This window comes from Arachnia rubra (genome assembly GCF_019973735.1).
GTDB lineage: Bacteria > Actinomycetota > Actinomycetes > Propionibacteriales > Propionibacteriaceae > Arachnia > Arachnia rubra.
Map to the genome: position 1 here is coordinate 1,649,750 of NZ_AP024463.1, position 114,356 is coordinate 1,764,105.

Below are 114,356 nucleotides of genomic sequence, written 5' to 3' on the forward strand. Positions count from 1 at the left end.
TGTGCATCTCGTCCCCCACGTCGATGGTCCAGACATGGACCCTGTAGCCAGCGCGGTGGATGGCTTTGATCCGCGATTTGGTCAGCAACCTGATCTTCAGGCCCGCGACCTCGTAAGAGACAGGGACCTGGAACACGCCCGGCCCTCCAGGACGGCAGGTCCGGATGTATCCCAGCGTCATCGCCGCCACCCCATATGGTCCCACGGCCGTGGTGACTCCGGGCATCAGCCTCCGGAACCTGTTGATCCGTCTCTGTGAGAAGGAACCCACACATACCCGCTGTTCAGCTTTGAAACGCCGGATCGTCTCGGCCAGGGGCCTCACAGCGCCCGGCGCCTTGATGTCGAAATTAAAACGCACCCCAGGGAGCGCCTCAAACAACTCCTCGACCGTCGGGATCGGCTCTCGTTCTCCCACACGGACCTCACGCACAGCTGCGAGTGGCAGCCGCGCGATGTGCCCCTCGACATCGGTCACCCGGGCCAGATCGGGATCGTGGAAGGCCACCAGATGCCCATCGGCGGTGGCATGAACATCGGTTTCCACGTACTCATACCCCAGAGCGACCGCATTCCGGAAAGCCGCCAGGGTGTTCTCAATCCCAAGGTTGGCCGTGAGCAGGGCACCACCGCGATGAGCCATCGCGACGAACTCCGGCTCCAGGAAACCTGCACACATGGAAACCATTATGCCTAGTGCAGAGGCGCCTGTGGTGCGGAAGTGAGAGACTGAGCTATATGCACAACGTCCTATCGATTCAATCTGCGGTTGCCTACGGCCATGCGGGCAACTCCTCTGCCACTTTCCCACTGCAGCGAGCCGGCGTCAACGTGTACCCCGTTTACACCGTCACCTTCTCCAACCACACCGGGTACGGTAGCTGGCGTGGCCCCATGATCGCGGCATCCGACGTAGCCGATGTGATCACGGGAATCGACGAGCGAGGCGCACTCGCCACCGTGGATGCAGTACTGGCCGGTTACCTCGGCTCTGCCGACGTAGGTCAGGTTGTTCTGGACGCGGCGGCCCTGGTGAAATCACGTAACCCGGAGGCGCTCTTCCTCGCGGATCCTGTGATGGGTGATGTCGGAAGGGGATTCTTTGCCCGGCCGGGCATCCCTGAGTTCTTCCGTGACCACGTCGTCCCCGCAGCCGACATCATGACCCCGAACCTGTTTGAGCTGCACTACCTGGTGGGACATGAGACGACAACCCTCGCCGAGGTCGCCGATGCAGCCAGGGAGCTGCGCGATCGCGGTCCTGGCATTGTGGTCGTCACCTCGGTCGTAGCCTCCGACGCGCAGGACGACCTGCTCCGGATGCTGGCAGTTGATGCCGACCAGGCCTGGCTGGTGGAGACCCCGATGCTGGATCGTCATTTCGTCGGTTCGGGCGATCTGACTGCCGCGACCTTTCTCGCGCATTTGCTGCGCACCGGTGACCTTGGGAAGACCCTTGGGGCAACCGCGTCCGTGGTGTACTCAATCCTGGAACAGACCGCGATCAGCGGTGAGGCCGAACTGCAACTCGTTGCCGCCCAGGAGCAGATCGTGAATCCGGTGAACGAGTTCACGGCTCATCGCCTCAGCTGATCACTGACCTCCCATTCTCAATCAGCTCGGCGCGTCGCCCCAGAAAGTATTGATCTGCGCACCGAGCTGGTTGAACCGTCGTGGCAGATCCTCGTATCCCCGGTTGATCACATACACGTCCCGCAGGATGGTGGTGCCGCGGGCAGCCAGGGCCGCTAGGAACAAGCACACCGAGGGACGGAGCGCCGGCGGGCACTCGATATCGCGGCCACGCCATCTGGTCGGCCCGATGATCATCAGCTTGTGGGCGTCCATGACGGTGACGTTGGCGCCCAGGTCACTGAGCTTCTTCAGGTGCACTGCGCGGTTGTCGTAGACCCAGTCGTAGATGATCGACTGACCTTCAGCCGTTGCACAGATCAGCGCGAAGAAGGGGAGGTTGTCGATATTCAGTCCTGGGAACGGCATGGGATGGATCTTGTCCAGGGGAGCCACCAGCTCGGATGGTTTCACGGTGACATCCACCAGCCGGGTGTGGCCGTTTCCCGATGGGTATTCATTGCTGAGCGCCATCCGCTGTCCCATTTCCTCAAGGACAGCGAACTCCACCTCCAGGAATTCGATGGGACAGCGTTTCACGGTCAGCTCTGACTGGGTGACGATCCCAGCGGTGATGAGGCTCATCGCCTCGATCGGGTCCTCCGAGATGTGGTATTCGACGTCTTTGCGGATTTCCCTGACCCCATGGATACGCAGGGTGGTGGTGCCGATGCCTTCCACCTCGACGCCCAGCTCACGGAGGAAAAAGCACAGGTCCTGCACCATGTAGTTTCCCGAGGCATTGCGGATGACCGTCAGGCCGGGAGTCCGGGCAGCTGCCATGATCGCATTCTCGGTGACGGTATCACCACGCTCTACCAGAGTGATGTGGTGCTCGGGTGCTCCGTCACGATGCACGGTGGCGTGATACTGGCTGTCGTGCGCCTCCACAGACAAGCCAAGACGCTTCAGCGCTGACATGTGCGGGTGCACTGTGCGGGCCCCGAGATCGCAGCCGCCAGCATACGGGAGTTCAAATGAGTCAAACTCATGCATCAGGGGGCCCAGGAACATCAGAATGGAACGTGTGCGACGCGCAGCACGCTGGTCGATGGTCTCCGGGGTGAGCTTCTTGGGACGAATCAATTCAAGGTCCTGACCGCCGTTGGTGGGTGTGACGGTCACGCCGATGGACTGGAGGACATCACAGATACGGTCCACCTCCTCGATACTGGCGATCCCGCGCAGCACCGTGCGTCCATGGTTGAGCATTGAGGCACAGAGCAGCGCCACAGCAGCATTCTTGGAGGAGCGCACCTCAATCTCGCCCTCAAGCTTCGTTGGCCCGGTGATCTCGAAATTCACGGTGCCTTCGGTCGCGGCGAGGATCAACGGCATCTCAAGCGCCGCCGCCAGTCTCTCGATCATGTTGAGAGACACGTTTTGCTGACCCATCTCGATCCGGTGGACGGCGGATTGGGAGGAGTTGATCTCGTCAGCCAGGCGCTGTTGCGACCACTGACGGGCCTTGCGGGCCTCTCTGATCATGATACCGAGGGATTGGCTGGTGGCGGTCATGGCTTCATCCTAACTCATATCTGAGATAATCATTGTGTAGGTTAGATGAGGCCCAGAACGATGCGGGAGCACTAGAGTGGAGCACATGACCCACGAATACGACGTTTGCGTGCTCGGCGCCGGTCCTGGCGGCTATGTCGCCGCCATCCGTGCCGCCCAGCTCGGCTTGAAGACCTGCATCATCGAGAAACGCTACTGGGGTGGCGTGTGCCTGAATGTCGGTTGTATCCCGACGAAGTCTCTGCTACGCAACGCCGAACTGGCCCACATCGTCACCCACGAGGCTTCCAGCTTCGGCATCCAGGGTGACATCACCGTCGACTACAGCAAGGCTTTCTCGCGAAGCCGCCAGGTCTCGGAGCGGATGACCAAGGGTATTCACTTCCTGATGAAGAAGAACAAGATCAAGGAGATCAGCGGCTGGGGAGCCTTCGTCGATGCCCACACCATCGACGTGGCGGATGACAACGGAGCCACCACTCGGGTCACCTTCGACAACGTCATCATCGCGACCGGTTCCACCACCAAGATGCTCCCCGGCACCAGCGTCTCGGCCAATGTCGTCACCTATGAGGAGCAGATACTGGCCGACCAGATTCCAGGCTCCATCATCATCGGCGGTTCCGGGGCCATCGGCACTGAGTTCGCCTATGTGCTGCGCAGCTATGGCGTGGACGTCACCATCGTCGAGTTCTTTGACCACATGGTCCCCAACGAGGACGCCGAGATCTCGGCCGAACTGACCAAGGCCTACAAGAAGCTGGGGATCAAGATCCTGACGGCCACCAAGGTGGAATCCATCGAGGACACGGGCAACGGTGTGCGCGTCACCGTGAGTCCAGCCAATGGCGGCGACGCTCAGGTCCTGGAGGCCGATCGTTTCCTGTCGGCGGTCGGATTCGCGCCGCGCACCGAGGGCTATGGTTTGGAGAACACCGGAGTTGCGCTGACGGAACGCGGGGCCATCGCCATCGACGAGAACATGCGCACCAACGTTCCAGGGATCTACGCCATCGGCGATTGCACGGCAAAGATGATGCTCGCCCACGTGGCGGAAGCCCAGGGCATGGTGGCCGCCGAGACCATAGCTGGAGCCGAGACCCATCCTGTCAATTACGACATGATCCCGCGGGCCACCTACTGCCAGCCCCAGATCGCCTCCTTTGGTTATACGGAGCAGCAGGCCAAGGACAAGGGGTATGAGGTCAAGGTGGCGAAGTTCCCCTTCGCGGCCAACGGCAAGGCCTGGGGCCTGGGGGAGGGAGTCGGGTTCGTCAAACTCGTCGCCGACGCCCGGTACAACGAACTGCTGGGCGCCCACATGATCGGGCCTGACGTCACAGAGCTGCTTCCAGAGTTGGTTCTCGCCCAGAACTACGACCTGACAGCCGACGAGATCGCAAGAGCTGTGCATGCGCATCCGACACTGTCTGAGGCGATCAAGGAGGCCGCCCATGGGATCGGTGGTCACATGATCAACTTCTGATCGCGCATGTCTGAGAACGGGGCGGTACCCTGGGGGGTATAATTCCAGTCCTGGCCCACCAGAGATTGGAGACCCTCAATGTGCCGTCCCGTTACCTGCGCCACCTGCCACAAGATCACTTGGGCGGGATGCGGCCAGCACATTGAGGAGGTCTTCCGAGACGTTCCAGCCGGGCAGCGCTGCACCTGCCCCAGGAAGGACGCAGCACGGTGATGCGGTTCGACCCGGAGCTGCTGAAACCCTCGGTGCTTCGCCTGAAACGGGCCAGCGGTCAGCTCAACGCGGTGATCCGGATGCTTGAGAGCGGCCGCGAATACGAAGAGGTGATCACTCAGATTGCCGCGGTCTCCAAGGCGATTGACCGCGCAGGTTATTCGATCATCGCACAGGGGATGCGCACCTGCCTGGCCGATGACCCGACCGGGGAATCCATCGACACCGGCAAGCTGGAGAGATTGTTCCTGACGCTGTCTTGATCAGAAGTGGGTCAAATTGGCTGGCCCGATGGCTGTCGCGAACAGCTGGGAGAACCCCGCTATCGCATCCTGATCACCCTCAATGGTGCCGGACTGAGCTAGCTGAACGGCCGTTGCATCACCAAGCCAGAGACGTGCCAGCGCATCCACTCCGAGCTCGACGGTGGGGGAGAGCGCAGTATATCTCGCGGCTCCACGGCCGCCGTCCACGGTTATATGCCAGGTCCCATCGCAGAAACCCAAGGGGTCTTTCACCCGGACCACTGCCTCACCGTCTGATTCAAAGCCACGCTCGACAGTGGCCTTCTCCATGTCGAGGATCCGTAGCCACACACCATCATGCGTTAACTTCTTCGTGACGGCCCAGGAATCGACGAGCGACTCGGGAAGCGGATCGTCCGGGGAAGCGCTGTTATAGGTGAGCCTCTCCACTATGTCGAAGCTCGCCAGGCCCCGCCATAGCGCTCGGTCGATCTCCGGGCTGGGGGAGCACACCGCGGTGACCTCGGTGGGAGAGGGGGCCTCCTCCCAGCCCTTGTGAGAGAATCCTGCGAAACCATCCGGCTGTCCGCTCTCATCGAAGTGCACCAGGTACCGCAGCTTGCGTGAGGGGCCCTGCTCGGCGCTGCTCCAGCTGCCATCCGCGTTGGCCCGATGCATCTCCAATGGGCTGAAGGCGCCACGATGAGCCCGCTGATGGGAATTCGAAATGTGTTCGAATATATCCTTGATGAATGGGGGATCGACGAGCTCCAGGGAGCCCGCGGCAACGGTCGCATCTGGCCGGATGGCGAACCGCCGGATGTCTATCTCCCAGTCGACGATGCGGCTGGCCACCCCGAAGCCGAAGCGGCCGTAGATCGTTGCCTCGCTGGCCGTCAGCGCCGCCAGGGCCAGCCCGTCCTGCCGGGCCTGCTGCAGATGGTGCTGCATCATGGCGCGCAGCAAGCCCTTGCGCCGGTGGGTGGGCCGGACTGCGACGACATTCACACACATGGCCTGCACGATGCCAGCACCCGCATTGAGACCGATCGGTGCCCAGGTGAAACCCGCGACCGGCTGACGTCCCGCGAGGCCAGGGCCTTCTGTGGTGACCATGCCCAAGACCGCGTTGTCCGCACGCCGGTGCTTGCGGAACGCGGCCAGCGCCTCTGTGGATCCGCGCGCATCAAGAAAGGCGTTGGCGAACAGATCGAGGTAGGAGGCCCACCGTGGGTCATCATCTGGGGTGTCGAGTGGAAGGGTTTCAAGCTGGTAAGGCGCTATCACCCTGTTCACCCTACCCAACAGATAAGTCCGATAATAAGCATTATGTAATTTATGGCGGATCTGCTCGGAAGAGCTCTCTTGGCTGAGGTTGTGTGGTTGTGTGCTATTGGTTCGTATTTGACTTGATCCCCGGCCAATAGGCATTCGGATCGAGGCGGTTCCCGAAGATCGCCTGACCGACGCGAACACAGGTTGCTCCGTGCTCGATGGCCAGTTCGAAATCACCGGACATGCCCATCGACAACTCATCCCACCTCTGGCCTGTGGCGTCCCTCAGCTCCTGCTGGACTTGACGCATCACCGTGAAGCACTGGGCTATCCTGCTGGTGTCATCGGTGAACAGCGCCAAGGTCATCAGCCCCCGGACCTCCAAGGCATCGAAGGGCTTGAGCTGGCGGGCAAAATCCACCACTTTCTGAGGTGGCAGCCCGAACTTCTGGTCCTCATCAGAGCTGTTCACCTGGATCAGTACTTCGAGGCGGCGGCCTTCCTGCTGCAAGCGCTTGTCCAGCTCTGATGCGACTTTCAGCGAATCAAGCGCCTGGAACTCTGACGCAAAACGAGCCACATATTTGGCTTTGTTGGATTGCAGATGCCCGATCACTGCCCATTCGATGTCGGTAATTTCACGGAGGGCCTCCCATTTGTTCTGAGCCTCCTGCACCTTGTTTTCCCCGAACCTGCGGTATCCGGCGGCGTGCGCCTCAACGACAGATTCCGGGGGCTTGGTCTTTGAGACGGGAAGCAGCCGGATCTCGCTGCTGTCGCGTCCCGCCCTCGCGGCTGCTGCCGCGATCCGCTGTTCGATCTCTTGCAGGTTGGCGGCGATGCTGGTCACCCTCTCAGTCTATGGCCGCCAACCTGGCTGGATGCTCATGGCAGAATTCCGGCTTGTGGAGAGCTTTCGTATTACCCGAGCCCGTCCTGTGCCGGGCCTGGGAACCGGGCCATACAGCGAACCCTTGGACATCACCGTGGTCGGCGGGGTGATAACCGCCATAGAGCCGACCGCAGGCGTCGGGGACGGCGACTTCGACGCCGATGGCGCGAACCTGATGCCCGGGCTGTGGGACAACCACGTCCATTTCTCGCTGGCATCGCTGATAGGCCAGTGCACGCGGCTCTCCCACAAGGCGGCGCAAGCGGAGATCCTTGCGGCGGTGGAGGATCATCTACGACACCGGCCGCCACGACTGATCGGTTATGGTTTCCGGTCAGCAACCTGGCCCGCTCCCCCGGCAGCGGCCGACCTCGACGCTATCACCGCCGCCATCCCGGTCGCGTTGATCTCCCGTGATCTTCACAGCGTCTGGTGCAACACCCCGGCTCTCGAACAGGCAGGGGCCTCAGGGCACCCGACAGGCTTTCTCGTGGAGGAAGAGGCCTTCTCAGCGATCCGCATTCTCATGTCCCGGTACCTCGATCTAGTCGAACACGCCGTACAGGCAACCGAGCAGGAAGCGGCGTCACGAGGGATCGTCGGTATTGTCGACTACTCATCAGACTGGGCAGTCGAAGCCTGGCAGCGGCGTGCGGCATCCCGGTCTCTGGGCTTGCGGGTAGAGGCCGCCACCTATCCCGACAAACTCGACGACCTGATCGCCATGAGCGTCAAGACCGGTGATCAACTGGCTGAGAACTTGAAGGTTGGCCCTCTCAAGATCATCGCTGACGGTTCGATGGGCAGCCGGACTGCGCATTGCATCATGCCCTACCCCAACCCTCTACCGGGCTACCCGAATGGGATGCCCAAGTACACGCGGCCAGAGTTGACCGCTGTGCTGCGGCGTGCCCGTGAGGCTGGGCTCAAGGCCGCGGTTCATGCCATCGGAGACGCCGCCTGTCATGATGCTCTGGACGCTTTTGAAATCTCACGGGCCCGGGGTTCCATCGAGCACGTGCAGTGCGTGGCCCCAGTCGATCTTCCCCGCTTCGCCCAGTTGAAGCTGACCGCGAGTATCCAGCCTGCGCATCAGCTAGAGGATGCCGGTGTCGTCGACCGGGTCTGGCCTGATGCCAAAGGACGTGCCTACCCGATGCTGGACCTGTTACGGGCCAGGGCAAGGGTTGTTTTCGGTTCTGATGCACCGGTTGCACCGCTTGATCCCTGGAAGGCTATCGAAGCTGCCTGTCACCGCCCCTACCGGCCAGATCAGGCACTCACTCCCCTGGCTGGTCTGCGCGCCAGCAGCCGGACCTCGCTGAGTATCGGGCAACCCGCAGACATGGTGCTCACCGCCGGTCCTGGGATGGTGCTGCTCACTATGCTTGGCGGCCGCGTCACGTTCTGCCGCTGATCATTGGAAAGGAGCCGGGTCTCCCGCGCCAATACGCACGACCTCCGGTTCTTCTCCGCTGAGATCCACGACGGTCGTGGGGGTCAGGCCGCAGTCACCGGAGTCCAGGATGGCATCCACCTCGTGATCGAGCAGCTCTTTGATGGTCCAGCCGTCCGCGAGTGGCTCGGGATGATCTGGCAACAGCAGCGTTGAGCTCACCAGGGGTGAGCCGAGAGCATCGAGCAGGGCGAGGGTGGTCCGGTGCTTCGGGATCCGCACCCCGATCGTTCGTTTCTTCGGGTGCTGCATCATCTTAGGTACCTCGCGGGTGGCCTTCAGGATGAAGGTGTAGGGCCCGGGAGTGGCGGCTTTGACGGCCCGGAAGACCCAATTGTCCATCTCGACGAAAGCGCCGAGCTGGGCGAACTCCGAGACCACCAGGGTGAAGTGATGCTTGTCCCCCAGATGCCGGATGCGCCTGATGCGCTCTATGCCGGAGCTATTGCCCAGAGCGCAGCCCAGCGCATAACAGGAATCAGTCGGGTAGGCGATCAGGCCGTCATCTCCAAGGATCTGGACCATCTGGTTGAGAGTGCGGGGCTGCGGATTTTCAGGATGGACGTCATAGTACTGAGCCACGCGTTCACCATAGCTCTCTTCAGCTCCCGGAACTCCATGTGAGGACCTCGCCAGGAGATCTCGCAGATGAGGACCGGCGATGTGGCATGTGCTCGATGGGCCATCCTGGCGGTGGCCCTCCAAGTACGGCAGCTGCAGTGTCATTCCACTGAACTCCTGCCCGCCGTCTGAAAGCCGTTTATGGTCACGCCTGGCAGAACCTTTTTGCCTACAAAGCCCTATCTGGTTCTCTCAACCGGCACCATGGCTTCCTGGCGCACCGTGACATCTACCAAGGGCAGCACGCGGATGGCTGCGCCCCGCACGACGGCGTTGGAGAAACCCGTGGTTCTGGAAACGGCGATAGTGACATTGCCGATACCCGAGTTTGAAACCGCTCGCTCCCCCGCTGCCTGCCCATCAGCCTCGGAAGCTCCCAGAGCAGCTGCGGCGCGAGCTGAGTCCTGCGCGGCGGCCATGGCTGTCGACTCGGCCCATAACAGCAAGGCCCACTGCAGTGTCGCCAGCAAGACCAGAACCGCAAGCGGCAGTAGAAGGGCGACCTGAACACTCCCGGTCAAGCCTCTCTGATCGTTTCTAACCATCCCGGCCTCGGTAGGTGTCGACTGGGGATACTCCCTCCCCCACCAGGGAGCGGTGAGCCGGGAAACCCGGCAATGACACTGGAAAATTTGCCTGGCAGACGATCCTCACCGTCACCGAAGCCACTGTCCCAGGGGGCGAAGCCAAACCCCTGGCATCCACAGCTACCTGGGTGTCGGTACAGGTGATGTGAGAGCTGCCGAGTTCGGCTACTGCTGCGTTCCGGGCAGCCAGTTCTGCGGAGGCCTGTGAGCTCTCGAGTGAGGCCACGCGTGCTGCCCGGGTAGCGGCAGCCGTGACCGCCTGTTGGGCTAGAGCCTGTCCCGCCATCACGATCACCAGGCCGACGAACAGCATTGCAACAGGCAACACTAGAGCTGCCTCCACTGCCACGGAGCTTCCTCGCTCCGATGCTCTGGGAATCATATGCATCCCTTCAGACCACTTGAACCATCCTGCCACCAGAACGGGTTGGGCGGCTAGGCTAGGTTCCAGAATCGATCCTGAAAGGAATGTTCATGGTCAAGAAGGTAGCCATTCTCACAGCCGGTGGTTTTGCGCCGTGCCTCTCCTCAGCTATCGGCGGTCTCATCCAGCGCTACACCGAGGTGGCTCCCGGGGTGGAGATCATCGCCTACAAGCATGGCTACCAGGGTCTTCTACAGGGTGACTACTTCGTCATCGACGAGACTGTACGTGCCAAGGCACATCTGCTGCACCTGTTCGGCGGCTCTCCGATCGGCAATTCGCGGGTCAAGCTCACCAACATCAAGGATCTCGTGAAACGAGGCCTGGTGGCTGAGGGTGCTGACCCGTTGAAGGTGGCTGCCGATCGTCTTGTCGCAGACGGCGTGGATGTTCTCCATACGATCGGCGGTGACGACACCAACACCACAGCTGCAGATCTGGCGGCCTTCCTTGCGGACAATGACTACCCGCTGACTGTGGTGGGGCTTCCCAAGACCATTGACAACGACGTGATCCCGATCCGTCAGTCACTGGGCGCTTGGACGGCGGCGGAGCAGGGAGCGATTTTTGCCAAGAACATCGTGGCAGAGCACAACTCGGGCTCCCGGATGCTGATCGTCCATGAGGTAATGGGACGCCACTGCGGCTGGCTGACAGCCGCCACCGCATCCGAGTACCGTAAGTGGCTGGACAGCCAGGAATGGGTTCCCGAGATCGGGTTGTCGAAACAGGCCTGGGACATCCACGCCGTCTATGTCCCCGAGGCCGTCATCGACATCACAGCCGAGGCGGAACGCCTGAATAAGGTGATGGACGAGGTGGGTAACGTCACCATCTTCTTGTCTGAGGGGGCTGGCCTGGAAGCTATCGTCGCTGAGATGGAGGCAGCTGGTGAAGAAGTGCCGCGCGACCCGTTCGGTCACGTGAAACTCGACAAGGTGAATCCCGGGAAATGGTTCGGGGACAAGTTCGCCGAGAAGCTGGGCGCCGAGAAGGTCATGATCCAGAAGTCGGGCTACTTCTCCCGCTCCGCGGCCGCCAACGATGCCGATCTGGCCCTCATCAAGCAGTGCACAGATCTGGCGGTCGATTGTGCACTCGCCGGCCGTCCAGGGGTTATCGGACAGGACGAGGAGAACAGCGATGAACTGACCGCAATCGCGTTCGACCGCATCAAGGGCGGCAAGCCCTTCGACATCACCTTGCCCTGGTTCACTGACATGCTGGGAGTCATTGGCCAGCCTGCCCCAGTAGCCTCGGCACCTCACTGATCAGTGGCGGCGCCTTTGCGTCAGCAGAGTGGCCACCGCAGCACCGATGCCAAGACCGGTGGCCGCTCCCATGACGTAACCAACCCTCAACCCAGGCCGGATTCCCTGCGCCGCAACATCGACTGGCATGAGGATCTCTGGGTCGGGTAGCTCCCTGGGCGGGCATTCCTCCCGGTCCTCAGAACCGGTGGTGTCGTTCTCATGACCATCAGCGCTGCGTTCTCCAGCCCAGGCTGAGCAGAGAAGCACAATCATCGCCAGCAGGTTGAAAAAGCACCATGCCCACAATCATGGGACCGAAAACCACGGCGGCTAGGTTAACCGTGAAAAACCCAATCAGCAGCCCTGCCAGTTGCTGCAGCGTAGTGACCATTGCACCTCCCAGGGAGGCCGCCAGCCAGTGTCTGGGCTGAACTGGGGTCCCCAGGGGTGTCCAGAAGAGAAAAGCAAAAAGCGACCAGCACAGCAGTAGGATGAGGATCAGGCGAATCAGCCAGGTGATGGCGGCGGCATGCTGTGGGCCATGGCGGTTGCTGTATCGTTTCGCAGCCGCGGTGAACTGCGCCATGGCAAAATGGAGAAGTCTGTCACCCGGTCCGGGTCTTTCTGCGGGATTCGAGTTCGTTTTCAGGATGTGGGGATGCTTGCGTCACACGTTCACTGGGCAGTTCACCCAGAGTCCCCTCGATCTCCTGCCAGACGCTCGACACAGAGATCAGGAACATGCCCTGCCCGCCCTTGGTGAGATCGAAGAGCTCGTTGGCGGAGGTGCACTCATAGACGCTGAATCCGTCACTGACCAGTGTCAACTCAGTCAGGTCATCCACCCCACGTGCCCGCAGGTGTTCTATCGCGACCCGGATCTGCTGGAGCGAGATCCCGACGTCGAGGAAACGCTTCACCACCCGCAGCAGGAGGATGTCACGGAAGGAATAGAGACGCTGCGACCCCGAGCCGGATGCCCCACGGATCTCGGGCACGACTAAACCAGTCCGGGCCCAGTAGTCGAGCTGCCGGTAAGTGATCCCAGCAACCTTGTGGGCGACCGGGCCACGGAAGCCAAGGTCCTTCGACACAGGCGCGAAGTCACCGTCGAACAGTGTGTCCTGCAACGGCGCCTCGTTTGTCGGCCTGGTTCCCTCAGCCACTATGGTCAGCCCCTAATCCTCCCTGCCTACGGTCTCGGCATAACTGACGCTAACCGTAGGACGCCTCGGGTGTGGACGACACGCCCGCCCGGTACCGCTGTCGATTCTAAACCCTCCAGCGAGGGTTCATAGTTGGCTCCCCACCTCTAGAGAGCCACACCTGAAGGCCCCGGCGGCGGGACTAGAAATCCTCAGGATGGACCTGGTCCAGGAACTCCCTAAACCTCTCAACCTCATCGGCCTGGGCGACCTCCGCGGAGATGCCGGCTTCATCGAGCAGCTCAGCTGGGCAGTGAACTTTCCAGCCTCTCCTGACAGCCACAGCGACGACGTCGCTGGGCCTGGCATCGAATGCCACATCGCTCACCGCGATCTCGGCGAGGAAAACCCCGTCCTCCATCGACTTGATGGTCAGCCGCGGTTGCGAATCCCCAGCCAGCTTGGTGAGGACTTCCGCGAGCAGGTCCTGAGTGAGTGGCCTGGCAAACTGGTCCTCATCCAGTGCGACCGCTATGGCGGCAGCGTCAACTGCGGAGATCCAGATCGGCAGCATCCGGTCCCCATCGCTTTCACGCAGCAGCAGAACCGGACCTTCATCACCGACCTGGACTCCAACCACCCACAGCTCAACCATGTCCTCAGCCTACGCTGGCCTCAGCCGAACAGCTGTGAAAACATCATGCCGCTATGCGCATTGACCACCAGTCTGTACACCTCCCGGAGAACCTCCTTGGGAACTCCCTGCCGCCCCTGATACTGGCTGATGGCCTGCTCGACGAGTGCTGCCTCCAGGGATGCCGACTGTTGGAGTACGCGCATCTGACGGGGCTCGACACCGTAGTCCCCGAGGCGTTTAGCGGCCACTGCGAGAGCCAGCATCTCCCGGCCGTATCTCTGGGTGCCTCTCCTGTGTGAGATCACCTTCAAACGTTCTAGTTCAATCAGGGCGGCCTCCCCCAGACCGGACTCTGATAGCAGCTCCCGGCGGGTGAACAGCTGACGCTGGTTACCCGATGACTGCCTGCGCTGTTCTGGGACCTCTGGAGCAGGTGCGGAGGGTGGTGCAGGTACTTCCACGTTCTCGGAGGGCAGTTCTCCCCGGTCCATGGCTGCGAGTTCCTCACGGATGACTTTGAGCGGTAGATATCTGTCGCGCTGAGCACGTAGCACGAACAACAGCCGCTCAACATCAGAAGGATAGAAGCGCCGGTAACCGGAAGGATGGTCCCGCTCTGGGGAAATCAGTCCTTCGTTCTCCAAGTACCTCACCTTGGATACTGAGATGTCCGGAAACTCACCCCGGATTGATTCCAGGACCTGACCGATCGTGCGCGGCGCGACCGGCATCAACTCCGCCCGGCCTCGCTCAACAGAATCGTGGCCCGGTACTTGCCGATCTGGATCTCGTCGCCGTGATGCACCTGGGCGCGACCGTCAATGAGGACCCGGTTGATGTACGTGCCGTTGAGGCTCCCCAGATCCTCCAGCATCAACTCGCCGCCGACCCGCACCAGCTTCGCATGGTGGCGCGAGACAGTCACATCGTCGAGGAAGACATCGGATTCGGGATGCCGTCCCAGAGTGGTCACATCGGAGTCGATCAAGAATTGGGATTCCTTAACTCCGCCGCGGGTGACGATCATCAGCGCGTTTCCAGGAGCCAGGTCAGCCGCATTGGCGGCGACGCTCGCTCCAATGGCGGACAGATGCTCGTCCGTGAGAGCCGCGAGAACGCTGGTGGTGTCGTTCCTCGAATCCATGAGATCCCCCTGGCGGTGGTTCCTGACCCCCGTCATCGGTGGCCCCCTTTCCATACTGATCGCCATCCAAGCTGTCCCAAGCCTATCGAGGGACGGTGGATTGACAAGCCTGCCATGCTATTTCGGTTTGGCGAATTCTGGCGCGCCTGGAGAGACCACAGAATCCACGGAAATCTTGCTCATCTGCTTGATCTCCACACTCCCCTGCACACGGCTGCCCTCGACCTCGCTCACGAGGCCGCCCCTGAACCTAGCACCAGCCTCAAGGGTCGCTGGGTCACCGATGGCCTCGATGACGATGGGCATCGTCAGCACAGCGCCATCTACCATGACGCGACCCTGCGAGTCGCGGTCGATCCAGGTTCCTGCCACCACGCGTACGGAGTCATTGAACTCGACCACCTCGGCACCCGCATCGCGTAGCTCCTCCAGCGCATCCAGCAGCAGCTCGGGGGTGACCGCCCCCTGGGGATCCTGGATCGTTATATGGATTCCAGGACCAGAGGCGGGCACAGTCCCCGAGATGATCTGCAGCTGTTCGGTCCGGTGCCTTGCCTCATCATCAGCGGCTTTCGCACCAGCTGCCCCCGACTCAAGCTGATCGCGAGTGGTGGTGAGCTCCCTGACCTCGGTTTCGAGGCGTCGTGTCTCAGCGGACAGGTTGTCGAGCAACTGGATCAAGTCCGTGCGGCGCAGGTTGGAATAGTCAGGTTGTGATGCCTGCGAACGCAGAGTCCAGACCACGAGCAGTGCCGCGAGGCAAAGAACTGCGCCGACGAGCAACTGCCCGCGTCCGGGCTTGAGGAAAGCGCGCCAAGCCCGCCGGAGATCTACGTGGCCGATCTGCTCGGCGGCTCGTTTCGGGGTCTGCTCAGGCATGGAGCACCGCCCTACGGATTGCGGCCGCATTGTTGAAGATCCGGATTCCGAGCACAACAACCACCCCCGTTGAGAGCTGGGATCCGACGCCGATCTGGTCTCCGACAAAGACAATCAGTCCTGCGATGAGGACATTTGAAAGAAACGAGACGACGAAAACCCGATCGGAGAAGACTCCCTCCAGCCAGGATCGTGTCCCACCCAGGATGGCATCCAGCGCCGCGACGATCGCGATGGGCAGATAAGGCTGGAGGAATACCGGCAAAGTTGGTTCAACCAGCAGCCCGATCACGACGCCGACTGCAAGACCGGCCAGCGCAAGCATGCTCTTCTCCTTCAGCTCTCGGCATATCGCAAACTGATAGCAGGATCGGCAGGAAGTTGCAGATCGTCACCGGGTTGCTTCAGCTCATAGCTAATCCCATAGTTGTCGTGAAGATGCTGCCACCAAGCAGCCGCCGGCGTCTGGGCGAAACGAGTTTGCATACGCGTAGGATCTCCGATCGCGTCCACAGAATAGGGCGGGTTCAGGGAGACATAGTCCACTGTGATAGCGGAACCCGCCGACCGGATTGGTGTGAGTGTCGTAATGCGCTGTCCGTTGATTGCCATAGCCTCTGCTCCGGACTGCCACAAACCATTCACCAGACGTGTCAGGTCGGAGTCGTAGATCACCCCCCGGCCGTTGACGGCTTTCTCGGCATCATTGACCTGTATCTGGATTCCGGGCCCGCTGACGGCAACAGCTCCCGTGACAGTCTCGAGTCTCTGCAATTCAGCTCTGAGGCTTGGATCTGCTACAGACTCCTGCCGGAGACGTCCATTCTCCGAGCCGAGCTCCCCCACCCTTGCCGTGAGCTCATCACGACGCTGTCGTTCTGCCGCGATCCGCGACAAGAGGTCGTTTCGCTCATCCGCCACCTCATTACGGGAACGTGTGGTGGAAGCCATGGCAACCGACAACAACGCGGCCACCAGGAACAGAGCCAAGAACCTGGCCCGGGAGTTTCGTCGCGGGGCTACCGTGGTGAGGTATTCAGGATCCATAGCCTCCGAGGCGATATCGCTCAGCAGGCTCATACTTGAGTCAGGACGCACCGTGATCACCTCTTTCGCAGGCGAGCCTCACCGTGCCCGTCAGGTAGAGAATGCCCGCCACCCAGTATGCGAGTGCCCCCAGGCAGGCAAGGGGCCATCCGATCCATTCGGCGATTGACACCCCCAACGATCTGGGGGAACCGATCAGTATCAATGGGAAAGCCAGCAGCAGCATCAGCGTTCCGGCCTTTCCAGCCATGTTGACTGGAAGTGCCAGCAGGCCACTTCGGCGCAGCGAAGGCAGCAGACATATGAGCAGAAGATCACGGGCAGCGAGAATGCCCAAGAACCACCATGGCACCAAATCCCGGAACGCCATTGCCACCACTGCGGTGAGAATGTAAAGACGGTCAGCGACTGGATCAAGTCTGGATCCAAGCAGCGAAGTCTGGTGAAGGGCTCGTGCCAAGAAACCGTCAAGCCAATCCGTAGCTCCCGAAACAGCCAGCAGAATCACAGCAGCAAGATTCTGGCCAGTGAGAATCAGCCACCCGAACACCGGAATGGCCAACAGGCGCAGGAAGGAAAGCACATTCGGCAATGTCACCAGCCGGTCTGTGTCCCAGGCAGGGGCAGGCTCGACTGTCTTCACGCCAGCCAGCCTACTAGGTCGTAGTCAGCCATGCTTCTGCCAGCTGCTGACGCGCGTCGCCCAGCAGCTGGGGCAGGGCACGGGTACGGCCAATCACCGGCATGAAGTTCATGTCACCCGCCCACCGGGGCACCACATGCTGGTGTAGATGTGCAGCGATCCCGGCTCCGGCCACAGCACCTTGATTCATACCGATGTTGAAGCCGTCAGGATGGGAAACCTGTGTCAGGACACTGATGGCACGCTGGGTGAAATCTGCCATCTCCCGAGTTTCTTCAGCCGTAGCATCGACGTATCCGCTGACATGCCGGTAGGGGCAGACCAGCAGGTGCCCTGGGGAGTAGGGAAAAAGATTCATCACGACGAAGGCATGCTCGCCGCGAGCCACGATTAGCCCGTCATCATCACCTCTCGCGGGAGCCAGACAGAACGGGCAACCAGTCTCGTCCTCTGGCTTGTCCCCCTCTATGTAGACCATCCGGTGCGGGGTCCACAGCCGCTGGAAGGCATCGGGAACGCCGCATAGACGTGAAGAGGGCTCTGTCATTCCGCACCCGGATCAGTGTTGACGCGGGAAGTGATGTGGGACCGGATTCGCTCCACCGCCTGTGCCACAGGCACCCCGTTGAGCTGTGAGCCATCCCGGAAACGGAAACTGACGGCTCCCGCATCACGATCCTCACCGCCCGCGATGAGGATGAATGGCACCTTCGATTTCGAGGCATTTCGGATCTTCTTGCCGAACCGGTCATCCGAGAAATCCAGATCAACTCGGATCCCGTGGGCTCTCAGCTGTCTGGCAACCTCCGACAGGTACTCGTTGAACTCCTCGGCAACAGGAACGCCAAGGACCTGGACCGGTGCCAACCAGGCAGGGAAGGCGCCGGCATAGTGCTCGGTGAGCACCCCGAAGAATCGTTCGATGGAGCCGAAGAGCGCGCGGTGGATCATGACCGGTCGCTGGCGGGTACCGTCAGCCGCCTGGTATTCCAGTGCGAAACGTTCCGGCAGGTTGAAATCGAGCTGGATAGTGGACATCTGCCAGGTGCGCCCGATGGCGTCCTTGGTCTGGACGGAGATCTTCGGACCATAGAAGGCAGCCCCTCCAGGATCTGGCACAAGTTCCAGACCGGATGCCTTCGCAACCTCAGCCAGGACCTCGGTTGCCTCCTCCCAGGCCTGATCATCGCCCACGAACTTCTCGGGGTTCTTGGTCGACAGCTCAAGGTAGAAATCGTTCAGGCCGTAGTCCTTGAGCAGGTCCAGGACGAAGGTGAGCAGGTTGGTCAGCTCACCGCGCATCTGTTCGCGGGTGCAGTAAATGTGGGCATCGTCCTGGGTAAAGCCCCGGGCCCGGGTCAGGCCATGTACCACGCCGGATTTCTCATTGCGGTACACGGTACCGAATTCGAACAGTCTCAGCGGCAGCTCCCGGTAGGAGCGGCCCCGTGACCGGAAGATCAGGTTGTGCATGGGGCAGTTCATGGGCTTCAGGTAGTAATCCTGACCCTGCTTGCGGACATTGCCCTCTGCGTCACGCTCCTCATCCATCTGCATGGGCGGGTACATGCCGTCGGCATACCAGTCAAGATGCCCGGAGGTCTCGAACAGCGAAGCCTTCGTCAGGTGAGGGGTGTAGGCGAACTGGTAGCCTTCAGCGACGTGGCGGCGCCGGGAATAGTCCTCCATCTCCATCCGCACCACTGCGCCGTTGGGGTGGAACACCGCCAGGCCTGAACCGATCTCGTCCGGGAATGAGAATAGATCTAGCTCTGTGCCGAGTTTGCGGTGGTCGCGTTTGGCCGCCTCGGCCATGCGGGTCTGGTAGGCCTTCAGATCCTCCTTGCTGGCCCACGCAGTGCCATACACACGCTGCAGTCCGGTGTTGCGCTGGTCACCACGCCAATAGGCTGCACTGGACTTGGTGAGTGCGAAGGCCTGAAGGTAGCCCGTGTGCGGCACGTGAGGCCCGCGGCACAGATCACGCCAGGCAACGGAGCCGTCGCGGCGGACGTTGTCATAGATGGTGAGCTGTCCCTCCCCCACCTCGACGGACGATCCGTCAGCCGACGAGCCGCCCCCTTTGTCCGCGATCAACTCGAGTTTGAAGGGCTCATTAGCCAGTTCACTTCGCGCCTCCTCATCACCGACCTCCCGTCTCACGAAACGCTGCTTCTCGCGGACGATCTGCCCCATCTGTTTCTCCACCGCTTTGAGGTCCTCCGGCGTGAGCGGGGCGGTCGCGAAGTCGTAGTAGAAACCATCGGTGATCGGCGGCCCGATACCAAGTTTCGCCTCAGCGAACAGATGCTGCAGTGCTTGCGCGGTCATGTGAGCAGTGGAGTGACGAATGATGCTCAGCCCCTCATCGCTGCTTGCCAGGACCGGGGTGACCTCGTCGCCGTCGCTGAGCTCACGCTGCAGGTCCAGGATCTCCCCGTTGACGCGCATGGCAACCACGGCACGATCGCCGCCGAACAGATCGAGCCCGGTAGTGGTGGTCGTCATCAGTTCCACGCTCTCGCGGGAGCCGGCACGGATAACGACGATAGACGCAGACACGGAGGCCCTTCCTTTCCGTAGGTGACGCGCCAATTCTGCCACCAGCCACGCTAGGGGGTGAAAGGCTTGCCGCAGGCCGTGGACGGCACTGTGTAGGCCACCGGCTGACGACTGGCAGAGAGGAATCTCCTGCGGAAAACGCCGCTTCAGGAACCGGACAGCCCCAGCGTCCGGTCGGAGGGTCACCGTTCCAGCAGATGCGCGAACTCAGGTTTCTCAGCTATCCGCCTGGCGACATAGGGGCAGGTGGGCCGTACCTTCTTGCCCGCGGCTGCAATATCAGCCAGCGCGAAATCAACCACTTTCCCCGCAAGTCCCTGTCCCCGGAACTCCGGCTTGGTCACGGTGTGCGGTAGCTCGGTGGACGGGCCTCGCTGCAGGTATTCAGCAAACGCAGCCAGCCGGTCACCCAGAAACAGCTCATAGCGGTGCTCGGTTTCATTTTTCACCAAGGCTGGCTCGTTCATGGATACCTCCAATGCAAAACAACCGAGCCCATGGGCTCGGTATTTCCGGTGAATTTGGTGGGCGATGCCAGGTTTGAACTGGCGACCTCTTCCGTGTCAAGGAAGCGCGCTACCACTGCGCCAACCGCCCGAGGTGGAGACGGGATTCGAACCCGTGTACACGGATTTGCAGTCCGTTGCCTCGCCTCTCGGCCACTCCACCGGGTGGAGTATTGTCTCCGAGCGGACGACGAGATTCGAACTCGCGACCCTCACCTTGGCAAGGTGATGCTCTACCAACTGAGCCACGTCCGCATGCACTTTCCCATAGCTCCCCTCCCGGGTTGCTGCGTTCGGCGCGTAGAGAACATTAGCGCAGGCTTTCCCGGCTACGCAAATCCCGCTTGTCAGGCAGAGTCCAGGGACCGCCTGGCGCCCCGGACCGGGAAAAGCCCGGTCAGATGGGGATGCCAACGTAGATTGTCTCCAGATACTCGGCGATACCCTCTGAACCGCCTTCTCGCCCAAGCCCGGAATGCTTGACTCCCCCGAAGGGCGCTGCCGGGTTCGAGATGGCAGCAGAGTTGATTCCCACCATGCCGGCCTCAAGCCGCTCAGACATGCGCAGCGCGCGATCGATATTTGCGGTGTGAACGTAGGCAGCCAGCCCCACAGGGGAAGCGTTCGCCCAGCTGAGCACTTGCTCCTCGGAGTCAAAGGGGACCACCGGGGCGACCGGACCGAACAATTCCTCACACACCACAGGCTCACCGGGGTCGGGGACAGTCAGGACGGTTGGCCGATAGAAGTAGCCAGGCCCTGCGATCTCCTCGCCGCCCACCAGCACCTGGGAGCCATGCATCTGGGCGCTTGACACCAGGCCTCGGAGACGATGCAGCTGCTCAGAGGTGATGATGGGCCCGATATCGGTTGCGGGGTCGAGACCATCCCCGACCACAAGCCCTCTGAATTCTGTGGCGAGCCTCGTGGCGAACTCATCAGCCAGCTCATGTGCGACGTAGAACCTGTTGGCTGCGTTGCAGGCCTCCCCCATATTCCGGAGTTTGGCGGATTTCGCAGCTGCCACGGCGCGTTCCAGGTCGGCGTCATCGAAGACGATGAATGGGGCGCAACCCCCAAGTTCCATCGAGACTCGCAGCACATTTGCCGCGGCCTCACGCAAAAGGGCCTTCCCCACAGCCGTCGATCCTGTGAAAGAAAGCTTCCGGAGCCGCGGGTCATGAAGCAGGGGTCCCGTCAATGCTGCCGAGGAAGAGGTAGCCACGACGTTGACCACGCCGTCGGGGATGCCCGCCCGCCGACAGGCCTCAGCGAAGGCAAGGGCCGTCAGAGGGGTCAGTTTCGAAGGTTTCAGGATACCGGTGCATCCTGCTGCCAGCGCCGGGCCGAGCTTGCGGGTTGCCATCGCCAGGGGGAAGTTCCACGGGGTGACCGCCAGCACGGGACCGACGGGGCGCGGCATGGTGATGATACGCAAGGTGCCTTCCGGGGTCGTGGAATAGCGGCCGTTGAGACGCACGGCCTCTTCGGAGAACCAGCGGAGGAATTCGGCCCCGTAAAAGACTTCACCACGTGCCTCGACCAGGGGTTTCCCCATCTCCAGGGTCATCAGGACCGCAAGCTCTTCCGCGCGCTCCATAACGATCTCGAATAGGTTCCTCAGCAGCTCTGCACGCTCCCTCGGAGCAGTATGTGCCCAGCTCTCCTGCGCTGAGACAGCTGCATCCAGCGCTGCCATGCCATCCTCCGCACTCGCGTCACTTACCTGGGCGATTGCCTGTCCTGTGGCGGGGTTCAGGACCTCGAAATCTGACTGAGTCTCGCGCCAGGACCCCCCTACGAAAACCCCAGTAGGGGCAATGGCGAGCGCGCGGGCCACCAATGAATTTTCTGCAGAAACAGCCTCCATGGCCAGACCTCCGGTAGTCGGGGAACATCTCTACACTAGAGGATTGGCGCCGCCTTGGTAGGTGCGGTAAAGTTGCACACTGCACGGGCGATTGGCGCAGTGGTAGCGCGCTTCGTTCACACCGAAGAGGTCGGCGGTTCGAAACCGCCATCGCCCACCGATGCTCCTCATTAAAGCCATCCAGCCGCAAGGAGGAGAAACAATGTCGGCACCGGGCATAGTGCTTGTCGCACGCGGTGACGACGACCCAGCGGTGCGGGCTTCCTTTGACGTCGTGATAGGTCACCTGACGAGCCTCCGCCCTGACTTGAAGGTGGGTCTCGGCCTCCTGAACAGCAACACCCCGACCGTTCATGAGGCTGTCACATCCCTAGCAGCCACCGGGATCGAGGAGATCGCCATGGTCCCGATGGATCTCGTGTCGGCCACAGACCACTCCCCCGTGCTGGGCCATGCCCGTGACGAGGTTGAGGCCGCGCACCCTGGGCTCAGCATCGTCATCGCGAGGCCTATCGGCCCGGATATCGATTTGCTGAATGTCCTGGACGCGAAGCTCCGCGATGCCCTACATCGTGCGAATGCAGTGGAAGTGGATGCTTTGGTCTTGGCCTGCCCTGATGGTGGAGATATGCGCGGCAGCTCTCTGCTCGCACGCCGCGCCAGGCAGTGGGGGGCACACCACAGGCTTCCCGTGCAGCTGGCCCAGAACGACATCACCGGCCGTGCGACTGCGATCGCCATCAATGCCCTGCGTTCCCAAGGGCGCCGTAACATTGCCGTCGGATCGCTGTTTCTGACGTCAGGGCCAGTTTTCCGTGTCCACCAGCAGACCGCGATCAGGGCAGGCGCCTTGGCTGTGACCTCCCCGATAACAGAAGATCCGAGAGTGACCGAGCTGATCCTGGCGCGCTACGCATTCGCGGCCATGCGGCTGCTGGACATCGACCCTCACGAGGATGGAACATGACGGAGTACTTCCCACTCGACCTGCCCGATCAGGAATGGCGGAAGCGACTGGACGATCTCGAATACCACGTGTTGCGGGAATCCGGAACAGAACCTCCCTTCACTGGCGAATACACCGATACCACCTCCACTGGTGTCTATGAATGCCGGGCCTGCGGAACCGAGCTGTTCCGTAGCGAGGCGAAATTTGCCTCTCATTGTGGCTGGCCAAGTTTCTTCGAGCCACTTGCTGGGGACCGCGTCATCTACCTGGAAGACCGCTCTATCCCCGGCCGCCCCAGAGTCGAGGTCCGGTGCAGGGCCTGCAATTCCCACTTGGGGCATGTCTTCCACGGCGAGGGATACGACACGCCCACAGATGACCGGTATTGCATAAACTCAGTCTGCTTGCGACTTGTACCGGCGCGCCATCAAACCAGCTCGGGCGAAGACACATAGGCTCACTTCTGTGACTCTCGCTTCTCCCAGCATGGCCGACCCTGAGTTCCAGCATGCACTGGAAGAATTCGCCACCATGCAGTGGCGTTCTGGGATCAAAGCCGAGGAGATTGGCTCTCCCCAACGGATCGCCCCGTTCTCGATAGCCATGGCGCTGGACTTCGTCGAGGATGACGAGGAGCTGGGCACCGGTCGCCTGATACTACTTCACGATCCCTCGGGAAACGAGAACTGGGAGGGTCGTTTTCGGCTGGTCTCCTATGTGAGAGCTGAGGTTGACCAGGAGATGGTGACCGATCCACTGCTGCCTGAGGCGGCGTGGTCCTGGCTGACCGAGGCGCTGGCCAAATACCATGCGGCCCACCGAGCCCTGGCTGGAACGGTGACCGCTTCCTATGGGCATGGTTTCGGAGAGCTGCGGACACGCCAGGCCGAGGTCGAGGTCCGGGCCTCCTGGAGCCCGGTCCTGGATGCGAACCACAGGATCACCGTCCACCTCAGTGCCTGGCAGGATCTGCTTGGACATATATCTGGGCGCCCTCCACTACCTCGTGGGGTGGTGCAGTTCCCGGGGCGTGCATGAGCGATTTCGTCGAGCAGTCACGAGAACCCCTACGGCCTGTGGTGGAGACCTCTGGGCATTTCGACGAGTGTCTCTCCGCTCTCTCCACAGCAACCGGTCCCGTCGCATTCGACGCGGAACGTGCCCACGGGCACCGGTACTGGCCGAAAGCTTATCTGTTCCAGATCCGCAGGCAAGGCGCCGGGACCTGGCTGATTGATCCCATTGCCCTGGAGCAGGCTCCAGCGAGGCTCAGCGATCTCGTCAGCGCCTGCTCGGACGCCCCATGGGTCATTCACGCGGCCTCACAGGACCTGCCGTGCATGACCGAAGTGGGTGTGCGGCCGCCGTATCTCTTCGACACCGAACTGTCTGCCCGGCTACTTGGAGAGCCATCGGTCGGACTCGCTGCCCTGCTGGAGGCCAAACTCGGTATCCGGTTGCGCAAAGCTCATTCGGCAGCTAACTGGGCCACCCGCCCGCTGCCTACTTCCTGGCTGATCTACGCGGCCTTGGATGTCGACTACCTGCTTGAACTGGCTGATGTCCTGAACACGGAGCTGACCGCCAGCGGGCGTCTTTCCTGGGCCCGGGAGGAATTCGCATACACGCTGGACCTGTTCACCACCCCCTCTGCTCCCCGGAAGGAGCCGTGGCGACGCCTTTCAGGGCTGCAGGGGTTGAGACATCCGGTACAGCTTGCCGTAGCCCGGGCGCTCTGGCAGGAACGAGAGGCTATCGCCCAGCAGAAGGACCGTCCCCCCTCCCGGATACTACCTGACGCCGCGATAGTGGGTATTGCATCGAAAGCAGACAAGGAGAGTCCTCTACCAGACGCACCGACGTTGGCCGGCGTTCCTGGATTCCGCTCCAGGAACGCCGGAAGATACCGGGCGCACTGGAGTCGGGCCCTGGAGTCAGTCTCTAGGATGTCCCCGGATGATTACCCGCAGCGCCGCCCGGAGGCGACTGGGATACCGCAGCCACGTTCCTGGGAACGTAGCCATCCGGATCGCTGGGTCTTCTGGAAGAAGGCCCGCGCCGCTGTGGACGCATTGGCTGGCGAACTTGGCATCCAGCCGAGCCTCGTGATCTCCTCCGCCACTTTGTCCACCTGTATCTACGAATGGGAGGAAGGACAGGACTTCCGGGAGGCTCTCGCCGGGTTAGGGGTGCGGGACTGGCAGGTGGAGTTCCTGGTGCCGCTGTTGAACAAGTGCCTTCAAGACGGCTGAGCCGCAGGCAAATCCTGGGCACGTACCACCATCTCAAGCACACTACGCGCAATGTCGCTGGAGGTCAGGCGTAGCTCGGCCAGTATCTCGTCGCGGGTGCCCTGGCTCAGGAATCGCTGCTCGATACCGAAGGCCAGCATCCTTACGCCAGGTGCATGATCAGCCAGCTTAGCTCTCAGTCGTTCTCCTAGCCCTCCGGCCATAAGACCATCCTCAATACTGACCACCAGGTCATACCTGGACGCCAGGCGAAGCAGCTCGGGGCTGAGAGGAAGGCACCAGATCGGGTCCGCGACACAACAGGCGACCCCCTCCGCCGCAAGTTTCTCAGCCACCTCAAGCCCTAAGCCCGCGAACTGACCGTAGCCTATGATCAGCAGCCGCGCACCGGCATCAATGCGCAGCAAATCCACCTGGTCTCGTCCCAGGCCCCGGGTCGCTATGGCTGGTATCTCGTCTGGGAGTCGTTCCTTGGAGTAACGCAACACCGTTGGAGCGTCCTGGACTGTCACTGCTCGCTCCAGTGCGGCAACCAGCCGCGGCTGATCCCGCGGAGCTGAGATCTCGATGCCGGGAACCAGGCCAAACAACGAGAGATCCCACATGCCGTTGTGGCTTGGCCCATCTGTCCCAGTGATCCCAGCCCGGTCCAGCGCGAAGGTAACCCCTTCGCCGTGCAGGGCCACGTCCATCAGAACCTGATCGAAGGCCCGGTTTAAAAAGGTGGCGTACACCGCGACCACGGGGTGTAAACCCGTTCTGGCCAGGCCAGACGCGGAGGCCACTGCGTGCTGCTCTGCGATCCCGACGTCGAAGACCCGGTCGGGGAAAGCCGCCGCGAACCGGCCGAGCCCCGTGGGATACAGCATGGCAGCTGTGATGGCCACGACATCCGGCCTGCGTTCCCCGATCCGCACCATGGCCTCGCTGAAGGCATCAGTCCAAGTTGCCTGAACGGCATCGCTGAGCGGTTGGCCAGTCACCTCATCAATCTTCCCGATGGCGTGGAATTGATCCCTCTCATGCTCCTCGGCAGCTTTGAAGCCCTTGCCCTTCTGGGTGATGGCATGAACCAGCACTGGTCCCTCGAAGTGGCGAGCACGTTCAAGATGACTGACGACAGCGCGGATGTCATGCCCGTCAATCGGGCCTGTGTACTTCAGCCCAAGGTCGGAGAACATCCCCTGCGGTGCAAGAATGTCCTTCATGCCCGTCTTGAATCCATGCAGGAGGTCGTAGATGGGCCTGCCCAGCAACGGCACCCGGTTGAGCTTGTTCTTGATGAAGCTCAGGGTACGTTCATAGCGCTGGTCGGTACGCAGCCCGGAAAGGTGCTCGGCAAGCCCGCCGACCGTCGGGGTGTAGGAGCGACCGTTGTCGTTGACTACGATCACGATCCTCAGGTCGGGTTGCGTTGCTATGTTGTTCAGCGCCTCCCAGGCCATGCCCCCCGTCAACGCTCCGTCCCCGACCACCACGACCACGGTGCGTTCCTCCCCGCGCAGGCGAAATCCCTTGGCGAGGCCCTCGGCCCAGGACAAGGCCGTAGAGGCGTGGGAGTTCTCAACCCAGTCGTGCTCAGACTCGGAGCGGGACGGATAGCCGGAAAGTCCTCCCCGCTGCCTGAGATGCTCAAACCCCTCAGCCCGCCCCGTCAGGATCTTGTGGACGTATGACTGGTGCCCCGTGTCAAAGATGATCGGGTCGTGAGGCGAGTTGAAGACCCGGTGAATGCCCAGGGTGAGTTCGACGACACCGAGATTCGGCCCCAGGTGCCCACCTGTGCGACTGACCCGGTTGATGAGGAAGCCGCGGATCTCGGAAGCGAGACTTGTCAGCTGGCGGCGCGAGAGCGTTCGCAGGTCACGCGGACCACCAATCTTGGTGAGCAGGGACATGGCGGACAGTCTAGAGGCTCTCCCAAGGAACGGACACCTTGTAGTGTTACCGCTTCCCGGCCGCGTGTTCGTCCCTTCCCTGCGGAACGGGCCCTCGGAGATCCGGGACGATACGCTTCTCAACCATTGACGAAACGCTCCGGACCGTGCTGTGGTTCCGGTGCGGCGTCTGCGGAGCGCAGAAGAAGGAAGTCCGCTCCCATGTGGTCCGGCAGAGACACGGGTTCCGGTGCCCGCCTGTTCCTGTGGGTCACTGATGTTCCTGGATGTATTGGGAGCTCTGCCACCGGCTGCCCGCCTGGATCCTCCGGGAGAAGAACCGGTCCAAGGTGCTCGCAGACCTGGGGAAGCTGCGACGCTTGGCACTGGCTCTCTCTTCCGGGAATACGGCACAGGTTTTCATTCCCAGAGCTTCATGACTGCTGCGCCATCCTCCGGAATCAAATGCTTTCGGAAGGTCTGCTCCGGATGCTTCCAACTCACCTGTCCAATCGGACACCCCAGACGCAACTCATCGTCGAGTGCCTCCGGAAAAACTGCAGTGCAGATCAGCAGGTCAGGCCCTCAAACGAGAGTTGGTGGAGCACGGGTCACCCCGCACCCCACCAACTAATTCCTTCTCTGGAATTGGGCACTCGTTACTGAGAAACGCCTCCGCGGACCTTCTTTCTGACGAACCACGAAATCGTCAATCCCACGAACCACAGGAGCGTCAGCCCCAAGGCTATCCGGGTGTCGTCATAGCGCAACAACACATAGACCACGAACCCGAAGAAGCCCAGCACCACCCACGGCATGAAGGCGGCGCCCGGCATTCGGAATGCCGCATTCTTGTGAGCCTCGGGATGCAACTTCCGATAGCGGATGTAGCACACCAGGACCAGCGACCACATGAACAGCACCAGTCCCACCGATACCGAGGAGACCATGGTGAATGCCTCCATCACCGACCCACCGATGACCAGGATCGGGAAGGCGACACACGTCAGTGCCACTGACAGTATCAACGCCTTGGCCGGAACCTGGTGCTTCGACAGATGCCCGAAGGACTCGGGCGCCTGCTTCGACTGGGACAACCCGTACAGCATGCGGGAGGTTGAGAAGATCCCCGAGTTCGCACTGGAGGAAGCAGAGGTCAGGACCACGAAGTTCATGGCCCCTGCAGCAGCGACGAACCCGACCATGCTGAACAGGTTCACGAACGGTGACATGCCCGGATCGATCTTGTCCCACGGAGTGACCGACATGATGACCGCCAAGGCCAGCACGTAGAAGATCACGATCCGAACCGGTATGGCGTTGATCGCTTTCGGCAGGGTTTTGTGCGGATCGGAGGTCTCGGCCGCAGCCGTTCCGATCAACTCGATACCGATGAACGCGAACACCGCGATCTGGAAAGCCGCCAAGAAGTTGTCACCATCGGCCGGGAAGATTCCCAATGGACCATAGGCACTCCACAAGTGAGTGATCGATGCGGTTGTCGTCCCGTCAGCAGACTGGAAGTTCACGAGGATCATTCCTATGCCGACGACGATCAGAAGCAGGATGGCGATGATCTTGATCAGGGCGAACCAGAACTCGATCTCACCAAACAGCTTGACCGTCAACAGGTTGCAGCCGAGCAAAGCCATCAGGAGAATGAACGTACAGATCATCGACCAGGTCATGTCCTTGATCCAGAAATCAAAGTAACCGGCGATGACAACGACTTCTGCACTGGCCGTGACGACCCACAGAATCCAGTACGTCCAGCCCGCGAAGTACCCGGCCCACGGTCCGAGCATGTCTCGGGCGAAATCCTGGAAGGACTTGTACTCGAGATTGTGGAGCAAGAGTTCACCCATGGCCCTCATCACGAAGAAGAGCATCGTCCCGATGAGCAGGTAGATCAACAGCAACGATGGTCCCGCCAGGTGAACGGTCTTGCCCGAGCCCATGAAAAGGCCCGTTCCGATGGCGCCGCCGATGGCGATGAGCTGGATGTGGCGGTTCTTCAGATTCCGCTGCAGATGCTCCTGCCCCTCGGCGGCCTGCGTTGATGCTGTGGGGTCATCCGACATGATCCAGCGCTTCCGTCAGGGACATCAGCGGCAGGTTGAACGCCTCGGAAACGCCCGCGAAGGTCAGGTTGCCCTTGACCGTGTTGAGGCCCTTGGCCAGCGCGGGGTTGTCCTTCAGCGCCTGGGCCGCGCCCTTGTCGGCGAGCTGGACCGCGTAAGGAAGAGTGGCATTCGTGAGCGCCCAGGTGGAGGTGTTCGGCACCGCTCCCGGCATGTTCGCCACGCAGTAGAACTGCGAGTTGTGGACGGGGAAGGTCGGATCGTCGTGGGTGGTCGGGTGGGAGTCCTCGAAGCAGCCACCCTGGTCGATGGCGACATCCACCAGCACCGATCCGGGCTTCATCTCGGCGACCATGTCGTTGGTGACGAGCTTCGGGGCCTTGGCGCCGGGGATGAGCACCGTGCCGACCACCAGATCGGCCTGGAGGACGTGCTCTTGCACGGTGAGGGCGGAGCTCACGACACCGTGTACCTGGTTGTGGAACCTCCAGAAGGTGTTGCGCAGCTTGTCGAGGTCGGTGTCGAGAACCGTGACGTCCGCACCGAGACCCATGGCGATATTGGCCGCGTTCTGGCCCGCGACACCGCCACCGAGGACTACGACCTTGGCGCTGGGAACGCCACCGATGCAGCCCATGAGGACGCCGCGCCCACCCTGGGCCTTCATGAGGGCGTGGGCACCGACCTGGGGGGCCAGGGAGCCTGCGATCTCGGACATGGGGTAAAGCAGCGGCAACGCACCGGAGGGCAGCTGAACGGTCTCGTAGGCGATCGCAGTGGTGCCTGCCTTGAGCAGAGCATCGGTCTGGGGACGATCGGCCGCGAGGTGAAGGTAGGTGAACAGGGTCAGGTCCTCACGCAGGTACTGGTACTCGCTGGAGATCGGCTCCTTCACCTTGATCACCATCTCGCCAACCTCCCAGGTGTCGGCGGCGTTGCTGACGATCTTCGCACCCTGCGCGACAAATTCCTCATCCGGGATCGAAGAACCGACGCCCGCACCCGCCTGGATGTAGACCTCGTGGCCCCTTCTGACGAGCTCATGGACGCCAACGGGGGTGATGGCGACCCGGAACTCGTTGTTCTTGACCTCGGTCGGGATTGCGATACGCATGTGTTACTCCTTCGTAATTGTTTCTGGCTGCCCCACCTTGGGCATCCATGCGTTTGCTTGATACCGACACTAGTACGACAGGGGTCAACACGCGCGACCACCCCCCTCATTTTCGGCTACGACAAGGCCTTGAGCTGCTGAAACCGGGGGTGGTGCCACCCCGCGAGGGCCCCGGAGGGGCCTCACGGAGGTCCGGTGAGGGCCGTTCAGGCCCTCGCCAGGTTGCGCAGTACGTAGGGCATGATGCCGCCGTTGAGGTAGTAGGCCCGCTCCCCGGGGGTGTCGATCCGCACGATCACGTCGAATCCCGTCACCGTGCCGTCGGGACGGGTTGCGGTGACCCTGACCGTGCGCGGGGTGATGCCGGAGTTCAACTCGGTAATGCCGGAGACGGCGAAGATCTCCTCCCCCGTCAGACCGAGGGAGTCGGCGGAGACCCCGTCGGGGAACTGGAGCGGGAGGACCCCCATCCCTATCAGGTTGGAGCGGTGGATCCGCTCGTAGCTCTCAGCGACGACGGCTCTCACCCCGAGCAGCGCCGTGCCCTTGGCCGCCCAGTCCCTGGAGGATCCGGACCCGTACTCCTTGCCTGCCAGGATCATCAGCGGAATCCCTGCGGCCGCGTAGTTCTGGGCCGCGTCGTAGACGGTGGTCACCGGGGCCCCGGGAAGGGTGAAGTCGCGGGTGAAACCACCCTCGGTGCCGGGCGCCACCTGGTTCCGCAGCCGGATGTTGGCGAAGGTGCCCCGGATCATGATTTCGTGGTTTCCACGCCGGGATCCGTAGGAGTTGAAGTCCCGGCGGCCCACTCCCTGGGACGCGAGGTAGGCGCCCGCCGGGGAGTCCGGCTTGATGCTTCCCGCCGGGGAGATGTGATCTGTGGTGACGGAATCCCCCAGCTTCAGCAGCACCCGGGCGCCCCCGATGTCCTCGACGGGGATGGGTTCTTCGGGCATTCCGTCGAAGTAGGGGGCCCGGCGTACGTAGGTGGATTCCTCGTCCCATTCGAAGACCGCCCCGCTCGGGGTGGGCAGCGAACGCCAGCGCTCGTCCCCGGTGAACACGTCGGCGTAGCGGGACGCGAACATCTCGGAACTGATTGATGAGCTGATGGCGTCCTCGATCTCGGCCTGGGTGGGCCACAGGTCCCGCATGAACACGTCGTTTCCGTCGCGGTCCCGGCCGATGGGGTCGTTGAACAGGTCGATGTCCATGGTGCCGGCGAGGGCGTAGATGATGACCAGCATCGGGCTGGCGAGGTAGTTCATCTTCACGTCCGGGCTGATCCGGCCCTCGAAGTTCCGGTTGCCGGAGAGCACCGCGGCCACGGCCAGATCGTGTTCGTTCACGGCGGCCGAGACCTCGGGAATCAGAGGGCCGGTGTTGCCGATGCAGGTCACGCAGCCGTAGCCGACGAGATTGAACCCGATCGCGTCCAGGTAGTCTCCGAGCCCGGACCTGGTGTAGTAGTCGGTTACCACCTGGGAGCCGGGCGCCAGCGATGTCTTGACCCAGGGTTTCCGGGTCATTCCCCGCTCGACGGCCTTCTTCGCCACCAGGGCCGCGCCCAGCATCGCGGACGGATTGGAGGTGTTGGTGCAGGATGTGATGGATGCGACGGTGACGGCTCCGTTCCTCAGCTCGAAGGACGTGCCGTCGGCGAGGGTTACCGGCACCGAGGCGTCGGGGGTGCCCGTGTAGGTGGGCAGCACCTCGCGGAAGCTGTCGCGGGAACGGGTGAGCAGGATCCGGTCCTGGGGACGTTTCGGCCCGGCGATGGACGGCACCACGGTTCTGAGGTCGAGTTCGATGTACTCGGAGTAGTCGGGTTCGTGATCGTCTAGATGCCACAGTCCCTGGGCCTTGGCGTAGGCCTCCACCAAGGCGATCTGGGTCTCGTCGCGCCCGGTCAGGCGCAGGTAGTCTATGGTTTTCCCGTCGATCGGGAACACCGCGATCGTTGAACCGTACTCGGGGCTCATGTTCCCGATGGTGGCGCGGTTGGCGAGCGGCACCTGGGAGACCCCCTCGCCGTAGAACTCCACGAATTTCCCGACCACCTTGTGTCGGCGCAGCATCTCGGTGATGGTCAGGACCAGGTCGGTGGATGTGGTCCCCTCGGGGAGCCGGCCGGTCAATTTGAACCCGACCACCCGTGGGATGAGCATGGAGACCGGCTGCCCCAGCATGGCGGCCTCGGCCTCGATGCCGCCGACCCCCCATCCAACCACGCCGAGTCCGTTGACCATGGTGGTGTGGGAATCGGTGCCGACGCAGGTGTCGGGGTAGGCCTGGAGGACACCGTCGACGATACGCGGGAAGACGACCCGCGCCAGGTGTTCGATGTTGACCTGATGGACTATGCCGGTACCCGGGGGCACCACCTTGAAATCATCGAATGCGGTTTGACCCCAGCGCAGGAACTGGTAGCGCTCTCGGTTGCGCTGGTATTCGATCTCGGTGTTCCGGGCGAAGGCAGCCGGGGTTCCGAACACCTCGGCTATGACGGAGTGGTCGATGACCATTTCCGCCGGGGAGAGCGGGTTCACTTTGGCGGGGTCTCCCCCGAGGGCCGTGACCGCCTCCCTCATGGTCGCGAGATCCACCACGCAGGGCACACCCGTGAAGTCCTGCATGATGACGCGGGCGGGGGTGAACTGAATCTCGTGACTCGGTTCGGCTCCCGCGTCCCAGTTCCCGAGCGCCCGGATGTCGTCGGCGGTGATGTTGACGCCGTCCTCCGTTCGCAGCAGGTTCTCCAGAAGGATCTTGAGGCTGTAGGGCAGCCTGTCGTGTCCTGCCACCGCGTCGATCCGGAAGATCTCGTAGGTGGTGCCACCCACCTCGAGGGATGACCTGGCCCCGAAGCTGTTGACGCTCATAGCTCTCCTTGGTCCGCCTCACGCCACATATCTTGACGTCAAGATATCACGGCGACGCCCTGTTCCCAAAAAGCCGGTGAACGCCTCAGGTTCTCGTGGCGGGTTTCAGGATGGCCACACACTCCACGTGATGGGTCATCGGAAACAGGTCGAAGGCACGGATCCGGTCCGCCTCATATCCGCGTACCGCAAAACCCGCCAGGTCCCTGGCCAGGCTCGCCGGGTCGCAGGCGACGTAGGCGACGGCCCTGGGCGCGAGATCCGCCACGCGCGCCACCACGGCGGCCCCCGCTCCCCGCCGGGGTGGGTCGAGGACGACCAGATCGACCCCGGAAGGGAGCCGTCGCAGTGCCTTCGCCAACGACAGCGCCAGAAAACGCCCCCGGGGCACGTTGACGCGGGCATTCGCAGCAGCCTCCCGGTCCAGTTCCACCCCGAAAACTTCGGCCCCGGAGTGATCCAGGCCCGCGGCGAACAACCCCGAACCGCAGTAGAGATCGAGCGCCAGATCCCCCTGTCTGGGCTTGAGCCCTTCCATGACGGCGTCGAGCAGGGTCTCGGCCGCCCTGGGGTGTACCTGCCAGAAACCGGAGGCTGCCACCTGGAAGGAGAACTTTCCCGCCTTCTCGCGGACCCGGGGTGGGCCGATCAGGAGTTTTCCATCGGCGAGCACGCTGACCCTGTTCGCCGCGCGAACCACGCTGAGCGATTCCGCTCCTTCCGCGAGTTCGTTCAACTGAGCCGGGAACAGGCCGGGTGCAGCGGCGAGGCATCCCGTCTCGGGCAGTGACACAACCTCGTGTGATCGCCGCCCGCGTAGCCCCACGCGACCACCGCTGACCGAGTACCTCATCCGGGTGCGCCAGTTGACCGTCGGCTGGATGGCCTCCACCCGCCCGGGCCAGGTGATTCCCGCCAATCGGGACAGCTGCTCCGCGACGACGGCCGTCTTGAGGTCGAGCTGGAGCTCGGGACTGGCGTGCTGCCAGTCACAGCCACCACACTCTCCGGCGATCGGGCACGGGGGCTCCACCCGTCCCGGGGAGGCCTCGAGAACCCGGATCACGCGTCCCCGATCGAACCGGCTGCCCTTCTCGGTGATTTCTACGACCACCCGCTCCCCGGGCAGTCCGCCCGTGACGAAGATCACCTTGCCGTCGAAGCGCCCCACGACCACACCACCGTGGGCCACCCGTTCGAGTTCGACCTCGATCATCTGGTGCCCTGTCTGGCCTCGCGGCGCCGCGAGCTGCTGAGCTGGTAGGGCACCGAGATCACCATCACCCCGCTCATGTAGTGCAGCCTGGTGCGGATCAGCAGGGTGGTCTGGTTGTGGAGCAGTCGCTCCCACCAGTTCCCCACCACATAGTCGGGAATGTAGACGGCCACCACGTCCCTGGGGTTCTCAGTGCGCATCTCGGCCACATAGCGGATGAAGGGCTGGGTGATCTCCCGGTAGGGGGATGCGATCACGCGCAACGGAATGCCGAAATCCTCCCTCCGCCACGCCTCCATGAGCTCGCGCGCCTCCTCGTCATCGACGGAGATCGTCACCCCCATCAGGGATGTGGCGCGACCCGCCTTCGCGTAGGCGATGGCCTTCGCGGTGGGCAGGTTCACCTGTTGCACCAGCACCACCGCCCTGACCCGGCTCGGCAGTGCCCGGTCGGATTCGGGGCGGAGGGCCAGTTCATCCCTGACCTGGTCGTAGTGTCTGCGGATCAGGACCATCAGCAGGTACATCAATCCCATGGCAACCAGGGCGAGGTAGGCGCCGTGGGTGAACTTGGAGATGAGCACGACCACCAGCACCACGGCGGTCATTCCCGCGCCGAGGAGGTTCACCACGCGGGATCGTTGCATGCGCCGTCGTTCGCCCCGGTCCTTCTCGACGCGGAGCGCGCGGTTCCAGTGCAGCACCATCCCGGTCTGTCCGACGGTGAAGGAGATGAACACCCCGACCACGTAGAGCTGGATCAGGGCCGTCACGGAGGCGTTGAAACCCCAGACGAGGGCGATGGCCGCCACGGCCAGCAGCACGATCCCGTTGGAATAGGCCAACCGGTCGCCGCGGGTGTGGAGTTGCCGGGGCAGATAACCGTCCTTGGCGAGGATCGAAGCCAGGCTCGGGAAACCGTTGAAAGCGGTGTTCGCGGCCAGGAACAGGATCGACAGGGTGGCGATGATGACCACGTAGAAACCCGGAACGAACCAGTCGCCGAAGACCGTGCGCGCCAGCTGTCCCGTCACGGTCACCGCCGCGGTGTGGATGGTCGAGCCGTCCGGCTTCAGGTAGTGGGTTCCTGTCAGTTCGTCGATCAGGTGCACACGGGTCAGGTTTGCCAGCAGGACGATCCCGACGAGCATGGTCACAGCGATCAACCCGAGCAACCCGAGCACCGAGGCGGCGTTGCGGCTCTTGGGGGGGCGGAACGATGGCACGCCGTTGGCCACGGCCTCCACGCCGGTCAGCGCGGCGCAGCCCGACGAGAAGGCCCGGGTGATGATCGCGACCAGCACCCACCCGAAGGCCTGGTCGGCGCCCTGGGCACCGATCACCGTCAGGTCGGAGGTCTCGCTCTTCAGCGAATGCCCCAGGACCAGGATCCGGAAGAATCCGATGGCGAGCATCAAGAGCATTGAGAACATGAAGACGTAGGTGGGCCAGGCCAGCACCCCCCCGGAGTCCCTGACGCCCCGCAGGTTCATCAGTGCCAGGACGACGATCACCCCGACCGCGATGGGCACCTCGTAGCCGTCTATCCCGGGGAGCATCGCCTTGGCGTTGAGCACACCGGCGGAAACCGAGACGGCGACCGTCAGCACGTAGTCGACCAGCAGCGCCGACGCCACGGTCAGTCCTGCGTGCCTGCCCAGGTTCGACGCGGCTACCTCGTAGTCCCCTCCACCAGTCGGATAGGCACGAACGGTCTGCCGGTAGGACATCGCCACCACCGCGATCACGACCCCGACCGCGAGCCCGATCTGCCACGAGAACAGGTAGCCGGTCATCCCGGCCAAGGACAGGGTGATCAGGATCTCGTCGGGTGCGTAGGCGACCGAGCTCAGCGCGTCCGAGGCGAACACGGGCAGCGCGAGCCGTTTCGGGAGAAGCGTTTCCCCCAGTTGTGCACTGGCCAGGCGGCGGCCGACGAACACACGCTTCAGCGCCTGATAGATGTTCACGAGGCCCTACGGTAGACCCATGGCAGGGTGATTGCGATACCGTCGGATCTGCGTCCGGGATCCGCCGGACCGGGAGGGAGACGCAAGTGCACATCGTGATCATGGGCTGTGGCCGCGTTGGCTCCATGCTGGCCCGGGGCCTCGAGGAGCGAGGCCATTCGGTGGCGGTGATCGACGTGAACGTGGACGCGTTCCGTCGGCTCGGGCTCGACTTCCAGGGAATCACGGTCAGCGGGGTCGGATTCGACCGGGAGGTGCTGGAGGCTGCCGACATCCGGCACGCCGACGGGTTTGCAGCTGTTTCCAGCGGTGACAACTCCAACATCCTGGCGGCCCGGGTGGTGCGTGAGCAGTATGGGATAGACAACGTGGTGGCCCGCATCTACGACCAGGGCAGGGCTGCCGTGTATGAGAGGCTGGGTATACCGACCGTGGCCACCGTGCGCTGGACGGTGGGCCAGGTGATGCGCAGGCTGTTACCGGAAGGCAGCGAGCCCGTATGGCGGGATCCCTCGGGTACGGTGCGGCTACTCCAGGTGTATGTCCACTCTGGCTGGGTGGGGAAGCGGATCAGGGACCTGTCCGCGGCCGCGCAGGCGCCCATCCCTTTCATCTCCCGGACGGGGCGCGGTATCGTGCCGGACTCCCAGACTGTATTCCAGGACGGGGACCTGATCTTTGTGGCCTGTGAGACGGAGAGGACTGACACCGTCGAATCCCTTTTCGCTGCTCCCCCGACCCATCCCTGAGACTTATAAGGAAATACCATGCGAGTAGCCATCGCCGGAGCCGGCAACGTGGGCCGGTCGATCGCCCGCGAGCTGATCAGCAATGGCCATCAGGTTCTGCTCATAGAGAAGGATCCCTCAGCCATCAATCCTGATTCGGTGCCTGGCGCAGAGTGGTTCCAGGCCGATGCCTGTGAACTGCAGAACCTGGAAGAGGCCGAGCTGGAGAACTGCGATGTGGCGATCGCGGCCAGTGGCGATGACAAGGTGAACCTGGTGCATTCGCTGCTGGCGAAGACAGAGTTCGGTGTGCCTCGCACTGTCGCCCGCATCAACCACCCTGGCAATGAGTGGCTTTTCGATGAGGCCTGGGGCGTGGATGTCGCTGTCTCTACGCCTCGCATCATGTCAGCTCTGGTCGAGGAAGCCGTTGAGACGGGTGACCTGGTGAGGTTGTTCACCTTCACCAAGTCTGCGACGAACCTCTCAGAGATCCGGCTGCCCAAACAGAGCCCGTTCGTCGGGCGCCGGATCCGGGATCTAGAGCTACCCCGGGAAGTGGTCCTGGTGGCGATCATCCGCGATGGCATCCCGCTGGTACCGGAGCGTGATAGCGCACTCGAGGCCATGGACGAGATGCTTTTCGTGGTCAGCCAGGACACCGAGGGCGAACTCAGTTCGATGTTCGCTTACACAGGCTGATGGGGATCATCCCTTGATAGTGACATTGGAAGAGGTGTGAGCCGATTTTACTCGGCTGATGCCAGGGTGGACTGGACATGCGTAACACACTGAGGCTGCACCTGGCGGCCTGCACCCTCAGGTGATGGCAGCCACATGAACTAACTCCTGAATATGGCGGAATCCCTAGCTGACGACCTCGAACTCAGGGTTGTACATCACGAGTCCATCATCACCTGAGGAGATCCTGCCTTGTACGACGAGGTCACAGCCGGGGGTGATGCAGTCCAGCCGGCGGCGGCCGGTCCAGTTCAGCTCGATGCTGCCCGTACCGTCGGTGAGCAGAGCCTCCACGCCCCCCATGTCGAGGCTAGTGACCCAGCGGACAGTCCCCCGGAGTTTCACCTTGGAACGCTCACAGCATTCCGACAGAGGGCTAGCGCCGCAGTCGCGGGAACGCTCTTTCAGGTCCTCTGCCTCTAGCTCCTCGGAAGGGGACAGAAAACGCCGCAGGCGTTGTAGGAGACCCTGTTGCTCGTGGGTCATTTCTGCTCCAGGTTCGGCACGCTCAGGGGGATGAGACCTCCAGGTACCGCAGGCGCAGTTCCCCTGCGGACCACAAGATTACCGAAGCACTCGAGAAGGGCTATCACCGCGTCCTCGTCTTCTGGTTCTAGAGCAGCGCGGCCGAAGACGATGCCTCGTAGCACCCATCCAGGACCGCCGACCAGCCAGGTACGGGAAACGTGGATGCCTTGCCTGCCCTGCGGGTCAGTGACTGGTTGGCGACGACGCAGCTCGACTCCGAAAGGACCCTCAAGCAGGGTAACCTCACCGCCTTCCTTCTCCGAGGCGGCAGCTATCTCGTCTCTGATCTCGGCCAGCATCGACGTGCGCCGCGGACCGGCGAACAACGCCACTTCCATGGCTGAGGCGCCATCTCCCACCAGGAAGGACTGGACCTGCTGTTTGGCCTCATCGACTTGAAGCTGGAGTTGCATGCCCTCGAAGGGAGTGACCACGAGAGCCCCGAGATCGATGCGCTGGACGTCGTCCTGATCCAGGTCCACCTCTTCGATGTCGAAGGGACCCTCATCACGATCGAAGTCCTCGTCAATCTCCGCCCATTTCTCCTCGTCGCTTTTCTCCCTCTCCTCGTCCTCGGCCGTCTCGTCGACCTTTTCCTCATCGGTGGCTTCCATGCTGCTCCCTGAGATTCAGTGCTGTCCGGTTGAACCATAACCCCCTTGGCCGCGCTCCGTCTCATCGAGCTCGGCCACCGGGGTGAATCGGGCAGGCAAGAAGGGTACAACCACCAGCTGGGCGATCCTCTCACCAGCCTGCAGTCGCACCGGCTCCTTCGTGTCGAGGTTGATCAGACAAACGCGGATCTCACCACGATAACCCGAGTCGATGACGCCAGGACTATTGACGATCCCCAACCCACGGCTCGTGGCCAGTCCGGACCGGGGGGTGACCAGTCCGACGGTTCCCGCGGGAAGGCCGATGCACACCCCGGTGCCCACCAGGGCCCGCTCTCCAGGGTCGAGTGTTATCGCCTGCGTGGTACGCAGATCCGCTCCAGCATCTCCCTCGCGGGCGTAGGCAGGAACCTGCCCAGGGAGGTCTACGACTACTGGGATCTCAGTCACCCGGTCAATGTAGCGCGACTGTAGCCAAACTGGGATCAGGGACATAATAGGGATCCTCAAGATCAAGTGAGAGGAAGCCCAATCATGGCTGTTGAGGAGAAGGTCCTGTGGAAGATCTACGCGGGCGTGCTTGGCACGGCTACCACGTTTGTCGCCCAGAAGCTGATCACGAAAGCTTGGGAGACCGCCACGGGAGATGTCCCGCCAGATCCGAATGATCCTGAGACTCCATTGACCCAGGCACTCATCTGGGCGCTGTGCAGCGGTCTCGGTGTGGGTATGGCGCAGCTCACGATGAATCGCTACATGCAGCGCCGCTGGTTCTCCAACACCGGGCACAAGGGCCCAGGAAAGCTCCGTAGCAAGATGGAACTGTGAACCTACTCAGACGCAGTCGACACAGTATTTGAGATCTCCCTTGGTCTCAGCTAGCTGGCTTTGAGACTTGACAAGGAAGCAGGAAGCACAGGTGAACTCGTCCGACTGCCGTGGCAGCACACGTACTGTGAGTTCCTCGTGTGAAAGGTCGGCTCCCGGTAGCTCAAAGGATTCAGCAGCCTCGACTTCGTCCTCATCCACCTTGCCGGAATTCTTGTCGTTGCGACGCGTCTTGAGTTCCTCGAGCGAGTCCTCGCTCATCTCCTCGTCGTTCTTACGCGGTGCGTCGTAGTCGGTGGCCATGTCGCGGTCCCTCCTGGTTTCGCCGTCAGTTTGTCCCGAAAATGATCGGGGCTATGTGTACCACATCCTGCGTGTGGCGCAAGTCCCGGTTTCAGGTGGTGTCGGCTGGTAGGTTGTTCAATCAGACACAAGGGGAGTTTGCATGGACAGCGCATTGAGCCCGCGGGAGATCCAGTCCCGCATCCGTGGAGGGGCCACGCTTGCCGAGGTGGCCACGGAAGCCGGAGTGGAGCCGACACGGATTGAGGGATTCGCCTTGCCGGTACTGGCAGAGCGCGAGCATATGACCACCACCGCTTTAGGATGTGCGGTCAGGCGCCGCGGTGATGGCTCGGGACATCGTCGTTTGAGGGAGCTGATCTCCCTCAGGTTGCAGGCACGCGGCATCGACTCTGACGCCATAGCCTGGGACTCATGGCGGGAACCCGACCGCAGGTGGAGGCTGGTGGGGATACTGGAGAGCCACGAGCGGCGGGCGGAGTTCGTCTTCGACCCTCGGGGTCGGTTCACGGTGGCCGACAACCCGGATGCCCGCTGGATGATTGGTGAGGAGCTACCTGGCAGCAAGGATCCCGACAACGAAAACACCATCGATTTCGATGATGAGTTCGCACTGGTGCGTGCAACATCCCAGCCATCCCCCCCCACCGGCTCTCCCAGGGGATGACGTCCCCACTGACAGCTTCGATGATGGCCCTGCCACCTCCGAGCTCGATGACCTGTACGACATGCTCAGTGGCGTGAGCGAGGATTCGGTGAGAATCTATGTCGGCCTGGATGATGAGGCCTCAGAGGCTTTTGAGGAGGAGACAACCGGAGAGCAGACGCCGGCAGAATCAGCGGATTCGGTAGAAGCAGCGGAGGAGGGCTTCGAGGAAACGGAGATCATTAACGACTTTGCCGGATTGCCGGAGGCTGACTTCGATGGGTTGCCGGAAGCTGGCTTCCCTGAGCCAGCAGCTGAGACTCCCCCCGTCGGCCTGGTCCAGGAATCACTGATAGAGGCTGAGGACACGGCCCCACAGCCCAGATCGCGCCGCCGTCGTGCGCATGTCCCCAGCTGGGACGAGATCATGTTCGGCGGCCCATCTCGCTGAGGGTGCTTACCTGCCGCCCGCTAATCACCGAAGGGCAGCGGATCCTCCCCGAGCGTGGCGCGGGCTCGAGTTGCGGTCATGCGGCGCCGGTGATGAGCCCGGCACAGGACCTCATACCGGACTTCCCCCGCGTCGGTGTCTCCGACCACGACCTGCGACCCCTCGGTGACCATCAGGCCGTCCACTGTACGGGCGTTGTGGGTTCCCCTGGCCCCGCACCAGCACAGTGGCCCTAGAGGAAGCGTTTCCATCCGGTCAGCCAATTCCACGAGGCGCTGTGATCCGGGAAACAACCTGGTCCTGAAGTCGGCGAGGATCCCGAAGACGTAGACATCGATCTGCAGTTCATCAACGATGCGGGCAAGCTGCTCGACCTGTCTGCCCGTGTAAAATTGCGCCTCGTCGCAGACGAGATAGTCGACTCGCTTCCCGGCCACCAGCTGGGCGATGGTGTGGGTCCAGAAGTCGAAATCCTCCCCCACCTCGGTGGCCGGTGCGCTGAGGCCCAGCCGGGAGGTGATCTGCGCCTCACCTGAGCGGTCCTTGGATGTGAAGAGCCGGCCTTGCCGGCCATGCGTGGATTGGGTGTGATGAAGCTGCAGGGCAAGCGTCGACTTTCCGCAGTCCATCGGGCCGGTGTGAAAGACGAGTTCAGGCACTCGCAGCTCCGATCAGTTCCTCATAGATGGATACATACATCTCGGCGGTGTCCCGGGGAGTCAACCGCCCGGTCTGTGAAACGCAGGCGGCGCGCATGCGCTCACGTCTTTCAGGATCGGCAAGCAGGCGCATCCCCGCAGCCAGAGAGTGGACATCGGGCTCGGTCAGCAAAGCAGATCTCGGTGAGGTCGCCACCGTCAAACGGTCATCGCAGTAGAGGATGGGAAGCCCCGCCGCCGCGGCCTCTGAGAGCACCAGCGCCTGGGAATCGAACCGGTAGCTTGCCAGCACGAAGGCGTCAGCGTTGACCAGCTCATAGGCGATGGCATCCACAGAACGTAAATGGCCCCGGAAATCGATGTTGTGGGCTCCCGCGGCCAGCATCTTCAGCAGCGAGCGCTGGTCTCCGTCCCCGACGATGACAAGCTCTGATTCGGGGATACCGGCATGCCGGAAAGCCCTGATCAGGACATCCAGGCGTTTCTCCTTCGCCAGACGCCCGACGGTGATGAACCGCACCGTGTCGAAGGAGCGTTCTCTCCGGGCGTGAGCGATCGCTTTCAGCATGCCCCGGCTCACACCGGTGGGAACCACGTATCCCGGTACCTCATGGGTGGCGGCCCTTTCCACCAGCTCCTTCATGAAGGGGCTGGGGACGGTCCAGGCATCGACCTTGCCTGCGATGTCGGCGAAGGAGGCCCAATCCATCCGGGCAGCCAGTCCACCCGGCTCCTGGGACCGGGGAACCAGCCGCGACCGGCTGGAAGCCCGTCCAGCGGCCTTGGTGAGCAGCGGGTTGATGAGGAACTGGTACAGCCAGGTGCCAAAGATCGCGGCCTTGACGGTCTGGTGTGTGCCCGCGACATTGGCATGGAAGGTGTGGAGATGTGGTATGCGCTGAAGCCGGGCGATCCGGGCTCCGAGGATCAGCGCCCCTCTCTCGGTCTGGGTATGGACTATGTCGAAACGGGCACACTGCGTGATGAGCTGGGCTCGCCGCTCTGAGTTGTGCAGGATGCTCAGATGCGCGGGAAACCCCTCGGTGTAGAAAGTCGGGCACTCGATGACGCGGCAGTTCCTGGGTTTCTCCAGATGCCGGTCCGGGGCGATGAGACTGACTTCGTGCCCCAGGTCCGCCAGCTCCTGGATCTGTGTCTCCACGGAACGCCCGATCCCGCCGGAGGACGGGAAAAAGTCGTCTATCAGCAATGCGACATGCATCAGGCCGGCCCGAAGGAGAAAAGAGGCACATACATCTCGGAGGCAGTCAGTGCGCCGTGCTGTCCGACGAGTCCGAACTCCCTGGGGAGGGCGCGAGTGTGGACGGCCCAGTCCTCCTGCATCACGACCAGGACATCACCGAAGCGCTGCTTGACACGGTCAGTGACAGCTCCAAACCAGCCTGCGTCGATCGCATCATCACGTAGCCACACCTCAGCCCTCTCCCCCAGCTCCGTCTTCCACGCCCTGGCCAGTTGCCGTGGCTGTTGGCTGTAAAGCTGCCTGAGCCGTGGCTCACCCCCTACGTGACCGGCGCCTGAGAGGCCAGGGTGATCTTCGAGGACGATCTGCCGGTTCCGGGGAACGTTGATCATGCCGTGGTCGCCGGTGACCAGCAGGCAGGTGTCCTTGGGCACTGCCGCCGACAATTCGGCGGCGAGGTCTTCTGCCCTGGCCAGCGAGTCCAGCCATTGCCAGCTCCCAACCCCGTGGGCGTGCCCGTTGTGGTCCAGGCTGCGGTCGTAGGCGTAGACCACCTCGTGTTCCCGCAGGGCCTGGAGAACGAGACCCGTGAATGCCTGGTGGTTATTTTCCCGCTCAACCCCGAAATGCTCGGTGCCGTCGAAGGCCAGTCGCTGGAGGCCACTGCCCTTGAAACGCGAGAGGCTGACACAGCCGCTCGTCAGGCCTTGGGAGCGCAGTGCCTGGTAAAGGGTCGGTGCGCAGGCAAAACCCGCGACGTCCGCAGGCCCACCCGCCCAGGTGAGGGCATTCATGATGCAGTCCCGGTCTGGGTCCAGGAATGAGTACCCGACCACCCCGTGACTCCCGGGTGGCGAGCCGCAGCCGATGGTGGTCAGCGATGTGGCGGTGGTTGACGGCACCGCGCAAGTCAAGCGTATTGCGTCCTTCAGCTTCGGCGCGAACAGCTGGCTGTCGCAGGCGTGGTCCGCGATGGGAAACCATCCGAGCCCATCGAGCAGCAGGATGAGGTACCGGGTGGCCTGGGGTATGCCGATCACCGGCCTCTCGCCGCGCAGCCGGGCGGCGATGCTGGGAAGTACGTTGCTCAGGCAGGCCCCCTCGTAGTCCGGCGGCACCAGGAGATCCTGCTGGTAGGCATCGGGAGACGTGGCATATGTCCAGGCACCATTCTTCTGGGGGTCATCGCCGACGGGCGTACCCAGTGCTTCCCTCTCCGCATCGCCGACACACTGCCGGGATGATGCCGCGTGCGCCACCTGGGCCCCTGATGGCGGGATCTTAGGGCCGCTCATCCGATGTGTTCCTGCAGCAAGGCGCCGAAGGCCATGAGTTTCTCGACGCTTTGCCAGCCGTCGCCAGCCGGGCTCATCCGGACCGTCAGGTCATTCGGCACGGACATACCAGTCCATCCGTGGTCGGCCTCACACTGCGGATCCTCGCAGGTGGCAGGACCGATATCCAGCCGTGAGGCGGCTCCCCAGGCAAGAGTGAGCCATGCCTCCACCAGCTGTGATCCATTGGAGGGATAGCGCTCGGGATGGTGGACAGAGCGAGTGACGACCACAGAGTGAACGGCTCGCAGTGCCACCACCTCGGCGCTGGTGATGGCACGATCCGGATACCCGCCGTCCTGCTCATCAGTGTGGCTGATGATCAGCTGCCTGTCGGTGAGGACGAGAGCAGTGAGGTGGCGCTGCAGATCCCCCGTCGCGAAACTGGCCTCGTGATGCACGAGGTATCCGAGCATCCTCTGATGTCCCAGCGCCCCAGAGACACTCGCCCAGACCAGTTCAGGGAAGAAACGGCACTCCTCTACCTCTTTTTTGAGCGCGGCGGCCATGGATGCCTCAGGGGACAGCGGAATCACCCGGCCATTCTTCCACTAAATTGAGACACCATGAAGTCCCGGCCCTTCTTCGCCGCCCGTATCGAGGACCGCCTGAACCGGATGCTGAACCGCTTCCTGCAGCGTCGCGGATGGCAAGAGTGCATCACCGCATACACCGGTTTCGGCACGACACGACAGGTCCGTATCCTCGCGCGGATCGTGCTGCGCCCCCCCTGCCCAAGCCGGTATTGTCCAAGCAGCCACAGATCTGCTGCATCGTCGTGGATGGCGCAATTTCATTGCCGCTGCGAAGGTGACCTCTGGCGCCGAGGTCATTATCGGCGACCTCAGAGTGCCGGTACAGGCAGACCGAGGCGGCTACATCGATGTGCGAATCCGCGACCATGGCCTACCCATCGGCTGGCACCAGGTGCGCATAGACGGTGCGGGGGGCACCTCCAATTGGGTTCCCGTCCAGGTGATCGACGAGAACCAGACCTTCGGCATCGTCTCGGATATCGACGACACCATCTTGTCCACCTGGCTGCCCCGCCCCATGGTCGCGGCCTGGAACTCCCTGGTGGTGACCGAGCAGGCCCGGCAGGCGGTGCCGGGCATGTCGCGCCTGTTCCAGCAGCTGATAGCCGCCCATCCGGGGGCGCCACTCATTTTCGTCTCCACAGGCGCCTGGAACACCTACCCGATGGTCACGCGTTTCCTGAAACGCCACGGCTTCCCGCGGGGCGCACTCTTGCTGACTGACTGGGGTCCCACCAACACCGGCTGGTTCCGCAGCGGCGCCCACCACAAACGCACTTGTCTGAGGGAGCTGGCACGCGACCTGCCCAATATCCGCTGGCTACTGGTGGGAGATGACGGCCAGCATGACTCAGATCTGTATGCGGAGTTCGCCAGTCTCCAGCCCGACCACGTGGCGGCGCGGGCCATTCGCCAGCTGACTCCCGGCGAGCACGCCTTGGCCCACGGTACCCTTACCGAAACCCCGGATATTTGGGAGTGGACCCCGGGCATTGCTCCAGAGGTACGCGCACCCGACGGGGACGGCCTTGCCGATAAGCTACGCCCGTTGATCCGGCTTGAGGAGATCTGAACCAGCCCATGGCGAACAGTACTGAGGAGTTCGAGGAACATATCCTCGACGTCGACGTCACCGAGGAGATGGAATCCAGCTTCCTCGAGTACGCCTACTCCGTCATCTATGCCCGCGCCCTGCCCGATGCGCGCGACGGGCTCAAGCCCGTCCAGCGGCGCATTCTCTTCTCCATGGACGAGATGGGCGTCAGACCTGACAAGGGACATGTGAAGTGCGCCCGTGTGGTTGGCCAGGTCATGGGTGTGCTGCACCCCCACGGTGACGGCGCCATCTACGACGCCCTGGTGCGTATGGCACAGCCATGGGCCATGCGTCTGCCCCTCGTGGACGGGCACGGCAACTTCGGGTCGCTCGATGCCGGGCCGGCGGCGATGCGCTACACCGAGTGCCGCATGGCGCCTCCGGCCCTGGCGATGACGGCAGGCCTGGACGAAGATGTCGTCGACTTCAGGCCCAACTACGACGGTAAGGACACCGAGCCCGAGGTACTGCCAGCGGCCCTGCCCAATCTTCTCGTGAATGGCGCTTCCGGGATCGCGGTGGGCATGGCAACCAACATCGCCCCCCACAATCTCCAGGAGGTCGTCTCCGCGCTGAAAGCGCTCCTGAAGGACCGGGAGACCCCTTTGGAAGAGCTGATGCGGCACCTGCCAGGCCCCGATTTCCCAGGTGGCGGGCGGATCATTGGCCTTGAGGGTATCCGGGACGCCTACGCGACAGGCCGCGGATCCTTCAAGGTGCGTGCTAAGGCCAGCATCGAGCGCGTCTCTGCCCGTCGGCGTGGCATCGTCATCACGGAGCTTCCCTACCTGGTGGGTCCCGAGAAGATCATCGAGCAGATCAAGAAGGGCGTCGACTCGCGCAAGCTGGTCGGTATCGCCGGTGTGAAGGACCTCACCGACCTGGCCAATGGCACCAGACTGGTCATCGAGGTCAAGAACGGCATCAATCCTGAGGCCCTGCTGGAGCAGCTCTACCGCACCACAAAACTCGAGGACACCTTCGCCATCAACGCGGTGGCCCTCGTGGAGGGGCAACCCAGGACCCTGACCCTGAAACAGCTGCTTGAGGTGTATCTGGACCACCGGCTCCAGGTGACGATCCGGCGTACGGAACACCGTCTCGGCAAAGCCCAGGAACGGCTTCATCTGGTGCGGGGCCTGCTGCTTGCGATCGCCGACATCGACGAGGTGATAGCGATCGTGCGGTCAAGCGAGGACGCCGCCGAGGCCCGCAGCCGTTTGATGACGGCCTTCGACCTCGATGAGGTGCAGGCCAACTACATCCTCGACATGCAGCTGCGCCGCCTGACGAAATACTCCACTCTGGAGCTCAACGCCGAGGCCGACGAACTGGCTTCCCGCATCGGTGAACTGCAACGCATCCTGGATGATGACGCCGTGCTGAATACTCTGGTGGCTTCGGAACTCGACGACGTGGCCACCCGTTTTGGGACCTCGCGCCGTACCGTGCTGCTGGCTTCCGACGGTGTCGTCCGGTCGGCAGCTCCCCTGGAGGTCCCCGACGAACCCTGCTGGGTGCTGCTGTCAACGACCGGCCGCGCTGCTCGCACCGACTCGGCAGGCCCGTTGCCCGCGTTAGGCCCTCGGGCACCCCACGATGCGATCGCAGCGGCCATCAAGGTCACATCCCATGCCGATTTCGGGGTGATCACCAACACCGGGCGGCTGCTGAGAGCGCGGGCTATCGAATTGCCCACGGTGCCGGTGACCACGACAGCCCCGAACCTGCAGGGGGGCTCCGCGGCGCAGGAGCTGTGGGCTTTAGAGTCGGGGGAACGAGTGGTTGGCCTGACCTCGCTTGATCCCGGAGGGCCCGGTCTGGCGCTGGGAACCATGCGAGGTGTGGTCAAACGAGTCAATCCCGAGGTGATGGGCAAAGACTCATGGGATGTGATCCGTCTCGATGAAGGTGATGAGGTCGTGAGCGCCGTCGAGCTCACCGCCCCGCATCTTGCCTTCGTCACCTCGGACGCGCATCTGCTGCACTTCTCCGCGGGCCTGGTGCGTCCGCAGGGACGGCTGGGCGGCGGAGTGGCCGGCGTCAAGCTGGCTGACGGGGCCAGGGTGGTGTTCTTCGGCGGAGTCGATCCCGGGCAGGACATGGTGGTGACCGTCGCCGGCGCATCAGATTCACTGTTCGGCAGCGCCACCGGCGGCGCCAAGGTGACCCCCCTGGCTGAGTACCCGACCAAGGGACGCGCTACGGGCGGGGTGAGATGCCAGCGTTTCCTCAAAGGAGAAACGACTCTTGTAGCCGCCGCCATCGGCAGATCCGTCGCAGCGGTGGCCCCCGATGGCACACCGGTGGCTCTCCCTGAGCCCACCACGAAACGTGATGGGTCTGGCGTGTCACTCGGTGGCACAGTGCAAGCGCTCGGATTCAGAGGCAGCCACGATGCGAGGGAAATGGTTCTATGAGTTTTGACGACCTGCTCGCCGCCAACCAGGACTACGCCGCAAGCTTCTCCCGGCGCGGCGCTGACGGCATCGCCCATGCCGGGGTCGCGATCGTCACCTGCATGGACTCCAGAATCGATCCCCTGCCAATGGTCGGACTGGGCCCCGGAGACGCGAAGATCCTCCGCTCCCCCGGGGGCTGGGTTGCGCCCTGGACCATGACTGGACTGGTCCTGGCCGTTCAGTTGCTGCATGTGGACCGGATCATGCTGATTCCCCACACCCGGTGCGCCATGTCCGGGACCGACGAGGCACTCCATCAGTCGATAGCGGAACGCAACGGGATGGACGCAACCTGGCTGAGTTTCGGGGCCAATCCAGATCAGCTGAGCCGTCTAAGACAGGACGTCTCCGCGGTCCGTGCCCACCCCCTGATCAAGGACCGGGCCGAGGCCGGGGGTTTCATGTACGACGTGGACACCGGCCTGCTGGAGCAGCTGGTTTAACGTCCTGGTGGCGCCGGTCGTTTCTCTCCTCCCGGATGCGGGGTCATTGCCCAATCCGCCTCGTCGGCGGTACCTCCAGTGGCTTGCCGTCCCCGGTAGCCCTAGAACACCATCCGATCCGTGACGGTCTACTGTAGGCAGACCTACGCCACACAACGCCAGCGGACCGCACCATATCGCTTAGACATCGATGCGGTCGGCTTCGAGGGCGTAGGCACCCGCCACGATGAACTCTTTCCGCGGCGCCACCTCGTTGCCCATCAGCATCTCGAAGACAGCCTCCGCCCGCGCCGCGTCATCGACGGTGAGACGTCGTAGAGTGCGATGCCTGGGATCCATGGTTGTCTCTGCAAGCTGGTGCGCGTCCATCTCCCCCAAACCCTTGTACCGCTGCGGCTCCTTGAACCTGACTCCCTTCTTCGTGAGTTCCGCGGCCTTACGCTGGTATTCCCCGTCGGTGTAGGTGTAGATGTACTTCTCCATGCCGCGCTTCGGGTTGATCAGCTCAAACCTGTGCAGCGGCGGAACCGCCGAATACACCCTCCCTGCCTCGACCAGGGGACGCATGTATCGGAAGAACAAGGTGGCGAGCAAACAGCGGATATGCGCCCCGTCAGAGTCGGCATCGGCCATGAAGATGACCTTCCCATAGCGGGCCGCATCCACCTCGAAGGTACGCCCGGAGCCTGCGCCGACCACCTGGATGATGGCGGCGCATTCAGCATTCTTGAGCATGTCGCCGACAGAGGCCTTCTGCACGTTCAGAATCTTGCCGCGGATCGGCAGCAACGCCTGGAACTCGGAATTGCGGGCTGTGTTCGCAGTGCCGAGCGCCGAGTCCCCCTCGACGATGAACAGCTCGCTCAGGTCGCCGTCAGCGCTTCGGCAGTCTTTCAGTTTCGGGGGCAGTGTCGATGACTCGAGGGCGTTCTTCCTGCGCTGGTTCTCGCGGTGCGCCCGTGCCTGGATGCGGGCGCGGGATGCGTTGACCACTTTTTCCATCAGGGTGCGTGCGACCTGTTTGGTGGCGGCCTTGGAACTGGTCAGGAACTCCGTGAGCTCACTCTCGACGATGCGCGCCACCAGGCGCTGCACGGGTGGGGTCCCAAGCACCTCCTTCGTCTGGCCCTCGAACTGGGGTTCCGCCAACCGGACGGTGACCACTGCGGTCAGGCCCTCCAGGCAGTCGTCTTTCACGACCTCCTCTCCATTCTTGAGGAGCCGGGTCCCGTCGAGCGCCTTGGTGAAGGCCTTCGTCACGCCCCGCTCAAAACCGGAGACGTGGGTGCCGCCCTTGGGAGTGGCGATGATGTTGACGAATGAACGCATCTGGGTGTCGTATCCGGTCCCCCAGCGGGCCGCGATGTCCACCTCAAGGCTGCGCTCCACATCGGTCGCTGTCATGGCTCCCGCCTCGTCGAGCATGGGAACCGTCTCGGTGAACGAGTCGCTGCCGGCGAGTCGCAGCACCTCTGTGAGGGGCGCATCCCTGGCGAGGAAGTCAGCGAACTCGGCGATCCCCCCCCTCGTGAAGAAACACTTCCGTATTCTCTTCCCCATCCCGGGCATCGGTCACTTTCAGGCACAGTCCCGGGACCAGGAAGGATGTCTGGCGGGCCCGGTCATGCAGCTGCGGTAGGGAGAGCCCCGCGTCTGAGAGAAAGATCTGCTGATCGCTCCAGTAGCGCACACGGGTGCCCGTCTGGCTCTTCGGTACCCTGCCACGTTTCCGCAGTCCTGAGGCTGGGGTGAATGGGGCCTCTGGGCCGTCGCCGTCGAACACACCGGGTACACCGCGCCTGAAGCTCATCGCCCACGTCGACCCCTCCCGGTCCACCTCGACATCCAGCCGGGAACTCAGCGCGTTGACCACGGATGCTCCCACCCCGTGCAGCCCACCGGTGGCGTTGTAGGAGGAGTTCCCAAACTTCCCTCCCGCGTGAAGCCGGGTGTAGACCACCTCGACTCCGCTGAGACCTGTACGAGGCTCCTTGTCCACGGGGATGCCACGGGCGTGATCTACGACCTCTACGGAGCCGTCGTCGTGGAGGGTCACCTCGATGCGGTCGCCGAACCCCGAGAGAGCCTCGTCGACTGCGTTGTCGATGATCTCCCACAAACAGTGCATCAGGCCTCTGGTATCCGTGGAGCCGATGTACATGGCGGGACGTTTGCGCACTGCCTCGAGGCCCTCAAGGACCAGCAGGTTCTTCGCCCCGTAATCACGTGGGGTATGGGTGTTGGGATTCGAACGCACCGGGACAGGTTACCGGGAACATTGGAGGAGCGCGCTACGTTGAAATTGACGTAGGAGCAATGTGAAAGGAAGGGCGATCATGACGAACACCGCCACTGGACAGGCCATAGACAGCCTAACTGCCATGGATCGGTGCGACCGCTGCGGCGCCCAGGCCTATCTCCGTGTAGAGCTGAGCAGCGGCGGTGAGCTGCTGTTTTGCGCCCACCACGCGAGCCAGCATCGCGAGAAGCTCAACCAGGTGGCCGCCCGCATCCAAGACGAGACGTCGCGTCTCAGGCGGTGAAGAACGTCGCGGTGGCGGCCTGGATGAGTTCCGGGCCCGCCACCACTGGCTCCAAGCGGTTGGCAAGCACGTGATGGAACGCGGTGGCTACGCGCACCGGATCCAGGTCCTGGGCCTTGGCCCAGGCCTGGCGGTAGATGGCCAGCTGCAGCGGGTCCGTTTCCCCGTCGCCGATTTTCCAGTCGACGACGAGGGCATCGAAGGCTGGATCGTCGCTGGGAAATACCGCATCGATACGCCCCCGTAGCACCAGGGAGTCCCAGCGCAGTAGGAAGGGCACCTCGATGCCGAGAGGGACCAGGCCGGAGAATGGGCTTGCCTCGAAAGCCTGTTTGAGACTCTCCAGCGCCGGGTCATCAGGGCTGGGACGGAAATCGAGCTCGTCGAAACCTGGACTCACCGAGAACCGTGACATAACCCATTCGTGGAATCGCTCCCCCAGGCGTGCGCTGCGTTTCGGCTCGCGTGGCATCCTGCGCGCCAACCGCTCCGCAAAGGCGGCTGGATCCTTTCTCAGCTCCATCAAAGCCGTGGCTGACAAGCCAGCGGGCAGCGTCAGCTCCTGGTTTCTTCTGCGCATCAGTTGTTCGGTCAGGAAAGCAGCATCACGATCCCAAGCGGCGATCCGCTCCTGCTCAGCGGCCGAGGCCATTCCGGATCCCCACACCCAGCTGGTCTCGTCGCCGCCGGTGGTGATGACCTCCCGCGCCCGCTGGACCAGGGCCGCGGCGCTGGAATTCGCGGCTGCCCTTTCCGTGACCGGCGTGGGCCAGGAAGCGATCCGGGTCGCTGACGGCTGGGGGTTCTCCTCGGGGGGTGGCACAGACGGGCCAGAGTGCTGGAGGACAGCCGCATCCTCGAAGTAGCGGGATCTTCCGCGGGGACGTTTCAGCCCAGGTGCCCAGGTATGAGCTGAGAGAACAAGCAGTTGCTTCGCCCGGGTGGCTGCGACATAAGCCAGCCGGTCCTCGGAGAGCCGGTATTCTTGTTTCAGCTCCTGACGGTAGGTCTCGATGCCACGTTTGGAATACTCAGCGAGCTGAGGTATCGCCTCGGAGTCACCCCTCAAGGGTGCGGGCAGCACACCGGAATTCGTGTTCCAGTTGCCTGTCCGGTCCATTCCTGGGAAGACGCCCTCCGATAGCGCCGGAAGATAGACCGTGTTCCATTCCAGGCCCTTGGCGCGATGGATAGTCAGGAGTTTCACCGAGTCTTCTGCAGTCGGGGTGGCGAGCTCCAGCGCATCCCCATGCTCCTCCTCCGCATCCAGCCAGGCGAGCAGTCCCGCCAGGCTGTTCTCACCGTCGATATCGGGATAGGTGGAGCAGGCTGACACAAAACGTGCCAGCTGGGAGGTGTCTGCGTGCACCAGCTGTTCAGTCTCCACACCAAGCCGCGAGATGACGCGACGCACCAGCTCCGGGACTGGTTCATTCAGACAACGGCGCAGGTCCGCCAGCTCCGCGGCAAATCTCTCCAGCCTCGCTCGTCCCTCTTCGCTGACAGTGGCCTCTCCCATATCGTTGATGGCGTCTAGGAGTGAAGGCGCATACGCTAGATCGGCGCGTGTGACGAGTCCCATCAGGTCCTCTGAAAGAGGGAGTACCTCCTGGCCGGTCTGCCCACCCGCAAGTTCCCGGGCACGCCTGGCCAGGGCAGCCAGGTCGGCCAGGCCAAGATTCCATCGCTCCCCGGTCAGCAGCCCGGCCACCTCGGCATTGGCCAGCGGATCGGCCAGGACCTTCAAGGTGGCGACCACGGGGGCGATCTCGGGCAGACGCAAAAGCCCCCCGAGCCCGACGATCTCAACGGGCACAGCGCGTTCTCGGAGACGCTCCCAGACTTCGCCCAGGATGTCGTTCCGGCGTGTCAGGACGGCGATGTCCCGCCAATCGACGCCCTCGGCATGCCGGCTTGAGAGGTCGAAGGCCAGCCAGTCGAGCTCCTCAGCGAGGGTGTCGAAGCATCTGGTAACTACTCTGCCGGGTGGTGTCTCACCGGCAGGCTGTAATTCCACCCCTCCGCCCATGGCCTGGGTAAGTGGCCTGGCCATGGCGTTGCCCACGTCCAGGATCCGGCTGCCGCTCCGCCGGTTGGTGGTCAAGGTGAACTCAGCAGCTGGCTCACCGGAGGCGCGGGGAAAATGGGAGGGGAAACCAAGGATGTTGGAGGCTGCGGCGCCACGCCAGCCGTAGATAGCTTGGTTGGGGTCGCCGACGGCGGTCACCGGGAACCCGCGTCCCCTCTCAGGAGCATCACCACTGAATAGTGCACGCAGCAGTATGGCCTGCGCCGAGGAGGTGTCCTGGTACTCATCCAGCAAGACCACCCGGAAACGTTGCCGGAGCGCAGCTCCGACGGCTGGGACAAGACGCGCCAATTCCACAGCCTGCGCCTGCTGATCGGCGAATTCCACCAGGCCGAGGCGCTTCTTGAGAGCACGATAGGTTTCGACGAGCTCGAGCAGTTCCAAACGCTCATCAATGGCGGCTTGGGCTTCGGTGACTGCTTTCATCGGTGAGCCCCGCCACAGCGGAGCGTCATCGAAGCGCGCCCTGGCCAGGAGCGAGAACTCTCTCACCTGGGCAGGGGTGACCAGATGCGATCCCAGCGCGGAGTCGAGGGCAAGAACCCTCTCCGGCAGCTGGCGCACTGACAGCCGGGATAACTTCCTCAACGGGTGGGAATGCTCTGCGACGGCCCGCGCCGCCACCCGGAACCGGGAAGCCCCGGACAGCAGCCTCGCATCAGCCTCAATACCCAGCCTCAGCCCATGCTCTCGGACGAGCCGGGCGGCAAAGGCGTCATAGGTGAAGACCATCTCGCCACCCGTCGTCTCATCACCTAGGACCAGACCGGCCTGCTCCAGTGCCCGGCAGATTCGTACACCCAGCTCGGCAGCAGCTTTCCGGGTGAAGGTCAGGCCCAGGACCTGCTCAGCACGGACCTGGCCCGTACCGGCCAGCCACACCACCCTGGCCGCCATGACGGTGGTCTTTCCCGTGCCTGCTCCGGCGACAATCACCTGGGGTTCCAGGGGTGAGCAGATGACGTCCAGTTGCTCCTGGCTGAAAGGGATCCCGAGGAGTGAGCACAGGTCACCAGGATCAGCCAGCCCAGTCATGCCAGGCTTCCCGGGTTGATCGCCGGACAGGAGGCTTTGAAGGCACACCACGCACACTGCGGGCCTTCCCTGGCCTCGAGGATCCCCTCCCGCAGGATCCCGACCGCCTGCTCCAGCTTCTCAATCAGCCAAGAGTGTCCCTCTGGCAAGACCTCTTGGAACTGTCGCTGCGGCAGCGCTCCACCATGTCTGAGCTGAAGCAACGACGGTTCAGCGACATCCTTGACTCCCGGTGCGAGGGACTCGAACGCTCCGAGCCGGGCAGCGAGCTGATAGACCCCAAGCTGCGTGTGCTCGGCCACCTCGGCCTTGGTGGGGGGACGCCGCCCGGTTTTCAGATCCACCACGGACAGCCGGCCGTCCTTCAACTCGAGCCGGTCCACGGTGCCACGCAACAGCACGGGGATCCCCAGAATGCTCACGGGAACCTCAAACCCCACCTCAACCCCCAGCAGCCTGTCTGGATTCGTCTCATTCCAGTTGTGAAACCGAGTCAGGGCCTGACGCATCTGCTCCCTCTCGGCCACTTCCATCCAGCGCGCCTCAAAATGAAGCCGGGGCCAGAGGTCATCGAGCTGCTGAAGCAGCTCAGGCAGCCCGATGGTTCCCCATGCGGCTTTCTGGGCCATCCGGTGTATAACATCACCCAAGCTTGCCTGCGAACCCCGTGGCCGGTCCGCGCCGCCTCGGCGGGCGAGGAACCACTGCCGTGGACAAGCCAGCAGCGCCTGCAGAGCCGAACCGGTGATGGTCACTGGACGTGGCGTCCTCCACCCGGGGGATGAAGGCGCCCGCACACCCCACCAGTTCTCGGGACGTGCGTCACGGAAAGCCGGGCGGAACTGCGAGTCTGTGATCTCACCCAGGCGGGCCAGGCGCAGTGCAGCCGCTCTCCGCATGGCCCAAGACTCGACCGGATCCCCTGCGACACGCCGCAGCTCGGCAACCAGCGCCGGAGCCGTCTGACGTTGTTCGGGCAGGCCAGCGACACGCACCGTGGTGACGCCCAGTTCACTGCAGAACCTGGAGGGTCCAGCAGGCTCCGTCTCGCTGGCGGCAGGTGCGCTGACATGCAGCTGTTCCTCCGCACGGGAGCAGGCCACGTAGAAAGACCGTCTCTCTGCGGCAATCAAGCCCGCCGTGGTAGCCGCGTCCAGATGATCGGGCGCCAGCCGGTCCGGGTCCAGCAGTAGGCCCCGCCAGCCGAGCTGCGGCCATAGCCCCTCACTGACACCGATGACGTAGACCCGGCGCCAGGAGCCGCTGCGGGCCCGGTGCGCTGTCAGCAGGCGCACACCACGGCCCTGGACAGAAAACTCACGCCCAGTGTCAGCGGGGATCTCCTCGCGGATCACAGCCGAGACGAAGGCGCCAGCGCCGTGAGAACCGGCGAGTTCATGGCGCCGCCCCGCCAGCTCAAACAGTTCAACCACAGCATCTAGGTCCTGGTTTGCGCTCCGGGAACCTGAAAGAGCCGCGTCACGTAGCCGGCTGGGCCAAGAGGTGCCGTTCCAGATGATCCACAGTACTTCCGCGACCGGGACTCCCTGGGCCAGCTGATTCGCAGCCTTTCTAAGCAGCTGAGCAAGTTCACGGGCACGTTCAGCTTCTGCGCCGGCAACGGTCTCCAGCAGTCCTGGCTGCCTCAGACAGCTCGTGAGCAGATCACGGGAATCTCCCGCATCCAGATCAGGCCTGGCCTCCAGCAGAGCCCGCGCAAGTACCCGCTGGCCCACCACGTCCAGTTCACAGAGCGGACCCGCCAGGAGCTGGGCGGTTTCCGCTGCACCCAGGTGCTCCAGGCTGGCGGCACCAGCGAGCCCTGCCAGCAGTGCTTCCACTGCGCGCTGAGACCCCAGCGCCAGCTCGTCCCCGGCGACCTCGACGGGGATTCCTCGTGTTGTCAGTTCGCGGGCCAGAGGGCTCAGTTGTCCCCGCCCGGAGCGGGCTATCACCGCAAGCTCCTGCCAGGTGCATCCGTCCTTCAGCACTGCACGGCGCAAGGCTGCGGCCAAGTGAGCGGTCTCCGCGGCAGAATCGTCATAGATGCTCGCTGTCACCAGCGACGCCTTTCCTGGCGCCGGGGTGGGGTCAGGGGGAGCATCAGCGGCATCCAGCCGACTCCGGATCCGCGCCAGCGCCTCCGCGACGCCCTCCCTGTTGCGATGGCCCGTGACGAGCCTTAGGGTCTCGGCCCCAGGCAGCCTCCGCAGGGAGGCGATACTGGCCGCTGATGCACCACGGAAGGAGCCGAGCCGTTGCTGAGGATCTCCCAGGGCGAGCACGGGTAAGCCGAGTAGGGCCAGGTCTGCCAGCAGATTCGCCGAAACCTGGTCGAGCTCCTGCGCGTCATCCACCAGCACTGCGTCGAATCTCGCGCGACAGGCCTCTGCGGCCGAGGTGCCCGCCAGCAGCAGCCGGGCACGGTGCACCAGCTCCGTGTAGTCGAGAGCTCCGTCGAAGTCGGCGATCGTCAAGTAGGTTTCGAAGAATCTCCCGACTGACCCGAAGACCTCGTCTTCTGCCGCGAGAACAGCGAGATGTTCCGGATCGAGCCCAAGCTGACGTGCCCGGGCCAGCACCTCACGCAGCTGCCGCGCGAAGGCGCGGGTCCGGGAAGCGGCCCTGATTTCCTCAGGCCAGGTCTGTTCCCCCTCTCCCTCCAGCAAGTCGCGGAGCCGCTGTTCCTGTTCTGGGGCCCTGAGCAGCCGCAGGTCCTGCCCGGGATCGCCCAACTCCCTCAGCAGGCCGAGCGCGAAACCGTGGACAGTTGTCACCCGGGCGCCAACCTCGGCACCGCCGTGCCGGCGGATGATGTCCCGCCTGAGTTCCTGCGCGGCCTGCCGTGAAGCTGTCAGGACCACGATCCGCTCAAGCCGGGCCCCAGCTCCGAGACGCCTGGCCGCGGCTGCCGCCAGGACGGTTGTCTTCCCTGTGCCCGGGCCTCCGAGCACCACGCGTACCCCCGGATGCGGCTCAGCAGCTGCCGACTGGTCGGCATCCAGTTCGGGGATACCGGGTATCGCCGCGGGCAGCAGCCGCCAGGTACCGGTGTCAGTCACGGGTCAATGGAATCATGACTGACCCCCAATTTATGGAAGAGTGATCCCAGGGCCCGCCACAAGGTGTGGTGAGGCGGCTTTTGCAGGAGAACAGCATGACTCTAGGAACCGTCAAGTGGTTCAACCCGGACAAGGGTTTTGGCTTCATCGCCGTCGATGACAGCGCCGGAGACGACGTATTCGTTCATTACAAGTCCATCGATCTGCCAGGTTTCAAGACGCTGAACGAGAACCAGCGCGTGGAGTTTGAGATAGTCCAGGGTCCGAAAGGCATGCAGGCGGACCACGTCCGTCCTCTATGAAGCTGCCAGCCACGACACCACCGGGCTAGGATGTGCCCCACGATTAGCGAAGGCGAGGCCCAGTGATATGCACCCAGCGGGAGCTCAAACCCAGGACCGCGACCACTACACCGTGGTTCCGGCTCCGTGGGTAGCTGGGTGCAGCGACATCGGAACCAGGCACCGCACCAATCAGGACGCTTTGTGTATCGCCGCCAGTCCGCATCCCACCAACCGGGCCGTACTCGTTGTGTCCGATGGCGTGAGCACGGCCTTCGGAGCGGAGCAGGCCTCGCTGGTGGCCGTGGAAGAGGCATGCTCCGCTCTTGTGCAAGCGCTCGCAGCCGGCGCAGCCGAGGCGGAGTCCTTTAACGAGGCCTTTGCCCGTGCTCACGAAGCGGTGCTCACCGCTGGGGCTGACAGCGAACCCGCGGCATGCACTCTGGTGGCAGCCACTGTCGCAGACGGGTTGATCCGGGTGGGCAGCATCGGGGACTCCCGTGCCTACTGGTTCGGGGATGACGGGGTGAGCTGGCAACTCACCAAAGATGACTCCATGGCTCAGGCCCGCATGATGCTGGGCATGCCACGCGAGGAGGCGGAACGCTCACTGCAAGCGCACTCGATCACACGCTGGCTGGGCCGCAACGCTACGGACGTCAACCCTTCCCTGGTGGAGTTGCGTCCTGATGCCCCTGGGTGGCTGCTGGTGTGCAGTGACGGTCTGTGGAACTATGCCAGCTCACCGGAGGACCTGACGGCAGTGTTCGAGCAGGCCAGGGGATTCAGTCATGATCCGGTCGACTTGGCGGAATCCCTGGTGTCGTGGGCAAATTCCTGTGGTGGCCGGGACAACATAACCGTCGCGTTGGCTCGCTGCGAAAATGGAGAACGCGGCTAAGGTAGACATCATGGACGTCAGGATTGGAATCAGCGACATCTCCCGTGAACTTCAGGTGCGCACCACCAGCACCGCCGACGAGGTCGTCGCGGTCTTGAACGAGGCCCTCGCCAGCAACTCGCCCTTTGAACTTGCCGATGACAAGGGTCGCCGGGTCATCATCCCTGTTGCGAAACTGGCCTACGTTGATCTGGGTGCCGCTGAAGGCCGGCCCGTGGGCTTCGGCACTCTCTGATAAACACCGGCCCTGACCCACGTCAGGCGCCGCCCGACAGTTAGGTTTCACCCTGAGCGAGACAACCACCTCCGAGACGTTTGCCGATCTCGGTATCCGTGAAGAAATCACCACGGCACTGGCTGAGGCCGGCATCGTAAATCCGTTTCCCATTCAGGCACTTGCCATACCCCTGGCGCTGAGTGGTACTGACCTGATCGGCCAGGCGCGTACGGGCACCGGCAAGACACTGGCTTTCGGTACCTCTCTGCTGCACCGGCTCCAGGCCAGCGTAGAGGAAACCGGCGAACCGGCCAGCCATGGGCTTCCCCGGGCCCTGGTCATCACCCCTACCCGGGAACTTGCCCTCCAGGTGACGCGTGACCTGGAGCTGGCAGGATCCCGCTTAAACATCCGGGTGCTGACGATCTACGGCGGCACCAGCTATGATGAGCAGCTTTCCGCCCTCGAGAAGGGCATCGACGTGGCTGTCGGGACCCCAGGACGTCTCCTCGATCTCGTCAACCGCCGTGCCCTCGACCTCAGCAAGGTCGAGGTGTTGGTGCTGGATGAGGCCGACGAGATGCTGGACCTCGGCTTCCTTCCCGACATCGAGAAATTGCTGGCGAAGACCCCCCAGGAGCGTCAAAGCCTCCTGTTCTCAGCAACAATGCCTGCCCCCATCCTCGCCCTCGCCCGGGCCACCCTGAACCGTCCTGTCAACATCCGCGCCGAGGGGGCAGACGCCCAGGCGACAGTGCCTGATATCACCCAGTTCGTGTATCAGGCCCACGACCTGGACAAGCCCGAGGTGGTCTCCCGCATCGCCCAGGCGCGCGATGTGGGCAAGGTGATGGTGTTCTGCCGCACCAAGCGGGCTGCCCAGCGTCTGGCTGACGAACTGCAGGACCGCGGCTTCCCCGCCGCAGCCATTCATGGTGATCTCAACCAGACTGCCCGGGAGCGTGCCCTGAAGAAGTTCCGGGCAGGAACCGTCACCACGCTGGTTGCCACTGATGTTGCTGCCCGGGGAATCGACATCACTGGGGTGAGTCACGTGATCAACTACGAGTGCCCTGACACCGATGCCACCTATGTGCACCGTATCGGGCGCACGGGACGTGCTGGTCACACGGGGGTTGCCGTCACTCTGGTCGACTGGCCAGACGTGACCCGCTGGAAGGTGATCAACAAATCTCTCCAGCTGGATTTCGACACCCCCGTGGAGACCTATTCGTCATCTCCCCACCTATACACAGACCTCGATATCCCGGAGCACACGAAAGGTCGCCTACCACGCTCCGCGAGGCCGCAACGCGAGAACCGGGCGCGCAAGGAGACCACAGCCGAAGGTGGTACCCGGCGCCGGCGGCGTCGCCGTGCCACTGCGGAGCCTCAGGTGGTCAAGGGCCCAGAGGACAATGCAGGTGTCCGCACTCGCAGACGTAGGCGTCGCCGCCGGGCTGGGATCGAGATCACCAACGACACTGCTCAGTGAGATTTCCGCTACTGGCGGAGGACAACTCCAGGCGGGCAATCCCATGTGAGCCTAATAGTCCATGCTCATAGCTTGGCGCACCTGTGACAAGGTCTCCTCAGCGACAGCGTTGGCCCGCTCATTGCCGGCGCGCAGTACTTCACGCAGGATGCCTGGTTCGGCGACCAGCTCGGCCCGGTACGCCCGGTGCCTGGCGAAATGGTCATTCACGGCGGCTGTGGCAAGCTTTTTTAATCCGCCGCCCCCGCCATCACCAACTTCGTCAGCCACCTCCTCTGGAGTCCGGTCCAGGCACATGGCCGTTATGTTGACTAGATTCGACACTTCAGGCCGGTTGACGGGGTCGTAGGTGATGTGACGGTCCGAGTCGGTGACGGCACGTTTCAGCAGCTTCGCGGTCTCGTCTGCCGTCATCCCGAGTTCTATGGTGTTCCCGCGTGACTTGCTCATCTTTTTGCCATCGAGGCCGAGAATGGTCCCGCTCCGGCTGAGCAACGACTCGGGCTGCGGGAAAACCGGCCTGGCTGGATCCACCCGGCCGTAGCGTTCATCAAAACGGCGTGCGATAACCCTGGTCTGCTCGACATGCGGGAGCTGGTCCTTGCCGACAGGTACCAGGTTGGCTTTGCAGAACAGAATGTCGGCCGCTTGGTGCACCGGGAAAGTCAGCATCAGCCCGGACATCGGGCGGGTGGACGCCGCCAGCTCGTCCTTGACCGTGGGGTTGCGGCGCAGCTCCGCGTCAGTGACCAGTGCCAGGAAGGGAACCAGCAGCTGGTTCAAGGCGGTGACTGCCGAATGGGTGAAGATCACCGTGCGCTCTGGATCGATGCCGGCTGCGAGGTAGTCCGCCACCATGTTGTAGACGTTGTCTTTCAGCTCACCGACACCATCACGGTCGTAGATCACCTGGTAGTCGGCAATGACCAGGAAGGTCTCGATCCCGGCATTCTGCAGCCGAACACGGTTCTGGAGTGAACCGAAATAATGCCCTATGTGTAGACGACCAGTGGGACGGTCTCCTGTGAGCAGCCGGAACCTGGCCGGGCCCGAGGCGATCTCGGCCTCGATCTCACGGCTGCGTGCTTCCGAACGCTGTACGGTTTTCTCTGCTGTCGTGGCGGACTCGGACTCCATGCGGGCAACTTTATCGCCCGGCAACGGCAGCGGTCACGCAGCGCCGCCTCTGTCACGGATCCGGGAGAGCATCTCAAGGTAAGCGGATTTCCGGGTGGTGTAGCACGCCAGCTGCCGCTCAGGCCGGGCCTCCCCGTGATAATCACTGGAGCCGGTGCGCAGCAGACCGAGACGCGCGCCCATCTCGAACAACAGCAACCGGGTCTCGCGGTCATGATCCTTGTGATCGGTCTCGATGCCGTCGAGCTCATGTTCCCTCACCAGCTGCTCGATGAAGGGTGCTCCGAGGGCCTCCCGCGTCATGGGGGCCCATGGATGGGCCAGTACGGCCACTCCCCTGGCCACGTGCACCAAGTCGATGGCACGGCCCACCTCGATGGAATACCGGGGGACGTAGGCTGGTTGTCCAGGCGCCAGGAATGAGTCGAATGCCTCCTGCCGGTTCGCTACAACGCCCTTTGCCACGAGGGTGTCCGCTACGTGGGGGCGCCCGACTGATGGGGCTCCCTTCGCTGTCGCCATGACCTCGTCGATCGTCACGGGATAGCCGAGTTCAGTGAGTCGGCGACACATCTCCGGAAGCCGTTGCGTCCTGCCCACCCTCACCCTGGCGAGTTCCTCGTTCAACAGACGGTTCCAGACATCACAGCCATAGCCCAGCAGATGAACCGCACGGCCGTTGTGCTGGCATGAGATCTCAATGCCGGGCAGCACTCTCACCCCGATGCGCTTCCCAGCCTCCATGGCCTCAGCGACCCCGTCGAAGGTGTCATGGTCGGTCAGCGCGATAACATCCAGACCAGCTTGGAACGCCTTCATCACGAGCATGGTCGGGGTGTCTGTGCCATCACTGACTCGCGAGTGGGTGTGCAGGTCGATCCTCATGTTGATCATGCTAGCCACCGTCTCGATATCACAGCGAGACCAACGCTACATTGGTCCCCATGCAGCTCAACTACAAGCATGAATTCAACGGCAGCCCCGACCAGGTGGCGGCGCTGTTCCGCAACGAGGCGTTCATCGATGATGTCGCCAAGCACGCCAACGCGATAGAGCACACCGTGAATATCGCTGACGATGCCACCCACCTGGACCTGACTCTTCCTGCGCCCGAGTCAATCTCGAAGTTCTTCGGCAAGGGCATCCGCATCAAGCAGTCTTTTGCCTGGGGTGACCCAGACGAGGCTGGTGTCCGGAAGGGCAACTTCACGGTGGACATCGCCGGTGCTCCTGTCAGCGTCGAAGCCGATGCCACCCTCTCGCCGACCGGGCCCGCATCCTCGGAAGCGGTCTATGTCGGTGAGCTGGAGGTGAAAATCCCCCTGGTCGGCAAAAAGATTGAAGCTCAGGTGGAACCCATGATCGCCCGGGCTTTCGCCGGCATCGAGCGGCGTGCCCAGGCCTGGCTGACCCAGGGCTGATCCTCTAGCGAAGCCCCCGGCGGTACTCCTCAACGTCATTCCACAGCAGATCGGACTCATGTAACAGTCCCTGGACCTCCTCGAACCCCCATGCGGTGTCGACGTCCAGGCCTTGGGCTGCTGCTGCGGCGGCGGAAAGGTCGAAGCCGGGGGCTTCGCTGAACCAGCAGGTCATAGCCTCAGGCGCAACCTGAGCGACCAGGCAGTCCCCATTGGCTGGATTATCCCCGGACCTCACCAGGGAAGCCTCGACCTCAGCTACCAAGACCAGCCTCTCCCCGTAAGCCGCCAGAGCCGCCACCGAGGCAAGTACCAGCGCGGCGTACTCCGCGTCTTCCTGCTGCCCAGGCGTGTATCCGAGAGAGGACAACAGCTCTGGTGTGACCCGGTGAGCTTTCCTATCAGTCAGCTGCACCGTTCCGTCTATCGCCGCCAGTTCTTCATGCGCGATGGGTATGAACACCAGTTCTCTCGTCACACATCAACATTAGGGCCTACCAGGCCGCTCACGGCCCGGCCAGGCCCGCCGCCGGACCTGACTTGTCGCAGTTGAGGTTGGGTTGGTGTCTGTGGATTGTGTTGGTGCTTGTCAGGGCGTTTTGGGTGTGTCGTGTGGGTCACTAATCGGGGGGTAGGATCTGGTAGGTGAGCCCGTTTCTGCGGAAGGTGAAGACCGCTTCCGGGGCGACAGCTGTGCAGATCGTGGTCAAGGAAGGCCGCAAAAACCGGATCATCGAGCATCTCGGGTCTGCCCATGACGAGGCCGGGCTGGCTGTGTTGATGGCCGCTGGCCGGGCCAAGCTGGTCCCACCAGATCAGCAGATGCTGGACTTCAGCGCAGCGACACCCACGCAGCCTGCGGTGGTCACTGGGAGCAGTTCCGCTTTGCTGGTTGAGGTGGTCTGGGCTACTTGGAAGGCGTTGGGTTTCGACGTGGTCGGTGATGAGGCGTTCTTCCAGCTCGTGCTGGCCCGCCTGGTCGAGCCGACATCGATGCTGGACAGTGCCCGGGTCTTGACCGAGCTCGGGATTGTTCCGGTGCACCGGGCGACGATGCACCGCTGTCTGGCCAGGATCGCAAGGCGGGGTTACCGAGACCAGTTGGCTGCGGCTTGTTACGGCCACGCCACCAGAGACGGAGACGTGACACTAGTGATGTATGACGTGACGACCCTGCATTTCGAGGTCGAGCACGAAGACAAGCTCCGCAAGGTCGGATACAGCAAGGAACGCCGCGTCGATCCGCAAATCATCGTCGGGCTTCTCGTAGACCGCCATGGGTTCCCGCTGGAGATCGGCTCCTGGGAAGGCAACAAAACCGAAACCCACACCATCATCCCGATCATCAACCAGTTCACGACCCGACACCAGCTCGGCGAAGTGGTGGTGGTCGCCGACGCCGGCATGCTGTCGATGACCAACCTCCAAACACTTCACGAGGCGGGATTGGGGTTCATTGTCGGGTCCCGCCCGGTCAAAGCCCCGGGTGACCTCGCCAAACATTTCCGCTGGCATAGGGGACGCGTTCACTGACGGACAACTGATCGACACGATCACCCCTAGGGATAAAACCACCAGGGCCCAGACAGCCAACCCCATTACGGAACGGGCCGAACCGGTTTGGGATCCAATCCGGTATCCGCATTCGTGGCGGGCTGTATGGCACTACAGCCACAAACGTGCACTCCACGACCGTAGAACCCGGCGGTGTCAAGTGGTGGAAGCAACGAGTAGTTTCTGGAAAGCTTCTCGTGGGGTGAGGTAGCCGAGGGTGGCTCGGGGGCGTTCGTTCAGTTCTTCGGCGATGGCTGTGAGATAGGGCTGGTGTTGGGGGATGGGAGTGCCTTTGGGCAGGTAGTCACGGATGAGTCGGTTGGTGTTCTCATTGCTGCCGCGTTCCCAGGGAGAGTGGGGATGGGCGAAGTACACCGGCATCTGGGTGGCCATGGTGAACGCGGCGTGCCGGGCCATCTCAGAGCCCTGATCCCAGGTCAGGGTGCCCTTCATCAATTCGGGCAGCCCAGTGATGTGGTCGATCAGGGCGTCACACACCCCGTCTGCGTTCTTGCCCTTCGGCAGGGCGAGGATCGTGACGAACCGGGTGGTTCGTTCGACGAGGGTGATCGCGGCTGTTCTGCCGTAGGCGCCGATGATCAAGTCTCCTTCCCAATGACCGGGAACCTTCCGTCCTGTAACCTCCTGAGGCCGCTGATCGATACTGACCATTCCCACAATCGGGGATTTCCGCTCACCCAAACGACGCCGGGACTGACGGCTAGTGCGTTTCGACCCGAGCATGACACCGTGCTCCCGCAGCGTCTTCTTCGGCATCGCATAAATCCAGGTGTAGATCGCTTCATGAGACACGCTCGCTCCTTGGGCCGTGGGGGAACCCTGACACGGTTCAAGCCTGTCACCCCCAGCCTCAGCACGTAATCTTCCCGCGATCTGACGTGGTGTACGAGACCTCCGAAGATCAGCAATCACCCGCTGCTTCAACACCAGATCAGCATCAATCTTGCGGAGCTTGGGCCGGGCACGCCGCCGCTGCGCAGCTACATCAGCAGCCACACACTTGTACCCCGTCTCACCCTGATTCCGGGCCACTTCCCGCGAAACCACCGACACATCCCTACCAATCCGCCGAGCAATCTCACGCAACCCACACCCCTCCGCCAAGCCCCTCGCGATCCCAGCCCGATCCGTCACCGTCAACAACCGCCGCACCAACAACCCCTCCCTAACAAGCACTGTTGCTACGACCCTATGACACCACCCCCTCACCGCGCAGGAGAACAAGGCCCGGGCCGTCGTGGCCGGCGAGAAGACCGCCCGCAACCCACGGTTCGTGACCACCAGCAAAGGCACCGCTGTCCTCAACGAGGAAGCGCTGACCCGAGCGAAACAACTGGTCGGGTTGAAAGGCTACGTCACCAACATTCCCATAACCGCCATGCCAGGACAGGAAGTGATCGACGCCTACCACGACCTATGGAACATCGAACAATCATTCCGGATGTCCAAACACGACCTCAAAGCCAGGCCAATCTTCCACTGGAGTGCCCGGCGTTTCGTGGACAGTGGTGAAAAACCTGAGTTTATTCGAACATGTGAGGTAAAATCTGTACTATGCCGGCTTCGAAATTTAGTAAAGAGTTTAAAGAACAAATCATCGCGGAGGTTCTTGAGGGGTCTCGGCCGATAGCGGAAGTGGCGAAGTCCTACAATCTGGTTCCGCAAACTGTGGGTAACTGGGTGAGAATATGGCGGAAGCAGCATCCCGACCCAGGTATGGTAGAAGCCTCGTCGGATCAGGTGGCGGAGAACAAGCGCTTGCAGGCTGAGTTGCGTGAAGCGAAGATGGAGATCGAGTTTTTGAAAAAAGCGGCGGCCTTCTTCGCGCAGGAATCCCGGTAGCAGCGAAATATGTTTATATTCACCGCGAGGAAGGCAGCTATCCTGTGTATCTGATGTGCCGCTGGGCCAGAGTGTCTCGTTCCGGCTACTACAGATGGCGGAATCAGGGTTTATCCGAGACGCAGAAACGCCGGGAAGAACTCACTATTTTAATTACGCATTTCTTCCACGAGTCTGAGCAAACCTACGGGTATCGACGTATCCACGCAGCTCTGGTTGAACGGGGAATCCACGCGAGCCCAGAGCTGGTGCGTCAGCTCATGCACCGGGCTGGCTTGGTGGCCTGTCAGCCCCGGAAACGGGTCCGTACCACCATCCCGGCCCAGGATCTTCACCACCGCCCGGATCTGGTGAAAAGGAATTTTACCGCCAACAAACCAGGGCAGAAATGGGTAGGCGATATCACCTACATCCCCACCTGGGAAGGATTCACTTATCTAGCAACCGTCATGGATTGCTACTCGAAAAAGATCATCGGTTATGCGATCGCCGGGAATATGCGCACCCGGCTTGTTGCCGAGGCTTTACACATGGCAGTCAGAAATTGCCCAGTAACCCGAGGTGAAACCGTCTTCCATTCGGATCGTGGTTCGCAATACACCTCAGCTGATTACGCGGAAATCATGAACACATATGGTATCCGTGCCTCGGTAGGTAGAACTGGGTCGTGTTACGACAATGCCGCAGCGGAATCATTTAATGCCACCTGCAAGAAGGAGGTAGTGAACCGGAAGATCTACCCAACACGGAAACATGCTATAAAGGATGTGACAGCCTGGATCGAGTTACGTTACAATCAGAAACGACTTCACTCGGCGTTAGGGTACCGAACCCCCAACCACGTCCACCAAGAATGGAGCCAACACCAGAAAGCAGCCTAGAAATCCCATTTTTCAGTAGTGTCCACAAAACCCATAGCACTCCACCCACCATGTGGAGTGTTGTTGGCAGTCACGGATGTGTTGTCATTTTCTGGTGCGGTGTTGTACATCGGTGGCGTATCCCTTACCCGGTGGGTTGCGGCCACCTAGTTTTCAGCCATGAAACGACTAACGGCCCTCACCCTGGCCCAGGCGGTGCTCGACGCTCTCCAGGGTTTGCGAGCGCTGCACCAGGTCCGCCCTCACCTGTCCTCCCGAGCCTTCCAGCAGCTTGTCTCCTACTCAGACGCTGCGAGTTTCAGCATCAGCGGCGTGGGACCGTTGCGCGTCCAATGCCCCGCTCGTGACAGCCTGGAGGCCAGTGGCACTGTCCAGATACGTGACAGGTGGTTGGCCTGCGCCATGCGCTTTGACCGGGGGGACAGCTGGAAATGCTCAGATCTACGGGTGGTGGGATTCCCCGCCTGAGGACTTGCAAGCCGCGTTGATAGCGACTGGGTGGCTATCCTGCCCGGCTCCGAGTCATCGCATGCGCTTCGCGCCACCATCGGCCCAGTTCGTCATGATAGTTCCCAAGAGAGGCCATCCGCCGGGGGGGACATCGTCCCCCCGATCTCCTGGCACAGGCTCTCTCAGGGCAAACCTGACGTCAGGGCGGTGAGTCAGTGTTTGCGCTTGGCTGCCTTGCGGCGGGCAGCGCGGTTTCCGCCCCCAGAGCTCGCCGCCTTGTTTACCGGTTTCTTCTTGGAACCGTTACGGCTGGTGGTTGCCTCCCCCGACTCGTCAGGTGCCGAGTATGTGAGGTTTTCCTGCCGCTTGCCGCCCAGTCCCTTCGCCAGCGGAGCAGCGGGCTCAGCAGGCTTGGTCTCTGCCTCGGCGAGTGCCGTGACCTTCCCGAGCACATCCTCCGGCTTGCCTTCGGCATCTGTGACCACCCCAACGCTGACAGGCTCAGGCTGGGTCACCTGGAGATTGAACAGCATCCCGATGATCTGTTCGAAGGAGGCCTCCCTCATGGCCACGAACATGTCGCCACCCTCCCTCTGGTATTCGACCAAGGGATCCCGCTGGGCCATGGCCCTAAGCCCGATGCCCTCACGCAGATAGTCCATCTCGTACAAATGTTCACGCCAGTTACGGTCCACCACCGAGAGCACGACCTGGCGTTCCAGTTCACGCATGGTGTCGGCCCCGAGGGCCTCTTCCCGGTCGTCGTAGGCCTTGGACACGTCGTCGCTGAACATCTCGACGAGTTCGTCCTGCCCTGGGATCTCGTCCTCGATCTCCTCCTGGTTGAGGCCAACCGGGTAGAGGGTCCGCAGCTCATTGAAGAGCATGTCGAAATCCCAGTCTTCCGGGATACCGTTGGTGTACTGCCGGACCACGGCTGCCACCACCTCGGCCGCCCGGTCCCTCAGCTGTTCGGACAGGTCGGCGCCGTCCAGGACCCGCCGCCGGTCGCGGTAGATGACGTGCCGCTGCCGGTTCATGACGTCGTCGTACTTCAGCACGTTCTTGCGCATCTCGAAGTTCTGGCTCTCGACCTGTTTCTGCGCGGACTCAATGGCATTGCTGACTGACTTGGCGTCGATCGGCACATCATCGGGCACCTTCAGCATGAGCAGCGCACGCTCCAGTACCTCTGGACGAAATAGGCGCATCAGGTCATCGGAGAGCGAAAGATAGAAGCGGGACTCCCCCGGGTCGCCCTGGCGGCCGGAACGTCCGCGCAGCTGGTTGTCGATGCGGCGTGACTCATGCCGCTCGGAGCCGATCACGTAGAGACCCCCAGCCTCCACCACCTCGTCGTGCTCGGCCTCGACCTGCTCCTCAAGGGCTTTCAGCGTGTCGGGCCACTGGGCCTCGTACTCCTCGGGGGTCTCGACCGGGTCGAGACCCTGCTTGCGCAGCTGCAAGTCGGCCAGGAACTCGGGATTGCCGCCGAGCATGATATCGGTACCACGACCCGCCATGTTGGTGGAGACAGTCACCGCACCCTTGCGGCCGGCCTGCGCGACCACGGCTGCCTCACGTTCGTGCTGTTTCGCGTTGAGAACCTCGTGCGGGATGCCTTCCTTCTTCAGCATGCCGGACAGCAATTCAGATTTAGCCACTGAAGCGGTGCCGATAAGCACCGGCTGTCGGTCCTCGTGCCGTAGCACGACGTCCTCAATGATCGCCTTGTACTTGGCTTCCTCCGTGCGATAGATCCGATCCTGCTGGTCGATCCGGATCATCGGCATGTTCGTCGGGATGGGAATCACGCCGAGGCCGTAGATCTTCTGGAACTCGGACTCCTCGGTCTTGGCGGTGCCCGTCATGCCCGCAAGCTTGTCGTACATGCGAAAATAGTTCTGCAGGGTGACGGTGGCGAGGGTCTGGTACTCGTCCTTGATCTTCACCCCTTCCTTGGCCTCAAGCGCCTGGTGCAGGCCCTCGTTGTAGCGACGTCCCGCCAGCGTGCGTCCGGTGTGCTCATCGACAATGAGGATCTCATCGCCCAGCACCACATAATCCTTGTCGCGCTTGAAAAGTTCCTTCGCCTTGATGGCGTTGTTCAGGTAGCTGATAAGCGGTGTGTTCGCGGACTCGTATAGGTTGTCGATACCGAGCCGGTCCTCGACGACCTCGATGCCGGCCCCCGAGATCGCGACCGTCCGTTTCTTCTCGTCCACCTCGTAGTCCTGGTCGCGTTTCATGGAGCGCACCAACCGGGCAAACACTGGGTACCATTCATGCGTGTCCTGCGATGGACCGGAGATGATCAGCGGGGTACGTGCCTCGTCGATCAGGATCGAGTCAACCTCATCGACGATGGCGAAGTGATGGCCCCGCTGCACGAGGTCCTCACTGCTGAGCGCCATGTTGTCCCTCAAGTAGTCGAACCCGAACTCGTTGTTGGTGCCGTAGGTGATGTCGCACTTGTAGGCCACCCTGCGTTCGGCCGGAGACATCGATGCCAGGATGACCCCGACCTCGAGACCGAGGAAATGGTGGATCCGTCCCATCTGCTCGGACTGGTACTTGGCTAGGTAGTCGTTGGTCGTCACAATGTGCACGCCCTTGCCCGAGAGCGCATTCAGGTACGAGGGGAGAGTGCCGACGAGCGTTTTCCCCTCGCCGGTCTTCATCTCGGCGATGTTTCCCCAGTGAAGTGCAGCGCCACCCATGATCTGGACATCGAAGTGGCGTTTGTTCAGCACCCGTACGGAGGCCTCACGCACAGTCGCGAACGCCTCTGGCATCAGGCTGTCCAGGTCTTCCCCGTCCTCAAGGCGTTCCTTGAAGGTGTCGGTCTGCTCCTTGAGCTCAGCGTCGGACATCTCCTGGAAGTCCTCTTCGATCAGGTTGACCTGATCGGCAATCTTCTGCAGCTTCCTCAGCTGAGAACCTGAGCCGAGGTTGCTCAGAAAATCCATGAAACCCACGTCTGACGATCCTTAACAATTTGACTCCGGTGGCTGTAGCACACCACCTGCAATCCTAGCCAGCCCTGAGGCAGCACAAAACTGTGGCGGGTCCGTCCGCAGGGACGGGCCCGCCACAGAAGGTGTTCAGGGGGCCACATTCAAGTGGATCACCCCATAGTTGTAGGCCTTGCGGCGGTAGACCACGGAGGGTTTCCCGGTGTTGGCATCCTGGTACAGGAAGAAGTCATGCCCCACGAGCTCCATCTCATCCAGGGCCTGGGCTAGGTTGAGTGGCACCGCGTCGAATTCTTTCTCGCGGACCACGAGAGGGCCATCCCCATTGACCACGAGGCCCGCGACCTCGTAGGTGTTTTCCTCCGGCTCAGTCTGCTCCTCCTCAACAGACGGCGGAGTGGCTGCGATCTCCTCGGTGAAGATGGCCGTGCGCAATCCCCGGTGGGTTTTACGGCGGTCCGCTGCCTTCCTGAGCTGGACCTTCAACCGGTCAAATGCCTGCTCGAAGGCCAGCGTCTTGTCGTTTGCCTTCGCCTCAGCACGGACGACGGGGCCGCGGCTGCGGAGCGTGATCTGGACCTCTACTGCGTCGGAGGGGTTCTTGGTGCCATCCGAAGCCGAGAACTCTACCTCCACCCGAATCACCCGGTCTCGCAACCGCTCGACTGTGACGATCCTGTCATAGACCAGTTCTTTGAGCTCGGGGCTGATGGTGCAGTGCCGACCGGTGACGACGACGTCCATGTCTCCTCCTGGCTAGAAAGCTATGACGCCAGCTCCCCGTCTTCCGAACTGGGTCTGGCTGGCGTCTCCATTCCTCCACGTTACTCCCGTTGTGCTTCGTGGCGAGCGGTTTTCAACGTGTTCCCATCAGATTTGCATCTGCAATGACGGCAGCGGCAAGAACTAGGATGCCGCGGTCCTGCAGCACCTCCTGGGTGACCGCAAGGGAGGTCCCGGTGGTGGCCACGTCATCGACGAGAATCACGGGATGTGGGCAGGGGCGGCTCCGGAAGCTGGCAGCGACCAGCTGCTCACGCCCAGAACGTCCCTGTGTGTGCTGGGCGTCACCACCATCGAGGCGCCACAGCAACCGGGATGCCCGGATCCCGAGAGAGCGCGCGGCCAGGCGGGCGAGCGTCCACGTGTGGTCGATGCCCCGGCGGCGCACTGCCGCTGGCCGCGAGGGGACCGGGACGAGAACGGCATGGGGCGGAGGCTGGCAGGCTGCGACCGCGATAGCCAGTCGGCGGGACAGCAGCCGCGCCAGGAGCCATGCACCGTCGTCTTTGAACGCTGGGATGAGCCGCATCAGCTCAGGACGGTACGAGTTGGCAGCCCAGGCGGGTATCCGGAGCCTTCTGCGTAACAGCCTATGTGGCTGCCTACCCGCCAGCTGGGCTTCACAGGATGAGCAGCAAGCGACGGCTGGGGCGCCGCACACCAGGCAGCAGGAACCCAGCAGCAAAGGCGCGAACTCATGAAACAGAGAGGCACACTGTCCACCTTGGGCAGCTGGGTGCCGCTACGTTCTTTTTCCACACTCATCCCGGATAGCTGATCCAGGCCATCGGGGTCCTTGCCTGTTGCCAGGCGCTGTGCTGCTCGTACAGCAGGACGACTCCATCACCAGTCCGCACAGCGACGGAGTCCCCGCCTGGCCGGGGTAGGGCCGTTACCTGTACGGGCGTCACGCTCAACGGCCCGAGATCGGTGACCTCCGAACCATCCTCGTTCACCACGAACACAGAAGTGCCGGAACCCGCGTTGGCGATTACAGCAACACTGACCTCGCCGGTCCAGTCGAGTGAGACAGCATCTGCCAGTTCTGCCTCCTGGGAGGCCATCAGGTGGATTTCCTGCCACCCGGTGAGCTGGTTACCGCCGGCCAGCGATGCCAGGCCGAAACGAGGGGTCCCATCAATCCGGAGTATCATCGCGGCCCGTGTGCCGGAGGCATCCAGGGAGAAGTCCACCACCTCACCAGGCAATACTGAGAGGTCGATAGCCGTCGTAGACCCCTGAGAGGACATGCTGAGCATCTGCTGCTGTCCCCCTGAGCCTTGTCCCAGTAGCCAGAGCCGCCCCTGTGCGAAGTGAGCAGACCTGGCCTGGGTCAAGCCAGTGTCCGCTGTAATTGGAGCTCCACCGCTGGGGCCGATCTGGACTTTAGCGGGATCTCCCGTGACTGTCGCGGTGAGCGTGCCGTCCAAGGAGATGGCTGTCATGGCCGCCGCTGGCTCGCTGCCGCTGAGAGGGACAAAACTTGTGTCGGAGCTTAGCTTCCCAGCCCTACCCTCATAGACGCCGTAGAGATCAGCGGACCCGGCTCTGGAAAGTGGCTGGTATCCCTGCTGGGACGATAACTCCAGAATCTGCTTCTCATTCTGTCCTGGGAGTGGGTAAGCCTTCCCATCCGAGGTCAGGCGCAGGCCTGAGACCCTGGGAATCGATGACAACGACCACAGGAGCTGGGCGCCGAGTTCGCGGCGGGCCTCATCACTGAGACCTGCTCGCAGGCCCTCCAAGGCCACAGTCACAACACCCGACGAGTCGACGGTGGCTCCTGCTGATCCCAGCTTGGCTCCCTCAGGGATTGCGCTGCGTACCGTGGGAGAAAGAAAGGTCCCTGGCCCAGCCATCTGAGCTTCCACGACTCTGCCTGGGGTCAATTCAGAGGTCGGCAGGTGGATCAGCTCAGGGATCACCGTCTGTCCTGACTGAGAGATGAAATACGACCGCGCCGCGGTGTAGGAACGAGCAAAGATGTAGCTGGAAAGCAGCACGCCCTGCGGTGGCGCCGAGATCCGCCACTCCCCCGCTTCCTGGACCAGCCCGAAATCGTGGGAGAGGGATTCCCGGGACACTGCAAAACGCCCGGCAGTGTCCAGAACGCCCCGGGTGGTGCCGCGCAGCTCCATGCCGTCGCCAACGGCCTCCACCCATCCGTCATAGATGACGGTTCCCTGTTTGGGACCCCAGGCATCACGAGCAGACGAGGTCAGGTACTGGCGTGCCACCTGGTAGTCCCCCGAGGGATCCGCCATTGCCTGGAGGAATCCCTCGACAATCCGGGATGCGGCCATACCCTTCTGGGGCGGTTCAGGGGCGATCTGCACGCCGCGTCCCTGCGTGGTTGCGCTCACCTCCGTCACCGGCCCAGAGGTTGGGATATCAGCGCAGGCCCCGAGAGCCAGCGCCATGACTGCTGCGACCAGCCAGGTCAGCATGTTGCGGAGGCTCATCGCAGGTCCTTCCGGGCATCCAGGTCCATAGGAATGATGGGCAGCGGCGAGCTGTTCAGAGTCTTCTCAGAGTTGCGAGGCAGGGTCAGGCGAAACTGCGCGCCCTTGCCTGGCCGCCCCCACGCGGAGAGCCAGCCATGATGCAACCGCGCATCCTCCAGAGAGATAGCCAGCCCGAGCCCCGTCCCCCCGGCTGCCCTCGCCCGGGATGGGTCGGCCCGCCAGAACCGGTCGAAAACCCGGCCGGACATCTCAGCCTCGAAACCAACTCCGTGATCCCGCACCGTGACGGCGACAGCATCCTCGTCGGAGGCCACCGTGACGTCTATGGGGCGTCCCTCCCCATGGTCGATCGCGTTGGTGAGCAGATTGCGGAGGATACGGCGGATGCGCCGGGCATCCAGCTGAGCCTTGGCCTGGCCATCCAGCTGTAGGCGCAGTTCGCTCCCCTGGGAGTCGGCGAAGGCCCGCTGTGCCTGTGTCTCAGCCACAACCAGCGTGTCCATGTCAGTTTCCTCCAGCTCCAGGACAGCGGCTCCGGCATCGAACCTGGAAATCTCCAGCAGGTCCGCAAGCATGGAGCTGAACCGGTCGATCTCCGCGTACATCAGCTCCACGGTTCGCCCCGTTTCGGGGGACAGCTCTCCGCGGCCCTCATAGAGCAGGTCGGAGGCCATCTTGATGGTTGTCATGGGGGTCCGCAGCTCATGGCTGACATCGCTGACGAACCGGCGCTGCACTGTGGAGAGGGTCTCCAGCTCACGGATCCTCTGCTGCAAGTCTGATGCCATCTCGTTCATGGAGACTGCAAGCGAGGCCAAGTCATCTGTGCCCCTAACTGGCATCCGCTCATCCAGCTGTCCGGCGGCTAGGCGTAATGCAGTCCGACTGGCCTTGCGGACAGGGCGAACCACCTGAAGGGTCACGAGATAGGCGATGGCTGTCAACCCGGCCAAAAGCGCCACCCCGGTGGTGTAGACGGCTCGCTGGATATCCCGGAGTGTGGCCACCTCGCTCGTCATCGGGAAGACGTAGTAAACCGGAAACCGCTCGCCGGCGGATGTGACCAAGGTGGTGCCGATGGCGAGCCCAGGCTGAGCCTCACCTCCCTCACTACTGACCGGGATGGTGGTAGCGGTGATGTACATGCCTCCGGCCTTCACCTGCTGGCGCAGATCCTGCGGAACCGAGTCCAATCCGATGCCCGATGCCGATGACCCTGTTCCAGATCCCGAGGACAGAACAGAGGCTGGCCCCTCCACGATCACCAGATACTGGGCTGCCTGTGCCTCAGCGAGTTCCACCAAACGGCTGAGTTGCTCGTAGGTCGCCATTCCTAGCCTCTCCGGGGCCTGCAGCTGGCGCTGCATGAAACGGTGCATCCCGGATGCCTCCCGGATGGAAGCAGTCCTCTTGGTCTCCACGATGCCTGCCGTCGCCTGTTGCACCAGGAGGACCCCGGCTAGGACCAGCACGACGCAGGACGCGGTGAAGGTGGTCAGCACCACCCGCAGGGGCAGAGAACTCCACCAGAGCCTCGTCAGCTTCTGGCGGCCTCGCTCACCAGGGTTGCGGTTCACCGGCCCGGTATCCGATACCCCGCACGGTCACAACGATCTCGGGATGCTCGGGATCCCGCTCTACCTTGGAACGCAACCGCTGCACGTGGACGTTTACCAACCGTGTATCCGCCGCATTCCGGTATCCCCAGACCTCGTCGAGCAGCGCCTCCCGGGTGAAAACCTGTGAGGGACGTTTCGCGAGGGCAAGCAACAGGTCGAATTCGAGCGGGGTCAGCGGTAGCGTCACGGAGCCACGTTTCACGGTGTGCGCGGTGGTGGAGATCACGAGGTCCCCGATGGTCAGCTGATCAGCACCCGGGGCGGCGCTCACACGGCGCAGCCGGGTACGGATCCGGGCCAGGAGTTCTTTCGCCTTGAAGGGTTTTGCCACATAGTCATCGGCTCCGGCTTGCAGTCCTAGGACCACGTCATCGGTCTCGGACTTTGCGGTCAGCATCACGATCGGCACTCCCGATTCGGCGCGCATGTCCTTGCACACACTGACCCCATCACGCCCAGGCAGCATCAGGTCGAGTAGCACCAGATCGGGTCGATTCTCACGCATCGCTGTCAAAGCATCAGTGCCGGTTGCGCAGTGAGCAGTGTCGAACCCCTCCTGGCGCAATACGATCTGCAGCATCTCTGATAGGGCTGGGTCGTCGTCAACAATCAGTATCAGGGGGCGGTTCCGGTTCTCCACTAAGGCTGGCCTCCTTCCCGGGCTGGCGCCCATGCTAGTGGAGGTCTCAAGCATCCCCACAGTTCCCTGGTATGAACAGCCACCGCCGGGATCTCACAGGAATCGGCCGCTGACTCGCCCCTCCAGGCAACGGGATTGCTGCTCGCTGGCGGCGCTGGTCTACACCAGGCGGTACGCCTTCTGTATGCCTTAGCCATGAGGATGTCTCAAGATCGCCGGTCCAAGCATCGCCGCGGCAGCGGGCTCTAATTCCATTCAGGATGCTCGCTCCAGGTAGACCAGGTCCCGGGCCCGCCTCCGATCCGTCGCAGTACCCGCCGCCATAGGTTCTCCGGGGTCCCGAAGATTTCTTCAGCCAATGCATGCGTCCTGAACCAGGAGCCCCGCAGCAGTTCTCCGACAAGCTGTCCTGCTCCCCAGCCTGCCAGTCCCACGTAGATGCGGATGTGGACGTAGGCACCGCGAACCAGCTCCACCGGGGACTCCAGATCCAGCACGCCCACATCTGCGAAAACCCGCCTCCAGCCCGGCGGCTCCTCCCATGGGTTGCGGACCTGGGCCAGCCCGAGTGCTGTCTGGCCAGACACCGGGCCACCCTCGAAGAGCTGTGCGGGTGGCGTCAGCAGATCACTGAAATGCTCCAGCGAATCCACCATGTCCATCTCCCCCACCTTATGAAGACAGACGCCAAGACTGCCTTCATCATTGTGATCCAGCAGCAGCACGACACTACGCTCGAAGTATCCCCCCCCTCCCCGGCTCAGTCGCGATCAGGAGCTGTCCTGCCCTCGGTTCGCCCAGTTCCATGTGCCTATTCTCGCAGGGTGGTTACGATCTTCACATGAGCTGGGTTGAATATGCGATCTGGTGGCACGTCTATCCCCTCGGGCTGTGCGGGGCCCCGATCCGGGAACCCGATACGACCCCCGGGCCCCGGCTGAGACGCCTGTTTGACTGGCTCGACTACGCAATCGAGTTGGGATGTTCCGGCCTACTGCTCGGCCCCATCTTCGAGTCCCAGTCCCATGGCTACGACTCACTCGACCTGTTCAGAATTGATCCCCGCCTGGGCGGTGAGGCTGATTTCGACGAGCTTGTCGAGCAGTGCCGGTCCCGCGGCCTACGGTTGGTTCTGGACGGTGTCTTCAGCCATGTCGGCGCAGAATATCCTGGCGTGGCGAAAGCCTTGGCGGAGGGGCCGGGTGCTGGGGCCGGAGAGCTTTTTGACATCGACTGGGATGCTCCCGGTGGGCCCGCACCCAGGGTGTTTGAAGGACACGCCTCGCTGGTGCGCCTCAACCATGCCAGCCAGGAGACGGTGGATTTCGTGGCCAAGGTCATGAAGCATTGGCTGGACCGCGGCATCGACGGGTGGCGTTTGGACGCGGCTTACTCCGTGGCTCCCGAGTTCTGGGCGCAGGTGACAGGCCAGGTACGCCGTCACCATCCTGATTGCTGGCTGCTTGGGGAAGTACTCCACGGCGACTATGTAGCTTTCGTCGCTGATTCCGGCGTCGACTCCGTGACCCAGTACGAGCTGTGGAAGGCGATCTGGTCAAGCATCAATGACCGCAATTTCTTCGAACTGGACCATGCTCTCAGGCGTCATAACCAGTTCCTCGACGCGTTCCTGCCCAATACCTTCGTGGGGAATCATGACGTCACGCGCATCGCTTCCAGGGTGGGCGCCGACGGAGCCATATTGGCGCTGGCCATCCTCATGACCGTCGGCGGCATCCCCTCTATCTACTATGGCGATGAGCAGGGCTATGTCGGGGTAAAAGAGGAACGCCTGGGAGGCGACGACGACATCCGGCCGGTATTCCCCAGCAGCCCTTCTCAGTTCTCCCCGCTGGGGGCGCATCTCCTGAGAGCACACCAGGACCTCATCGGACTCAGGCGGCGTCACTCATGGCTGGTTAGAGCACGCACCGAACCCCTGCACCTGGAAAATGAAAGGCTTATCTATCGCAGCTTCGCACCAGATGGTTCCACGCACCTTGATGTAGAGATCGACCTGGCTGGCTCCCCCGCCGCCATCATCCGGGATGACTCCGGCGAAGAGCTGTGGAGTCATCACAGCTGAGAGTCATCACATTCTCAGCGGTAGTCATTCATAAGCGGCCTACAGTTGAGTAAACAAGCTGGCCCCGGCGTGGGGATGCTGTTCACAGTCGGCTTCCATCGTGACGAGACTCACCGCCGATGCCAAGTTGCCTATGTTCGTGAATAATTCCTTGAGTAAACCTCATGAGTCTCACTGGTTCTGAGGCATTGAGGTCGCCCTGAAATTTCTCAGCACCAAAAGAAAGGATTCATGACACACCCACCCAACATCATTTTTCGCCACCTGCGCTAACAGCGATACATCAGTAGGTTGACAACCCTCAGATGATTCCCTACGATGTTCAATCGATCTGGAATCGATTCCAGGACGCCGTTGCCACTGCGCCATATCCAGACGCCAGGACCGATGTGAGTTTTGCGCGTGAGCGCGCATCACGCCAGATATTTTGAGATCCTCCCAGGTCTTCGGATACCTTCCAGGCATGACCCAGGACTAAGCAAGCCCTATGGCCTTTTATCAGCCTCAAGCATGATTCACTAAATCCCGGCAGACTGTACCTCAATACACGGAAACACCTTTCATCTCACTCATCGAAAATGGAGCTCACATGCGCAAAATCCGGAGCAGAGTGCTACTGTGCCAACAGCAAACATTCCTCTATGGATTAGTAGGATCTTCGTCCCTTAATCGTCGCCTACTCCAGCTTCTCAAAGCCAAGGGACATGAGTGCCACGCTTTCACAAAATTCCATGGAAACCAGCACAAAGGAAGGTCATCGCTGCTATTGCAGATCGCCAGAGAACCCCTTGCTTCACTGGAGATTGACGAAAAAAGATACGTGAGATTTACAATTCAGGGCATAACTGTGCATTCAGCCGCCAGGAATGCAGTAGTAGATACGCTCACGTCTGTTATTTCCCAGGTGAATCCAGAGGTTATCATCATCTCGGATGAATCGGATGAGATGCTGCGAACTGCTATTGCTTCAGGACGTAAGGTCATCGCTGTTGCTCATCAGCAGTTCGATCTGCCCTTCGGACCGCTGAGTGAGCATGCTGATCCTGCTGGCGCCGATCTCTACCGCCGAGCGGCAAGGGTCGCCACGGTCAGCAAGTTCATGGCTGATTACTGCCAGCAGGAGGGCCAAGTCAAGGCTGATGTCGTACGCTTCCCGATCTTTGATACGAGTTCTCCATCGCAGGATATCCCTCAAGACACAGCTCGATTCATCACATTGATCAACCCCTGCGCGATGAAGGGCATAAGTACTTTCGTGAAGATCGCGCAAGAACGTCCATCGATGCTCTTCGCTGCGGTCCCCACATGGGGCACAACGTAAGCAGATCTGGAAGCCCTGCGCACAGCATCCAATATAAAACTTTTATCCCCGCAGAAGGACATAGGGAAAATCTTTGCCCAAACCCGGGTCCTCGTAACACCATCGTGGATTGACACTTTGTCAACAGTGACAGTCGAAGCCATGGGACACGGAATCCCGACGATCGGCAGGGATATCGGCGGAATTCGCGAAGCCAAGAGCAATGTTGATTTCCTCATCGCAAGCGAATCGGACCCCACCGTCACCCTACGGCAGGGGAAGATATATTTGATCCCGCCAGAGCACGAGGATATCTCCCACTGGATATCTGCTCTAGATGAACTCACACAAGATGACCGCTATCACCGCGATCTCGCTCGACGTTCTGCCATCGCAGCACGAAACTTCGTGGGAGACCCCTATCACACCTGGGTGGATCTCCTTGAGGGGTAAAGAACATCTGCAGGATCGATATTACCTCTGCAACAGCGGATGCCCACTACGCACCACACTAGGATCCGGGAATGAGGGTATGTTAATAGCATTCCCCCGTTCAAATTTCATCAAGATAACCCGCATTCTTCCTGACCCTTGTTAGTCCCTGTGCCAGGCGTACACAGACATGTGTCTTCGAGAGGTGAAGGGTGTTCTTTTGGCCACTGCTCCATGGACACCTGGGCTAGGGCAAGCGCACCCACTCACTCTTCTCACGGGCCTCGCATCATCGCCGGCAAAAGCCGGCCAGCAGCACAGGAGAACCTACCAATTGCCTATCGGCCCTGGGAAAACCAAACCCATCCTTCGCATCAAGGCAGAAAGGATGGGTTATGAAGGATACTTGTGGAGATGGCGGGAATTGAACCCGCGTCCTTGAAAGGCGAACCAGGGCTTCTCCGGGCGCAGCTGACTAGACGGTCTACTCGGCCCCTGCGCTCACGTCAGCAAGTCGCAGCCAGGCCCAGCTTCAGTTGAGTCCCGAACCGCCCCTGGAGCACAAGCGATTCAGCAAGCCTTCAGAAATGAGGCCAGGCTCCAGGAGGAAGGCGCTCCTGGGCGTGACCCTTCGATCGCTGATCAGGCAGCGAGAGCGAAGTCAGTGCGGTTGTTCTTGGCACTTATTGGTTCCCATGCAGCGTTAACGAGATAGGCATGGATCCTCGGCCCGCTTCTCCTCGAACTACCGTCCAAGTCGAAACCAGTCATCCCCTCTTGAGTTGTGCATGCTCTAGCGTACACCATCCATCATCAGCGATCCTCAGGAGGCCGCATGAGCATGAACCGTTCTATGAGAGCAGTCGACTTCTCCCCAGACACTGAGCGGATGGCCAGCCAAAGTGTCACCAGACTCCAGGCGACGAAGCCAAAGAGCAAGAACACCGATGGGACCAGATTTGAAACCACGAGGATGATGGCGATGGCCCCGTAGATCAGAGCACTGAACTGAAAGCACATGGCTCGCGAGGCCTCGGCGGCGGCGCGGCTTCCCTGCGGGGCTAGGGCCCGTCCGATGGCGGGAACCAGGAACATCGTCGGCAGGGTCGCCAGATGGAAGAATCCCGCTACCAGGTTCTGCAAGCCATCATGCACAGGATGCTTGGCCGCGGGAGGGGCGGGGAACATGCCAGCCACGCGGGCCAGCCCATGCAGTGAGGCGTTCAGCTCGGCACGTGTCTGAGCGGTCAGAGCCATCCCCAGTCTCTGTTCGAACAACTCTTCGCTCAGCTCCCCGGAAGCATAAACTCGCTGCAGGTACTCCACGGCACGGTCCCGCTGTACGTCTGTGATCGTGGTGGAAAGACTCGGATCGGTCATGTCATCCATGGTGCATCCGCAACCCATTCGCATCTACCGGGGTTAGCCCTGAACTCCCCCCGGTCCCCTCGTGGATGCTCACCGCCGTCCGGACCCCAGCCGATTACGTGCTCGCAGGGCTCGCTGCGCCTCACGATTCGCATCGCGCTCGGCGATGCTCTGTCGTTTGTCCCAGTCTCTCTTGCCTGTGGCCACAGCGATCTCCACTTTGGCGTAACCATCCTTGAAATAAATGGACAATGGCACAATTGTCTTGCCCGTGGCCTCGGTCTCCTTGGCGAGCCGGGCGATCTCCTTGCGGTGGAGGAGCAGCTTGCGGGAGCGCTTGGCTGCATGATTGCGCCACGTTCCGAACTCGTACTCAGGGATGTTGACATTTCGCAGCCAGACCTCACCATCATCAACCGTGGCGAATGCCTCTGCCAGAGACACACGCCCCAGTCTGAGGGTTTTCACCTCAGTACCGGTCAGTACCAGCCCAGCTTCATAGGTCTCCCCGATCTGGTAGTCGTGTCGGGCCTTCTTATTCTGAGCGACGAGCGTACGTCCGGTCTCTCTGGGCATTCCGCAATGATGCCACGCAGAGGCCTACTTGAACCAGCGGGCCATTGGATTTACAACAGAGCCGTTCTCCCAGGCCATGAGGTGCAGGTGACAGCCTGTTGAATACCCGGTGGTCCCGACGTATCCGATGACCTGGCCCTGGGACACATGATCTCCAACCGAGACCACATAGCTGCTGGCGTGGTTGTATCCCGTGGTCACGTAGGTGCCGCCCTTACTGCCATGATCAATCATGAGGCGATTCCCATACCCAGCGTTGAAGTAACGTTCAGAGACCACGCCGTCGCCCGCGGCACGGATCGGGGTGCCGCAGCCGGCAGCGAAGTCGGTGCCATCATGCAGTTTGCTGTAGCCGAGGACGGGGTGAACGCGCATGCCATAGGGAGAGCTGATTCCGCCATCCACAGGATGGATGAAACCAGCATTGGACGAGGAACCCGACGAGCCAGACCCAGAGTTTGAACTAGAACCGGACGAGGAACCGGAGTCCGCAGAGGATTTCTGCTGAGCCTCGCGTTCGCGCGCCTGACGTTCCGCCTCAGCCTGCTTTTGCTGTTCGATCCGCTCCTGGATCCGCCGGTCGACGTCTTTGGACTCGCTTTCCAGCTCGCTTTGACGGCCTTTCTCAGCGTTCAGCTGGGAGTCTGCCTTCTCCCGCGCGGCGTCATGCTGAGCAACCTTCTCAGCCACTTCACTCCGCTTTGCCGCGGCATCCTGCTCGGCCTGTTTGGAGGCCTCAAGCTGGTCTGCTGCGGCCTTGCGCAGCTCCTCAGCCTTGGCTTCGGCCTCGTCAGCCTCTTTCTTGGCTGTGTCCAGGCGGAACCGGCGTTCTGTCAGCTCGTCCAGTTCCAGGGCGCTGGAGCTGAACAGTGTGTCGGCGAGCTGTGCCCTCTGATTTATGTTTCCCGTCCCGACGTCATTGAAAAGAACCGACAGCTCGGCCAGGGCGCCACTCTGCTGGGTGATGACCGTGATCTCTTCAGAGGTGCGGGCATCCACGGAATCATACGCAGCCTGGGCAGCAGCCACGTCTGCTTGAGCTTTCTCCGCCTTAGTCTCAGCGGCCTTCAGCTCAGCGGCCCGCTGGGAATCGAGTTCCTTGGCCTCGGAGAGCCTTGACTCGGCTTGCGCCAGGGAGGCCTCGGCTTCGGCCAGTTCAGTCTTGGAGGAGTCCAGCGCCGCGATCGCGTCGGTGAGGTCCTTGGAGGCTCCCTCCACCACGGACTTCTGGGCTTCGATCTGCGAGTCCAACTGGTTTCGCTTATCCTCCAGGTCATCGGCCTTTGCCCGGGCAGAGGCCATGCCGAGCATCGTAACGCTCAGCACAGAGGCAACCAGGCCACAAGCGATTCGATTGAGGATGGGCTTTTCGGGTAGATGGGGAAGATCCCGAGTCACCTTATTCTCCTAACACGTCAGATTCTGAGGTACTTCCTGGTCGCCAGCAGCGTCGGAACGATAGACAGAATAATGCCAACCACTCCGATATAGAGAATGCCAGTAAATACGTGGGAAGGGCCAATCCAGGCTAAAGCTCTAAGTGAGGGTTTCGCGGTTTGCTCGATGAGCAGCACGTAGGTACCGGCAAGACTACCAGAGGCGATCAATATACCGATCAACCCAGCGATGAGACTCTCAAGCAGGAACGGCAATAGGATGTAGAAATTGGATGCCCCGACAAGACGCATGATCCCGATCTCCCGCCGGCGTGTGAAGGCAGCCATCCGAATAGTGGTTGAAATCTGTAGGGCAGCCGCCAGCAGCAACAATAGGCTCATGCCAATGGTCGCCCACTGAATTCCTCCCAGCGTGTTGAAAACGGGGTCGAGCACCTCTCGCAGGTCCCGGACGTTCTGAACCCCCTGAAGACCGTTGGCCTCACTGACGACTCCCTTGTAGTTCTCGGGGTTCTTCAGCTTGACCCGGAATGAGTCCTGCATCTGGTCGGCAGTGCGAGACTCGAGTATCGGCGAGTCCTTGAAGACTCGCTTGAATTCCTCGTAGGCCTCTTCCTGCGATTCGTAGAAGACTTCCTGAACCTCTGGGTTGGCCTGGAGGGCAGATTTGATGGCTTCGCGCTGGGCGTCTGTGGTGGCCTTCCCGGCCTCGCAACGGCCGCCCGTGGAGCGCTCGACGCATAGGAAAACGGAGATCTCAACCTTGTCGTACCAACGGTCTTTGACCAAATCGACTTCCATTGAGGTCAGCAGGCCGAGACCGAAGAGGGAAAGAGAAACCGACATGGTGACTATGACCGCGACGGTCATGGCCATGTTGCGCTTCAAGCCAGACCAGGTCTCCCGAAGTGTGTGCCTCATTTAAGATTCTCCCGGTTTCTCAGTTGACGCCGTAGACGCCCTTGGCCTGATCGCGCACGAGCTCGCCCTTGCGCAATTCCAGGACACGACGCCGCATCTGGTCCACGATCGAGGAATCGTGGGTGGCCATGATCACAGTGGTTTCAGTTCGATTGATGCGGTCGAGCAGTTTCATGATGCCGACGCTGGTCTCTGGATCGAGATTTCCTGTGGGCTCGTCCGCGATCAATATCTTTGGACGATTCACGAAAGCACGGGCGATAGCCACTCTTTGCTGTTCGCCGCCCGAGAGCTCTTCGTTAAGCCTGTTCTCCTTGCCCTCCAATCCCACGAGCCGTAGAGTTTCCGGCACCACGCGGCGGATGATCTTTGATGATTTCCCGATAACCTGCAGGGCAAAAGCAACATTCTCATATACAGTCTTGCCAGGAAGCAGCCGGAAATCCTGGAAAACAGTACCGATCTGACGCCGGAGCGCGGGGACCTTCCACTGGTTCAGGGTCGACAGGTTTTTCCCTGCGACGTACAAGGTCCCCTTCGTAGGGCGGTACTCCCGTAGGATGAGGCGTAAGAAAGTCGACTTGCCGGAGCCTGACTGCCCCACGAGGAAGACAAACTCCCCCTTGGCTATCTCAAGGTTGATGTTGCGAAGGGCCGGGCGATCCTGCCCGGCATAGAACTTCGTGACGTCCTCGAAAGTGATCACTGTGCTGCTCCGACCGACTAGGGGGAAGTTTCCTGAAAGTATCTCAGGACACGGCCTCTAGCAGTTAACCACGCACTCCCAACCCTGCTCAACCAACACGCCGTCGGCGGCTGATCCCGCTCAGCCCACAGCAGCTTTGTTCTTTTTCCGCCACCGGATCCCAGCGTCGATGAACCCGTCGAGGTCGCCGTCGAAGACCGACTCGGGATTGCCAACCTCATACTCGGTGCGAAGGTCTTTGACCATCTGGTAGGGATGCATGACGTAGGAACGCATCTGGGCTCCCCAGGAATTCCCACCGTCGCCCTTGAGGGCGCTCAGCTCTTTCTCACGTTCCTGCCGGGCTAGTTCCAGCAGGCGCGACTGGAGCACCCGCAGGGCAGCGGCCTTGTTCTGGAGCTGTGATTTCTCGTTCTGGCAGCTGACCACCACCCCGGTCGGGATATGCGTGATGCGCACCGCCGAGTCAGTGGTGTTCACAGACTGCCCGCCAGGACCAGAGGAGCGGAAGACATCGACCCTGATGTCGGCCTCTGGGATGTCGATGTGGTCGGTCTCCTCTGTCACGGGCAACACCTCAACACCGGCAAAAGAGGTCTGGCGCCGGCCCTGATTGTCAAACGGCGAGATCCTGACGAGGCGATGTGTGCCCTGCTCGACCGAGAGAGTGCCATAGGCGAACGGAGCCTTGACCGCGAAGGTCGCTGACTTCAGGCCGGCCTCCTCCGCATAGGAGGTGTCGTAGACCTCCACCGAGTAGCTATGACGCTCCGCCCAGCGCAGGTACATCCGCATCAGTTTCTCAGCGAAGTCCGCTGCGTCAACACCACCCGCCTCGGCACGGATCGTGACCAGGGCGTCTCGGGAGTCGTATTCGCCAGACAGGAGCGTGCGGACCTCAAGTGCCTCGATCTCCTGAGCAAGCCGGTCAAGTTCACGCCCCACCTCGGCCTTTGCATCGGCATCGTTCTCTTCCACAGCGAGCTCAAGCATCACGGCGGCGTCGTCGAGGCGGTTCCGCAAACCCTCAAGGCGTTCCACCTCAGCCTGGCGAACAGATAGGGTTGAGGTGACCCGCTGGGCATTCTCCTGGTCATCCCAGAGGTCAGGAGCTGCCACTTCCTCCGCGAGCTGCGCGATCTCAGCGCGCAACCTCGGCAGGTCAGCCACCGCCTCGATGGATTCCAGGGACTTCCCGAGCTGGTCGATCTGGGTTGTGAGGTCTGTTTCAGCCACAGACGGGCAGTCTACAGCCTCGCTCCCCTGGCAATGGCTCGTTGAATGGTGTCACCAGAGAAAGGAAACAGATGGCTGCGACGAAGACCCGCCTCAAGGCCGAACTGGCGAAGGCCCTGCGCGCGAAAGATGAATTCACCAAGTCGACTATCCGCATGATGCTGGCTGCCATCACCGTCGAGGAGATGGCGGGGAAGGAGGCACGAGACCTCACCGACGCCGAGGAGCTGGCTGTGATCACCAAGGAGCGCCGCAAGCGGCTGGACTCAGCAGCCATCTACGCGGAGGCTGGGCGTCAGGAGCTTGCGGACAAGGAAACCGCCGAGGCCGAGTTCATGGCCTCCTACCTGCCCGCTCCTCTGACCGGCGAGGAGCTTGATGCCCTCGTGGCTGCAGAGATCGGGAAGGTAGAGCAGAGCGGCCAGACTCCGTCCATGAAACACATGGGCGCGATCGTGAAGGCTGTGAACGCGGCGGCTGCCGGCCGTGTGCCGGGAGCAGAGGTCGCGGCCCGGGTGAAGGCCGCTTTGCTTGGTTGACTTGGCCCTGGCTGACTCCCCTGTGACACAATAAGCAGGCCCGAGGGCGCATAGCTCAGTTGGTTAGAGCACCTGCCTTACAAGCAGGGGGTCGGGGGTTCGAATCCCTCTGCGCCCACACAGCAGCCCGCGGCGCACCACCGGAGCAGTTTGCTCTCCTTCCCCCTGAAACACGTGCCTAGCAGGTCCGGCCAGGAAATAAACGACGGCCACCCGCCGGGGACCTAGACTGTTGTAAACCGGCCGTGATGGGAAGGAGACGGATGACAGACGATGCATCATGGTCCGCCAGCCCACGCCGATCCGCTGACTACGGGACGGCGGCCAGGCATGCCAGCTCCGTCGATGCCCGCCCCACCCATGGCCGCCACTCATTCTCGGAACCAGATCTTGAGCCACTCCCCGAGTACCGCGGCGCACGCCGGTTTGCCGAACCTGAACCCCATGAATCATTCGAATCAGGCCACAGCGCAGGTGAGGAGATAGGGCTAAGACATCAGACACCTCCCCTGGAGGCCCGACGTGAGCCCACCAGGTCGCGATTCCACCCCCGCACTGAACCAGTGTCAGATTTCTGGGCAACCGCAGAGGCCCGGAGCCGGGCGACGATCAGCCTGCAACCTGATTCTCCAAAGCACCAGGCCGATCATGAGGTGCCTTCTCCTTATTCCCCGACCTCTCCCGCCCCCCTGGAACAGGATGAGGTAGAACGGGATGAGAATGAGCAGGCGCGTCTCCCAGGCCAGACGTCCGGATCAAGGCCGTCCATGGGGTTGCGACGTGTTCTCATGCTGGTCCTGGCCGGAGTCCTGGTCATCGCGCTGGGCATAACTGCCTGGTCCTGGGCCGCACGCGGCAGCTGGCTCTCAGCTTCTTTGTGGCCTTTCGGGAATGCGAGCACCTCCCCGGAAGTCTCCAGCACACCGACCTCAAACCCGAGCGCCTCCCCAGACCCAGAAAGCACCGAGGGAGCACGGCCCGCCGACAACGAGCAGGTCGTCGACGATGCCAAGTTCAACGTCCCATCGGGCTGGAGCCTGTATGGGGAGGATCTCCAGCCGCCGGAGCCAGGCCGCAAGCTGGTACGCCTTCTCCATACGGGGACCGGCGTCCGTCTACAGGTGACCTCGATGACACCCCAGAGCAACCTCGGTGATCTGGGCACAGCCTGTGAGCAAGTCTCAAAGAATCAGCAAGAGCTCTTCAAAGACGTGACGGTCACACCAACGATCGCAGTGGGAGTCGACCAAACCCGGGGGGCAGGTTTCACGTGCGGATTTCACGGAACCCGCAACGAGGACGGCCTTCCCACCACAGTCACCTTCACCTTCCTGCTGCGCGCCAGCGACAGCCACATCCTGTCGCTGCGAAGCATGGTTCCTGACAGTGTCGACGTGGGCGCCGCAGCCCGCCAGGAAATGGCCGCCATGAACTGCACAGCCAGCCTGTCCTTTGGAATCAGCCTTCCCGTGTGCTGATATCACTGGTCAGGGAGCGGACTACTGCTGACCGGGACGACGACTCAGGATGTCGAAAGGCCTGCGCAGGGAACGCCACCACTGGGTACGCGGACGCATCTTCTCCCAGTCCATGTCCTCCACCACGTCATGCAGTGGGGCGAACAAGCCATCAGTTCCCGCATGGGCAGCCGCGTATTCAGCCAGCCCATCACGCAGCTGCCGGTGTAGGTAGCCGATCGCATTCCAGGCCAGCCGAGTGGCGTTGATACGGTCGAAAGGTGATGGGTTCCCTCCCTGCTGCAGGTGCCCGACCACGGCTTCCCGTACTGAGAACCGGCCTTGTCCTTCTGCCTCGTAGAGTTTCCCGAGCACATCGGTTGTGTAGTGCTCGCTGGTCCCCTCCCCCACAACAGCGAGGTAGAAGTTCCGCCCGGAGTCGAAGGCATCGACCAATGCCGCGATGTCGGATTCGAGTTCAGGCAGGGTAATCCCTGTCTCCGGCAGATAGGCCTTCTCCGCTCCCCCAGCGAGCCCGCCGACCAGAGGCAGAAAACCGCAGCCCCGCCCCATGGTCTCCACGATGAAAGCCCGTCTGCTGGCCGAGGCGCTCATCCGCAGCATGTCGATCGAGTCCACGATGGTGTTGAGGGCGGTGTCCGCGCCGACAGCCATAGGCCAGCCAGGGAGATTGTTGTCGATGCTGGCGGGAACCACCGCTATCGGGATGTTGAAGGCCGGGTAGCGTCTCCTCTCCCGTTCCATCAGGTCAGTGGTCGCGTAGGCGTGGTATCCGCCCATCACCAGAAGAGCATCAACCTGCTGGTCCTCCAGCTGCCGGGCGATGGAGTAGAGCTCGGTGTCCGAGGGCACATAACGACGAGTGCCGAAATCTGCTCCGCCGGTGTGAGCCATGCCCTCAACATCAGCCCAAGCCACCTCGTCAAAATTGCCCTCGATAAGTCCCGGCACTCCCCCACGCACCGCCAGCATCTGATATCCCAGATCGATCCCAGAACGCACCGCGACACGCGCCAGCTGGTTCATCCCTGGCGCCAGCGCCCCAGCATGCATGATCGCAATCCGCTTTCCTGCGGGATCTGCGACGGAGGGCCGGGCCTCGGTGATGGCGCGATAGATGTCGATCATCATCTGGAACCCCGGACCGCGGGATGCGATTGCCGCCGCATAGTCGCCCTCAGCTATGTAGTCAGCGATCCTGCGGGTGGCAACCACAGATTCCAGGAGCGGCTCCACACCAACCCTGTCACTATGGACGCCCACCAGCACTGGTTCAGCGTCAGTGCCGACCTCAAGTACCTCGGTAACGGCCCTGACTCCGCACGCCGTAGCCATCCAGCGATCGTATGCCGATGGCTTCCCACCTCGCTGGACATGTCCCAGGATCGTGATCCGCGCGTCCTCCCCGCTTTTCTCCCTGAGGATGTCCCGCACCCGGTTCGCCGTGATCGGCACCCCCTGCCGGTCTGCTGCGCCCTCGGCCACCACCAGTATCGAATCACGCCGTCCCGCCTCCCGTCCCCGGGTGAGCACCTCCACCATGCGGTCCTCCCAGCCGTCGCGAGGAGGAGACTCGGGAAGAAAAGTGTAATCTGCGCCGCCTGCGATGGCGCTCATGAGCGCAAGATAACCGCAATTGCGTCCCATCACCTCGACGATGAAGGTGCGCTGATGCGACTCGGCGGTGGCCGAGATAGCGTCTATGGCCTCTGTGATGCGGTGTAATGCCGAATCGGTACCTATCGTCATATCGGTACCCACCATGTCGTTGTCGATGGATCCCGCAAGACCCGCGACCTGCAACTCCGGATGGCGTTCCGCACTGTCCGAGGTCACTTGGCCACTGTCGACCAGCTCAGCTAGGAGCTCCCCCCACTCCAGGCGCAGCTGACGGGTCCCGGTCAGCGATCCATCGCCACCGATCACGATCAGTCTGTCGATACCAGCGTCCACAAGGTTCTTGACGGCGATCCGCCGTCCTTCCCGCTCCCGGAACTCCAGGCAGCGAGCCGTCCCGATGACCGTCCCGCCCTTACTCAAGATCCCGGAGACATCATTCCAGCCCAGCTGACGGATGTGGTCTCCACCCTGCACAGCTCCCTGCCAGCCCTCCTGGATGGCAAAGACCTCTGCACCAGCCTGGATAGCACCCCTGACAATCGCGCGCACAGCAGCGTTCATGCCCTGGGCATCCCCACCAGAGGTGAGGACCCCAATTCTTGTTGTTACAGTCATTCCACGCTCCTTTCGAGGTGGGGCATCAGCGCCGAGCAGCTCCCTTGGGGCGAACCACCTTGTGAGCCTGCCAGTCTGGCGAGACATTCGCAGAACTGGTGAGAGACAGCCCCGCTGTCGCGGTCCCTTCCGCGAGATCGCTCGGAGCCACGTATCCGGGTCTACCGACCTTCGGTGTCAGCAGCCAGATGACACCGGTGGCCGACAAATCCTTCATCGCATCCACCAGCCCGTCGACGACATCGCCATCATCATCCCGCCACCAGAGAACAACCACGTCGACAGCCTCGATGGCGTCTTCGATCATGTCGGCATCGATGGCATCCATGATCTCGTCACGCAGTTCAGGATCGGTGTCCTCGTCCCATCCCAGCTCCTGAACGACCATGCCTGTGCCCAGTCCGAGCAACTCGGCTCCCCGTGCGGCTGTCACGACACTTCCCCTTGAATTATGTGTCCCACGATGCCTAGCCTGCCAGATCCCCCGGTGCCTGCGCATCCGGGGGATCCGATCATCTCAGATCAAGAGCATCACTCGTCATCACCGGTTTTCCCAGAGGTCCCGGCGGAGACATCATCCAGGCGATACCGCTCGGCAGCTTCGACAGGCCACTCACGGGGGATCTCGCCTTTGTAGGCCAACTGCTGCAGCACGGCAACGGCGATGGAGGGGCCGTCGATGTTGTAGTAGCGACGAGCCGCTGCGCGCGTGTCGGAGAAACCAAACCCATCGGCACCAAGCGTCGTGTACTCGCGCGGTACCCACGGCCGGATCAGATCCGGTACGGCATGCATGTAGTCGCTCACGGCGACGATGGGCCCCTGGGTTCCGGCCAGCTTGGATTCCACCCAGGTGGGGGCGTGCTCCCCGAATGGATCATTGAACTTGGCCTTGTCGTGGGCGAGTCCATCGCGACGCAGCTCACCCCAGGAGGTGACAGACCAGACATCCGCCACCACCCCATAGTCCTTCTTGAGCAGTTGCTGAGCCTCAAGTGCCCAGGGGACACCGACACCGGAGGCAAGGATCTGCGCCCGCCGGGCATCCTGCCCGATGCCCTCGAAGGAGCCGGGACGTAACAGGTACATCCCCTTCACGATGCCCTCAGCATCCACGTCCTCGGGCTCAGCGGGCTGCACGTAGGGCTCGTTGTAGACCGTCAGATAGTACATGATGTCCTCGGGCTTCTCCCCGTACATGCGTCGCAGACCGTCACGCACTATGTGCGCCAGCTCATACCCGTAGGCAGGGTCATAGGCAGCGAAAGCCGTGTTGGTGGACGCGAGGATCGGTGAATGACCATCCATGTGCTGTGTGCCCTCACCGGTCAACGTGGTGCGGCCCGCGGTTGCGCCGATGACGAAGCCACGGGCGAGCTGATCCCCGGCCGCCCACATGGCATCGCCTGTGCGCTGGAAACCGAACATCGAGTAGAACAGGTAGATCGGCACCATCGGCTCACCATGGGTGGCGTAGGACGTTCCAGCGGCGGTGAAGGCCGCCATCGATCCGGCCTCGTTGATGCCGGTATGCTGGATCTGCCCGTTGACGGCCTCCCGGTAGCTGAGGAACAGGTCGGCGTCGACTGGCGTGTACTGCTGGCCGTTGGGGTTGTAGATCTTAATGGTCGGGAAGAAGGCGTCGAGCCCGAAGGTGCGTGCCTCATCGGGGATGATGGGCACCACGCGTGGGGCAAACGCCTTGTCGCGCATCAGGTCCTTGAGCAGGCGGACAAAGGCCATAGTGGTGGCCACCTCCTGCTTACCGGAGCCCTTGCGAACCGACTGGTAGGCCTTTTCACCGGGGAGCGAAATGAACTTGCGGTCTCCGCGGCGCTCCGGCACGTAACCACCGAGAGACTGCCGACGCTCCTGCAGGTACTGCATCCGTGGATCGTCATCAGCAGGGCGCACGTATGGGGGACGGTAAGGATCGGACTCAAGCACCTCGTCGGATACCGGCACCTGCACCCGGTCGCGGAAAGCCTTCAGGTCGTCGAGGGCCATCTTCTTCATCTGGTGGGTGGCGTTACGGCCTGCGAAGTGCTGACCCAGGAAGTAGCCCTTGATGGTGTGGGCCAGGATGACCGTCGGAGCTCCCGCGAACTCGGTGGCCGCCTTGTAGGCTGCGTAGACCTTGTGGAAGTCGTGGCCGCCCCGGGTAAGCGCCCAGATCTGTTCGTCGCTCCAGTCCTTCACCATGGCTGCGGTACGAGGATCCCGGCCGAAGAAGTGTTCACGCACGTATGCACCGTCATTGGCCTTGAAGGTCTGGTAGTCGCCGTCCGTCGTGCTGTTCATCAGGCTGACCAGGGCCCCATCGGTGTCTGCTGCCAGCAGGGGATCCCAGCCACGGCCCCAGATCAGCTTGATGACATTCCAGCCTGCTCCGCGGAAGAAACCCTCGAGTTCCTGAACGATCTTGCCGTTGCCGCGCACCGGGCCATCGAGGCGCTGCAGGTTACAGTTGATCACGAAGGTCAAGTTGTCGAGTTCCTCGTTAGCAGCCAGCTGCAGCAGCCCGCGGGACTCGGGCTCATCCATTTCACCGTCACCGAGAAACGCCCACACCCGCTGCTGCGAGGTGTCCTTGATCCCACGATTCTGCAGGTACCGGTTGAACTGGGCCTGATAGATGGCATTCATGGGCCCGATTCCCATCGAGACCGTGGGGAATTCCCAGAAATTCGGCATCTGGTGAGGGTGGGGATAACTCGGCAGTGCCCGCACCCTCCCATCGACGATGTGGCTGTGCTCCTGCCGGAAGCCGTCCAGGTCGGCCTCCTCAAGACGCCCCTCCAAGAAGGCGCGAGCATACATGCCCGGGGACGCATGCCCCTGGAAGAAGACCTGGTCGCCGCCTCCGGGGTGGTCCTTGCCCCGGAAGAAGTGATTCATGCCCACTTCGTAGAGGGTTGCAGCGGAGGCATAAGTGGAGATGTGGCCGCCAACACCGATTCCCGGACGCTGGGCACGGTGCACGGTGACCGCGGCATTCCAGCGGAGCAGCCGGCGGATCTGCCGTTCCAGGTTCTCGTCACCTGGATAGACCGGCTCCTGGTCGGCCGGAATCGTGTTGACGTAGTCGGTGCCGATCAGCGAGGGAACACCGACATGACGTTCACGTGCCCTCTCCAGCAACTTCAGCATGACGTAGCGGGCGCGGTTGCGCCCACCATGATCGATCACCCCATCGAGCGACTCCAGCCACTCGGCGGTCTCCCCTGGGTCGGTGTCTGGGAGGTTCGTCGGCAGGCCATTGATGATCGGCCCCACTTGGTCCTGGATGCTCACGTGAGAGTCCTCTCGTAACAGTGTGTGCACAGTCCCTGTAAAGATACCGTGTTATGGTCCCTGGACGAATTATCGCCGTGTCATGACTACCCGAGCCTGGCGACCATACCTAGCCACCCGATGTCATGGTGTAGGACTGGAATCATGTCCATCCCAGCGGAAAGGGCAAGGATGTTCCGTATGAAGAAGCGGGAAGTGATCGCGACGCTGAGCGTCGTCGCGCTGATCGTCCTGGTCTCATGCAGCGGGGGGAATCCGCCTGATGATTCCTCGAATATGCCGAGCGACCCGGCAGGCAGCTGCTTCGCCTTCAGACAGTATGGAAACCTGCAGGGCAAGTCAGTCACGGTCTACACCTCCATACTCTCGCCTGAGGACCAGTCCCACATCGACTCCTTCAAACCCTTCGAGAAGTGCACGGGCGCCAAGATCAATTACGAGGGCTCCCATGAATTCGAGTCACAGCTTCCACTCAAAATCGAGGCGGGTTCTTCCCCAGACATCGCATACCTGCCGCAACCAGGTTTGCTGAAGACACTACTGGCGCGTCATTCCGGAAAGATCAAGGAGGTCAGCGGGCAGGCTCTGAGCAACCTCGAGGAGAACTATAGGCAGGCCTGGAAAGACTATGGCTCCGCCGACGGAAAGGTATACGCGGTGCCGGTGGGAGCAAGCGTCAAGTCCTTCGTATGGTATTCCCCCAAGACTTTCACCGATAATGGTTATCAGGTGCCGAAAACCTGGGATGATTTGATGATCTTGACCGAGAAGATCAGTTCGGATCATCCCGATGCCAAGCCATGGTGTGCCGGTATTGAATCAGGCAGTTCCACCGGCTGGCCTGCCACGGACTGGCTTGAGGACACAATGCTGCGTACCGCAGGCCCTGATGCCTATGACCAGTGGGTCACCCACCAGATACCATTCAATGACCCCAAGGTAGTCACGGCACTCGACCAGGCCGGAGGCATCCTGAAGAATGACGCATACGTCAACGGAGGCCTGGGTGGCATCAGGTCCATCAGGACCACCGCTGTCGGTGAGGCCGGCCTCCCGGTCCTCGAGGGGACCTGCTTCCTGCACCACCAGGCCTCCTTCTACCAGGTCAACTGGCCTGCGGGCACAAAAATTGCCGAAGACGGCGACGTGTTCGCGTTCTACCTGCCTGGCAGTACCGAGACAGACAGGCCGGTGCTAGTCGGTGGCGAGTTCGCGGCCGCCTTCAGCGATCGGGAAGAGGTTAAGGCTTTCCAGGCCTACCTGACCTCACCTGAATTCAGCAATGCAAAGGCACAGGCGACGGGCCCGGGCTGGGTGTCAGCGAACAGAAAACTGGATCCCGCCAATCTCTCATCCCCCGTCGACAGGCTCTCTTACCAACTCATCAGTGATGAGAACAATGTGCTTCGTTTCGATGGCTCAGACCAGATGCCAGGAACTGTCGGCACCGGAACCTTCTGGACCGGGATGACAGACTGGATATCCCTCAACAAATCCTCTCAGGACATCCTGACGGAGATCGAGAACTCATGGCCAGATAAATGACGGCGATGCAACCTGCGCGATCCCACGACAGACAACAATGACCTGAATATAACGTTGTCACTGGCTTGGACTGCGGCCAGCAACAGAAGATCAGGAGCCCACGACAACCGGTGTCTCCCGGATTCCACACACATCACTGTTCTCCCGCCGACCGAGTCCGCGCTCCCATATCCGGGAGTTTTAAATCCCTGCAGGGACCTCTATCGGATCCTCTCCAACGCATTGAATTAGCGCATTCGCCCAGAATCCCAGCTTGCCACGTGATGCGGAATGGCAACATACCGGCTGTTCCTTATGCCGGGCATCCGCCCGCAGGTAGGCTGGCGACCACCATGACCGCTCAGCCTGTGCGCGCCGGTACGCTTCCGGCCACCGTCTCATCCGCCCGCACCCGGGCCGCCATCCTGAAACGGTTGCGCGGCGCCACCGCCACGATGAACACCGCCACCCTGACTGCCCTGGAGGCACGTCATAGCTGGTTTGCTGAGCTCGATGCCGAGTCCCGGTCCTGGATCAGCGTGATCGCACGAGGGGGGATCGACGGCTTTGTGAACTGGGTAGCTGGCTCGGGGTTCGCCCCCGAGGCCGTCTTCGACTCCGCTCCCCGGGCACTTGCAGGACGCATCTCTCTTCAACAGACCGTGGATCTGGTGCGCACCACCACTGATGTCGTTGAGGAGCAGATCCAGCTCCTGCTGCCCAAATCTGACCGGCAGCCACTCCAGCTTGGAATAGTGCATTACTCACGGGAGATCGCCTTCGTCGCGGCCGCAGTCTATGCGCGTGCAGCAGAGTCCCGAGGAGCATGGGATTCCCGGATCGAGGCAACGATCGTGGATGCCATCGTCAGAGCCGAGGCGGATGAATCAGTGGTCTCCAGGGCATCCACCCTGGGCTGGGACTCGGAGGCGCCCACGGTTGTCGTCATCGCCGGCGCCCCGAAGGACCTGCGGCTTGATGAGCTACGACGGGCATCAGGACGGCTCACCCTGGATGTGCTCGCGGCTCCCCAGGGCGAGCGTCTCGTGTGCATCCTAGCGGGTACAGCCCTGACCGACCCTCCCAGGGCCTACTCTCTGGTGACCAATCTTGAACCACACTTCGCGCCCGGCCCCATCGTGGTCGGACCACTTGCCGAGGGGCTACGGGGGGCACCCGCCTCTGCGCGGGCAGCCGCCTCCGGGTACCGAGCCGCAAAGGCCTGGCCTGAGGGCCCTCGCACTCTCCTTTCCAACGACCTCCTGCCAGAGCGGGCTCTCGCCGGCGATGGTCATGCCCGCCGTACACTGGCCCGGGATATCTTCGGCCTGCTCAAGGGCTCCAAGGAGCTGCTTGAAACCTGTATAGGCTTCCTCGACGCCGGGTCGTCGATGGAGGCCACGGCCAGGGCTATGTTCATTCACCCCAATACCGTCCGCTATCGCCTGCGACGCATCCAGGAGGTCACGGGATACAACCCCACCGATGCCCGAGAAGCCTATGTGCTGAGGCTGGCAGTTACCCTTGGGCGGCTCCAAGAGTGAGGCTCCTTGGCAGCGGAAGGATGCCGAATTGTAGGAAATCAACAATTCCGCATGAGATATTTTCGTTACATTCGCAGCCGCACAGCATCCTGATGAGCGGGCAGAGTTGATCACGTGCTAGCTATCGTCGCGCCTGGACAGGGCGCTCAGGCCCCTGGGTTTCTCACCGCTTGGCTGGAGGAGCCGGGGTTCAGGTCCCATCTCGAGTGGTTGAGCGCCGTCGCGGACATCGACCTCGTCGCCCACGGGACCATCTCAGATGCAGATACCATTCGCGACACCTCTGTCGCACAGCCACTTCTGGTCGCCTCAGCTATAGCCACCTTCGAGCAGATCTTTCCCTCTCGCACCGGCAATACCGCCGACTTGCTCGCCGGACACTCTGTCGGAGAGCTCGCAGCTGCTGCCTTGGCCGGGGTGATCTCCACAGAGACGGCCTTGGTGCTCGTCCGAGAACGTGGCCGGAGCATGGCATCGGCCGCCGCGATCACCCCCACGTCGATGACTGCCATCATCGGCGGGGACCGCGACGAGGTGCTGGCGGCCGTCGATGCCGCCGGGCTGACTGTCGCCAACAACAACGGCCCAGGCCAGCTCGTCGCCGCAGGCACCGTGGAACAACTGGCTGCCTTCGCCGAGAACACGCCCCGGCGCGCACGCCTGAAACAGCTCAGTGTCGCTGGAGCCTTTCACACCCACCACATGGCTCCCGCCGTCGCCCGTCTGGAGGCCTTGGCCGCCGCTGTCCCCACACGGGACCCCAGGAGCAAGCTGCTCAGCAACGCTGATGGAACAATCGTGACCTCTGGCCGTGAGTACCTGGAACGCCTGGCCCGCCAGGTAGCGAATCCGGTGCGCTGGGATCTGTGTATGGAGACCATGTCTACTGAAGGCGTCACCGGCATCCTTGAACTGGCCCCGGCCGGCACCCTGACGGGGATCGCAAAACGCAATCTGAAGGGTGTCGAGTTGTTCAATCTCAACACCCCCGACCAGCTGGACGATGCCCGCGCCTTCTGCGAGAGCCACTCAGCCAGCGCCTGAGGACCCACAGTCCGCTTCCACATACCGCCTGAAAGGCAACCCCATGACAGTGACCCCCTCCACCGGCAGCCAATACGCCCGTATTTTGAGCGTTGGCGGGTACCGTGGTTCGCGAGTCGTCGACAACGATGAGATGTGCACCATCATCGACTCCACCCCTGAATGGATCGAACAGCGCACCGGTATCCTGGAACGCCGCTGGGCGACTGAGGAGGAAACCCCGCTTTTCATGGCGGTGGCCGCGGCCCGCAAGGCAATCGACCGCGCAGGCCTGAGCCCCTCCCAGATAGATGCGGTGATCTGCTCAACGGTGTCCCATTTCCAGCAGTCCCCCTCCCTGGCTGTGTATGTTGCTGACGAGCTGGGCCTGAGCGCTGGGCCAGCCGCCTTCGACATCTCGGCTGCATGCGCCGGTTACTGCTACGGGATCGGGATCGCCGAGTCGCTGGTACGTTCCGGAGCTGCCACCAACGTCTTGGTGATTGGCGTTGAGACCTTGAGCCGCATGGTGAACTTCGAGGACCGCAGCACTGCTTTCCTCTTTTCCGACGGAGCGGGGGCCACGGTCATCGGACCAAGTGATGAGCCTGCCCTCGGCCCGATCATCTGGGGTTCTGATGGTTCTCAGGCCTTTACCATCCAGATTGAGGACTGGTCCAAGGTGACCGACCCGGAACAACGGCTACCCCTGATCAGCATGGATGGGCGAACCGTATTCCGCTGGGCAACCACCTATATTGCCGACAAAACCCGGCAGGCCATCGAGGCGGCCGGCATCACCACCGACGATCTGAACGTCTTCATCCCCCACCAGGCCAACAACCGGATCACCGATTCGATGCTACGCCACCTTAAACTACCTGAGAACGTGGTGGTCTCGCGTGACATCAGGCACATGGGCAACTCCTCGGCGGCATCCATTCCGCTAGCGATGGAGGCCTTGCTCGAATCAGGCGAAGCAGCCACAGGGCAGACCGCTCTGATCATCGGTTTCGGCGCTGGTCTTGTGTTCGCGGGCCAGGTCGTCGTTCTTCCATGACCCGAATCAGCCATCAACAAACTAGCTAGGAGACAACAATGGCAAGCACTGAAGAGATTCGCACCGACCTCGCTGAGATCGTCAACGACGTGGCGGGGGTAGCCGCAGAGGACGTCCAGCTGGACAAGTCCTTCGTCGACGATCTGGGTGTTGACTCCCTTTCCATGGTGGAGATCATCTACGCCTGCGAGGACAAGTTCGGCGTCTCGATCCCCGACGAGGACTCCAAAAACCTGAAGACCGTGGGCGACGCCGTCGCGTATATCGAACGCGCCCAGGCCTGAGTCCGGGTGGTGGGATGGCGTAGCGCCACCCCACCACCCTCGTGTTTCCCAGAGTCTCATCCAGTCCCAGGAGTTCAACATGACCGAGGTAGTCATCACAGGTTTCGGCGCTCTCACGCCACTTGGTGTGGACGCTCCCAGCACCTGGGAGGCGATGCTCGCCGGCCGTTCCGGCGTCCATACCCTGCACTATGAGTGGGCACAACCCCTACCCGTCACCTTTGCAGCCGAGGCAGCCGGCGATCCCACCGAGAAGATCGACCGGGTAGCGGCCCGCCGCCTCGACCGAAGCTCGCAACTGGCCCTGGCCGCCGGCCAGGAGGCATGGGAGGACGCCGGTTTCGGATTCGACGAGGACAACCCAGTGGACCCAGACCGGCTGGCTGTGTGCGTGGGAACCGGCATCGGGGGTCTGCACTCACTGCTGGGCAACTGGGATGTCCAGAAGGAGAAGGGGCTTCGCCGCGTCTCGCCTTTCACCATCCCCATGCTCATGGCCAACGCACCTGCTGCGAATCTCGGGTTGAAGTTCGGCGCCGCCGCAGGTGTGCACGCACCGGTCAGTGCCTGCGCATCGTCAAACGAGGCGATCTCCCTCGGACTCGACCAGATCCGGTTGGGTCGCTGTGACATCGCTGTCGTCGGGGGCTCCGAGGGCGTGATCCACCCCCTACCCATCAATGCCTTCGCCCAAATGCAGGCCCTGAGTCGGCGCAACGACGACCCGGAGCATGCTTCCCGTCCCTGGGACACCGGACGCGACGGCTTCGTTCTCGGCGAAGGATCAGTGATCATGGTGATCGAGACACTCGAACATGCTCGCGCCCGTGGAGCACGTATCTACGGCACCCTCGCCGGAGCAGGAATCAGCAACGACAACCACGACATGGTGCAACCTGAGCCGACTGGCCGCGGCCAGTCCGCTGCCATGCTTAAAGCCCTCCAGGTATCGGGGCTCGCCCCCGCCGATATCAAGCACATCAATGCCCACGGCACCTCAACCCCACAGGGGGATGTCACCGAGGCGAACTCGATCGCAAGTGCTCTCGGCGCTGCAGTCGACCACTGCATCGTCACCTCCACTAAGTCCATGAGCGGACATCTGCTGGGAAGCGCCGGTGCTTTGGAGACCTTCGCGACGGTGATGGCGCTGAAAGAGCGCGTGGTACCGCCAACGATCAACATCGAGAACCTTGAGCCGGGCCTGCCCATCGATATCGCGGTGAACGAGGCGCGCACACTCCCCGGCGGCGATCTGGCAGCTGTCAACAACTCCTTCGGGTTCGGAGGCTCAAACGTCGCCGTAACAGTGACCAACGCCAACGTCACTGGCTAACTAAGGCAAGCACCGCAGAAACCCTCGTCGCTGGGCATGTTTCGGCTGTCCGATCCTGGAGAGGCGGAAGAAAACGCCGTGCATGTTCTTCATGCACAGAAGGCGGCGCCGTCACCGTCCTGCCGCCTGGAGCCTTGCCAGGTGAGCCGGCCCCGTCTGCCGGGTGGCCTGGCTCATACCACCTGGTGGAGCCAGCGGATGGGAGCGTCCTCCGAGCTGTAGCGGAACTGCTCCAGCTCCTCGTCCCAAGCCGTGCCGAGGAGGCGCTCCATGGCCTGGTGGACGCTGATCCCATCGGCAGATGCGGTGTCGAGGGCATGACGGATCCGGTCTTCAGGAACCAGGATGTCCCCGTGTACTCCCACGGTCGCCGCAAAACCACCAAGAGCCGGGGTGTAGCAGTAGCGTGTCCCCTCGGCGCCCAGCACCGCGTCTTCGGTCACCTCAAAACGGATCCGGCTGAACTCAGCGAGACGAGACGCCAGCCTTGCCCCGGACCCGGTCGGCCCGGCCCATGACAGTTCAGCTCGCTGAGATCCCGGTTCAGCGTTCTGCGCGCTCCACTGCCAGTTGAGACCTGCGCCCAGCACCGAGGCGGCCGCCCATTCCAGATGAGGGCACAGCGCAGCCGGGGTGGAGTGGATGAATACCATCCCCCGTGCCCCTGGCAGGCTCTCAGTGGCCATGCATGCGTTCATGTTCTTTCTCTCCTGGGTATCGGCCGGATTGCCTTCCCCTGCATCCGTCTTAACTCCAGGCGAGCTCAATTCTGCTACAGCTAGGGCAAAGGCACAATAAGCAACCGCGGGTCGGGTATAACTGGAAATCATGCAGCGCATGTCCATCGACCAGGCTCTTGTGGGAGCAGACTCCATCCGGCAGGTCCGCGCCAGCGCCAACGGCGTGTTCTGGCTGGCAGGTATCGCGGCCGAGGATGGCCGGATGACGATCCGACGCTGGCACGATGGCGAGGTCACCGACATCACGCCCTCATCCAATGTGCGTTCCCGGGTAATGGAATACGGAGGCGGCGCCTACGCGGTTTCCAATGACCTGGTTGCCTGGTGTGACGACCTCACTCAGCGTCTGTGGTTATGTGAAAAGAACTCCCCGCGTCCCCTGACCCCTGTCAGCACCAGGTTCAGGTATGGTGGGTTGGCCCTGGCTCCGGAACGCCGGCTGCTCCTCGCAGTTCGTGAGGACCACGACGCCAGGCCCGAGGAGCGGAGCGAGATCGTCGCGCTGAGCCTAGATTCAGACAACGCTGGTGGCGGTCATGTCCTGGTCACCGGGGCTGATTTCTACGCGGGGCCTGCGCTGCGTGATGGCCAGCTCGCCTGGTTCCAGTGGATGCACCCCAACATGAGCTGGGATGCGTCCCAGGTGTGCATCGCCTCCTGCCAGGATGATGCTGCAGACGGCCTATCCCGCGTGGCTCCCGTGGCGGCAGACGCAGGTGTCAGCGCTCAACATCCTCTGTGGCTCGGCGACGGCTCGATTGCCTTCGTCACGGATGACTCCGGTTACTGGAACTGGAGAGTGATCCATGGGGATGAGACATACACCTGGTCTACTCCCCACGACTGCTCAGTACCGGTCTGGGTGCTGGACAGCCCTCCCGCCTGCGCTGTCGGAGAGGATCTGCTGGCAACAGTGCAGATCGCTGGTGGCCGTGGTGCGCTGGCTCTGTGGCAGCCACGAAGCGGCGGGGTTACCTACCCTTTGCCGGACACAGCGATGATCGAGTCGGTGGCCTCCAGAGGCGACGAATTGTTCGTGATAGCGCAGTGGACTGACCGTCCCGCTTCCCTGGTGCGCATCTCCCCCACCGGGGAGCGGAGCGAGATCGTGACCTCTGAGCCGCTTGCAGATGCGAGCCGACCTGTATACCGCTGGTCCGAGGGCAAAGCCGGGCCTGTGCAGTCGTGGTTCTATCCAGTGCCGACGGCCACCGCAGCATCGCCACTGCTGGTGCTCACCCACGGCGGGCCGACCTCCGTGCACTACCCGAGCTTCGACAGGATGGTCCAGTTCTGGGTGTCCCGGGGCATTGCCGTCCTAGATGTCAACTACTCAGGGTCGAGCGGTTTCGGCCGGGCCTATCGAGACCGCCTGGCAGGACAGTGGGGCGTCCTGGACGTAGCCGATGTGGTGGCTGCGACACGCGAAGTGTGCCAGGCCGGGCTGGCGGATCCTGAACGTGTCGCCATAGCCGGCGGCAGCGCAGGCGGGTACACCACTTTGCAGGCGCTGGTGACCAGTGACACCTTTTCCGCCGGTATCAGCTCTTACGGCATAGGTGACCTACGGGCTCTCGTGAAGCAGACCCACAAGGCAGAATCCCACTACACCTTTTCCCTGGTGGCCCCATGGCCAGAGGGAGAGCAAATATATCAGGATCGCTCCCCCATCACGCAGCTGGACCAGCTCAGCACACCCATGCTGATCATGCAGGGGCTGGAGGACCGCGTGGTCCCACCACAGCAGGCCTTTGACATGGCAGCTGCGGTGCGCGCCAAGGGACTCCCGGTGGCGTTGGTGACATTCGAACATGAGGGGCATGGCTTCCGTTCCCTCACGGCCCGCCGTCAGGCCTTGGAAGCACAAGTCTCATTCCTGGAGCAGGTATTCGGGCTACCCCACAGCCAAGACGTGGCACCCTTGGCCATCGAAAACCTCCCATCGTGATCCGCTGATCTTCTCTGGCAATAGGGGTTCTCAGGCACCTGGTGAGAATTACCTTTATGGCCAGCGGGCGCCCAGAGATATCACACCGACGGCAGCCAGGATCGCGAAGATGATTGCCAGCCCGGCGTACTGATCCGTGATCTCCATCGGTACTTTCTCGTATCCCACGTCGGAAGAGATCGCCTGATAGATCTCGCTAAGCTGATCAGCCGATTCCGCCGAGAACTTCTTGCCGCCGGATCTTTCCGCGATCACATAGAGTTCATGATGGTCGACAGCCACTCGCTGCCGCTCACCATTCGACTCGACGAAACCATCTTGTGTGCCATAGGCGATGGTGTAGATGGGAACCCCCATCTCCTTCGACTGTTCGGCTGCGGCAGCGGAGCTCCGCCCCAGATTCGAGGCGCCGTCGGAGAGCAGCACGATGGCCGCAGGGGCTGTCTCGTCTGGGTGGTCGGGGTCGGGCGGCACCTGTTTCAGTGCGTCAAGACTTGTGTAGATGGCTTCGCCGATAGCCGTTGAGGGTGCCATCTCAAGGTTGTCGATGGCACGCGTCAGCACTCCACGATCCACTGTCGGGGGCACATTCACGTTCGCTGTACCGGCGAAGGTGACCAACGCCACATTGAAGCGCTCGGGCAGGCTCGAGATGAACTTCTTGGCGGCCTGTTTGGCGGTCTCCAGCCGGTTCGGCTTCACGTCCTCTGCCTCCATCGACCAGGACACATCGATCGTCACCACGACGGTGGCGCGGTCACGCGGTTGCTTGCCATAGTCTTTGGGCGTCGCCCAGGCGATCACCAGCGACGCGAGGCTGAGCAGCGCTAGGAGCACCGCTCCGTGACGTTTCCAGGCCGCGTCCTTCGGGATCACCAGCTGAATGCGTGAGCGTGAGCCGGGTTTCCGGGACTGGGGGATGCGTCTCGCGAGGTACCAGTAGACACCTGCGATCGCTGGGATCAGGATCAGCGCCCACAGCCTGGCAGACTGCATGAACTCGAGTATCAGTGTTGTCATCGTGGCCACCTCGCAGCCATCATCACAGCCCCAAGAGCTGCCACAACGGCGAAGCCAAGTGCGCCGAAGGCATACTGGGCAGTCACTGGCTTCTGCACCTCTTCCGTACCGACTGATGAGCCGATCTTCTTGTAGGCCTCGTTGAGGCTGCTCGCGCTGTCCGCGGTCACTGACTCCCCATTGGTGGCCGCGGAGATGGAACGCAGCACCTCCGTGTCAGGAGCGACATTGTGACGTTTACCGTCCAGATCGACATAACCGTTCTGGGTTCCGTAAGCGATGGTGAAGACCGGAACCCCAGCCTGTTTGGCCCGGCTCGCACCTTCACTCGGATCCGCTCCCTGGGTGTTCCCGCCGTCGCTGAGCATCACGATCATGGCCGGGACCGGCTCGGAGCCCTCGTCAGGTGGCGGTGCATCCGCAATGGCCTTCAAGGACACGTCCAGAGAGTCACCGATGGCAGTGCCTTCCTTGAGCTCCAGCGTGTTGATGGCTCTTTGCAATGCTCCCCGGTCCGTCGAGGGAGGCATGACCACCGAGGGAGAGCCATTCAGGGATACCAGTGAGACGTTGTAGGAGTCAGGTAGCGCATCCACGAACTGCAGTGCCGCCGCTTTCGCCGCCTCCAGCCTGTTGGGCTCAACATCGGTTGCTTGCATGGACAAGGAGGTGTCGATCGCAAGCACCACCGTCGCGCGTTCTCTAGGCACCTTCTCTGTGCCGAGTGGCTGCGCCCAGGCCAGTCCCAGCGCAACCAGGGAGCACAGGGACATGGCGACCGCTATATGCCGGGTCCAGCGGCGCTGAGAACCGATGACACGTCCCAATACTCCCGTATTGGTGAACCGCAGCGACGTCCTCCCTTTGAGGCGCATCAGCACCAGGTAGGCGATGATCAGCACAGGAAGCGCCAGCAGCACCCACAGACGTTCTGGGGTCTTGAACTCAAGCCAGCCCATCAACGGCTCACCCCCTGCGGTGGTTTGTGAAGCATGCCGGCGACACGCCGGTAGCCGAGAACGAAGCGCGCGATGTCAGCCACCCAGTCGCGGTCTGTACGCAGCTGGATGTGCCCAGCCCCGGCCCGCCTGAGCGCCACCTTGATGCGTTCTCGCTGCGCCCGGGAGGCCTCGTCCATCCTCTGCCGTGCGACGGGGTCGGAGGTGTTGATGTAGCGCAGGAAGGAGGTCTCGGGATCCCGGATCAGCATCTCCCCGACATCGGGAAACTCCAGCTCATGCCGATCCACCACCTCTACGCAGAGCACCTGGTTCCGCACCGCCAGGCGGCGGATAGCCCGTTCCCAGGCAGGCGGCCTGTCAGGGTCGAGTTCAGCTTCACCGGCAGTCAGGAAATCCGACACCACAACCCGCATGCCACGACGACGCTGCGAACGTGCCAGCTGCTCGATTCCATCGGCTAGCTCCAGGTCGCCACTGGCATTGTCGGGGACGATGGGCTCAGTCAGCATCTGCCGCAGCATGCCGTACAGAGCAGTGCGCCCCGAGCGAGCGGGGAGCCGCTTGACGCGGTCAGGCAGCAGCAGCATCCCGCCAAAGCGATCCCCCATCCGCTGGCTGAGGAAACCGATGGTCGCGATGGCCGCGATCCCCAGGTCGCGCTTGGTCACTCCCTCAGTCCCCCAGTTCATCGACGGCGTGACATCGAGCAGGCCCCAGACCTCCAGCTCCCGATCCGCCATCGTGTCGCGGACGTGGGGAACCGTGGTCCGGGCCGTGACGGCCCAGTCCATCATGCGGACATCATCCTGGCCAGGCTGGTAGACGCGTGCGTCATTGGTGTCGGACCCGGGACCGGGAAGCAGTCCCAGGTGATCACCGTGCAGGAAACCCTCGAGACGCCGGACCACCGTGAGCTCCAGGCGGCGCAGCGCCGCCTCCGGCGCCAGTTTTGCCAAAGGGATGGTGGGGCCACTCGGCGTGCGCAGCAACGAGGTGGCAGCCCCTGGGTCATGGGCTGCCTGAGCTGCTGGCGTGAAGGATGGGGAGGCCAAGAAGGTTCCCTCAGGCCTGGCCGGGCTGGTAGCCGTGCTGCTGGTGCCGCTGTTGGCGTTGCTGGTCATTCCAGACGGGTGTGGGCGCCGGGACCATGGCCAGGATGCGGTCTATCACATCCGTGGGAGCGACATTGTCTGCGACCGCATCGAAACCGAGCACGATACGGTGGGACATGACGTCGTAGGCGACGGCCTGGACATCGGTCGGGAGGACGTAGTCGCGCCCATTGATCAGGGCCAGGGCACGGGAGGCCGCCACCAGGCCGAGCGTCGCACGGGGCGAACAGCCGATCTGGATTACAGGCTCCAGGTCGGGCATCCCGAAATCCGAGGGATCCCGGGTGGCCAGGACGAGACGGACGATGTACTCGCTGACCAGGTTGTGCACGAAAACCTTCGACGCCATGTCCTGCAGGTGGCGTATCAGTGGCGGGTTAAGCACCTGTTCCGCCACGGGCGGCGTGATGCTCATGCGCCGGAGAATCTCGAATTCCTCGTTGCCCTTCGGGTAGGGAACATCGACTTTGACGAGGAACCGATCACGCTGCGCCTCCGGGAGTGGGTATACGCCCTCGGACTCCACCGGGTTCTGGGTCGCGATCACGATGAAGGGTTCGGGGGCTGGGTAAGTCTTGCCACCGATGGAGACCTGTTTCTCGGCCATCAATTCAAGCATCGCTGACTGCACCTTGGCGGGTGCCCGGTTGATCTCGTCAGCCAGCACGAAGTTGACGAAGACCGGGCCGAGCTGGATCTCGAAGGACTCAGAACTGGCGGAATAGATCCGGGTGCCGACGATGTCGGAGGGGACCAGGTCTGGCGTGAACTGAACCCGTGCGAAATCTCCCCCGACCACCGTCGCAAAGGAACGGACCGCCAGGGTCTTCGCCACCCCGGGGACACCTTCGAGAAGGCAATGGCCCTTCGCCAGTAGAGCCACCATCAGCTGTTGAACCATGTGTTCCTGACCGACGATGACCCGCTGCACCTGGCTGATGGCCACACCCAGAAGGCGGGCGGCGTCGGCGACGGTTGTGGGCAGAGCTGGCTGCGCGCTGGGTGTAGTCAACTTGGAGTCTCCTTGAAACGATCGCGCACCACGATACCGCGCTGGCAGAGCATCCTCCGACACGACTGCCAAGGGGCGCTAAGACACGCTGATGTGGTGTCATAGTCTCTGATGACTGAACCACCGGAACCAATGCCCCAGCACGCGGAGCACTTCCCGCTGCTTCCAGGGGATCCTGTACGCATAGGCGATTTCTGGATCGACTCGCGACTGGCAGAGAGCCCCGCGGGGGTTGTCTACTGCGCGCACGCAGACGGCTCGGACCCGGTGATGCTCATCCACCTGAAAGACGGGGCGGCCTCGGATGCCGCGGCACGGGCGCGCTTCTCCGGTGAGATCAACGCCATGCACATCGACACGGTCGTGGCACGCGGCGGGCAGGATCAGGACGAAGGACGCATGGCCGTGCGTTTCCGGGATGAGGATGACGACCCGATAGTCGCCTCTCACCGCCCGCTGGCGCCCTGGGTCGCCCTGGCCTTCTCCGGTTCCCCCGAGGCTGTTGCCGAGGCCCAGCGGATACTCGCGGCTGTTGACCTCGTGCACACACCGCAACTCGGCTCACCTGCTGGACCGGACTTCCACCTGCACTGGTGGCAGAACGCACAGACGGGGACGTGGCGGATGTGGCCACTACCCTGGCCGGGACGTCGTGACCGAGCCGGATGGCTCAGTCTGCTGACCTCCTTCCTCCTGATGCTGCTGATCGCGGCAGTGGCCGTTCTGCTTGCCATCCTGGTCTTCCAGAACCAGCCCAAAGTGGCCCCCCCCAGCACCTGTCCCAACCTCTGCCAGCGCATCTGCCTCCAGCTCCTCAAGCGAGTCGCCTTCGTCTGCGTCACCCTCGTCCTCCGACAGCGGAGAGCCCTCCGAACCGCCCAGCCGGTCGGACACCCCGTCCATGCAGCAGCCGTCAGGAGAGGAATCGGGTCCTGGAAGCCCAAGCCCCGAACGCAAGCTGTAACCAGGCTTCACATCCACTGCTTCTGGGAAACACAGGAAACGTACAAGTTCGCCCGGCTTACTGGTGAGCGTCATGAGGGAACAACCTCTTCCGCCGAGACCACCGAGGCCAGAACATGGAACTCCTGCCCTACCTAGCCGACATCATCGCGATCTGCATCCTTGTTTTCGCCGTCTATCTGCCACGGCACCACCGGCGCGACCTAGCGGTCGCCTACCTGGGCGTCAACATCGGCGTCATGGCGGTGTCCATTGTGCTCGTGAACAGTGCCGCGGCTGCGGGCCTGGGGCTTGGCCTGTTCGGTGTGCTGTCGATCATCCGGCTGCGCTCCGATGAGCTGGCACAGCATGAGGTGGTCTACTACTTCAGTGCGTTGGCCCTTGGGCTACTGGGCGGGCTTGGCGGCCCTATCACCACCTACGCGCTGATGGGACTCATCGTCGCCGTCCTGGCTGTCGTCGACACTTCACGGTTCAGGCGGGGAGCCAGGCGTGAGGTGGTCAATCTCGACCGCGCCATCACCGACCCAGAGGAGCTTCGCTACGAGCTCGCAACGCGTCTCGGCGGTCGGGTGCTCGGTGTCAACGTCCAGCGCCTGGACTTCGTCACCGACTCCACGCTCGTCGAGGTCCGCTACGCCCCCGGTGCCGCCCTTCCCGCCGCTGAGCTTCCCATCGCTGACGAGATGGAAGTGCTGCGATGAGCCTGAAGGATCTCGCACCGGTGCATCTTGACGAACTCAATGCCACCGCGGCGCTGATGAAACGTGTGGACCGCAAGTACCCACTGCACCGCCGGGCTGCCGAGGCAGTCCTGGAGGAGCTCCCTGCCGGAACCAGGGTCCTGTATATCGGGGGGCGAGCGGAGTTCGGATACACATCCGTCTATTTCGACACCACCTCCCGTGACTCCTATCTGCTGGCCGCCAGAGGACGCCCCCACCGGTTCAAGGTACGGGTCCGCAGCTACCAGGACTCCGGGGAAGCCTTCCTGGAGGTGAAGACCCAGCACAGGGGCAGCACGGTCAAGCAACGTATCCCTCACGATCCGGGCGCTCTGTTCACGATCGATCCCGAACAGTACGGCTTCATCAGCCGCTGTCTCGCAGCCGGGGGGATACGCGGCCTGCGTCCGCAGTGGTTGAGACCGAGCTTGGAAACCAGCTACCTGCGCACTACGCTCCTCACTCCCGACGGCCGGACCCGGGTCACGCTGGACCAGGGACTCGTCTGGACAGAAAACGCAAGAACACTGCGCAACCCGAAACTGGCAATCATCGAGAGCAAATCGGGATCAGCGCCCAGCCCCGCAGACCGGGCCCTCTGGTACCACGGCTACCGCCCCCAGCGGATCTCGAAATACGCGACGGGCCTAGCAGCCCTTCACCCCGAACTTCCGGCTAACCGCTGGCGCCGGGTCCTCAAACGCCACTTCTGACCTCGAACTCCGGAAGGATTTGACCATGAGAATGCGAAACCTCAAGCTCGGATTTGCCTCCCTAGCCGCGGTGGCCGTCCTGGCCGGCTGCTCTTCGGCCGCGGCGACTTCGGACGGCTCCACAGAGACCGCGGTCCACTCCGCATCCACTGGCGGCAGCAGCGATGCCTTGACAACGATGCTTGCCGAAAACCAGAAGTCCCACTACACCGAGACCGACTCGACCTACGACGAAGCCTCCGTGGTGGATGTCACTCTGAGCGGCTCCTCAGCTACCGCCTCCGGCAGTGGGGTCACGGTGGACGGCTCCACTGTCACGATCACGGCCGGGGGCACCTATCGACTGACCGGTTCGTTAGAAGGGCAGGTGGTCGTGAACGCCGACTCCCAGGATGTGAAGGTGATCCTGAACGGGGTTGACCTCACCAACTCCTCTGGTTCCCCGGTGGTGGTCACAGCCGCCGACGAGGTAACTCTCATCCTGGCGGATGCAACCGCCAACACGATCTCCGACGCCAGCAGCTACGCAGACACCTCTACCGGCGCTCCCTCATCAGCTATCGACTCCGCCAGTGACCTGAGCATCGCCGGCAACGGGTCGCTGACGGTGACGGGAAACAACAACGATGCCATCAACTCCGCTGACGGACTGGTCATCGCTGGCGGCAATATCGCGGTGAAAGCCGCGGATGACGGTATCCGGGGCAAGGACTACGTCATCGTCTCGGGCGGCACCGTCACGGTTGATGCCACCGGCGACGGCGTCAAGTCAGACAATGAGACCGACGCCGATCGTGGCTATGTGCTGATCGAGAACGGCAGCCTCACCGTCGCGTCCGGGGATGACGGAATCAAGGGTTTCAACGACGTCGCGATTGCAGGGGGTGACATCACCGTCTCGAAGTCTGTCGAGGCAGTTGAGGCCCAGAACATCGTCGTGGCTGGCGGCGAGACCAAGCTGACCAGCAGCGACGACGGTATGAACGTATCGGGAGACGCGCCCCAGGGATTCACCATCACGGGAGGGTCATTGACGATCGACGCCGAAGGTGACGGGATGGACTCCAACGCGGCCGGCACCATCGCAGGGGGCAGCGTCGTCATCTACGGGCCGACGATGGGAGGCAACGGATCGGTCGACGTCGAGCAAGGACTGACCATGACAGGAGGCGAACTGTGGGCCGTCGGGTCTTCCGGAATGGCGGAGTCGCCCTCGCAGAACTCCACCCAGGCCTTCGTCTTCACGAACCTGAACGGGACCGCCTCCGGCGAGGTCTCGATCGCGGATTCCAATGGGAACGTGCTCGCCACCCAGAGCTCCAGCAAACAGTACTCATCCGTGCTCTACTCCGGTCCCGGCATCTCGGCCGAGGGAACCTACCAGATCCTGCTGAACGGCCAGTCTGCCGGCACGGTCGCCGCCAACCAGTACGCGACCGGCATGGGCTCTGGCCCGGGCAGCGGACAGCCCGGAGCCGGCCAGCCAGGTGGCGGCAGGTCCGGGCGCTGACCCAGGCCATCGCCCGCCTGTAGCCTTGGGGCATGCGACCGGCATTGATCGCCACGGACCTGGACGGCACCTTTCTTGGGACAGGCGCAGCTCTCCTTCCGTCGAACCTGGCGGCAGCGCGACGGGCCATCCAGGAGGGCGTCATCTTCGTGGTGGCCACAGGACGCCCCCGGCGCTGGCTCGACGGGCTGCAGAAGCTGCGGGACCTAGACCCGGTGGTGATCTCCAGCAACGGCGCCGTCACCAGCCGGCTGGCCGCATCGCATCCTGATCATCTCCACCCGGTGAAGCCGGAGAGCGCCCTAGCTTTCGCGGCAGCGCTGCCGCCGGAACTTGAGACCGCCTTCGCGGTAGAATACGAGTACGGGTGGGGACGTGAACCGGACTATCCAGTGGGGGTTTTCTCCGCAACCGAGCATGAGGCTCCCCTTGAGGAACTGCTCAGGCTCGGCCCCGTCGTCAAAGTGCTGGCCCGCACTCGTCACGCAGGCACCCACGCGTTCGCCCCCATCGCCCTCGCCACGGCAGGCGAGACGCTCCAAAGCACCTTCTCCTGGCATGATGCATGCGGGACCGTCGAGTTGTCAGCCCCCGGTGTCACCAAGGGCACGGCCCTGGCGAGGCTGCTGGAGGAGCTGGACATCGACCCAGCCGAGACAGTCGCGTTCGGTGACATGCACAATGATCTGGGGATGCTGGAGCTGGTGGGTCACGGCTATGTCATGGCGGGGGCGGATCCCTGCCTGCTCGGCCGGGAGTTCACCCAGCTCGGCAACCACTACGACGGTGCTGTCGGGAAGCAGATCCAGCTTCTGCTGGATAATTGAGTCATGCGGATCATCGTCGTCCCGGACTCATTCAAAGGGTCACTCAGCTCACTGCAGGTCTGCGGGATCATCACAGACCGTCTCAAACGACGAGGGCACTCCGTGGTGCAGGTTCCCGTCGCCGACGGCGGTGAGGGCACGGTGGAGGCGATGCTGCTGGCCGCCGGCGGAGAGCCCCGCACGGACATCGTCCAGGGTCCCTATGGAAACCGGGTCTGCGCCATACGGGGTGTGCTTCCGGGCGGGACAGCGGTCATCGAACTGGCCCAGGCTGCTGGCCTGCCCCTGGTCGGCGACGATCGCCGCGCTGGCGAGGCCACAACCTTCGGGGTGGGTGAGCAGCTCCTGGCCGCGGTCCATGAGGGAAGTGATGAGATTGTGGTCGGGCTTGGTGGCTCGGCCAGCAACGACGGCGGGTGCGGAGCGGCGGCAGCCTGCGGGGTGCGTTTCCTGGATGCGGACGGAGCCGAGTTCGTTCCTGTCGGGTCGAGCCTCCACCGGATCTCGCGGGTAGATGTGACAGGACTTGAGCCAGCCCTGGCACGGGCGCAGATTACAGCGATGTGTGATGTCGACAATCCTCTGACCGGCCCCGAGGGGGCGTCTTACGTCTTCGGTCCCCAGAAAGGAGCCGACCTTGAGGCGATCGCGCTGCTGGATGCGGGACTCGCCCACCTGGCGGAGGTGATCCGCGGCGATCTTGGTGTGGAGGTCGAGCACCTCGCCGGCGCAGGCGCCGCCGGAGGGATGGGAGCCGGCTTGGTGGCCTTCCTCGGAGCCGGACTGCGCAGCGGCATCGACGTGGTGCTGGAGACCGCTGGCTTTGAAGACCTCCTGGCAGGTGCCGATGCTGTGGTCACCGGAGAAGGAAGCTTCGACTCACAGTCGCTGCGCGGCAAAGTGATTCACGGCATGGCAGCCCGCGCCCGGGCCGCTGGGGTACCGGTACACGTTCTCGCTGGTCGCGTCGCCGAGGGACTCGAGCCCGAGTACACCCACCTGGGCATCCGGTCCGCTCAGGCCATCACCCCGCCAGGAATCCCCCTGACCGAGGCCATGGCCCGGGCGGATGAATTCTTACGGGAATCAGCCGAGGCGCTGGCGGAGCAGCTGCGTTGATGAGGTCACTTCGTGGCCGCATCGATGGCAACCCAGTCCAGGCCAGCCGGTGCCAGTGACTGGACGGTGGCCAGCAGGCCGAGACGGGCCGCTCGCAGACTGGGGTCCTTTGCCATCACGAGGGTCTCGTCGAAGAATCGGGCTATAGGCTTCACCAGCTCCTGTGCGGACTTCGCGAAACCGGAGACAGACAAGCCAGGCTCCCTGCCTGAAATGATCTGGGCTAGGTCTTTCTCCGCGTCGTCGACCAGGACAGCAGCATCGAAGCCCACCGGCGTGCCCGTCGGCACTATGCGGTTGATCCTCACCACAGCTTCCACGACAACCCGCCAGCCGGCGTCCCCGGTCAGGACCTCCAGGTCACGGATCTTCGCATCCGCGTCCGCCGGGCGGGTGGCCGAGGGCAGGACAGCAGCCACCAGGTCAGCCGAGTGTCCCTCATCGCGCATCAGCTGCGCGTAGCGGCCGGTGATGAACTCCTCAGCCGCGCTCACCGCCTCGTCTGAGACCTCGATGCCCTGGTTCCTCAATGCCGCGGCTGCTGACAGTAGGCAGTCACGAACACCGATGCCAGCCAGTCCGGGGACCTCGCGCAGGATACGGGCAACACCGAGCGCCGCCCGGCGCAACCCGTAGGGGTCGGAGGAACCGGACGGCTTCGCGCCGAGAGCAAACATGGCCATCAGCAGGTCGAAGCGATCTCCGAGAGCCAGCAGCGCGCCTGGCAGCGAGGCCGGAACCGCATCGGCCGAGGTGTGGGGCTGCTCCATCTCGCGCAGAGCGTCAGCAACCGCCTGCGGCTCACCTTTGCGGAGCGCATACTCACGCGCCACGAAACCAGCCAGGCTGGTCATCTCGGTGACAAGGTTCGTGGCGAGGTCGTACTTGGCAAGCGCACCCGCTCGTGTAAGAGTAGCCGCCTGGTCGGCGTTTAGGTGCAGGCCTTCCCCCAGCGTGGAAGCTACGGCCGCGATGCGGCGAGCCCGCTGCCCCATGGAACCGAGAC

At 62.5% G+C, this 114,356-nt stretch carries 106 protein-coding genes, 5 tRNA genes, 1 other RNA gene and 4 pseudogenes (2 of these 116 running past the window's edge); 48 read left to right on the forward strand and 68 right to left on the reverse strand.

The window, feature by feature from the left end:
* On the reverse strand, positions 1–679 hold the 5' portion of the coding sequence (locus tag SK1NUM_RS07465) for a glycerophosphodiester phosphodiesterase (RefSeq protein WP_223927891.1). The gene continues 104 nt to the left of window position 1, outside the view; the window shows 679 of its 783 coding nt (coding positions 1–679); the start codon lies at positions 677–679; its stop codon lies off the left edge, out of view.
* A gap of 59 nt (positions 680–738) precedes the next feature.
* On the opposite strand from SK1NUM_RS07465, the gene pdxY reads away from it, so the two are divergent.
* Complete coding sequence (gene pdxY / locus SK1NUM_RS07470) at positions 739–1,593, forward strand: pyridoxal kinase PdxY (protein WP_212320842.1); 855 nt, start codon at positions 739–741, stop codon at positions 1,591–1,593.
* Between the two features lie 21 nt (positions 1,594–1,614).
* Here the strand turns inward: pdxY and SK1NUM_RS07475 are convergent, their stop codons facing one another.
* The gene (locus tag SK1NUM_RS07475) at positions 1,615–3,150 is read right to left on the reverse strand and encodes a helix-turn-helix domain-containing protein (RefSeq protein ID WP_212320844.1); all 1,536 of its coding nucleotides are present in this window, start codon (positions 3,148–3,150) and stop codon (positions 1,615–1,617) included.
* An 85-nt stretch (positions 3,151–3,235) separates the two neighbouring features.
* Between SK1NUM_RS07475 and lpdA the strand changes: the two genes are divergently transcribed.
* Both lpdA and SK1NUM_RS07485 read left to right on the forward strand, forming a co-directional pair.
* Positions 3,236–4,636, forward strand: coding sequence for a dihydrolipoyl dehydrogenase (gene lpdA, locus SK1NUM_RS07480; RefSeq protein WP_212320846.1), 1,401 nt, complete (start codon positions 3,236–3,238; stop codon positions 4,634–4,636).
* A gap of 212 nt (positions 4,637–4,848) precedes the next feature.
* Positions 4,849–5,112 (forward strand): metal-sensitive transcriptional regulator, encoded by a 264-nt coding sequence (locus tag SK1NUM_RS07485; protein WP_212327587.1) that lies wholly within the window; start codon positions 4,849–4,851, stop codon positions 5,110–5,112.
* On the opposite strand, the gene SK1NUM_RS07490 is transcribed toward SK1NUM_RS07485, so the two are convergent.
* Together SK1NUM_RS07490 and SK1NUM_RS07495 are read right to left on the reverse strand one after the other, a co-directional pair.
* Positions 5,113–6,381, reverse strand: a complete 1,269-nt coding sequence (locus SK1NUM_RS07490; RefSeq protein WP_212320848.1) for a GNAT family N-acetyltransferase — start codon at positions 6,379–6,381, stop codon at positions 5,113–5,115.
* A 103-nt stretch (positions 6,382–6,484) separates the two neighbouring features.
* Positions 6,485–7,219, reverse strand: coding sequence for a YggS family pyridoxal phosphate-dependent enzyme (locus SK1NUM_RS07495; RefSeq protein WP_212320850.1), 735 nt, complete (start codon positions 7,217–7,219; stop codon positions 6,485–6,487).
* A 31-nt stretch (positions 7,220–7,250) separates the two neighbouring features.
* Between SK1NUM_RS07495 and SK1NUM_RS07500 the strand changes: the two genes are divergently transcribed.
* Entirely contained in the window at positions 7,251–8,678 is a 1,428-nt protein-coding gene (locus SK1NUM_RS07500; protein ID WP_212320852.1) for an amidohydrolase, read from the forward strand.
* Here SK1NUM_RS07500 and SK1NUM_RS07505 read toward each other — a convergent pair whose 3' ends face one another.
* From SK1NUM_RS07505 to SK1NUM_RS07515, 3 genes are all read right to left on the reverse strand, one after another.
* Positions 8,679–9,299, reverse strand: a complete 621-nt coding sequence (locus tag SK1NUM_RS07505) for an L-threonylcarbamoyladenylate synthase (protein WP_212320854.1) — start codon at positions 9,297–9,299, stop codon at positions 8,679–8,681.
* A gap of 218 nt (positions 9,300–9,517) precedes the next feature.
* The gene (locus SK1NUM_RS07510; RefSeq protein ID WP_212320856.1) at positions 9,518–9,859 is read right to left on the reverse strand and encodes a TadE/TadG family type IV pilus assembly protein; all 342 of its coding nucleotides are present in this window, start codon (positions 9,857–9,859) and stop codon (positions 9,518–9,520) included.
* 16 nt (positions 9,860–9,875) lie between these two features.
* On the reverse strand, positions 9,876–10,313 hold the full coding sequence (locus tag SK1NUM_RS07515) for a TadE/TadG family type IV pilus assembly protein (RefSeq protein ID WP_338579507.1): 438 nt from the start codon (positions 10,311–10,313) through the stop codon (positions 9,876–9,878).
* Between the two features lie 86 nt (positions 10,314–10,399).
* On the opposite strand from SK1NUM_RS07515, the gene SK1NUM_RS07520 reads away from it, so the two are divergent.
* Positions 10,400–11,620 (forward strand): pyrophosphate--fructose-6-phosphate 1-phosphotransferase, encoded by a 1,221-nt coding sequence (locus SK1NUM_RS07520; protein WP_212320860.1) that lies wholly within the window; start codon positions 10,400–10,402, stop codon positions 11,618–11,620.
* Here SK1NUM_RS07520 and SK1NUM_RS07525 read toward each other — a convergent pair whose 3' ends face one another.
* The 17 genes from SK1NUM_RS07525 to SK1NUM_RS07605 form a co-directional block, all read right to left on the reverse strand.
* Entirely contained in the window at positions 11,621–11,875 is a 255-nt protein-coding gene (locus SK1NUM_RS07525) for a hypothetical protein (RefSeq protein ID WP_212320862.1), read from the reverse strand. It lies immediately after the preceding gene.
* Positions 11,829–12,188, reverse strand: coding sequence for a hypothetical protein (locus SK1NUM_RS07530; RefSeq protein ID WP_212320864.1), 360 nt, complete (start codon positions 12,186–12,188; stop codon positions 11,829–11,831). Before SK1NUM_RS07530 ends, SK1NUM_RS07525 begins: the two co-directional genes overlap by 47 nt.
* 19 nt (positions 12,189–12,207) lie before the next feature.
* Entirely contained in the window at positions 12,208–12,771 is a 564-nt protein-coding gene (locus tag SK1NUM_RS07535) for a MerR family transcriptional regulator (protein WP_396020932.1), read from the reverse strand.
* Positions 12,772–12,949: 178 nt separating this feature from the next.
* Positions 12,950–13,402: a bifunctional nuclease family protein gene (locus SK1NUM_RS07540; RefSeq protein WP_212320866.1), complete on the reverse strand. Its 453-nt coding sequence runs from the start codon at positions 13,400–13,402 to the stop codon at positions 12,950–12,952.
* 20 nt (positions 13,403–13,422) lie between these two features.
* Positions 13,423–14,115: a transcriptional regulator FtsR gene (gene ftsR / locus SK1NUM_RS07545; protein WP_223927408.1), complete on the reverse strand. Its 693-nt coding sequence runs from the start codon at positions 14,113–14,115 to the stop codon at positions 13,423–13,425.
* Positions 14,115–14,528 carry an FHA domain-containing protein gene (locus SK1NUM_RS07550; RefSeq protein WP_223927411.1) on the reverse strand — a complete coding sequence of 138 codons (414 nt, stop codon included), beginning with the start codon at positions 14,526–14,528 and terminating at the stop codon, positions 14,115–14,117. Before SK1NUM_RS07550 ends, ftsR begins: the two co-directional genes overlap by 1 nt.
* Before the next feature lie 117 nt (positions 14,529–14,645).
* Positions 14,646–15,407: a DUF881 domain-containing protein gene (locus SK1NUM_RS07555; RefSeq protein WP_212320872.1), complete on the reverse strand. Its 762-nt coding sequence runs from the start codon at positions 15,405–15,407 to the stop codon at positions 14,646–14,648.
* Positions 15,400–15,732, reverse strand: coding sequence for a small basic family protein (locus SK1NUM_RS07560; RefSeq protein WP_212320874.1), 333 nt, complete (start codon positions 15,730–15,732; stop codon positions 15,400–15,402). The genes SK1NUM_RS07555 and SK1NUM_RS07560 overlap by 8 nt, the downstream gene beginning before the upstream one ends.
* A gap of 11 nt (positions 15,733–15,743) precedes the next feature.
* Positions 15,744–16,505: a DUF881 domain-containing protein gene (locus SK1NUM_RS07565; RefSeq protein ID WP_212320876.1), complete on the reverse strand. Its 762-nt coding sequence runs from the start codon at positions 16,503–16,505 to the stop codon at positions 15,744–15,746.
* Positions 16,495–17,097 (reverse strand): CDP-alcohol phosphatidyltransferase family protein, encoded by a 603-nt coding sequence (locus SK1NUM_RS07570; protein ID WP_212320878.1) that lies wholly within the window; start codon positions 17,095–17,097, stop codon positions 16,495–16,497. Before SK1NUM_RS07570 ends, SK1NUM_RS07565 begins: the two co-directional genes overlap by 11 nt.
* A 13-nt stretch (positions 17,098–17,110) precedes the next feature.
* Positions 17,111–17,644, reverse strand: a complete 534-nt coding sequence (locus SK1NUM_RS07575) for an HIT family protein (protein WP_212320880.1) — start codon at positions 17,642–17,644, stop codon at positions 17,111–17,113.
* Positions 17,641–19,659, reverse strand: a complete 2,019-nt coding sequence (gene thrS / locus SK1NUM_RS07580; RefSeq protein WP_212320882.1) for a threonine--tRNA ligase — start codon at positions 19,657–19,659, stop codon at positions 17,641–17,643. The genes SK1NUM_RS07575 and thrS overlap by 4 nt, the downstream gene beginning before the upstream one ends.
* A gap of 182 nt (positions 19,660–19,841) precedes the next feature.
* Positions 19,842–20,126, reverse strand: coding sequence for a GNAT family N-acetyltransferase (locus SK1NUM_RS07585; protein WP_212320884.1), 285 nt, complete (start codon positions 20,124–20,126; stop codon positions 19,842–19,844).
* A 55-nt stretch (positions 20,127–20,181) separates the two neighbouring features.
* A tRNA-Val gene (locus SK1NUM_RS07590) sits at positions 20,182–20,256 on the reverse strand.
* A 1-nt stretch (position 20,257) separates the two neighbouring features.
* Positions 20,258–20,328: transfer RNA gene (locus tag SK1NUM_RS07595), tRNA-Cys, on the reverse strand.
* 19 nt (positions 20,329–20,347) lie between these two features.
* Positions 20,348–20,420: transfer RNA gene (locus SK1NUM_RS07600), tRNA-Gly, on the reverse strand.
* Positions 20,421–20,562: 142 nt separating this feature from the next.
* On the reverse strand, positions 20,563–22,035 hold the full coding sequence (locus SK1NUM_RS07605; protein ID WP_212320886.1) for an NAD-dependent succinate-semialdehyde dehydrogenase: 1,473 nt from the start codon (positions 22,033–22,035) through the stop codon (positions 20,563–20,565).
* An 85-nt stretch (positions 22,036–22,120) separates the two neighbouring features.
* On the opposite strand from SK1NUM_RS07605, the gene SK1NUM_RS07610 reads away from it, so the two are divergent.
* The 5 genes from SK1NUM_RS07610 (at position 22,121) to SK1NUM_RS07630 (ending at position 25,236) form a co-directional block, all read left to right on the forward strand.
* Positions 22,121–22,192, forward strand: a tRNA-Val gene (locus SK1NUM_RS07610).
* Positions 22,193–22,237: 45 nt separating this feature from the next.
* Positions 22,238–23,002, forward strand: coding sequence for a sirohydrochlorin chelatase (locus SK1NUM_RS07615; protein WP_212320888.1), 765 nt, complete (start codon positions 22,238–22,240; stop codon positions 23,000–23,002).
* Positions 22,999–23,439, forward strand: coding sequence for a peptide-methionine (R)-S-oxide reductase MsrB (gene msrB / locus SK1NUM_RS07620; protein ID WP_212320890.1), 441 nt, complete (start codon positions 22,999–23,001; stop codon positions 23,437–23,439). Before SK1NUM_RS07615 ends, msrB begins: the two co-directional genes overlap by 4 nt.
* 10 nt (positions 23,440–23,449) lie before the next feature.
* Positions 23,450–24,022, forward strand: coding sequence for a DUF3000 domain-containing protein (locus SK1NUM_RS07625; protein WP_223927413.1), 573 nt, complete (start codon positions 23,450–23,452; stop codon positions 24,020–24,022).
* Entirely contained in the window at positions 24,019–25,236 is a 1,218-nt protein-coding gene (locus tag SK1NUM_RS07630; protein ID WP_212320891.1) for an HRDC domain-containing protein, read from the forward strand. Before SK1NUM_RS07625 ends, SK1NUM_RS07630 begins: the two co-directional genes overlap by 4 nt.
* On the opposite strand, the gene dxs is transcribed toward SK1NUM_RS07630, so the two are convergent.
* From dxs to SK1NUM_RS07660, 6 genes are all read right to left on the reverse strand, one after another.
* Positions 25,224–27,134 (reverse strand): 1-deoxy-D-xylulose-5-phosphate synthase, encoded by a 1,911-nt coding sequence (dxs, locus tag SK1NUM_RS07635; RefSeq protein ID WP_212320892.1) that lies wholly within the window; start codon positions 27,132–27,134, stop codon positions 25,224–25,226. The genes SK1NUM_RS07630 and dxs overlap by 13 nt on opposite strands.
* Before the next feature lie 638 nt (positions 27,135–27,772).
* Positions 27,773–29,194, reverse strand: coding sequence for an amino acid permease (locus SK1NUM_RS07640; RefSeq protein WP_212320893.1), 1,422 nt, complete (start codon positions 29,192–29,194; stop codon positions 27,773–27,775).
* A complete protein-coding gene (gene ald / locus SK1NUM_RS07645) occupies positions 29,184–30,308 on the reverse strand; it encodes an alanine dehydrogenase (protein ID WP_126377892.1) in 1,125 nt (374 codons plus the stop codon). Before ald ends, SK1NUM_RS07640 begins: the two co-directional genes overlap by 11 nt.
* A 206-nt stretch (positions 30,309–30,514) precedes the next feature.
* A complete protein-coding gene (gene acnA / locus SK1NUM_RS07650) occupies positions 30,515–33,190 on the reverse strand; it encodes an aconitate hydratase AcnA (RefSeq protein ID WP_212320894.1) in 2,676 nt (891 codons plus the stop codon).
* An 85-nt stretch (positions 33,191–33,275) separates the two neighbouring features.
* Positions 33,276–34,406 carry a class I SAM-dependent RNA methyltransferase gene (locus SK1NUM_RS07655; protein WP_061786982.1) on the reverse strand — a complete coding sequence of 377 codons (1,131 nt, stop codon included), beginning with the start codon at positions 34,404–34,406 and terminating at the stop codon, positions 33,276–33,278.
* Positions 34,403–36,376 (reverse strand): APC family permease, encoded by a 1,974-nt coding sequence (locus SK1NUM_RS07660; RefSeq protein ID WP_014846571.1) that lies wholly within the window; start codon positions 36,374–36,376, stop codon positions 34,403–34,405. Before SK1NUM_RS07660 ends, SK1NUM_RS07655 begins: the two co-directional genes overlap by 4 nt.
* Positions 36,377–36,477: 101 nt before the next feature.
* Here SK1NUM_RS07660 and SK1NUM_RS07665 point away from each other — a divergent pair, with 101 nt between their 5' ends.
* Together SK1NUM_RS07665 and SK1NUM_RS07670 are read left to right on the forward strand one after the other, a co-directional pair.
* Positions 36,478–37,125, forward strand: coding sequence for a potassium channel family protein (locus SK1NUM_RS07665; RefSeq protein WP_212327593.1), 648 nt, complete (start codon positions 36,478–36,480; stop codon positions 37,123–37,125).
* Positions 37,126–37,143: 18 nt separating this feature from the next.
* Positions 37,144–37,806, forward strand: coding sequence for a potassium channel family protein (locus tag SK1NUM_RS07670; protein ID WP_212320895.1), 663 nt, complete (start codon positions 37,144–37,146; stop codon positions 37,804–37,806).
* 165 nt (positions 37,807–37,971) lie between these two features.
* On the opposite strand, the gene SK1NUM_RS07675 is transcribed toward SK1NUM_RS07670, so the two are convergent.
* From SK1NUM_RS07675 to dut, 3 genes are read right to left on the reverse strand one after another with little or no spacing between them, the layout of a single operon-like run.
* Positions 37,972–38,331 (reverse strand): OB-fold nucleic acid binding domain-containing protein, encoded by a 360-nt coding sequence (locus SK1NUM_RS07675; protein WP_212320896.1) that lies wholly within the window; start codon positions 38,329–38,331, stop codon positions 37,972–37,974.
* Positions 38,328–38,987 carry a DUF3710 domain-containing protein gene (locus SK1NUM_RS07680; RefSeq protein WP_212320897.1) on the reverse strand — a complete coding sequence of 220 codons (660 nt, stop codon included), beginning with the start codon at positions 38,985–38,987 and terminating at the stop codon, positions 38,328–38,330. Before SK1NUM_RS07680 ends, SK1NUM_RS07675 begins: the two co-directional genes overlap by 4 nt.
* A gap of 15 nt (positions 38,988–39,002) precedes the next feature.
* The gene (gene dut / locus SK1NUM_RS07685; protein ID WP_212320899.1) at positions 39,003–39,437 is read right to left on the reverse strand and encodes a dUTP diphosphatase; all 435 of its coding nucleotides are present in this window, start codon (positions 39,435–39,437) and stop codon (positions 39,003–39,005) included.
* Positions 39,438–39,521: 84 nt separating this feature from the next.
* On the opposite strand from dut, the gene SK1NUM_RS07690 reads away from it, so the two are divergent.
* On the forward strand, positions 39,522–39,815 hold the full coding sequence (locus tag SK1NUM_RS07690) for a DUF4235 domain-containing protein (RefSeq protein WP_212320902.1): 294 nt from the start codon (positions 39,522–39,524) through the stop codon (positions 39,813–39,815).
* Between the two features lie 6 nt (positions 39,816–39,821).
* On the opposite strand, the gene SK1NUM_RS07695 is transcribed toward SK1NUM_RS07690, so the two are convergent.
* Complete coding sequence (locus tag SK1NUM_RS07695) at positions 39,822–40,118, reverse strand: DUF4193 domain-containing protein (RefSeq protein ID WP_212320903.1); 297 nt, start codon at positions 40,116–40,118, stop codon at positions 39,822–39,824.
* 142 nt (positions 40,119–40,260) lie between these two features.
* Between SK1NUM_RS07695 and sepH the strand changes: the two genes are divergently transcribed.
* Both sepH and SK1NUM_RS07705 read left to right on the forward strand, forming a co-directional pair.
* Positions 40,261–40,785 (forward strand): septation protein SepH, encoded by a 525-nt coding sequence (gene sepH / locus SK1NUM_RS07700; RefSeq protein WP_223927415.1) that lies wholly within the window; start codon positions 40,261–40,263, stop codon positions 40,783–40,785.
* A gap of 73 nt (positions 40,786–40,858) precedes the next feature.
* Positions 40,859–41,215 carry a hypothetical protein gene (locus SK1NUM_RS07705; protein WP_223927417.1) on the forward strand — a complete coding sequence of 119 codons (357 nt, stop codon included), beginning with the start codon at positions 40,859–40,861 and terminating at the stop codon, positions 41,213–41,215.
* 20 nt (positions 41,216–41,235) lie between these two features.
* Here SK1NUM_RS07705 and SK1NUM_RS07710 read toward each other — a convergent pair whose 3' ends face one another.
* Genes SK1NUM_RS07710 through SK1NUM_RS07725 form a run of 4 tightly spaced genes read right to left on the reverse strand, consistent with a single transcriptional unit; the run spans position 41,236 to position 44,948 of the window.
* Positions 41,236–41,880: a thymidine kinase gene (locus SK1NUM_RS07710; RefSeq protein ID WP_212327596.1), complete on the reverse strand. Its 645-nt coding sequence runs from the start codon at positions 41,878–41,880 to the stop codon at positions 41,236–41,238.
* Positions 41,867–43,096, reverse strand: a complete 1,230-nt coding sequence (locus SK1NUM_RS07715; RefSeq protein WP_212320906.1) for a glycosyltransferase — start codon at positions 43,094–43,096, stop codon at positions 41,867–41,869. The genes SK1NUM_RS07710 and SK1NUM_RS07715 overlap by 14 nt, the downstream gene beginning before the upstream one ends.
* Positions 43,096–44,373, reverse strand: coding sequence for an alkaline phosphatase family protein (locus tag SK1NUM_RS07720; protein ID WP_212320907.1), 1,278 nt, complete (start codon positions 44,371–44,373; stop codon positions 43,096–43,098). The genes SK1NUM_RS07715 and SK1NUM_RS07720 overlap by 1 nt, the downstream gene beginning before the upstream one ends.
* Entirely contained in the window at positions 44,370–44,948 is a 579-nt protein-coding gene (locus tag SK1NUM_RS07725; RefSeq protein ID WP_212320908.1) for a DUF5998 family protein, read from the reverse strand. The genes SK1NUM_RS07720 and SK1NUM_RS07725 overlap by 4 nt, the downstream gene beginning before the upstream one ends.
* 30 nt (positions 44,949–44,978) lie before the next feature.
* Between SK1NUM_RS07725 and SK1NUM_RS07730 the strand changes: the two are divergent.
* From SK1NUM_RS07730 to SK1NUM_RS07740, 3 genes and pseudogenes are all read left to right on the forward strand, one after another.
* Positions 44,979–46,020 (forward strand): annotated as a pseudogene (locus SK1NUM_RS07730) (App1 family protein).
* An 8-nt stretch (positions 46,021–46,028) separates the two neighbouring features.
* Positions 46,029–48,464 carry a DNA gyrase/topoisomerase IV subunit A gene (locus SK1NUM_RS07735; RefSeq protein ID WP_212320910.1) on the forward strand — a complete coding sequence of 812 codons (2,436 nt, stop codon included), beginning with the start codon at positions 46,029–46,031 and terminating at the stop codon, positions 48,462–48,464.
* Entirely contained in the window at positions 48,461–48,949 is a 489-nt protein-coding gene (locus SK1NUM_RS07740) for a beta-class carbonic anhydrase (RefSeq protein WP_212320911.1), read from the forward strand. Before SK1NUM_RS07735 ends, SK1NUM_RS07740 begins: the two co-directional genes overlap by 4 nt.
* Positions 48,950–49,129: 180 nt before the next feature.
* On the opposite strand, the pseudogene SK1NUM_RS07745 reads toward SK1NUM_RS07740, so the two are convergent.
* Positions 49,130–51,206: pseudogene (locus SK1NUM_RS07745) on the reverse strand (DNA gyrase/topoisomerase IV subunit B).
* A gap of 79 nt (positions 51,207–51,285) precedes the next feature.
* Here SK1NUM_RS07745 and SK1NUM_RS07750 point away from each other — a divergent pair.
* Positions 51,286–51,492: a DUF7455 domain-containing protein gene (locus SK1NUM_RS07750; protein ID WP_212320915.1), complete on the forward strand. Its 207-nt coding sequence runs from the start codon at positions 51,286–51,288 to the stop codon at positions 51,490–51,492.
* Here SK1NUM_RS07750 and SK1NUM_RS07755 read toward each other — a convergent pair.
* Together SK1NUM_RS07755 and SK1NUM_RS07760 are read right to left on the reverse strand one after the other, a co-directional pair.
* Positions 51,482–54,616, reverse strand: coding sequence for an ATP-dependent DNA helicase (locus tag SK1NUM_RS07755; RefSeq protein WP_212320917.1), 3,135 nt, complete (start codon positions 54,614–54,616; stop codon positions 51,482–51,484). The genes SK1NUM_RS07750 and SK1NUM_RS07755 overlap by 11 nt on opposite strands.
* Positions 54,613–57,678, reverse strand: a complete 3,066-nt coding sequence (locus tag SK1NUM_RS07760) for an ATP-dependent DNA helicase (RefSeq protein WP_212320919.1) — start codon at positions 57,676–57,678, stop codon at positions 54,613–54,615. Before SK1NUM_RS07760 ends, SK1NUM_RS07755 begins: the two co-directional genes overlap by 4 nt.
* Before the next feature lie 95 nt (positions 57,679–57,773).
* Between SK1NUM_RS07760 and SK1NUM_RS07765 the strand changes: the two genes are divergently transcribed.
* The 4 genes from SK1NUM_RS07765 to SK1NUM_RS07780 all read left to right on the forward strand — a co-directional run bounded on the left by SK1NUM_RS07765 (position 57,774) and on the right by SK1NUM_RS07780 (position 60,572).
* The gene (locus tag SK1NUM_RS07765; RefSeq protein WP_212320921.1) at positions 57,774–57,980 is read left to right on the forward strand and encodes a cold-shock protein; all 207 of its coding nucleotides are present in this window, start codon (positions 57,774–57,776) and stop codon (positions 57,978–57,980) included.
* A 67-nt stretch (positions 57,981–58,047) separates the two neighbouring features.
* Positions 58,048–58,860: a PP2C family protein-serine/threonine phosphatase gene (locus tag SK1NUM_RS07770; RefSeq protein ID WP_212320923.1), complete on the forward strand. Its 813-nt coding sequence runs from the start codon at positions 58,048–58,050 to the stop codon at positions 58,858–58,860.
* A gap of 10 nt (positions 58,861–58,870) precedes the next feature.
* Positions 58,871–59,095 carry a DUF3107 domain-containing protein gene (locus SK1NUM_RS07775; protein ID WP_212320925.1) on the forward strand — a complete coding sequence of 75 codons (225 nt, stop codon included), beginning with the start codon at positions 58,871–58,873 and terminating at the stop codon, positions 59,093–59,095.
* Between the two features lie 52 nt (positions 59,096–59,147).
* Positions 59,148–60,572: a DEAD/DEAH box helicase gene (locus SK1NUM_RS07780; RefSeq protein ID WP_212327598.1), complete on the forward strand. Its 1,425-nt coding sequence runs from the start codon at positions 59,148–59,150 to the stop codon at positions 60,570–60,572.
* Between the two features lie 51 nt (positions 60,573–60,623).
* Here SK1NUM_RS07780 and trpS read toward each other — a convergent pair whose 3' ends face one another.
* Positions 60,624–61,709, reverse strand: coding sequence for a tryptophan--tRNA ligase (gene trpS, locus SK1NUM_RS07785; RefSeq protein WP_212320927.1), 1,086 nt, complete (start codon positions 61,707–61,709; stop codon positions 60,624–60,626).
* A gap of 33 nt (positions 61,710–61,742) precedes the next feature.
* Positions 61,743–62,594, reverse strand: coding sequence for a PHP domain-containing protein (locus tag SK1NUM_RS07790; RefSeq protein ID WP_212320929.1), 852 nt, complete (start codon positions 62,592–62,594; stop codon positions 61,743–61,745).
* Positions 62,595–62,653: 59 nt separating this feature from the next.
* Between SK1NUM_RS07790 and SK1NUM_RS07795 the strand changes: the two genes are divergently transcribed.
* Positions 62,654–63,130 (forward strand): DUF2505 domain-containing protein, encoded by a 477-nt coding sequence (locus tag SK1NUM_RS07795; protein WP_212320931.1) that lies wholly within the window; start codon positions 62,654–62,656, stop codon positions 63,128–63,130.
* Positions 63,131–63,134: 4 nt separating this feature from the next.
* On the opposite strand, the gene SK1NUM_RS07800 is transcribed toward SK1NUM_RS07795, so the two are convergent.
* The gene (locus tag SK1NUM_RS07800; RefSeq protein WP_212320933.1) at positions 63,135–63,608 is read right to left on the reverse strand and encodes a DUF6912 family protein; all 474 of its coding nucleotides are present in this window, start codon (positions 63,606–63,608) and stop codon (positions 63,135–63,137) included.
* Between the two features lie 167 nt (positions 63,609–63,775).
* On the opposite strand from SK1NUM_RS07800, the pseudogene SK1NUM_RS07805 reads away from it, so the two are divergent.
* Positions 63,776–64,844: pseudogene (locus SK1NUM_RS07805) on the forward strand (IS1634 family transposase); the annotation flags it as partial.
* Here the strand turns inward: SK1NUM_RS07805 and SK1NUM_RS07810 are convergent.
* Positions 64,841–65,998: an IS30 family transposase gene (locus tag SK1NUM_RS07810; RefSeq protein ID WP_317988058.1), complete on the reverse strand. Its 1,158-nt coding sequence runs from the start codon at positions 65,996–65,998 to the stop codon at positions 64,841–64,843. The pseudogene SK1NUM_RS07805 and the gene SK1NUM_RS07810 overlap by 4 nt on opposite strands.
* Between SK1NUM_RS07810 and SK1NUM_RS15450 the strand changes: the two are divergent.
* The 4 genes and pseudogenes from SK1NUM_RS15450 to SK1NUM_RS07825 form a co-directional block, all read left to right on the forward strand.
* Positions 65,910–66,185 (forward strand): annotated as a pseudogene (locus SK1NUM_RS15450) (IS1634 family transposase); the annotation flags it as partial. The gene SK1NUM_RS07810 and the pseudogene SK1NUM_RS15450 sit on opposite strands and share 89 nt — an antisense overlap.
* Positions 66,186–66,259: 74 nt before the next feature.
* The gene (locus tag SK1NUM_RS07815) at positions 66,260–66,547 is read left to right on the forward strand and encodes a transposase (protein ID WP_212320937.1); all 288 of its coding nucleotides are present in this window, start codon (positions 66,260–66,262) and stop codon (positions 66,545–66,547) included.
* Positions 66,538–67,428 (forward strand): IS3 family transposase, encoded by an 891-nt coding sequence (locus tag SK1NUM_RS07820; RefSeq protein ID WP_212327380.1) that lies wholly within the window; start codon positions 66,538–66,540, stop codon positions 67,426–67,428. Before SK1NUM_RS07815 ends, SK1NUM_RS07820 begins: the two co-directional genes overlap by 10 nt.
* A 159-nt stretch (positions 67,429–67,587) precedes the next feature.
* Entirely contained in the window at positions 67,588–67,896 is a 309-nt protein-coding gene (locus SK1NUM_RS07825) for an Rv3235 family protein (protein WP_212320939.1), read from the forward strand.
* Positions 67,897–68,090: 194 nt separating this feature from the next.
* On the opposite strand, the gene secA is transcribed toward SK1NUM_RS07825, so the two are convergent.
* The 7 genes from secA to SK1NUM_RS07860 form a co-directional block, all read right to left on the reverse strand.
* Complete coding sequence (gene secA / locus SK1NUM_RS07830) at positions 68,091–70,856, reverse strand: preprotein translocase subunit SecA (protein WP_455550325.1); 2,766 nt, start codon at positions 70,854–70,856, stop codon at positions 68,091–68,093.
* A gap of 126 nt (positions 70,857–70,982) precedes the next feature.
* The gene (hpf, locus tag SK1NUM_RS07835; protein ID WP_212320941.1) at positions 70,983–71,597 is read right to left on the reverse strand and encodes a ribosome hibernation-promoting factor, HPF/YfiA family; all 615 of its coding nucleotides are present in this window, start codon (positions 71,595–71,597) and stop codon (positions 70,983–70,985) included.
* Between the two features lie 112 nt (positions 71,598–71,709).
* A complete protein-coding gene (locus tag SK1NUM_RS07840) occupies positions 71,710–72,165 on the reverse strand; it encodes a ComF family protein (protein ID WP_212320943.1) in 456 nt (151 codons plus the stop codon).
* A gap of 232 nt (positions 72,166–72,397) precedes the next feature.
* Entirely contained in the window at positions 72,398–74,098 is a 1,701-nt protein-coding gene (locus SK1NUM_RS07845; protein WP_212320945.1) for a GerMN domain-containing protein, read from the reverse strand.
* On the reverse strand, positions 74,095–75,678 hold the full coding sequence (mtrB, locus tag SK1NUM_RS07850) for an MtrAB system histidine kinase MtrB (RefSeq protein ID WP_212320947.1): 1,584 nt from the start codon (positions 75,676–75,678) through the stop codon (positions 74,095–74,097). The genes SK1NUM_RS07845 and mtrB overlap by 4 nt, the downstream gene beginning before the upstream one ends.
* Positions 75,659–76,393, reverse strand: coding sequence for an MtrAB system response regulator MtrA (mtrA, locus tag SK1NUM_RS07855; protein WP_212327603.1), 735 nt, complete (start codon positions 76,391–76,393; stop codon positions 75,659–75,661). Before mtrA ends, mtrB begins: the two co-directional genes overlap by 20 nt.
* A 212-nt stretch (positions 76,394–76,605) precedes the next feature.
* Complete coding sequence (locus SK1NUM_RS07860; protein ID WP_223927968.1) at positions 76,606–77,124, reverse strand: YqgE/AlgH family protein; 519 nt, start codon at positions 77,122–77,124, stop codon at positions 76,606–76,608.
* A 77-nt stretch (positions 77,125–77,201) separates the two neighbouring features.
* On the opposite strand from SK1NUM_RS07860, the gene SK1NUM_RS07865 reads away from it, so the two are divergent.
* The 3 genes from SK1NUM_RS07865 to SK1NUM_RS07875 all read left to right on the forward strand — a co-directional run bounded on the left by SK1NUM_RS07865 (position 77,202) and on the right by SK1NUM_RS07875 (position 80,199).
* Positions 77,202–78,446 carry an alpha-amylase family protein gene (locus SK1NUM_RS07865; RefSeq protein WP_212320951.1) on the forward strand — a complete coding sequence of 415 codons (1,245 nt, stop codon included), beginning with the start codon at positions 77,202–77,204 and terminating at the stop codon, positions 78,444–78,446.
* Positions 78,447–79,035: 589 nt separating this feature from the next.
* Positions 79,036–79,767 (forward strand): glycosyltransferase family 4 protein, encoded by a 732-nt coding sequence (locus SK1NUM_RS07870; RefSeq protein ID WP_212320953.1) that lies wholly within the window; start codon positions 79,036–79,038, stop codon positions 79,765–79,767.
* A 15-nt stretch (positions 79,768–79,782) separates the two neighbouring features.
* The gene (locus SK1NUM_RS07875) at positions 79,783–80,199 is read left to right on the forward strand and encodes a glycosyltransferase (RefSeq protein WP_396020933.1); all 417 of its coding nucleotides are present in this window, start codon (positions 79,783–79,785) and stop codon (positions 80,197–80,199) included.
* 385 nt (positions 80,200–80,584) lie between these two features.
* Here the strand turns inward: SK1NUM_RS07875 and ssrA are convergent.
* From ssrA to prfB, 7 genes are all read right to left on the reverse strand, one after another.
* Positions 80,585–80,953, reverse strand: a transfer-messenger RNA (tmRNA) gene (ssrA, locus tag SK1NUM_RS07880).
* Between the two features lie 38 nt (positions 80,954–80,991).
* Positions 80,992–81,567, reverse strand: coding sequence for a DUF1707 SHOCT-like domain-containing protein (locus SK1NUM_RS07885; RefSeq protein WP_212320954.1), 576 nt, complete (start codon positions 81,565–81,567; stop codon positions 80,992–80,994).
* Between the two features lie 69 nt (positions 81,568–81,636).
* The gene (gene smpB / locus SK1NUM_RS07890) at positions 81,637–82,122 is read right to left on the reverse strand and encodes an SsrA-binding protein SmpB (protein ID WP_212320955.1); all 486 of its coding nucleotides are present in this window, start codon (positions 82,120–82,122) and stop codon (positions 81,637–81,639) included.
* Between the two features lie 24 nt (positions 82,123–82,146).
* On the reverse strand, positions 82,147–83,424 hold the full coding sequence (locus SK1NUM_RS07895; RefSeq protein WP_212320956.1) for a M23 family metallopeptidase: 1,278 nt from the start codon (positions 83,422–83,424) through the stop codon (positions 82,147–82,149).
* 113 nt (positions 83,425–83,537) lie between these two features.
* Positions 83,538–84,440, reverse strand: a complete 903-nt coding sequence (gene ftsX / locus SK1NUM_RS07900) for a permease-like cell division protein FtsX (RefSeq protein ID WP_212320957.1) — start codon at positions 84,438–84,440, stop codon at positions 83,538–83,540.
* A 19-nt stretch (positions 84,441–84,459) separates the two neighbouring features.
* Complete coding sequence (gene ftsE, locus SK1NUM_RS07905; protein WP_212320958.1) at positions 84,460–85,146, reverse strand: cell division ATP-binding protein FtsE; 687 nt, start codon at positions 85,144–85,146, stop codon at positions 84,460–84,462.
* A gap of 120 nt (positions 85,147–85,266) precedes the next feature.
* The gene (gene prfB / locus SK1NUM_RS07910) at positions 85,267–86,382 is read right to left on the reverse strand and encodes a peptide chain release factor 2 (RefSeq protein ID WP_212320959.1); all 1,116 of its coding nucleotides are present in this window, start codon (positions 86,380–86,382) and stop codon (positions 85,267–85,269) included.
* Positions 86,383–86,453: 71 nt separating this feature from the next.
* Here prfB and SK1NUM_RS07915 point away from each other — a divergent pair, with 71 nt between their 5' ends.
* The 3 genes from SK1NUM_RS07915 to SK1NUM_RS07925 all read left to right on the forward strand — a co-directional run bounded on the left by SK1NUM_RS07915 (position 86,454) and on the right by SK1NUM_RS07925 (position 88,399).
* Positions 86,454–86,921: a GatB/YqeY domain-containing protein gene (locus tag SK1NUM_RS07915; RefSeq protein WP_212320960.1), complete on the forward strand. Its 468-nt coding sequence runs from the start codon at positions 86,454–86,456 to the stop codon at positions 86,919–86,921.
* A gap of 44 nt (positions 86,922–86,965) precedes the next feature.
* Positions 86,966–87,039 (forward strand) — tRNA-Val (locus SK1NUM_RS07920).
* Between the two features lie 649 nt (positions 87,040–87,688).
* A complete protein-coding gene (locus SK1NUM_RS07925) occupies positions 87,689–88,399 on the forward strand; it encodes a hypothetical protein (RefSeq protein WP_212320961.1) in 711 nt (236 codons plus the stop codon).
* Between the two features lie 21 nt (positions 88,400–88,420).
* On the opposite strand, the gene SK1NUM_RS07930 is transcribed toward SK1NUM_RS07925, so the two are convergent.
* The 3 genes from SK1NUM_RS07930 to aceE form a co-directional block, all read right to left on the reverse strand.
* Entirely contained in the window at positions 88,421–90,634 is a 2,214-nt protein-coding gene (locus SK1NUM_RS07930; protein ID WP_212320963.1) for a 6-phosphofructokinase, read from the reverse strand.
* Positions 90,635–90,659: 25 nt separating this feature from the next.
* Entirely contained in the window at positions 90,660–91,067 is a 408-nt protein-coding gene (locus SK1NUM_RS07935; RefSeq protein ID WP_212320965.1) for a DUF3052 domain-containing protein, read from the reverse strand.
* Between the two features lie 98 nt (positions 91,068–91,165).
* Entirely contained in the window at positions 91,166–93,928 is a 2,763-nt protein-coding gene (aceE, locus tag SK1NUM_RS07940) for a pyruvate dehydrogenase (acetyl-transferring), homodimeric type (RefSeq protein WP_212320967.1), read from the reverse strand.
* Positions 93,929–94,108: 180 nt separating this feature from the next.
* Here aceE and SK1NUM_RS07945 point away from each other — a divergent pair, with 180 nt between their 5' ends.
* The 6 genes from SK1NUM_RS07945 to SK1NUM_RS07970 all read left to right on the forward strand — a co-directional run bounded on the left by SK1NUM_RS07945 (position 94,109) and on the right by SK1NUM_RS07970 (position 100,699).
* Positions 94,109–95,473, forward strand: a complete 1,365-nt coding sequence (locus SK1NUM_RS07945; protein WP_212320968.1) for an ABC transporter substrate-binding protein — start codon at positions 94,109–94,111, stop codon at positions 95,471–95,473.
* A 434-nt stretch (positions 95,474–95,907) separates the two neighbouring features.
* Positions 95,908–96,996, forward strand: coding sequence for a PucR family transcriptional regulator (locus SK1NUM_RS07950; protein WP_425321893.1), 1,089 nt, complete (start codon positions 95,908–95,910; stop codon positions 96,994–96,996).
* A gap of 114 nt (positions 96,997–97,110) precedes the next feature.
* Complete coding sequence (locus tag SK1NUM_RS07955) at positions 97,111–98,040, forward strand: ACP S-malonyltransferase (RefSeq protein WP_212320972.1); 930 nt, start codon at positions 97,111–97,113, stop codon at positions 98,038–98,040.
* Positions 98,041–98,083: 43 nt separating this feature from the next.
* Positions 98,084–99,079 carry a beta-ketoacyl-ACP synthase III gene (locus SK1NUM_RS07960; protein ID WP_212320974.1) on the forward strand — a complete coding sequence of 332 codons (996 nt, stop codon included), beginning with the start codon at positions 98,084–98,086 and terminating at the stop codon, positions 99,077–99,079.
* 38 nt (positions 99,080–99,117) lie between these two features.
* Entirely contained in the window at positions 99,118–99,363 is a 246-nt protein-coding gene (locus tag SK1NUM_RS07965; RefSeq protein ID WP_124841575.1) for an acyl carrier protein, read from the forward strand.
* A 79-nt stretch (positions 99,364–99,442) separates the two neighbouring features.
* Entirely contained in the window at positions 99,443–100,699 is a 1,257-nt protein-coding gene (locus SK1NUM_RS07970) for a beta-ketoacyl-[acyl-carrier-protein] synthase family protein (RefSeq protein ID WP_212320976.1), read from the forward strand.
* A gap of 173 nt (positions 100,700–100,872) precedes the next feature.
* Here the strand turns inward: SK1NUM_RS07970 and SK1NUM_RS07975 are convergent, their stop codons facing one another.
* A complete protein-coding gene (locus SK1NUM_RS07975; RefSeq protein ID WP_212320977.1) occupies positions 100,873–101,397 on the reverse strand; it encodes a DUF3145 domain-containing protein in 525 nt (174 codons plus the stop codon).
* Positions 101,398–101,536: 139 nt separating this feature from the next.
* Between SK1NUM_RS07975 and SK1NUM_RS07980 the strand changes: the two genes are divergently transcribed.
* Entirely contained in the window at positions 101,537–103,387 is a 1,851-nt protein-coding gene (locus tag SK1NUM_RS07980; RefSeq protein ID WP_212320979.1) for an alpha/beta hydrolase family protein, read from the forward strand.
* A gap of 54 nt (positions 103,388–103,441) precedes the next feature.
* On the opposite strand, the gene SK1NUM_RS07985 is transcribed toward SK1NUM_RS07980, so the two are convergent.
* Genes SK1NUM_RS07985 through SK1NUM_RS08000 form a run of 4 tightly spaced genes read right to left on the reverse strand, consistent with a single transcriptional unit; the run spans position 103,442 to position 107,493 of the window.
* A complete protein-coding gene (locus tag SK1NUM_RS07985) occupies positions 103,442–104,416 on the reverse strand; it encodes a VWA domain-containing protein (protein WP_212320982.1) in 975 nt (324 codons plus the stop codon).
* On the reverse strand, positions 104,404–105,366 hold the full coding sequence (locus SK1NUM_RS07990) for a VWA domain-containing protein (protein WP_212320984.1): 963 nt from the start codon (positions 105,364–105,366) through the stop codon (positions 104,404–104,406). Before SK1NUM_RS07990 ends, SK1NUM_RS07985 begins: the two co-directional genes overlap by 13 nt.
* Positions 105,366–106,421 (reverse strand): DUF58 domain-containing protein, encoded by a 1,056-nt coding sequence (locus tag SK1NUM_RS07995; protein ID WP_212327608.1) that lies wholly within the window; start codon positions 106,419–106,421, stop codon positions 105,366–105,368. The genes SK1NUM_RS07990 and SK1NUM_RS07995 overlap by 1 nt, the downstream gene beginning before the upstream one ends.
* Before the next feature lie 10 nt (positions 106,422–106,431).
* Complete coding sequence (locus SK1NUM_RS08000) at positions 106,432–107,493, reverse strand: AAA family ATPase (protein ID WP_212320986.1); 1,062 nt, start codon at positions 107,491–107,493, stop codon at positions 106,432–106,434.
* 111 nt (positions 107,494–107,604) lie between these two features.
* Between SK1NUM_RS08000 and SK1NUM_RS08005 the strand changes: the two genes are divergently transcribed.
* The 6 genes from SK1NUM_RS08005 to SK1NUM_RS08030 are packed head-to-tail and all read left to right on the forward strand — an operon-like array spanning position 107,605 to position 113,350.
* A complete protein-coding gene (locus SK1NUM_RS08005; protein WP_223927422.1) occupies positions 107,605–108,594 on the forward strand; it encodes a hypothetical protein in 990 nt (329 codons plus the stop codon).
* Entirely contained in the window at positions 108,573–109,160 is a 588-nt protein-coding gene (locus SK1NUM_RS08010; protein ID WP_212320990.1) for a DUF4956 domain-containing protein, read from the forward strand. Before SK1NUM_RS08005 ends, SK1NUM_RS08010 begins: the two co-directional genes overlap by 22 nt.
* Positions 109,157–109,894 (forward strand): polyphosphate polymerase domain-containing protein, encoded by a 738-nt coding sequence (locus tag SK1NUM_RS08015; RefSeq protein ID WP_212320992.1) that lies wholly within the window; start codon positions 109,157–109,159, stop codon positions 109,892–109,894. Before SK1NUM_RS08010 ends, SK1NUM_RS08015 begins: the two co-directional genes overlap by 4 nt.
* 25 nt (positions 109,895–109,919) lie before the next feature.
* Positions 109,920–111,404: a carbohydrate-binding domain-containing protein gene (locus SK1NUM_RS08020; RefSeq protein ID WP_212320995.1), complete on the forward strand. Its 1,485-nt coding sequence runs from the start codon at positions 109,920–109,922 to the stop codon at positions 111,402–111,404.
* Positions 111,405–111,436: 32 nt separating this feature from the next.
* A complete protein-coding gene (locus SK1NUM_RS08025) occupies positions 111,437–112,231 on the forward strand; it encodes an HAD family hydrolase (protein WP_212320997.1) in 795 nt (264 codons plus the stop codon).
* Positions 112,232–112,234: 3 nt separating this feature from the next.
* Complete coding sequence (locus SK1NUM_RS08030) at positions 112,235–113,350, forward strand: glycerate kinase (protein ID WP_212320999.1); 1,116 nt, start codon at positions 112,235–112,237, stop codon at positions 113,348–113,350.
* Positions 113,351–113,355: 5 nt separating this feature from the next.
* Here the strand turns inward: SK1NUM_RS08030 and SK1NUM_RS08035 are convergent, their stop codons facing one another.
* Positions 113,356–114,356, reverse strand: partial view of a glycine--tRNA ligase gene (locus SK1NUM_RS08035; RefSeq protein ID WP_223927972.1) — the final stretch only. 2,038 nt of this gene lie beyond the right edge of the window; only the last 1,001 of its 3,039 coding nucleotides appear in the window; its start codon lies beyond the right edge, outside the window; the stop codon is at positions 113,356–113,358.

Bases quoted from the DNA above. Each gene is read 5' to 3' on its own strand.
- pdxY (WP_212320842.1), top strand. From the start codon at position 739: ATGCACAACGTCCTATCGATTCAATCTGCGGTTGCCTACGGCCATGCG.
- SK1NUM_RS07475 (WP_212320844.1), bottom strand. From the start codon at position 3,150: ATGACCGCCACCAGCCAATCCCTCGGTATCATGATCAGAGAGGCCCGC.
- lpdA (WP_212320846.1), top strand. From the start codon at position 3,236: ATGACCCACGAATACGACGTTTGCGTGCTCGGCGCCGGTCCTGGCGGC.
- SK1NUM_RS07485 (WP_212327587.1), top strand. From the start codon at position 4,849: ATGCGGTTCGACCCGGAGCTGCTGAAACCCTCGGTGCTTCGCCTGAAA.
- SK1NUM_RS07500 (WP_212320852.1), top strand. From the start codon at position 7,251: ATGCTCATGGCAGAATTCCGGCTTGTGGAGAGCTTTCGTATTACCCGA.
- SK1NUM_RS07515 (WP_338579507.1), bottom strand. From the start codon at position 10,313: ATGCATATGATTCCCAGAGCATCGGAGCGAGGAAGCTCCGTGGCAGTG.
- SK1NUM_RS07520 (WP_212320860.1), top strand. From the start codon at position 10,400: ATGGTCAAGAAGGTAGCCATTCTCACAGCCGGTGGTTTTGCGCCGTGC.
- SK1NUM_RS07525 (WP_212320862.1), bottom strand. From the start codon at position 11,875: ATGATTGTGCTTCTCTGCTCAGCCTGGGCTGGAGAACGCAGCGCTGAT.
- SK1NUM_RS07530 (WP_212320864.1), bottom strand. From the start codon at position 12,188: ATGGCGCAGTTCACCGCGGCTGCGAAACGATACAGCAACCGCCATGGC.
- SK1NUM_RS07540 (WP_212320866.1), bottom strand. From the start codon at position 13,402: ATGGTTGAGCTGTGGGTGGTTGGAGTCCAGGTCGGTGATGAAGGTCCG.
- ftsR (WP_223927408.1), bottom strand. From the start codon at position 14,115: ATGCCGGTCGCGCCGCGCACGATCGGTCAGGTCCTGGAATCAATCCGG.
- SK1NUM_RS07550 (WP_223927411.1), bottom strand. From the start codon at position 14,528: ATGGATTCGAGGAACGACACCACCAGCGTTCTCGCGGCTCTCACGGAC.
- SK1NUM_RS07555 (WP_212320872.1), bottom strand. From the start codon at position 15,407: ATGCCTGAGCAGACCCCGAAACGAGCCGCCGAGCAGATCGGCCACGTA.
- SK1NUM_RS07560 (WP_212320874.1), bottom strand. From the start codon at position 15,732: ATGCTTGCGCTGGCCGGTCTTGCAGTCGGCGTCGTGATCGGGCTGCTG.
- SK1NUM_RS07575 (WP_212320880.1), bottom strand. From the start codon at position 17,644: ATGACAGAGCCCTCTTCACGTCTATGCGGCGTTCCCGATGCCTTCCAG.
- SK1NUM_RS07585 (WP_212320884.1), bottom strand. From the start codon at position 20,126: ATGAACGAGCCAGCCTTGGTGAAAAATGAAACCGAGCACCGCTATGAG.
- SK1NUM_RS07605 (WP_212320886.1), bottom strand. From the start codon at position 22,035: ATGGAGGCTGTTTCTGCAGAAAATTCATTGGTGGCCCGCGCGCTCGCC.
- SK1NUM_RS07615 (WP_212320888.1), top strand. From the start codon at position 22,238: ATGTCGGCACCGGGCATAGTGCTTGTCGCACGCGGTGACGACGACCCA.
- msrB (WP_212320890.1), top strand. From the start codon at position 22,999: ATGACGGAGTACTTCCCACTCGACCTGCCCGATCAGGAATGGCGGAAG.
- SK1NUM_RS07630 (WP_212320891.1), top strand. From the start codon at position 24,019: ATGAGCGATTTCGTCGAGCAGTCACGAGAACCCCTACGGCCTGTGGTG.
- dxs (WP_212320892.1), bottom strand. From the start codon at position 27,134: ATGTCCCTGCTCACCAAGATTGGTGGTCCGCGTGACCTGCGAACGCTC.
- SK1NUM_RS07640 (WP_212320893.1), bottom strand. From the start codon at position 29,194: ATGTCGGATGACCCCACAGCATCAACGCAGGCCGCCGAGGGGCAGGAG.
- ald (WP_126377892.1), bottom strand. From the start codon at position 30,308: ATGCGTATCGCAATCCCGACCGAGGTCAAGAACAACGAGTTCCGGGTC.
- acnA (WP_212320894.1), bottom strand. From the start codon at position 33,190: ATGAGCGTCAACAGCTTCGGGGCCAGGTCATCCCTCGAGGTGGGTGGC.
- SK1NUM_RS07655 (WP_061786982.1), bottom strand. From the start codon at position 34,406: ATGATCGAGGTCGAACTCGAACGGGTGGCCCACGGTGGTGTGGTCGTG.
- SK1NUM_RS07665 (WP_212327593.1), top strand. From the start codon at position 36,478: ATGGGCTGTGGCCGCGTTGGCTCCATGCTGGCCCGGGGCCTCGAGGAG.
- SK1NUM_RS07670 (WP_212320895.1), top strand. From the start codon at position 37,144: ATGCGAGTAGCCATCGCCGGAGCCGGCAACGTGGGCCGGTCGATCGCC.
- SK1NUM_RS07675 (WP_212320896.1), bottom strand. From the start codon at position 38,331: ATGACCCACGAGCAACAGGGTCTCCTACAACGCCTGCGGCGTTTTCTG.
- SK1NUM_RS07680 (WP_212320897.1), bottom strand. From the start codon at position 38,987: ATGGAAGCCACCGATGAGGAAAAGGTCGACGAGACGGCCGAGGACGAG.
- SK1NUM_RS07690 (WP_212320902.1), top strand. From the start codon at position 39,522: ATGGCTGTTGAGGAGAAGGTCCTGTGGAAGATCTACGCGGGCGTGCTT.
- SK1NUM_RS07695 (WP_212320903.1), bottom strand. From the start codon at position 40,118: ATGGCCACCGACTACGACGCACCGCGTAAGAACGACGAGGAGATGAGC.
- sepH (WP_223927415.1), top strand. From the start codon at position 40,261: ATGGACAGCGCATTGAGCCCGCGGGAGATCCAGTCCCGCATCCGTGGA.
- SK1NUM_RS07715 (WP_212320906.1), bottom strand. From the start codon at position 43,096: ATGCATGTCGCATTGCTGATAGACGACTTTTTCCCGTCCTCCGGCGGG.
- SK1NUM_RS07720 (WP_212320907.1), bottom strand. From the start codon at position 44,373: ATGAGCGGCCCTAAGATCCCGCCATCAGGGGCCCAGGTGGCGCACGCG.
- SK1NUM_RS07735 (WP_212320910.1), top strand. From the start codon at position 46,029: ATGGCGAACAGTACTGAGGAGTTCGAGGAACATATCCTCGACGTCGAC.
- SK1NUM_RS07740 (WP_212320911.1), top strand. From the start codon at position 48,461: ATGAGTTTTGACGACCTGCTCGCCGCCAACCAGGACTACGCCGCAAGC.
- SK1NUM_RS07750 (WP_212320915.1), top strand. From the start codon at position 51,286: ATGACGAACACCGCCACTGGACAGGCCATAGACAGCCTAACTGCCATG.
- SK1NUM_RS07755 (WP_212320917.1), bottom strand. From the start codon at position 54,616: ATGACTGGGCTGGCTGATCCTGGTGACCTGTGCTCACTCCTCGGGATC.
- SK1NUM_RS07765 (WP_212320921.1), top strand. From the start codon at position 57,774: ATGACTCTAGGAACCGTCAAGTGGTTCAACCCGGACAAGGGTTTTGGC.
- SK1NUM_RS07770 (WP_212320923.1), top strand. From the start codon at position 58,048: ATGCACCCAGCGGGAGCTCAAACCCAGGACCGCGACCACTACACCGTG.
- SK1NUM_RS07775 (WP_212320925.1), top strand. From the start codon at position 58,871: ATGGACGTCAGGATTGGAATCAGCGACATCTCCCGTGAACTTCAGGTG.
- trpS (WP_212320927.1), bottom strand. From the start codon at position 61,709: ATGGAGTCCGAGTCCGCCACGACAGCAGAGAAAACCGTACAGCGTTCG.
- SK1NUM_RS07790 (WP_212320929.1), bottom strand. From the start codon at position 62,594: ATGAGGATCGACCTGCACACCCACTCGCGAGTCAGTGATGGCACAGAC.
- SK1NUM_RS07795 (WP_212320931.1), top strand. From the start codon at position 62,654: ATGCAGCTCAACTACAAGCATGAATTCAACGGCAGCCCCGACCAGGTG.
- SK1NUM_RS07815 (WP_212320937.1), top strand. From the start codon at position 66,260: ATGCCGGCTTCGAAATTTAGTAAAGAGTTTAAAGAACAAATCATCGCG.
- SK1NUM_RS07825 (WP_212320939.1), top strand. From the start codon at position 67,588: ATGAAACGACTAACGGCCCTCACCCTGGCCCAGGCGGTGCTCGACGCT.
- hpf (WP_212320941.1), bottom strand. From the start codon at position 71,597: ATGGACGTCGTCGTCACCGGTCGGCACTGCACCATCAGCCCCGAGCTC.
- SK1NUM_RS07840 (WP_212320943.1), bottom strand. From the start codon at position 72,165: ATGCGGCTCATCCCAGCGTTCAAAGACGACGGTGCATGGCTCCTGGCG.
- SK1NUM_RS07845 (WP_212320945.1), bottom strand. From the start codon at position 74,098: ATGAGCCTCCGCAACATGCTGACCTGGCTGGTCGCAGCAGTCATGGCG.
- mtrA (WP_212327603.1), bottom strand. From the start codon at position 76,393: ATGGGCGCCAGCCCGGGAAGGAGGCCAGCCTTAGTGGAGAACCGGAAC.
- SK1NUM_RS07865 (WP_212320951.1), top strand. From the start codon at position 77,202: ATGAGCTGGGTTGAATATGCGATCTGGTGGCACGTCTATCCCCTCGGG.
- SK1NUM_RS07870 (WP_212320953.1), top strand. From the start codon at position 79,036: ATGCGCAAAATCCGGAGCAGAGTGCTACTGTGCCAACAGCAAACATTC.
- SK1NUM_RS07885 (WP_212320954.1), bottom strand. From the start codon at position 81,567: ATGGATGACATGACCGATCCGAGTCTTTCCACCACGATCACAGACGTA.
- smpB (WP_212320955.1), bottom strand. From the start codon at position 82,122: ATGCCCAGAGAGACCGGACGTACGCTCGTCGCTCAGAATAAGAAGGCC.
- SK1NUM_RS07895 (WP_212320956.1), bottom strand. From the start codon at position 83,424: ATGGCCTCTGCCCGGGCAAAGGCCGATGACCTGGAGGATAAGCGAAAC.
- ftsX (WP_212320957.1), bottom strand. From the start codon at position 84,440: ATGAGGCACACACTTCGGGAGACCTGGTCTGGCTTGAAGCGCAACATG.
- SK1NUM_RS07915 (WP_212320960.1), top strand. From the start codon at position 86,454: ATGGCTGCGACGAAGACCCGCCTCAAGGCCGAACTGGCGAAGGCCCTG.
- SK1NUM_RS07925 (WP_212320961.1), top strand. From the start codon at position 87,689: ATGGGGTTGCGACGTGTTCTCATGCTGGTCCTGGCCGGAGTCCTGGTC.
- SK1NUM_RS07930 (WP_212320963.1), bottom strand. From the start codon at position 90,634: ATGACTGTAACAACAAGAATTGGGGTCCTCACCTCTGGTGGGGATGCC.
- SK1NUM_RS07945 (WP_212320968.1), top strand. From the start codon at position 94,109: ATGAAGAAGCGGGAAGTGATCGCGACGCTGAGCGTCGTCGCGCTGATC.
- SK1NUM_RS07950 (WP_425321893.1), top strand. From the start codon at position 95,908: ATGAACACCGCCACCCTGACTGCCCTGGAGGCACGTCATAGCTGGTTT.
- SK1NUM_RS07960 (WP_212320974.1), top strand. From the start codon at position 98,084: ATGACAGTGACCCCCTCCACCGGCAGCCAATACGCCCGTATTTTGAGC.
- SK1NUM_RS07965 (WP_124841575.1), top strand. From the start codon at position 99,118: ATGGCAAGCACTGAAGAGATTCGCACCGACCTCGCTGAGATCGTCAAC.
- SK1NUM_RS07970 (WP_212320976.1), top strand. From the start codon at position 99,443: ATGACCGAGGTAGTCATCACAGGTTTCGGCGCTCTCACGCCACTTGGT.
- SK1NUM_RS07975 (WP_212320977.1), bottom strand. From the start codon at position 101,397: ATGAACGCATGCATGGCCACTGAGAGCCTGCCAGGGGCACGGGGGATG.
- SK1NUM_RS07980 (WP_212320979.1), top strand. From the start codon at position 101,537: ATGTCCATCGACCAGGCTCTTGTGGGAGCAGACTCCATCCGGCAGGTC.
- SK1NUM_RS07990 (WP_212320984.1), bottom strand. From the start codon at position 105,366: ATGGGCTGGCTTGAGTTCAAGACCCCAGAACGTCTGTGGGTGCTGCTG.
- SK1NUM_RS08005 (WP_223927422.1), top strand. From the start codon at position 107,605: ATGACTGAACCACCGGAACCAATGCCCCAGCACGCGGAGCACTTCCCG.
- SK1NUM_RS08010 (WP_212320990.1), top strand. From the start codon at position 108,573: ATGGAACTCCTGCCCTACCTAGCCGACATCATCGCGATCTGCATCCTT.
- SK1NUM_RS08015 (WP_212320992.1), top strand. From the start codon at position 109,157: ATGAGCCTGAAGGATCTCGCACCGGTGCATCTTGACGAACTCAATGCC.
- SK1NUM_RS08020 (WP_212320995.1), top strand. From the start codon at position 109,920: ATGAGAATGCGAAACCTCAAGCTCGGATTTGCCTCCCTAGCCGCGGTG.
- SK1NUM_RS08025 (WP_212320997.1), top strand. From the start codon at position 111,437: ATGCGACCGGCATTGATCGCCACGGACCTGGACGGCACCTTTCTTGGG.
- SK1NUM_RS08030 (WP_212320999.1), top strand. From the start codon at position 112,235: ATGCGGATCATCGTCGTCCCGGACTCATTCAAAGGGTCACTCAGCTCA.